At 30.9% G+C, this 111,511-nt stretch carries 101 protein-coding genes, 1 other RNA gene, 7 pseudogenes and 2 other annotated features (1 of these 111 cut by a window edge); of the genes and pseudogenes, 103 read left to right on the top strand and 6 right to left on the bottom strand.

Annotated elements, in window-relative coordinates; all coding sequences use genetic code 11:
• The 32 genes and pseudogenes from eno to FDN13_RS13790 form a co-directional block, all read left to right on the top strand.
• Positions 1–1,056: the 3' portion of a phosphopyruvate hydratase gene (gene eno / locus FDN13_RS13635; RefSeq protein ID WP_138980900.1), read on the top strand. It extends 240 nt beyond the left edge of the window; 1,056 of the gene's 1,296 nt are visible here — the last part of the coding sequence; its start codon lies off the left edge, out of view; it ends in the stop codon at positions 1,054–1,056.
• A gap of 182 nt (positions 1,057–1,238) precedes the next feature.
• Positions 1,239–1,475 (top strand): preprotein translocase subunit SecG, encoded by a 237-nt coding sequence (gene secG, locus FDN13_RS13640; RefSeq protein WP_138980901.1) that lies wholly within the window; start codon positions 1,239–1,241, stop codon positions 1,473–1,475.
• A gap of 16 nt (positions 1,476–1,491) precedes the next feature.
• Positions 1,492–3,522: a sodium-translocating pyrophosphatase gene (locus FDN13_RS13645; protein ID WP_138980902.1), complete on the top strand. Its 2,031-nt coding sequence runs from the start codon at positions 1,492–1,494 to the stop codon at positions 3,520–3,522.
• Between the two features lie 178 nt (positions 3,523–3,700).
• The gene (gene rnr, locus FDN13_RS13650) at positions 3,701–5,821 is read left to right on the top strand and encodes a ribonuclease R (protein ID WP_138980903.1); all 2,121 of its coding nucleotides are present in this window, start codon (positions 3,701–3,703) and stop codon (positions 5,819–5,821) included.
• Positions 5,822–5,931: 110 nt separating this feature from the next.
• Positions 5,932–6,393: an SsrA-binding protein SmpB gene (gene smpB / locus FDN13_RS13655; protein WP_138981114.1), complete on the top strand. Its 462-nt coding sequence runs from the start codon at positions 5,932–5,934 to the stop codon at positions 6,391–6,393.
• A 3-nt stretch (positions 6,394–6,396) separates the two neighbouring features.
• Positions 6,397–6,747, top strand: a transfer-messenger RNA (tmRNA) gene (gene ssrA, locus FDN13_RS13660).
• Between the two features lie 244 nt (positions 6,748–6,991).
• A pseudogene (locus FDN13_RS14615) lies at positions 6,992–7,060 on the top strand (SEC-C metal-binding domain-containing protein); the annotation flags it as partial.
• A gap of 1,551 nt (positions 7,061–8,611) precedes the next feature.
• Positions 8,612–8,824, top strand: a pseudogene (locus tag FDN13_RS14445) (phage portal protein); the annotation flags it as partial.
• Positions 8,778–9,410 carry an HK97 family phage prohead protease gene (locus FDN13_RS13675; protein WP_243120230.1) on the top strand — a complete coding sequence of 211 codons (633 nt, stop codon included), beginning with the start codon at positions 8,778–8,780 and terminating at the stop codon, positions 9,408–9,410. The pseudogene FDN13_RS14445 and the gene FDN13_RS13675, both read left to right, overlap by 47 nt.
• A gap of 50 nt (positions 9,411–9,460) precedes the next feature.
• Positions 9,461–10,726: a phage major capsid protein gene (locus tag FDN13_RS13680; RefSeq protein WP_138980905.1), complete on the top strand. Its 1,266-nt coding sequence runs from the start codon at positions 9,461–9,463 to the stop codon at positions 10,724–10,726.
• Positions 10,727–10,740: 14 nt separating this feature from the next.
• Positions 10,741–11,157 carry a hypothetical protein gene (locus tag FDN13_RS13685; protein WP_138980906.1) on the top strand — a complete coding sequence of 139 codons (417 nt, stop codon included), beginning with the start codon at positions 10,741–10,743 and terminating at the stop codon, positions 11,155–11,157.
• A gap of 10 nt (positions 11,158–11,167) precedes the next feature.
• Positions 11,168–11,737 carry a head-tail connector protein gene (locus FDN13_RS13690; protein WP_138980907.1) on the top strand — a complete coding sequence of 190 codons (570 nt, stop codon included), beginning with the start codon at positions 11,168–11,170 and terminating at the stop codon, positions 11,735–11,737.
• Positions 11,738–11,741: 4 nt separating this feature from the next.
• Positions 11,742–12,068, top strand: coding sequence for a phage head closure protein (locus tag FDN13_RS13695; protein ID WP_138980908.1), 327 nt, complete (start codon positions 11,742–11,744; stop codon positions 12,066–12,068).
• Positions 12,061–12,459: an HK97-gp10 family putative phage morphogenesis protein gene (locus tag FDN13_RS13700; protein ID WP_138980909.1), complete on the top strand. Its 399-nt coding sequence runs from the start codon at positions 12,061–12,063 to the stop codon at positions 12,457–12,459. The genes FDN13_RS13695 and FDN13_RS13700 overlap by 8 nt, the downstream gene beginning before the upstream one ends.
• Positions 12,449–12,775, top strand: a complete 327-nt coding sequence (locus tag FDN13_RS13705; protein ID WP_138980910.1) for a hypothetical protein — start codon at positions 12,449–12,451, stop codon at positions 12,773–12,775. Before FDN13_RS13700 ends, FDN13_RS13705 begins: the two co-directional genes overlap by 11 nt.
• Positions 12,776–12,784: 9 nt before the next feature.
• Entirely contained in the window at positions 12,785–13,351 is a 567-nt protein-coding gene (locus FDN13_RS13710; protein WP_138980911.1) for a major tail protein, read from the top strand.
• A gap of 220 nt (positions 13,352–13,571) precedes the next feature.
• Entirely contained in the window at positions 13,572–14,102 is a 531-nt protein-coding gene (locus FDN13_RS13715) for a type III toxin-antitoxin system ToxN/AbiQ family toxin (protein ID WP_138980912.1), read from the top strand.
• A 411-nt stretch (positions 14,103–14,513) separates the two neighbouring features.
• A pseudogene (locus tag FDN13_RS13720) lies at positions 14,514–14,830 on the top strand (phage holin family protein).
• A complete protein-coding gene (locus FDN13_RS13725) occupies positions 14,830–15,219 on the top strand; it encodes an N-acetylmuramoyl-L-alanine amidase family protein (protein ID WP_138980913.1) in 390 nt (129 codons plus the stop codon). Before FDN13_RS13720 ends, FDN13_RS13725 begins: the two are co-directional and overlap by 1 nt.
• Positions 15,179–15,676, top strand: a complete 498-nt coding sequence (locus FDN13_RS13730; protein WP_138980914.1) for a zinc ribbon domain-containing protein — start codon at positions 15,179–15,181, stop codon at positions 15,674–15,676. Before FDN13_RS13725 ends, FDN13_RS13730 begins: the two co-directional genes overlap by 41 nt.
• Positions 15,676–17,259: a recombinase family protein gene (locus FDN13_RS13735; protein WP_138980915.1), complete on the top strand. Its 1,584-nt coding sequence runs from the start codon at positions 15,676–15,678 to the stop codon at positions 17,257–17,259. The genes FDN13_RS13730 and FDN13_RS13735 overlap by 1 nt, the downstream gene beginning before the upstream one ends.
• A 417-nt stretch (positions 17,260–17,676) precedes the next feature.
• On the top strand, positions 17,677–19,755 hold the full coding sequence (locus FDN13_RS13740; RefSeq protein ID WP_138980916.1) for a sigma 54-interacting transcriptional regulator: 2,079 nt from the start codon (positions 17,677–17,679) through the stop codon (positions 19,753–19,755).
• A 132-nt stretch (positions 19,756–19,887) separates the two neighbouring features.
• Complete coding sequence (locus tag FDN13_RS13745; protein WP_138980917.1) at positions 19,888–20,592, top strand: MIP/aquaporin family protein; 705 nt, start codon at positions 19,888–19,890, stop codon at positions 20,590–20,592.
• A gap of 34 nt (positions 20,593–20,626) precedes the next feature.
• Positions 20,627–21,622 (top strand): dihydroxyacetone kinase subunit DhaK, encoded by a 996-nt coding sequence (dhaK, locus tag FDN13_RS13750; RefSeq protein ID WP_138980918.1) that lies wholly within the window; start codon positions 20,627–20,629, stop codon positions 21,620–21,622.
• Positions 21,623–21,636: 14 nt separating this feature from the next.
• A complete protein-coding gene (gene dhaL / locus FDN13_RS13755; protein ID WP_138980919.1) occupies positions 21,637–22,275 on the top strand; it encodes a dihydroxyacetone kinase subunit DhaL in 639 nt (212 codons plus the stop codon).
• Positions 22,276–22,280: 5 nt separating this feature from the next.
• Positions 22,281–22,667, top strand: coding sequence for a dihydroxyacetone kinase phosphoryl donor subunit DhaM (gene dhaM, locus FDN13_RS13760; protein WP_138980920.1), 387 nt, complete (start codon positions 22,281–22,283; stop codon positions 22,665–22,667).
• A 160-nt stretch (positions 22,668–22,827) separates the two neighbouring features.
• Positions 22,828–23,130, top strand: coding sequence for a transposase (locus FDN13_RS13765; protein ID WP_138980921.1), 303 nt, complete (start codon positions 22,828–22,830; stop codon positions 23,128–23,130).
• 59 nt (positions 23,131–23,189) lie between these two features.
• Positions 23,190–23,564 (top strand): IS3 family transposase, encoded by a 375-nt coding sequence (locus FDN13_RS13770; protein ID WP_168190173.1) that lies wholly within the window; start codon positions 23,190–23,192, stop codon positions 23,562–23,564.
• A 38-nt stretch (positions 23,565–23,602) separates the two neighbouring features.
• Positions 23,603–24,061 carry an integrase core domain-containing protein gene (locus FDN13_RS13775; RefSeq protein WP_243120308.1) on the top strand — a complete coding sequence of 153 codons (459 nt, stop codon included), beginning with the start codon at positions 23,603–23,605 and terminating at the stop codon, positions 24,059–24,061.
• A 448-nt stretch (positions 24,062–24,509) separates the two neighbouring features.
• Positions 24,510–25,517, top strand: coding sequence for an Rpn family recombination-promoting nuclease/putative transposase (locus FDN13_RS13780; protein WP_138980924.1), 1,008 nt, complete (start codon positions 24,510–24,512; stop codon positions 25,515–25,517).
• A 320-nt stretch (positions 25,518–25,837) separates the two neighbouring features.
• Entirely contained in the window at positions 25,838–26,884 is a 1,047-nt protein-coding gene (locus FDN13_RS13785) for an IS30 family transposase (protein ID WP_138978399.1), read from the top strand.
• A gap of 683 nt (positions 26,885–27,567) precedes the next feature.
• Positions 27,568–27,999, top strand: coding sequence for an SIR2 family NAD-dependent protein deacylase (locus tag FDN13_RS13790; protein ID WP_138980925.1), 432 nt, complete (start codon positions 27,568–27,570; stop codon positions 27,997–27,999).
• 376 nt (positions 28,000–28,375) lie between these two features.
• On the opposite strand, the gene FDN13_RS13795 is transcribed toward FDN13_RS13790, so the two are convergent.
• Entirely contained in the window at positions 28,376–29,515 is a 1,140-nt protein-coding gene (locus tag FDN13_RS13795) for an alpha/beta hydrolase family protein (RefSeq protein ID WP_138980926.1), read from the bottom strand.
• A gap of 91 nt (positions 29,516–29,606) precedes the next feature.
• Between FDN13_RS13795 and FDN13_RS14270 the strand changes: the two genes are divergently transcribed.
• From FDN13_RS14270 to FDN13_RS13875, 18 genes are all read left to right on the top strand, one after another.
• Complete coding sequence (locus tag FDN13_RS14270; RefSeq protein WP_168190174.1) at positions 29,607–29,744, top strand: hypothetical protein; 138 nt, start codon at positions 29,607–29,609, stop codon at positions 29,742–29,744.
• 677 nt (positions 29,745–30,421) lie between these two features.
• The gene (locus FDN13_RS13800; RefSeq protein WP_138980927.1) at positions 30,422–31,231 is read left to right on the top strand and encodes a polysaccharide deacetylase family protein; all 810 of its coding nucleotides are present in this window, start codon (positions 30,422–30,424) and stop codon (positions 31,229–31,231) included.
• A gap of 23 nt (positions 31,232–31,254) precedes the next feature.
• Positions 31,255–32,943: a polysaccharide deacetylase family protein gene (locus tag FDN13_RS13805; protein ID WP_138980928.1), complete on the top strand. Its 1,689-nt coding sequence runs from the start codon at positions 31,255–31,257 to the stop codon at positions 32,941–32,943.
• Between the two features lie 36 nt (positions 32,944–32,979).
• Positions 32,980–34,836: a glycosyltransferase gene (locus tag FDN13_RS13810; RefSeq protein ID WP_138980929.1), complete on the top strand. Its 1,857-nt coding sequence runs from the start codon at positions 32,980–32,982 to the stop codon at positions 34,834–34,836.
• 5 nt (positions 34,837–34,841) lie between these two features.
• Complete coding sequence (locus tag FDN13_RS13815; RefSeq protein ID WP_138980930.1) at positions 34,842–36,686, top strand: glycoside hydrolase; 1,845 nt, start codon at positions 34,842–34,844, stop codon at positions 36,684–36,686.
• A gap of 19 nt (positions 36,687–36,705) precedes the next feature.
• On the top strand, positions 36,706–37,755 hold the full coding sequence (locus FDN13_RS13820; RefSeq protein WP_138980931.1) for a glycosyl hydrolase family 18 protein: 1,050 nt from the start codon (positions 36,706–36,708) through the stop codon (positions 37,753–37,755).
• A 565-nt stretch (positions 37,756–38,320) separates the two neighbouring features.
• Complete coding sequence (gene glf / locus FDN13_RS13825) at positions 38,321–39,409, top strand: UDP-galactopyranose mutase (RefSeq protein ID WP_138980932.1); 1,089 nt, start codon at positions 38,321–38,323, stop codon at positions 39,407–39,409.
• Positions 39,410–39,741: 332 nt separating this feature from the next.
• Positions 39,742–40,248, top strand: coding sequence for a phosphatase PAP2 family protein (locus FDN13_RS13830; RefSeq protein WP_243120309.1), 507 nt, complete (start codon positions 39,742–39,744; stop codon positions 40,246–40,248).
• Positions 40,249–41,265 (top strand): glycosyltransferase family 2 protein, encoded by a 1,017-nt coding sequence (locus tag FDN13_RS13835; RefSeq protein ID WP_138980934.1) that lies wholly within the window; start codon positions 40,249–40,251, stop codon positions 41,263–41,265.
• Between the two features lie 342 nt (positions 41,266–41,607).
• The gene (locus FDN13_RS13840; protein WP_138980935.1) at positions 41,608–43,125 is read left to right on the top strand and encodes a type I restriction-modification system subunit M; all 1,518 of its coding nucleotides are present in this window, start codon (positions 41,608–41,610) and stop codon (positions 43,123–43,125) included.
• Positions 43,115–44,407, top strand: a complete 1,293-nt coding sequence (locus FDN13_RS13845) for a restriction endonuclease subunit S (protein WP_138980936.1) — start codon at positions 43,115–43,117, stop codon at positions 44,405–44,407. Before FDN13_RS13840 ends, FDN13_RS13845 begins: the two co-directional genes overlap by 11 nt.
• Complete coding sequence (locus FDN13_RS14450) at positions 44,404–44,574, top strand: hypothetical protein (RefSeq protein ID WP_243120231.1); 171 nt, start codon at positions 44,404–44,406, stop codon at positions 44,572–44,574. The genes FDN13_RS13845 and FDN13_RS14450 overlap by 4 nt, the downstream gene beginning before the upstream one ends.
• A 6-nt stretch (positions 44,575–44,580) precedes the next feature.
• Positions 44,581–44,679 carry a hypothetical protein gene (locus FDN13_RS14455; RefSeq protein WP_256372286.1) on the top strand — a complete coding sequence of 33 codons (99 nt, stop codon included), beginning with the start codon at positions 44,581–44,583 and terminating at the stop codon, positions 44,677–44,679.
• Positions 44,680–44,691: 12 nt separating this feature from the next.
• A complete protein-coding gene (locus FDN13_RS13855; RefSeq protein ID WP_138980937.1) occupies positions 44,692–47,967 on the top strand; it encodes a type I restriction endonuclease subunit R in 3,276 nt (1,091 codons plus the stop codon).
• A gap of 319 nt (positions 47,968–48,286) precedes the next feature.
• Positions 48,287–49,492 carry an IS256 family transposase gene (locus FDN13_RS13860; protein WP_138979523.1) on the top strand — a complete coding sequence of 402 codons (1,206 nt, stop codon included), beginning with the start codon at positions 48,287–48,289 and terminating at the stop codon, positions 49,490–49,492.
• 315 nt (positions 49,493–49,807) lie between these two features.
• Entirely contained in the window at positions 49,808–50,278 is a 471-nt protein-coding gene (locus tag FDN13_RS13865; RefSeq protein ID WP_138980938.1) for a hypothetical protein, read from the top strand.
• A 313-nt stretch (positions 50,279–50,591) separates the two neighbouring features.
• On the top strand, positions 50,592–53,102 hold the full coding sequence (locus tag FDN13_RS13870) for a DUF6055 domain-containing protein (RefSeq protein WP_138980939.1): 2,511 nt from the start codon (positions 50,592–50,594) through the stop codon (positions 53,100–53,102).
• 262 nt (positions 53,103–53,364) lie between these two features.
• Positions 53,365–54,780 carry a DNA methyltransferase gene (locus tag FDN13_RS13875; RefSeq protein ID WP_138980940.1) on the top strand — a complete coding sequence of 472 codons (1,416 nt, stop codon included), beginning with the start codon at positions 53,365–53,367 and terminating at the stop codon, positions 54,778–54,780.
• A gap of 361 nt (positions 54,781–55,141) precedes the next feature.
• On the opposite strand, the gene FDN13_RS13880 is transcribed toward FDN13_RS13875, so the two are convergent.
• Complete coding sequence (locus FDN13_RS13880) at positions 55,142–56,317, bottom strand: hypothetical protein (protein ID WP_138980941.1); 1,176 nt, start codon at positions 56,315–56,317, stop codon at positions 55,142–55,144.
• 691 nt (positions 56,318–57,008) lie between these two features.
• On the opposite strand from FDN13_RS13880, the gene aroF reads away from it, so the two are divergent.
• From aroF to FDN13_RS13920, 8 genes are all read left to right on the top strand, one after another.
• Positions 57,009–58,022 carry a 3-deoxy-7-phosphoheptulonate synthase gene (gene aroF, locus FDN13_RS13885; RefSeq protein ID WP_138980942.1) on the top strand — a complete coding sequence of 338 codons (1,014 nt, stop codon included), beginning with the start codon at positions 57,009–57,011 and terminating at the stop codon, positions 58,020–58,022.
• Between the two features lie 8 nt (positions 58,023–58,030).
• Positions 58,031–58,894 carry a prephenate dehydrogenase gene (locus FDN13_RS13890; RefSeq protein WP_435369329.1) on the top strand — a complete coding sequence of 288 codons (864 nt, stop codon included), beginning with the start codon at positions 58,031–58,033 and terminating at the stop codon, positions 58,892–58,894.
• A 1-nt stretch (position 58,895) separates the two neighbouring features.
• Positions 58,896–59,963 (top strand): 3-dehydroquinate synthase, encoded by a 1,068-nt coding sequence (aroB, locus tag FDN13_RS13895; RefSeq protein ID WP_138980944.1) that lies wholly within the window; start codon positions 58,896–58,898, stop codon positions 59,961–59,963.
• Positions 59,964–59,977: 14 nt separating this feature from the next.
• Positions 59,978–61,261, top strand: a complete 1,284-nt coding sequence (gene aroA / locus FDN13_RS13900; RefSeq protein ID WP_138980945.1) for a 3-phosphoshikimate 1-carboxyvinyltransferase — start codon at positions 59,978–59,980, stop codon at positions 61,259–61,261.
• Positions 61,233–62,312, top strand: coding sequence for a chorismate synthase (aroC, locus tag FDN13_RS13905; protein ID WP_138980946.1), 1,080 nt, complete (start codon positions 61,233–61,235; stop codon positions 62,310–62,312). The genes aroA and aroC overlap by 29 nt, the downstream gene beginning before the upstream one ends.
• A 21-nt stretch (positions 62,313–62,333) precedes the next feature.
• On the top strand, positions 62,334–63,440 hold the full coding sequence (pheA, locus tag FDN13_RS13910; protein ID WP_138980947.1) for a prephenate dehydratase: 1,107 nt from the start codon (positions 62,334–62,336) through the stop codon (positions 63,438–63,440).
• Positions 63,441–63,493: 53 nt separating this feature from the next.
• Positions 63,494–64,009 (top strand): shikimate kinase, encoded by a 516-nt coding sequence (locus tag FDN13_RS13915; protein ID WP_138980948.1) that lies wholly within the window; start codon positions 63,494–63,496, stop codon positions 64,007–64,009.
• A gap of 180 nt (positions 64,010–64,189) precedes the next feature.
• Entirely contained in the window at positions 64,190–64,612 is a 423-nt protein-coding gene (locus FDN13_RS13920) for a MarR family winged helix-turn-helix transcriptional regulator (protein ID WP_138980949.1), read from the top strand.
• 292 nt (positions 64,613–64,904) lie between these two features.
• On the opposite strand, the gene FDN13_RS13925 is transcribed toward FDN13_RS13920, so the two are convergent.
• The gene (locus FDN13_RS13925) at positions 64,905–66,110 is read right to left on the bottom strand and encodes an IS256 family transposase (RefSeq protein WP_138979523.1); all 1,206 of its coding nucleotides are present in this window, start codon (positions 66,108–66,110) and stop codon (positions 64,905–64,907) included.
• A gap of 123 nt (positions 66,111–66,233) precedes the next feature.
• Between FDN13_RS13925 and FDN13_RS13930 the strand changes: the two genes are divergently transcribed.
• From FDN13_RS13930 to FDN13_RS14000, 17 genes and pseudogenes are all read left to right on the top strand, one after another.
• Positions 66,234–67,964, top strand: coding sequence for an ABC transporter ATP-binding protein (locus FDN13_RS13930; RefSeq protein ID WP_138980950.1), 1,731 nt, complete (start codon positions 66,234–66,236; stop codon positions 67,962–67,964).
• The gene (locus tag FDN13_RS13935) at positions 67,957–69,798 is read left to right on the top strand and encodes an ABC transporter ATP-binding protein (RefSeq protein WP_138980951.1); all 1,842 of its coding nucleotides are present in this window, start codon (positions 67,957–67,959) and stop codon (positions 69,796–69,798) included. The genes FDN13_RS13930 and FDN13_RS13935 overlap by 8 nt, the downstream gene beginning before the upstream one ends.
• A 32-nt stretch (positions 69,799–69,830) precedes the next feature.
• Complete coding sequence (locus FDN13_RS13940; protein WP_138980952.1) at positions 69,831–70,676, top strand: fumarylacetoacetate hydrolase family protein; 846 nt, start codon at positions 69,831–69,833, stop codon at positions 70,674–70,676.
• 157 nt (positions 70,677–70,833) lie between these two features.
• Positions 70,834–71,736, top strand: a complete 903-nt coding sequence (locus FDN13_RS13945; RefSeq protein WP_138980953.1) for an FMN-binding protein — start codon at positions 70,834–70,836, stop codon at positions 71,734–71,736.
• Between the two features lie 238 nt (positions 71,737–71,974).
• A complete protein-coding gene (locus FDN13_RS13950; protein WP_138980954.1) occupies positions 71,975–73,870 on the top strand; it encodes an FAD-dependent oxidoreductase in 1,896 nt (631 codons plus the stop codon).
• A gap of 176 nt (positions 73,871–74,046) precedes the next feature.
• Entirely contained in the window at positions 74,047–74,313 is a 267-nt protein-coding gene (locus FDN13_RS13955) for a hypothetical protein (protein WP_138980955.1), read from the top strand.
• Between the two features lie 23 nt (positions 74,314–74,336).
• Complete coding sequence (locus tag FDN13_RS14620; protein WP_371414848.1) at positions 74,337–74,417, top strand: hypothetical protein; 81 nt, start codon at positions 74,337–74,339, stop codon at positions 74,415–74,417.
• Between the two features lie 374 nt (positions 74,418–74,791).
• Entirely contained in the window at positions 74,792–75,016 is a 225-nt protein-coding gene (locus FDN13_RS13965; RefSeq protein WP_138980956.1) for a hypothetical protein, read from the top strand.
• Between the two features lie 28 nt (positions 75,017–75,044).
• On the top strand, positions 75,045–75,407 hold the full coding sequence (locus tag FDN13_RS13970; protein ID WP_138980957.1) for an FMN-binding protein: 363 nt from the start codon (positions 75,045–75,047) through the stop codon (positions 75,405–75,407).
• 157 nt (positions 75,408–75,564) lie between these two features.
• Positions 75,565–75,783 (top strand): hypothetical protein, encoded by a 219-nt coding sequence (locus tag FDN13_RS13975; protein WP_138980958.1) that lies wholly within the window; start codon positions 75,565–75,567, stop codon positions 75,781–75,783.
• Between the two features lie 290 nt (positions 75,784–76,073).
• Positions 76,074–76,193 carry a PAS domain-containing protein gene (locus FDN13_RS14625; protein WP_371414849.1) on the top strand — a complete coding sequence of 40 codons (120 nt, stop codon included), beginning with the start codon at positions 76,074–76,076 and terminating at the stop codon, positions 76,191–76,193.
• 5 nt (positions 76,194–76,198) lie between these two features.
• On the top strand, positions 76,199–76,366 hold the full coding sequence (locus FDN13_RS14275) for a hypothetical protein (protein ID WP_168190175.1): 168 nt from the start codon (positions 76,199–76,201) through the stop codon (positions 76,364–76,366).
• 64 nt (positions 76,367–76,430) lie between these two features.
• A pseudogene (locus tag FDN13_RS14630) lies at positions 76,431–76,559 on the top strand (Spo0B domain-containing protein); the annotation flags it as partial.
• A gap of 217 nt (positions 76,560–76,776) precedes the next feature.
• A complete protein-coding gene (locus tag FDN13_RS14635; RefSeq protein ID WP_371414850.1) occupies positions 76,777–76,899 on the top strand; it encodes an ATP-binding protein in 123 nt (40 codons plus the stop codon).
• A 231-nt stretch (positions 76,900–77,130) separates the two neighbouring features.
• A complete protein-coding gene (locus FDN13_RS14460; RefSeq protein ID WP_305781729.1) occupies positions 77,131–77,589 on the top strand; it encodes a response regulator in 459 nt (152 codons plus the stop codon).
• Positions 77,577–77,720 carry a hypothetical protein gene (locus FDN13_RS14640; protein WP_371414851.1) on the top strand — a complete coding sequence of 48 codons (144 nt, stop codon included), beginning with the start codon at positions 77,577–77,579 and terminating at the stop codon, positions 77,718–77,720. The genes FDN13_RS14460 and FDN13_RS14640 overlap by 13 nt, the downstream gene beginning before the upstream one ends.
• A 22-nt stretch (positions 77,721–77,742) precedes the next feature.
• Positions 77,743–78,678: a 1,4-dihydroxy-2-naphthoate polyprenyltransferase gene (locus tag FDN13_RS14000; RefSeq protein WP_138980960.1), complete on the top strand. Its 936-nt coding sequence runs from the start codon at positions 77,743–77,745 to the stop codon at positions 78,676–78,678.
• Between the two features lie 2 nt (positions 78,679–78,680).
• Here the strand turns inward: FDN13_RS14000 and hprK are convergent, their stop codons facing one another.
• A complete protein-coding gene (gene hprK, locus FDN13_RS14005) occupies positions 78,681–79,604 on the bottom strand; it encodes an HPr(Ser) kinase/phosphatase (RefSeq protein ID WP_138980961.1) in 924 nt (307 codons plus the stop codon).
• A gap of 313 nt (positions 79,605–79,917) precedes the next feature.
• Between hprK and FDN13_RS14010 the strand changes: the two are divergent.
• The 3 genes and pseudogenes from FDN13_RS14010 to FDN13_RS14020 form a co-directional block, all read left to right on the top strand.
• Positions 79,918–81,137 (top strand): annotated as a pseudogene (locus FDN13_RS14010) (ammonium transporter); the annotation flags it as partial.
• A 41-nt stretch (positions 81,138–81,178) separates the two neighbouring features.
• Positions 81,179–81,532 (top strand): P-II family nitrogen regulator, encoded by a 354-nt coding sequence (locus FDN13_RS14015; RefSeq protein WP_138980962.1) that lies wholly within the window; start codon positions 81,179–81,181, stop codon positions 81,530–81,532.
• A 222-nt stretch (positions 81,533–81,754) separates the two neighbouring features.
• Positions 81,755–82,848: pseudogene (locus FDN13_RS14020) on the top strand (glycerol dehydrogenase).
• Positions 82,849–82,888: 40 nt separating this feature from the next.
• On the opposite strand, the gene trpB reads toward FDN13_RS14020, so the two are convergent.
• Positions 82,889–84,091 (bottom strand): tryptophan synthase subunit beta, encoded by a 1,203-nt coding sequence (gene trpB / locus FDN13_RS14025; protein ID WP_138980963.1) that lies wholly within the window; start codon positions 84,089–84,091, stop codon positions 82,889–82,891.
• 147 nt (positions 84,092–84,238) lie between these two features.
• Positions 84,239–84,474, bottom strand: a binding site (T-box leader).
• Positions 84,475–84,679: 205 nt separating this feature from the next.
• Between trpB and FDN13_RS14030 the strand changes: the two genes are divergently transcribed.
• The 8 genes from FDN13_RS14030 to FDN13_RS14065 all read left to right on the top strand — a co-directional run bounded on the left by FDN13_RS14030 (position 84,680) and on the right by FDN13_RS14065 (position 95,024).
• On the top strand, positions 84,680–85,321 hold the full coding sequence (locus FDN13_RS14030; protein ID WP_138980964.1) for a lactate utilization protein: 642 nt from the start codon (positions 84,680–84,682) through the stop codon (positions 85,319–85,321).
• A 222-nt stretch (positions 85,322–85,543) separates the two neighbouring features.
• Positions 85,544–86,806, top strand: coding sequence for a magnesium transporter (locus FDN13_RS14035; RefSeq protein ID WP_168190177.1), 1,263 nt, complete (start codon positions 85,544–85,546; stop codon positions 86,804–86,806).
• A 9-nt stretch (positions 86,807–86,815) separates the two neighbouring features.
• The gene (locus tag FDN13_RS14040) at positions 86,816–88,066 is read left to right on the top strand and encodes an Nramp family divalent metal transporter (protein WP_138980966.1); all 1,251 of its coding nucleotides are present in this window, start codon (positions 86,816–86,818) and stop codon (positions 88,064–88,066) included.
• A 208-nt stretch (positions 88,067–88,274) separates the two neighbouring features.
• Positions 88,275–89,141: a cation diffusion facilitator family transporter gene (locus tag FDN13_RS14045; RefSeq protein WP_138980967.1), complete on the top strand. Its 867-nt coding sequence runs from the start codon at positions 88,275–88,277 to the stop codon at positions 89,139–89,141.
• Between the two features lie 374 nt (positions 89,142–89,515).
• Entirely contained in the window at positions 89,516–90,148 is a 633-nt protein-coding gene (locus tag FDN13_RS14050) for an HAD family hydrolase (protein WP_138980968.1), read from the top strand.
• A gap of 17 nt (positions 90,149–90,165) precedes the next feature.
• On the top strand, positions 90,166–91,494 hold the full coding sequence (locus tag FDN13_RS14055; RefSeq protein WP_138980969.1) for a DNA recombination protein RmuC: 1,329 nt from the start codon (positions 90,166–90,168) through the stop codon (positions 91,492–91,494).
• Positions 91,495–91,577: 83 nt separating this feature from the next.
• Positions 91,578–92,969 (top strand): MBL fold metallo-hydrolase RNA specificity domain-containing protein, encoded by a 1,392-nt coding sequence (locus FDN13_RS14060; protein ID WP_138980970.1) that lies wholly within the window; start codon positions 91,578–91,580, stop codon positions 92,967–92,969.
• 71 nt (positions 92,970–93,040) lie between these two features.
• Positions 93,041–93,257, top strand: a binding site (T-box leader).
• Positions 93,258–93,299: 42 nt separating this feature from the next.
• A complete protein-coding gene (locus tag FDN13_RS14065) occupies positions 93,300–95,024 on the top strand; it encodes a glutamine--tRNA ligase/YqeY domain fusion protein (protein WP_138980971.1) in 1,725 nt (574 codons plus the stop codon).
• A gap of 49 nt (positions 95,025–95,073) precedes the next feature.
• Here FDN13_RS14065 and FDN13_RS14070 read toward each other — a convergent pair whose 3' ends face one another.
• Complete coding sequence (locus tag FDN13_RS14070; protein WP_207670897.1) at positions 95,074–95,664, bottom strand: serine/threonine protein kinase; 591 nt, start codon at positions 95,662–95,664, stop codon at positions 95,074–95,076.
• Positions 95,665–95,777: 113 nt separating this feature from the next.
• On the opposite strand from FDN13_RS14070, the gene FDN13_RS14075 reads away from it, so the two are divergent.
• The 17 genes and pseudogenes from FDN13_RS14075 (at position 95,778) to tnpA (ending at position 111,473) form a co-directional block, all read left to right on the top strand.
• Positions 95,778–96,653 carry a tRNA 2-thiocytidine biosynthesis TtcA family protein gene (locus FDN13_RS14075; protein WP_138980972.1) on the top strand — a complete coding sequence of 292 codons (876 nt, stop codon included), beginning with the start codon at positions 95,778–95,780 and terminating at the stop codon, positions 96,651–96,653.
• A 31-nt stretch (positions 96,654–96,684) separates the two neighbouring features.
• Positions 96,685–98,433 carry a sigma-54 dependent transcriptional regulator PrdR gene (gene prdR, locus FDN13_RS14080; protein WP_138980973.1) on the top strand — a complete coding sequence of 583 codons (1,749 nt, stop codon included), beginning with the start codon at positions 96,685–96,687 and terminating at the stop codon, positions 98,431–98,433.
• Positions 98,434–98,726: 293 nt separating this feature from the next.
• A complete protein-coding gene (gene prdC, locus FDN13_RS14085) occupies positions 98,727–100,034 on the top strand; it encodes a proline reductase-associated electron transfer protein PrdC (RefSeq protein ID WP_138980974.1) in 1,308 nt (435 codons plus the stop codon).
• Between the two features lie 16 nt (positions 100,035–100,050).
• Positions 100,051–102,168 (top strand): D-proline reductase (dithiol) proprotein PrdA, encoded by a 2,118-nt coding sequence (prdA, locus tag FDN13_RS14090; RefSeq protein WP_138980975.1) that lies wholly within the window; start codon positions 100,051–100,053, stop codon positions 102,166–102,168.
• 15 nt (positions 102,169–102,183) lie between these two features.
• Positions 102,184–102,444 (top strand): CBO2463/CBO2479 domain-containing protein, encoded by a 261-nt coding sequence (locus FDN13_RS14095; protein ID WP_371414852.1) that lies wholly within the window; start codon positions 102,184–102,186, stop codon positions 102,442–102,444.
• Positions 102,444–103,169, top strand: a complete 726-nt coding sequence (gene prdB / locus FDN13_RS14100) for a D-proline reductase (dithiol) protein PrdB (protein ID WP_138980977.1) — start codon at positions 102,444–102,446, stop codon at positions 103,167–103,169. Before FDN13_RS14095 ends, prdB begins: the two co-directional genes overlap by 1 nt.
• Before the next feature lie 70 nt (positions 103,170–103,239).
• Entirely contained in the window at positions 103,240–104,004 is a 765-nt protein-coding gene (gene prdD, locus FDN13_RS14520; RefSeq protein ID WP_138980978.1) for a proline reductase cluster protein PrdD, read from the top strand.
• Positions 104,005–104,015: 11 nt separating this feature from the next.
• Positions 104,016–104,486 (top strand): glycine/sarcosine/betaine reductase component B subunit, encoded by a 471-nt coding sequence (locus FDN13_RS14525; protein WP_138980979.1) that lies wholly within the window; start codon positions 104,016–104,018, stop codon positions 104,484–104,486.
• 1 nt (position 104,487) lies between these two features.
• The gene (locus tag FDN13_RS14115; protein WP_138980980.1) at positions 104,488–105,492 is read left to right on the top strand and encodes a proline racemase; all 1,005 of its coding nucleotides are present in this window, start codon (positions 104,488–104,490) and stop codon (positions 105,490–105,492) included.
• A gap of 117 nt (positions 105,493–105,609) precedes the next feature.
• Positions 105,610–106,500: a sulfite exporter TauE/SafE family protein gene (locus FDN13_RS14120; RefSeq protein ID WP_138980981.1), complete on the top strand. Its 891-nt coding sequence runs from the start codon at positions 105,610–105,612 to the stop codon at positions 106,498–106,500.
• Positions 106,501–106,593: 93 nt separating this feature from the next.
• A complete protein-coding gene (locus tag FDN13_RS14125) occupies positions 106,594–106,776 on the top strand; it encodes a hypothetical protein (protein WP_138980982.1) in 183 nt (60 codons plus the stop codon).
• Between the two features lie 120 nt (positions 106,777–106,896).
• The gene (locus FDN13_RS14130) at positions 106,897–107,589 is read left to right on the top strand and encodes an iron-sulfur cluster assembly scaffold protein (RefSeq protein WP_138980983.1); all 693 of its coding nucleotides are present in this window, start codon (positions 106,897–106,899) and stop codon (positions 107,587–107,589) included.
• 13 nt (positions 107,590–107,602) lie between these two features.
• The gene (locus FDN13_RS14135) at positions 107,603–108,604 is read left to right on the top strand and encodes a GGGtGRT protein (protein WP_138980984.1); all 1,002 of its coding nucleotides are present in this window, start codon (positions 107,603–107,605) and stop codon (positions 108,602–108,604) included.
• 91 nt (positions 108,605–108,695) lie between these two features.
• Positions 108,696–109,496: an ATP-dependent sacrificial sulfur transferase LarE gene (gene larE, locus FDN13_RS14140; protein ID WP_138980985.1), complete on the top strand. Its 801-nt coding sequence runs from the start codon at positions 108,696–108,698 to the stop codon at positions 109,494–109,496.
• An 11-nt stretch (positions 109,497–109,507) separates the two neighbouring features.
• A complete protein-coding gene (gene larB, locus FDN13_RS14145) occupies positions 109,508–110,254 on the top strand; it encodes a nickel pincer cofactor biosynthesis protein LarB (protein ID WP_138980986.1) in 747 nt (248 codons plus the stop codon).
• A 106-nt stretch (positions 110,255–110,360) separates the two neighbouring features.
• Entirely contained in the window at positions 110,361–110,771 is a 411-nt protein-coding gene (locus FDN13_RS14150) for a C-GCAxxG-C-C family (seleno)protein (RefSeq protein ID WP_138980987.1), read from the top strand.
• A gap of 226 nt (positions 110,772–110,997) precedes the next feature.
• Positions 110,998–111,473 (top strand): annotated as a pseudogene (gene tnpA / locus FDN13_RS14155) (IS200/IS605 family transposase).
• The last annotated feature ends 38 nt before the right edge of the window (positions 111,474–111,511 follow it).

Raw genomic sequence — 111,511 nt, forward strand, 5'->3', positions numbered from 1 at the left:
GAACTTATTGGAATGAATGCCTTAGAGCAGATAGAAATTGATAAAATGTTAATTGAACTTGATGGAACTGACAATAAAGGGAATTTAGGAGCTAATGCAATACTTGGTGCTTCTCTTGCTGTGGCTATTGCATCTGCAAAATATCTTAAACTTCCACTTTACAGATATTTAGGTGGTGTAAAGGCAAGAGTTCTTCCTGTACCAATGATGAATATATTAAATGGTGGCAAACATGCAGATAATAACGTAGATATTCAAGAGTTTATGATAATGCCAGTAGGTGCAGAAAGGTTCTCAGAGGCTTTAAGAATGTGCTCTGAGGTATATCATACCTTAAAAGGAGTTTTACATTCAAAGGGATATAATACATCGATAGGAGATGAGGGTGGTTTTGCCCCAAATCTTAGCTCAAATGAAGAGGCTATTAAAGTTATATTAGAAGCAGTTGAGAAGGCGGGCTATAAAATAGGTGAGGATATAGCGATTGCAATAGATGCTGCTGCTTCAGAGTTTTATAATAAAAAAGATAATAAATACCATCTTGAAGGGGAAGGAAAGGTATTAACTCCTTCTGAAATGATTGATTACTATGAAGACATTATTAAAAAATATCCTATAATATCCCTTGAAGATGGATTAGCAGAAGATGATTGGGACGGATGGAAGGAGCTAACTAATAGGCTTGGAAATAAGGTTCAGCTTGTAGGGGATGACCTGTTTGTTACAAATACAAAACGCCTTTCAAAGGGAATTGAAATGGCAGTTGCAAACTCCATTTTAATAAAACTTAACCAAATAGGTACTTTAACAGAAACTATTGAGGCAATTGAGATGGCTCAAAGAGCTGGCTACACAGCAATAGTTTCACACCGTTCAGGAGAAACAGAGGATACAACAATAGCAGATTTTGTTGTTGCAATGAATACTGGGCAGATTAAAACCGGAGCTCCAGCAAGAACAGATAGGGTAGCTAAATATAACCAGCTCCTTAGAATTGAAGAAGAATTAGGTGAGAGTGCAATATATTTGGGGAAAAATTTTAGGAGACATATATAAGTAAAATTAACCAATTATATACAAATAATGGAGGATATTATCCTCCATTATTTGTATATAATCAATATTAAGTGTAACATATTTGCTAAATTTTCTGGAGATAAAAGTAAAATTTAATTGTTTTTATTTATATATTGTGATAAAATATCTTATGTTTTAAAATAATATTGGAGGTGTTTTTAATGAAAATAGCATTTATGATTATTCACGTTTTAATATGCCTTGCAATCATAGCTGTAGTGCTTTTACAGCCAGCAAAAGTTCAAGGCTTATCATCAGCAATAGCTGGTGGGGCTGAAACATTCTTTGGGAAGAATAAGGCAAGAACTTATGAAGGAAAACTTTCAAAACTAACTACTATACTTATGGTATTATTTGTCTTATCTTCAATGCTACTTGTGTATCTTCTAAATAAATAGAAAGGGGAGGGGTATTGTGAACAATTCTGTTCTTATTTTTGCTCCAATAACAGGAGTTATTGGTTTGATTTTTGCAGTTTTACTTGCAAGAAGAATAATGAAGTTTGAGCCAGGTACTGAAAGGATGAAGGAAATATCTGATTACATACACGAAGGTGCTATGGCATTTTTAAAAAGAGAATATAGAACTCTTTCAATTTTTATCGTTGTAGTTTTCTTTATTTTAGGAATTTTTATAAACTGGATTACAGCTATTTGTTTTGTTAATGGAGCTATTTTTTCTATACTTGCTGGTTATTTTGGAATGCAGGTTGCAACAAGAGCAAACTGCAGGACTGCAAATGCAGCAAGAACAAGTCAAAATAAAGCTCTTGAGGTTGCATTCTCAAGTGGTGCAGTAATGGGAATGTCCGTTGTTGGACTTGGACTTTTAGGAGTTGGCTTTTTATATTATGTAATTAGAGATGCCAACATAATAACAGGTTTTGGTCTTGGAGCAAGCTCTATTGCACTTTTTGCTCGTGTTGGTGGAGGAATATATACAAAGGCTGCGGATGTTGGTGCAGACCTTGTTGGAAAAGTTGAAGCTGGTATACCAGAAGATGACCCAAGAAATCCAGCAGTTATTGCAGACAATGTTGGAGATAACGTTGGAGACGTTGCTGGAATGGGGGCTGATTTATTTGAATCTTATGTTGGATCTATAATTTCAACATTAACTCTTGGTGCAGTACTTTATAAAGCAGGAGAAGGAGTTATCTATTCATTAACATTAGCTTCAATTGGAATAATAGCTTCTATCATTGGATCTTTGTTAGTTAGGGGAAATGAAAGATCAAATCCTCAAAAGGCATTAATGAATGGAACTTATATTAGTGGTATTCTTGTTATTATAGCATCTGGTGTTTTAAGTAAGATGATATTTAATAATTTAAATGCATTTTTTGCTGTAACAGCAGGAATAGTAGTTGGTATCCTTATAGGACAACTTACAGAAATATATACTTCAGCAGATTATAGATATGTTAAAAGGATTGCTCAGCAATCTGAAACTGGACCTGCAACAACTATTATTTCAGGTTTTTCTGTTGGAATGTATTCAACTGTACTGCCAATATTTTTTATAGCTATAGCAATACTCATAGCATTCTTTATAATGGGTGGTACTTCAAACGAAACTGAAGTATTAAAAGGTCTCTTTGGTATATCACTTGCAGCATTAGGAATGCTCTCAACGACAGGTATGACAGTTGCAGTTGATGCTTATGGACCTGTTGCTGATAATGCTGGAGGAATTGCTGAAATGGCGGAGCTTCCACATGATGTAAGAAAGGTTACTGATACATTAGATTCCGTTGGAAACACAACTGCAGCTATTGGAAAAGGATTTGCTATAGGTTCTGCAGCTTTAACAGCATTAGCACTTTTTGCATCCTATTCTCAGGCAGTTGGTCTTAAGACTATTGACCTTCTAAGCCCTGTAACTCTTGTTGGAGTTTTAGTAGGTGGAGTTATACCATATTTATTCGCAGCACTTGCAATGGATGCTGTTGGAAAAGCAGCAAACCACATGATTGAGGAAGTTAGAAGACAGTTTAAGACAATACCTGGGCTTATGGAAGGTAAAGCAAAACCAGAGTATGGAAAATGCGTTGATATTTCTACAGCAGCAGCTCTTAAAGAAATGGTTCTTCCAGGTGTTTTGGCAGTTTTAGTTCCTATAGTTGCGGGTTTGCTATTAGGACCTGAAGCTCTTGGAGGACTTGTTGCTGGGGCAGTTGTATCAGGTGTTCTTGTTGCAATATTCATGGCAAATGCAGGTGGAGCATGGGATAATGCTAAGAAGTTTATAGAAACTGGAGAGCATGGAGGAAAGGGAAGTTTTGCTCATAAAGCAGCAGTTGTTGGAGATACTGTTGGAGACCCATTTAAGGATACAGCAGGACCTGCAATGAACATATTAATAAAACTTATGACAATAGTATCACTTGTTTTTGCTCCATTGTTTGTTAAATTTGGAGGAATAATATTAAAAATAATAAAATAACAATGTAATGACAAAGCCACCTAAATATACTGCAAGGTGGCTTTTTTTTGTTTTGTTTAAAAAAATGTATATTTTATATAATTTTTTTGACATATACTAAAATATAAATTATCATTAATAAAATAGGAAATAATATAAAAGATGCCAAAGAATACATTATAAATAGGAGAGTGAATCTATGAGTAAAATAAAGGAAAATATAATATCTTTTATGAGAGAAGAAGCTTATAAACCTATGACTGCGGAGGAACTTTCAGAAGTTTTTGAAATAAATTATAAAGAACTAAAAACTTTTTATAAGCTTCTTGATGATATGGAAGAAGAAGGATACATAGTTAAAACAAGAAAAAACCGATATGGTGTACCTGAAAGGATGAACCTTGTTGTTGGAAAGCTTCAAGGGAATCAAAAGGGTTTTGGATTTTTAATACCAGATGAAGAAGGAATTGAAGATATATACATTGCAGCTGAAAATATGAACGGGGCAATGAATAATGACAGAGTAATAGCAAGGATAATAAAAGAAAATATTCCAAATAAAAGAGTTGAAGGAGAGATAATAAGGATATTAAAAAGAGCTAACACTCAAATAGTTGGGACCTTTGAAAAAAGCCAGAACTTTGGATTTGTTGTTCCGGATGATAAGAGAATTTATCAGGATATTTTCATACCTAAAGCTGATATAAATGGAGCTAAAACAGGACATAAAGTTGTTGTTGAAGTAACTAAATGGCCAGAAAAGAGAAGAAACCCGGAAGGGAAGATAATAGAAATATTAGGTAGTAAAGATAAGCCTGGAGTTGATATTTTATCTATAATCAAAAAGTATGGACTCCCTGAAAATTTTCCAGAGGAAGTTGAAGAGTATGCAAAAGCAATAGATGAGGAAATACCTGAAAAGGAAATAAAAAGAAGAAGAGATTTGAGAAATTTAAAGATAGTTACAATTGATGGAGAAGATGCTAAGGATCTTGATGATGCTGTATCAATTGAAAAGCTTCCAAATGGAAGATATAGGCTTGGAGTACATATAGCCGATGTTACATATTATGTTAAAGAAAAGTCTCCCCTTGATAAAGAAGCCTTTGAAAGAGCAACAAGTGTTTATCTTGTAGATAGAGTTATACCTATGCTTCCTAAAAAATTATCAAACGGACTTTGCAGCTTAAATCCAAAGGTTGATAGGCTAACTTTATCCTGCATGATGACAATAGATTCAACAGGTAAAGTTATTGAACATGAGATATTTGAAAGTATAATTAAAACAAGCGAAAGGATGACTTACACTGACGTTACTAAGATATTAAAATATAATGATGAAGAAACGATTAAAAGGTATGAGTATTTATATGAGGACTTTAAACTAATGGAAGAACTATGTAACATACTTTATAACAAAAGAATGCAAAGGGGTGCATTGGATTTTGATTTTGAAGAGTGTAAAATAATACTTGATGAAAATGGAAGACCAATAGAAATTAAACCCTATGAAAGGGAAATAGCAAACAGGATTATAGAGGAATTTATGATTGTATGCAATGAAACTGTAGCAGAATATATGTATTGGGCGGGTATGCCTTTTGTTTATCGAATACACGAAAAACCCGATGAGGAAAAAATACGCCTTTTTAGTGAATTCATATATAATCTTGGCTACTATTTAAGACCGACTGCAGAAATGCATCCTAAAGTTTTGCAGGAGGTTTTAAATGCTGCAAAAGATAAGCCGGAAGAAGTTATTATTGACACTCTGCTTTTAAGATCGCTAAAACAGGCAAAATATTCACCAGAATGTAGCGGCCACTTTGGACTTGCATCGAAGTACTATTGCCATTTTACATCTCCAATAAGAAGATACCCTGATCTTGCAATACATAGGATTATTAAAGATTATATAAATGGTAAAATAGATGAAAAGAAGATGAAAAAGTATACTAAGTTTGTAGAAAAGGCATCAAAACAAAGCAGTGATATGGAAAGGGTGGCACAGGAGGCTGAAAGGGAAACAGATGATCTTAAAAAGGTTGAATATATGTCTGAGAGGATTGGAGAAATTTACGATGGAATAATATCCTCTGTAACCTCCTTCGGAATGTTTGTTGAACTTCCTAATACAATTGAAGGGCTTGTGCATATAAGCAATATGGACGATGACTATTACATCTATGATGAAAAACGTTATACTTTAATTGGAGAGAAGTTTAAAAAGATTTACAGGCTTGGAGATAAAGTAAAGGTTAAAGTCATAAAAACAGATATTGAAAACAGAACTATTGATTTTACTCTAGTTGAAGAATAAATTAAATTAAGGGGGAGGGGTTTTGACTTTACATCTAAAATATGATATATTGACAATAGAGATTTATTTGCTATAATAATATAATGCATATTGATATTTATGGTGATGATATGGGAAGTGAGAGAAAAAACCTTGCAGAAAATAGAAAGGCAAGGCATGATTACTTTATTGAAGAAACTTATGAAGCAGGTATTGAGCTTTTTGGAACAGAAGTAAAATCTGTAAAGCTTGGAAAGGCAAACTTAAAGGATAGTTATGCAGAGATTAAAAACAATGAAATATTTGTATATAACATGCATATAAGTCCTTATGAGAAGGGGAATATATTCAACAGAGATCCGCTAAGGCCTAAAAAGCTTTTGATGCATAAAAACGAGATAAGAAGGCTCTCTGGTTATGTTTCACAGAAAGGTTATACTTTAGTTCCCATAGCTTTATATCAGGTTAGAGGTCTTGTTAAAGTTGAACTTGCCCTTGCAAAAGGTAAAAAGCTCTATGACAAACGTGAAGACATTGCAAAGCGTGATGCCCAAAGAGAAGTAGAGAAACATTTTAAAGAAAGATATAGATAACAAGGGGGCGTTTTGGCTTTCGACGGGGGTAATAGGGATTTAGGAAGCGAGTCGAGGATCCTGGTGCCTCGTTAAAAAACTGGGAATTAAATATAAACGCAAACGATAATTTAGCTCTCGCTGCCTAAGCTGCAGCGCGTCAGCCTGAGAGGCCCACGACTCAGAGTCTGGCGTCGACAGTGGGGTACCGAGCTCTACTAAGCTTTGCGTAGAGAACGGAATTTATGAAGCTACTGAACCTAAGAGCCTGTCTTTGGGCGCTTAGGAGAGGGAATGTTAAAACAAAGACTGCACTCGGAGATGCCTAAGTTTCTATGCTTTCGGACAGGGGTTCAATTCCCCTCGCCTCCACCATATTTGAACAACACATTGATACAATAGTTAGAAGCCTTGAGAAATAAGGGCTTTTTTCATAAATTGTAATTTAGATGAAAGTCATTTCAGTATGAGTAGTATTTTTTATATAAAAATAAGAAGATTGTTTTAAGAAAGTTTTATGTAACTAACTAACCTAAAATTTAAAATAATTTCCCTGTTTTTTTATTTTAGAGGTCTTAAAATAGGATTATAAACTAAAATAAAAGGATGGTTGTTTATGAAGGTAGGAAGAAATGATCCATGCCCATGTGGTAGTGGTAAAAAATACAAAAAGTGTTGTATAGATAAAATATACTCAGAGGTGAGCTTTAATAATTTTAGAAATTTTCTTTTAGAATTATGGTCTTATGAAGAAGTAAAAGAAATGAGTAATGAAGAAATAATTGAAAAATTACAAAGCATAGGAATAATGTTTAATAAAGAAATATTTTTAAAAGATATAGAAAGATACTATTCTGCAGAGCAGATATATGAAAATTGGTTTAATACTTATAATGTGACAGCTAAAGGAAGAGATGAAGATTTTCCTTTTTATGCAGCTTGGGTATTATGGGAAAGGCTTGCTCCAGAAAATGTTTTATCCATGGAGCAAATGGCAGATTTGATTGAAGAAGGATATCAATATTTAGATGTTAATAAATCAATTTTGGCATGCGATAAATGGTTAAAAGTTTGGGAAGGGATAAAATATAGAATAAGAACAGATTTTAATACTCTTGAATATTTGGATAAAGAGTATTGTGGAAGTTTTGACATAAGGGACTTTTGTCAAGAATTAGAGAGTGAGTTATATAATGCAGGGATTGATGAACCAAAATATTTTGAAATCAGAATCAAATATTGTAAAGAATTTCTACACTATTTCTGGAATGAAAATGAGGAATTAATTCATCAGATGAGGAGAGCGATAATTGAGTCTTTAGTTAGATTAAATAAATTAGAAGAAGCAAAAAAAGAATGTGAAAAATTAATATTAGATTTTCCTAAGAATCCTTGGAGTTATATTGCTTATGGTGATGTATATTGTTTGTATGAAAGCGATATATATGATGCTGTTAAAGCAAGGGAATTCTACCAAAAAGGGCTTTCTGTAGCTACAGGGAATGAAGAGAAAGAAATTATTAAGGAAAGATTAAGAGATTTATGTTAATATAATTGTTAATAATATATAAGTTAATAATTGACGTTTTGCTATTGAAGTAATTTTTATGTATTTAAAATTTGGTATTTTATGTCAATTGTTGTGGCGAGCAAAATATTCAGATGCCCGTCATTGCTAATTTTGGATCTTTGTCAAAGCTAAGGGCGAGTATTTGATTAGAATGCTTGTCCTTTCTTGTTTGAGAGTGATTTTAGAAAGATGGATTGGGTTGTGGAGAGTGCCCCATAAAAAATTGAACGACAAAAAGACCAACGGGAGTTGGATTGTTAAAATATTTTATCAGAATTGAACAACACGTTGATACGATAGATAAAAGCTCTGAGAAATCAGGGCTTTTTTGTTTTGTAGAAAAAATATACTTGGAGGCGATGGGAATATAATATATAAAAATTTTCTAAAAAAGAAAGGAAATAGGTGGATGTGTATAATTAAGTAAATAAAGATTATTTTTACGTTTTAAGTTCAATTTTAAATTAAAAAGTAGGTTGTCTAAAAACTTAGTTATTATGTGCAAGAGAGTATTCTTAAATAAAATTTATGAATAATTCAGGACTAATTTTATAGAAGTTAAATTTTCTTGAACTAGATGAAAAATGATTAAAATTTGTTTTTTAGTTAACTCCATATTGTAAATGTCAATATATAAAATTACCCGAAAAAGGGAAGATTTTTTCCCCAGCAAGAATGGAAGGATATGCAATAGGAAGGCAAAATGGCTGGCTATCACCAAATGACATTAGAGAATTAGAGGATATGAACCCAATACCAGATGGCCAAGGAGGCGATATTTATCTTGTAAATGGCAATATGATACCTGCAAATAAAGCTAAAGATGGGGAAGGTGGTGAAATATTTAATGGGACAGATGGAGAGAAGGACGATAAATCTTGAAGAATTAAGGGTTAATAATACAAAGCAAGATAGTGACGAAGTCAGAGTTATTGAAGGACATGCAGCAGTATTTGATAAATGGAGTGAAGAATTGGGTCTTTTAGTGCCTTTCAAAGAAAAAGTCTTAAAAGGAGCATTTAAAGAGAGCATAGAGAAGGACGATATAAGGGCACTTTTTAATCATGATGCAAATTTTGTCCTTGGAAGAAACAAATCAGGAACTCTATTTTTAGAAGAAGATGAAAAAGGGTTAAAGGTTAGAATAATTCCACCAGATACTCAGTGGGCAAGAGACTTATTAGTTTCAATAGAAAGGGGCGATATTAGCCAGATGTCCTTTGGATTTACAGTTCTTGAGGATAGATGGGGCTATCAGGATGGAATAGACGTTAGAGAACTTGTAAAAGTAAAGCTATTTGATGTATCACCAGTAACATTTCCAGCCTATACTGAAACAGATGTTGGAGTAAGAACCATCTTAGATGAATACAACAGGCGAAAACAAACAAGAATTGATGAAGAAAGGATGAAAAATATTAAAAAGTTGCAGTTATTAAAGAAAAAATATGAACTTTTAGGAAAGTAGTGCTTAAATTAGGCACTTTTTTTATTACTTAAAAACAGGAGGTAGATAAAATGGATAAGATTAAAGAAATGCAGGCAAAAAGAGAAGAACTGAGGCTAAAGGCAGTTGAACTTATTGAAAAAGCCGAAAGAGAAGGAAGATACCTAACTGAAGAAGAGGAACAGAGAATAAAAGAATATGAAGAAGGCATAAAAAGATGGGACGATACTATTGAAAATGTAAGAAAGTTTATGGTGGTTGACACTGTGAAAGACAGAGAACCTATTCAAAATGAATCAGTTAAGGATGAAAAAAGGTTTAATTCCTTTGGAGAACAGCTAATGGCTGTGTATAGGGCCGCTGCACCTGATGGGAAAGTTGATTCAAGGCTAACAACAAGGGCAGCACTTGGGCTTAATGAATCAGTTCCTTCAGATGGAGGATTTTTAGTTCAAAAGGATTTTGTATCAGAACTTTTAAAAAGAACTTATGAAACAGGTATTTTAGCATCAAGGGTTAGAAGAATACCAATATCAACTAATTCTAATGGATTAAAAATAAACGCAGTTGATGAAACAAGTAGAGCCAATGGTTCAAGATGGGGTGGTGTTCAAACCTACTGGGAAAATGAAGCAGAACAGATTATATCATCAAAGCCTAAATTTAGAACTATGGATCTATCATTAAAGAAACTAACAGGTCTTTGCTATGCAACAGATGAACTACTTCAGGATGCTGCTGCACTTGAAAGTGTAATTAGACAGGCATTTGCAGAGGAATTTGGATTTAAAATTGATGATGCCATTATAAACGGAACAGGCAGCGGCCAGCCACTTGGAATATTAAACTCTGATGCACTTGTAAAGGTTTCAAAGGATAATGGACAAACAGATATAATAACTGTTGAGAATCTACTTAATATGTGGGCAAGACTGTGGGCAAGAAGCAGGTCAAATGCTGTATGGTTTGTAAATCAAGAGTTAGAGCCTATTTTATACACCCTAAAGGTTGGAGATAAACCAGTGTATATTCCAGCAGGCGGATTATCTGAAGCACCATATGCTACACTTCTTGGAAGGCCAGTTGTTCCAATTGAGCAGTGCTCACAAGTTGGAGAAATAGGAGATATTATTTTAGCTGATATGAGCCAGTATCTATTAATTGATAAAGGCGGAATAAATGCTGCAAGCTCAATTCATGTAAGATTCCTTTATGATGAGAATGTATTTAGATTTATTTATAGAGTAGATGGACAGCCACTATGGAATAAGCCGCTAATGCCTTATAAGGGAAGCGGGGCAATAAGCCCATTTGTAGCACTTGCAAAGAGAAACTAAGGGGGTAATAGAGAATGAAGATAGTTGATTTAAAAGTGCCAGGGACGATATTTTCATCACTTGTTAGCACAAATGAGATAGAACTTAAAAACTATAAGGAAGTAACATTTTTAATAGAAAGTGGAGAAGGAGCAGAAGGGATATCTACAGTTACTATACAAGGTAGAAAAGGTGTAGATGGAGAGGCCCTTGATGTTCCTTTTTTATTTGCTGAAAAGAATAATGAGCTTGTTGAAGTTGAAGAATCAGGTAAAACAATAACAGTTGGTGGAACATCAGGTGCAGTCAAGTTTTATAGGGTAAAGGTAAGCGATATGCTCTTAGCTTCAAAGGAAGTTGATAGAATAAAGCTAAATTTAACTAAAATTGACGGTTCAACTGTTGTAGGTGCAATTTATGCTATATTAGACAACCCAAGATATTCAGAATGAGGGTGGTTAAATGAATCTTAAGGTTATTGAAGGCCCTACAGATGAAGTTGTATCTTTGGAGGAAGCAAAGAGTCATTTAAGAATTGATGGGGATGATGAGGACATCCTCATCTTTTCATATATTAAAGCCGCAAGGGAGTATGCAGAGATATTTACAGGAAGAAGCTTTGTAGAGAAAACTTATGAGTATATAACAAATCCAAAAGAAAAGTATTCATATATTGAACTTCCAATGCCGCCTCTTATTGAAGTATTGGAAATTTTATATATTGATAAAAACAACCAAGAATTAAAATTAACCGAAGGATATGACTATTATATTCTAAAAGGATATGATGAAAGTTTAATATACCCAAGTTTAGAGAGAGGGTGGCCTAATGATATTTTTGATTTGTTTGGTAATTTAAAAATAAGGTACAAGGCAGGTTATAGTGAAGCACCTATGCCAGTTAAGCAAGCGATACTCATATTAACATCTCACTTTTACGAAAATAGAGAGAACTTAACGATAAAGGACTATAAGGAAATTCCCTTTGGGGTATCATCACTTTTAAGACCATTTTGGGTTCCAAGGTGGTGAAAGATTGAATATTGGTGATATGAGACACAGAATTACAATACTAAAACCAGTAAATGCTACTGATGATAATGGCTTTGAAACAGAAACCTATGAAAATTTTAGGACAGTATGGGCATCTATATCAAACCTTCATGGCAGAGAATACTTTGAAGCTGCAACTTCAAATGCAGAAAAAACTGTAAAGTTTACAATAAGGTATATAGATGGGATAGATAACAGCATGAGAATATCCTTTGGAGGAAAACAATATGAAATAACCTTCATAGATAATATAAAGTATGAAAATAGATTTATTGAAATAAGGGCTTTGGAGGTTGATAGCATTGGCTAAAATAGAGCTTGAAGGTATGCAGGAACTTATAGACAGAGTAAATAAACTTGGCACAAAGGGAGAAGTTATTAAAAAGAATACACTAATAAATGCAGGGACACTTGTTAAGAATGCAATGGAAAAGAAGGCACCAAGATCTATTTTAAATAAAAAACACATGGCGGATAATATTAAAATGTCAGATATAGAGAAGGAAAATGGAGTAGATTATATAAAAATAGGCCCAAATAAAGGGGATAATTCGGAGTTTTTTTATTCTAAATTTACTGAATGGGGAACAAGTAAAATTCCTGCACAGCACTGGGCTGAAAATTCTGTATTAGAAAATAAAAAAGAAATCAATGAAATTATTGTAGAAGAGTTAAAGAGGGGGCTTGAGGATGATTCGTAAAATAATAGTTGAAGCACTAAAGCCTCTTAATGTTCCAGTTACCTTTCAAAAGTATAGCGGAAAAGCTGATACTTATATTACTTTCCATGAATATTTTGAAACGGGAGAAGAATATGAGGATGATGAAGAAACTTTAACAGCTCATTATGTTCAAATTGATATATGGTCAAAGAATGATTATGAAGAATTGGTGAAAAAGGTAAAAGAAAACCTGACAAAGATAGGCTTTAAAAGAATAAATGAAGTAGACCTTTATGAGGAAGATACAAAAATCTATCATAAAGGTCTTAAATTTTATTATCTTGAAGAAAGGTAAGGTGATAATATGGCAAGGCAGATAGGGCTTAGAGATATTCATATAGCAAAGCTTACTAAGGACGATTCAACAGGGGTTACTTATGAAACACCAATAAAACTTGAGAGGGCGATTAGTGCCAAGATAACACCTAAAATAACTTCTGAAAACATATATTCTGATGATTCAGTAGAGGATGTTATATCTTCCTTTGAAGGAATTGACGTTGAAATAGAATTGAATCAGCTTTCACTTGAAAGTAGAGCAATCCTACAAGGTGCCAAGGTTGTTAAAGGCGTTTTAATTGAAAGTAAAGATGATTTAGCACCAACAATTGCAATGGGTTTTAAATCCAAAAAGACTAATGGTAAGTATAGGTATGTGTGGCTTTTAAAAGGCAAATTTGAACTTGTATCAGATGAATATGATACTGAAGCAGAAAAGCCAAAGCCACAAAGTGCAAAGCTTAAGGGTAAATTTTATTCAAGGGATTATGATGGGAACTATAGGTTTATAGCTGATGAAGATAAACAGGGAGTGGATGCAAGTATTATAAATGGATGGTTTGATGCTGTGGTGAGTGAGCCCAATATTTAAAATTTATCTTGCCGTAATGATTAAAAGGTTATATAATAAAATTAAAGAAAAAGACGGTGAAACCCAGCCGTATAAATGGGAGTTAAAAAAGTCGGTAAAACCTCGGCCGTATAAATGAGGAGTTAAAAAAGTCGGCAAACCCAAGCCGTATAAATGGGAGTTAAAAAAGTAATAGGGTAGCCTAAGTGCTATCCTATTTTTCTGTAATAGAGGTGGACAAATGGCTAAAAAAATTTATTTATGCTCAATAGAAGACAAATATATAAATTATTTAAGAAAATTTGATGAAATTGTTCTACTGAATAAAGATACTAAACGAAAATATGTAGGTGTCTTATTTCAAATAGGTAATTTTAATTATTATGCTCCCTTATCTTCACCAAAACCAAAGCATTTAAATATTAGCGATATGGCTCCAGATATATTTAAAATTGATAATGGGAAATTAGGAGTAATAAATTTAAATAATATGATACCAGTTCCGGAGTTTGAGATAATTAGAATAAATATTGAAGAAATTGAAGATGAAAAATATAAGAACTTGTTAAGGGATCAAGCGAGGTTTATAAACAAATATAGAGAAAAGATAAAGAAAAAGGCGAGGGTATTATATAGTATTGTGAATAGTAACTCTAATTCAAATTTGAATAAAAGGTGCTGTAACTATAAGTTACTAGAAATTAAATGTAAGGAATATGAAATGGTGGACTCTATTAAAAAAATAGCTGCTACATTAGAAAAAGATGAATAGATATAAAATATTTATAGATTTAAAAAGCTTGCTGACGCAGGCTTTTTATTTTTAGAATGATTTTTGATTTTCAGGTAACTTAATGCGAATACCGTTTTTATCAAAAAAAGAAGCAAGAGTAGCACCTACTAAGGAAAATAGTAAAAACAAAACTATATGCTATGTGTGGACTTTCAGAAGGCCTTATAGAATTACCTTGTGATTTATATCTTTTATATTCTACACCATCATCAATTAAAGAAAGGGAAACAAGATTGGATTTAGTCTCATTAATTAATGGTAATAGTTTACAAACAAGATTTAATTTATAAAAAAGAAAGGATGATAGATATGAAATACAACACAGTTCAACTTATCTCAGCTACCATAGGTGGTTATATTGGATATTTTTTAGGAGGTTTTGATGGTTTTATGTATGCACTTATAACCTTTGTGGTTATAGATTATATAACAGGGGTTATGGTAGCGGTACTTGAGAGGAAACTATCAAGCGAGATAGGATTTAGGGGCATTTTAAAAAAAATACTTATTTTATCATGGTTGGAATAGGGAATATAATCGATGTTAATGTAATAAAAAGCGGTAGTGCAGTTCGCACCGCCGTTATTTTTTTCTACATTTCAAATGAAGGAATAAGTATCATTGAAAATTCAGTAAAGATTGGACTACCTATACCAGAGAAACTAAAAGAAATTTTAAAACAAATAAATGAAGGGGGAGAAAAGTAATGGCAAGGGTATGTTTAGACTATGGGCATGGTGGAGAAGATAGTGGAGCAGTATATAAAGGAAGATTTGAAAAGGATGATAATTTAGAACTTAGTTTAAAGGTTGCAGAAGAATTAAGAAGGCACGGGGTTATTGTAGGTGAAACAAGAACTGCAGATACAACTTTAAGTTTAAAGGATAGAACATTGTTTGCAAATAAAGGAAATTTTAACTACTTTATATCCTTTCATAGAAACGCCTATATGCCAGAAAAAACAAATGGTGCTGAAACGTATGTATATATAATAGGTAGAGAAAAATCAAAAGAATTGGCAAAAAAGATTCAAACCTCCCTTGTAGGCTTAGGTTTTGCAGATAGAAGAAACACATCCAGCAATAATCGATTTTGAAACATTTCAAAAGGCACAAGAGATTTTAAATAAAGGACGTGATAAATACTCATCAAAAGGCGAAGTTTCAAATCATATATTCCAAAGGAAAATAACATGCGGCATATGCGGTAAAAAGTATAGAAGAAAAAGAAGTAAAGATAAGTTTATATGGCACTGCTCTACCTATTTAAAATATGGAAAGGATGCTTGTTCATCAAAGCAGGTTCCTGAGGAAATATTAATCACAGCTTGCGAAGAAGTTTTAGGAACGAATGGATTTACCAAAGAAGAATTTGAAAACAAGATAAAGGAAATACAGGTGATAGATAAAGGGATAATTAACTTCATATTAAAAGATGGAAGGACAGTTAAAAAAGAATGGAGTTATAGACCACGAAGTGAAAGTTGGAGTGATGAAGCAAGGCAAAGGGCAAGAGAAAAAAGTCTTAAAAGATTAGAAGGGAGGAAAAACTAATGGCAAGAGCCGTAACTGTAATACCAGCAACAGCGAATAATGTTTCTCCAATTACAAAGACAAAAGTAAATAGAAAAAGAGTAGCTGCTTACGCAAGAGTTTCAACCGATAATGAAGAACAGCTTCAAAGCTTTGAGGCACAGATGGACTACTATACAAGACATATTAAATCAAACCCTGATTGGATATTTGTAAATGTCTATACAGATGAAGGTATATCAGCAACAAGCACAAAAAAGAGAGATGGATTTAATAGAATGATTGAAGATGCCTTAAGGGGCAAGATAGACCTTATAATTACAAAGTCCGTTAGCAGATTTGCAAGAAATACAGTAGATACACTAACAACAGTTAGAAAACTTAAAGAAAAAGGTGTAGAGGTATATTTTGAAAAGGAAAATATCTATACAATGGACAGCAAAGGAGAGCTTTTAATTACAATAATGAGTTCATTGGCTCAAGAAGAATCAAGGTCAATAAGTGAAAACGTAACTTGGGGACAGAGAAAAAGGTTTGCAGATGGTAGGTTTAGCTTGCCATATAAAAATTTTTTAGGATACACAAAGGGAGAAGATGGCTATCCTAAAATAGTTGAGGAAGAAGCTAAGATTGTAAGGCTTATATATAGAATGTTTTTAGACGGAAAAACTGCACTTAGCATAGCAAAGTATTTAACAGAAAACAAAGTTCCAACACCAGCAGGTAAAGGGGTATGGCATCAAAGCACAGTATTAAGTATTCTTCAAAATGAAAAATATAAAGGCGATGCAGTGCTTCAAAAGAAGTTTACAGTAGACTTTCTTACAAAGAAGATAAAGAGAAACGAAGGGGAAGTTCCACAATATTATGTAGAAAATAGCCACCCTGCAATTATCTCACCTGAAGTATTTGATATGGTGCAGATGGAGATAAAAAATAGAAAAGGTGCAAGAGGGTATAAGACAGGTAGAAACTATTTTTCAGGGAAGATTATATGCGGTGATTGTGGAAGTTTTTACGGCAGAAAGGTTTGGCATTCTAATGATAAGTATAGGAAGGTTATCTGGCAGTGCAATTCTAAGTATAAGAATGAGGAAAAGTGCAAGACACCATTTATAAATGAAGAAGATTTAAAGAAGGCATTTGTTGAGGTGTTTAATGGGGTTATAAATAATAAGGAAGAAATATTAAGAGGGTATGAGGAAGTTGTAAAGGAAATTGTTGATGTTAAAGATTTGGATGAAAAAATATGTGAACTTGAAAATGAAGCAAAAGAAATTTTAGATGAAATAAATAGGTGTATTCGTGATAACGCAACCAAAGCACAGGACCAAGAGGAATATATGACAAGATACAACGCTTTAGTTGAAAGGTATGAAAATATTAGAAAGTCAATTGAAGATGTTGAAAATGATAGATTTAAAAGGCTTGTAAAGAAGGATAGGATAGAGGAATTTATGAATGTTTTAAGAGATAGGGATGGGCTAATAAATGAGTTTGATGGAGAGCTTTGGAATATGGTTATTGAGGTAGTTAAGGTTTATGAAGGTGGTAAGATGGTGTTTGTGTTTAAAGATGGGGTGGAGGTGGAGTGGGGGATGTGAATAAACAAAAGAACAGAGTTTTAATTTTGATAATTTTATGACAACTCTTATTGAAAATATTTACAAAATGTCAAAGAAGTTCTAATATCTATATTAGAAACATGTACAATATTAATTAAGAATTTAAGATTAATTTTGGAAATTGGTTTATGGTTGCTCTTATAAACAAATATATAGTTTAAAGTATCTTTTATTTTAAAATTTACATTTAACGATTAAATATTTTTCTTACCAAAGCGGTAGAGATTTTGATTATGACATCTAGGATATGAAATTATATTCAATAATTTGCACATAATTTCATCTCTCTTTCGGAGGTATTTTGTTTTTTGCTATATATAAGATAAATCAAAGGTGAGATGAAATTTAAATATCATATAACTTAACAAAACTATATGAATTAAAAGGGGGATTAATATGATCTTAGAAAAAACCATTACAATAAATTATCATAAAGGAATTCATACAAGAATAGCTGCTATGGTGGTTAAGAAAGTTAATAATATTAAAAAGGAATATAAAAATACTGAAATATATATAACAAAAAATGATAAAACAGTTCCGTTATCTAGTATGATATTAGTAGTTGGATTAAAAATTAAAAAAGGTGATAGTGTTACTATAAAGGTATCAAGCGAATCAGAAAATATCAGTGATATTTTAGGTGAAGTTTGTGATTATTTAACACAATCTGATTTTTATGAAGATGATGAAGAGGATGAGGTAGATAAGATTATTAACAAAGATGCTCTAACTTTAGAACAAATTTTTAACAGCATGGCCAATGCGGTTATATCAATTAATAATGAAGGAAAGATAACTTTAGTAAATATAGCTATGCTTAAAATTTTAAATAAGTCTATTGTGGAGGTTTTAGATGCAAATATAGATGATGTTATACCTAATTCAATATTACATATATTTAGCCTAAGTAAAAGACCACGTTTAGGGATTAAAACTAAAATAAATGGTATATCATTATTGGGAAATTATACGCCAATTATTATAGATAATGAATTTAATGGAGTATTAGCTGTTTTTGAAGATATATCAAGAATTGAAAAAATAACTGATGAATTGATTGAGGTCAGACAATTAAAAGAGGAATTACAGGTAATTCTAGATACTGTACAAGACGGAATTTGTGTAATTGACTCTACAGGTGTTATTCAATATGTTAATGATGCATATTTATATATTGTTAAAGAAAATAGAAAAGATATTGTAGGTAAAAATATTAAAGAAATTTCTAAAAAAGGTATACGAGCTAAAGTTTTAGAAACTGGGGAAAGTGCTATAGGAGAGATTATTAAAAAGAAAAATGGCACAACCATAATAGCTAATGTTACTCCTATAAAAATAAATGGAGAAATATATGGAGTTGTTTCTGTTATAAAGGATGTAACAGAAATAAATAGTTTATATGAAAAATTAATGATGTATGATGAAAAAAATAAATATTTAGAGGAGGAATTATTAAGGTATAGAAAACCCAATAGTGCATTTGATAACTTTAAAGGATATAGTAGTAAGACCCTAGAGGTTATAAAAATGGCTGAAAAAGCTGCAAGAACAAACTTTAATGTCTTGATTTTAGGGGAAAGTGGTACAGGTAAAGAACTTATAGCAGAAGGAATTCATTATGCTAGTGACAGAGGTAAGGGACCTTTTATTAGAGTTAATTGTGCTGCAATTCCAGAAAACTTGATTGAAAGTGAATTGTTTGGTTATGAAAAGGGCGCCTTTACAGGTGCTTTAAATAGAAAATATGGTAAATTTGAATTAGCTAATGGAGGAACAATATTTTTAGATGAAATAGGAGAGCTTAATATAAATGTACAAGCGAAAATACTTAGAGCAATTCAATATAAGGAAATTCAACGTGTTGGTGGAGAAGAACTAATTAAGGTTGATGTGAGAATTGTTGCAGCAACACATAGAGATTTAGAAGAAATGATAAGACAAAATACTTTTAGAGAAGATTTGTATTATAGGTTAAATGTAATTCCAATTACTATTCCTTCACTTAGAGATAGAAAAGAGGATATTCCGTATTTAGTTGAACATTTTATTAATAAACATAAAGGTAATTTTAACATAAGTGGAATAGATAAAAAGGTTATTGAAATATTATCAAGTTATAGTTGGCCTGGGAATGTTAGAGAACTAGAAAATGTTATAGAAAGAATATTGGCTATGATTGATGATAGAAAGTTTATTACAGAAGAATTGTTACCATTATACATAAAAAAAGGTGATTATAAAAATATAAATAAAGTAGAAAAGAAAGAAAAAGAAGGAGAAATTATAAAAATACTTATAGAAGAAGATATTTTAACTTGGAAGGAATATGAAAAGATAATAATTGAAAGGGCTCTAAAAAAATATGGAAGTTATAACGCAGCTGCAAAGGCTTTAGGATTAACACATAGAACTGTATCACTCAAAGCTAAGGAATATGGTATTGAAAAACTTGTGACATGGAGGAAAAATTGATAAAAATTAATCACATTGATAAAAAATATCAAAATAATAACAAAATATCAATGCGTATTAAATAAAATAGCATTAATTGTTGGCATAGGACTTGCTTTATTAATTACAAAAATATTTTAGGAGGTATGGGTTATGTCAACATTTATTGCTGAACTAATCGGGACTTTATTATTAGTATTGCTAGGAGATGGGGTAGTAGCTAATGTTGTTTTAGGAAAAAGTAAAGCACAAAACTCAGGCTGGATGGTTATTACAACAGGATGGGCTTTTGCTGTGGTTATCCCTGTATATGTTGTTGGAAGAATAAGTGGAGCACATTTAAACCCAGCAGTAACAATAGGACTGGCTTCTGTTGGTAAATTTCCTTGGGCAGATGTTCCAACGTATATAGCTGCTCAATTTATAGGGGCATTTTTAGGAGCAGTACTTTTGTTCATTCACTTTAGACCTCATTTTAAAGCAACAGATGATAAGGGATTAAAATTAGCTGCTTTTTCAACTGGACCTGCTGTAAGAGATACTTTATCAAATTTGTTAAGTGAAATTATTGGTACCTTTGTATTGGTATTTGGCATTTTAGCTATTACATCAAATGAAATTGCTGCTGGATTTGCACCATTTGCAATTGGTGTTTTAGTATGGGCAATAGGTTTATCTTTAGGGGGAACAACAGGTTATGCAATAAATCCTGCTAGAGACTTAGCTCCAAGAATAGCACATGCAATATTACCAATACCAGAAAAGGGAGATTCAAATTGGGGATATGCATGGATTCCAGTTGTAGGGCCAATTATTGGCGGTATCTTAGGAGCAATGTTGTTTACTATTTTATTTTAATTAAATAAAAAGATTTTAGAGGGAGGATAAAGACATGAAAAAAATAATAAATAATCCCAATTTAGTAGTTGATGAAATGATACAAGGCTTAGTAAAAGCACATCCTGAATACCTAAGAAAATTAGATGATTTCAATGTAGTGGTTAGAAAAGAATCACCAATTAAGAAAGTTGCTTTAATTAGTGGTGGTGGAAGTGGTCATGAGCCTGCACATGCAGGGTTTGTTGGTAAAGGAATGTTAGATGGGGCAGTGTTAGGAGCTGTATTTACATCACCTACACCAGACCAAGTTTACGAAGCTATAAAAGCTGTAGATGGGGGAGAAGGAGTATTACTTGTAATTAAAAATTATACAGGAGATGTTATGAATTTTGAAATGGCAAAGGAAATGGCTGAAATGGAAGGGATTAAAGTAGAGAGTGTTGTTGTTAATGATGATGTTGCTGTTGAAAATAGTTTATATACAGCAGGAAGAAGAGGTATTGCTGGAACTGTTTTTGTTCATAAAATAGCAGGTGCAATGGCAGAAAAGGGTGCTTCGCTTGAAGAGGTAAAAAGAGTTGCTCAAAAAACTATTGATAATGTAAGAAGTATGGGAATGGCACTTACACCATGTACAGTACCGGCTGCAGGTAAACCAAATTTTACATTATCAGAAAATGAAATGGAAATAGGTATGGGAATTCATGGAGAGCCAGGTACACATAGAGAAACTATTAAACCTGCTAATGAGATTGTTGAGCATTTGTTAAATATAATATTAAATGATATGCCGTTAAATAATGGCGATGAAGTTGCAATTATGATAAATGGATTATCAGGGACACCATTAATGGAATTGTATATTGTAAATAATAAAGTAAACGATATTTTAAAATCATTAGGCGTTAATGTTTATAAAACTTTTGTTGGAGAGTTTATGACTTCTCTTGAAATGGCCGGTTTTTCAATAACAGTTTTAAAACTTGATAATGAATTAAAGGAATTATTAGATAAAGAGGCAGATACAGCGGCGTTTAAAGTTTTATAAAGGAGAATATGGCAATGGCTATAAATGGATTTCAAATAAAGGATATAATTTATAAAATTACTGACGTTATTGAAGAAAATAAGATGTACTTGACTGAATTAGATGCAACAATTGGAGATGGAGATCACGGGCTTAATATGAGTAAAGGTTTTCAAACAGTTAAGGAAAAAATAAAAGATGATGAATGCAAGAATATAGGTGATATGCTTAAAAAGGTGAGTATGGCATTAATATCAAATGTTGGTGGTGCATCAGGTCCATTATATGGAACTGCTTTTTTAAAAGCAAGTAGTGTTGTTATGAATAAAGCAGAAATAGAAGTTAAAGATTTTGCAAAAATGCTAGAAGAGGCAATAAATGGTATTAAAGCAAGAGGGAAGGCAACTATTGGCGAAAAAACTATGGTTGATACAATAGAACCAGCACTAAATGGATTAAAGGAAGCCATAGAAAATAATTTAACTCCTCTAGAGTGTTTAGAAAAAATGCATGATGCTGCATTGAGGGGAAAGGATTCAACGAAAGAAATGATAGCAACAAAGGGAAGAGCAAGTTATTTAGGAGAAAGAAGCAAAGGACATTTAGATGCAGGTGCAGTATCTAGTTATTTGATTTTAAAAACTATATATGAAGAAATAGCTAAAAGTAGGTGATAAACATGGTAGGAATAGTTGTTGTATCACATAGTGAAAAAATAGCTACAGGAGTTAAGGAACTTGCATCACAAATGGCTCCTAATGTTAAAATAGAGTGTGCTGGTGGAACATTTGATGGAAGAATAGGAACTGATTGTAACAAAATTATTGAGTCAATTGAGAAGGTATATTCTGATGATGGAGTATTAATTGTATATGACTTAGGTAGTGCTTTAATGAACTCAGAAATGGCTTTAGAGTTTTTAGATGGATATAATAAAGAAAAAATAAAAATAGCAATTTGTGCGTTAGTAGAAGGTACAGTAGCAGCCGCTGTAGAGGCAAGTTTAGGTAAAGAGTTGAATAAAATATTAAATAGTATTAGTAGTTTGAATATTAATAAGGGATAATAATGATAAATGGATGTGATTAGTTCACATCCATTTATCATTAGGGACAGCCGCCAATGCCATAAGTGTCACCATTAAGGATGAAAACTATTTAGCCACCTAAAGTATTTGGACAATGTATCTTAATATGATATGATATAATTGTCGATGGGGAATAATAATGACACAAAGAAAAAAGTATACTCAAGAATTTAAAGATTCAATAATCAAAGCAGCAATTGAAACAGGAAATATTGCTTTAGTAGCAAGACAAAATGGGCTATCTAAAGAGTTAGTTTACAAGTGGGTTAGACAAAATAGAGAATCAAATAGAGAGCCTAAAGCTAATATTAAAAAGTCAGTTGATAATTCTAACGTTAAGAGCCTTGAAGTAGAGAACGAAACTTTAAAAAAACTTCTTGGCGAAAAAGACCTTGAAATAGCTATACTTAAAGACTTACTAAAGAAAACAAGCCAACTATAGCAGATAAAGTTGAAATTGCAAATAAATGGATTGAGGCTGGTTATCCGAAAACAAAAGTATTGAGGATAATTGGGCTTAATCGTTCAACATATTATTATCATTTGTCGGGATTAAAAATTATTAAGAATAAATCAACCGGAAGGCCAAAAACTTGTTACTCTTTTACTTCATACGGAGAAAAAATATCAGATGAACAAATAAAGGAATATATTATCCAGATATTTGAAGAAGAAAGTATTTATTATGGATATCTAAAAATAACACATGCTCTTAGAAGAAATTTTAAAATTAATATTAACAAGAAGAAAGTCTACAGACTTTGTAAGGAATTAAATATATTAAAACCTCAAAGAGAAATCAAATCTAGACATCCAAGAAAAATTGCAAGAAATAGAACTGTTACAGCTTCAAACAGAAATGGCAAACTGATATAAAATATGGGTATATAAATGGAGAAGATAGATTTTTCTATATACTCAGCATTATCGATGTTGCTGATAGAAATATCATTTCACATCACATAGGGCTAAGCTGTACAAGCGAAGATGCAGCAAGAACTTTAAAAATTGCGTTATTGAAACGACAAATATACGAAGTTGAAAATAAACCAGCTATACGTTCAGACAATGGACCACAATTTATAAGTGAAACTTTCGAGAATGCTTGTAAACAGTTAAATATAGAACATGAGAGAATACCTTACAAAACCCCTAACATGAATGCTCATATTGAATCCTACCATAGAATTTTAGAGGAAGAATGCTTAAGCATAAACGAATTTTCAACCTTTGCTGAGGCCTATAAAACTGTCAATGAATTTATAAAGAAATACAACACAAAACGAATCCATTCATCAACGAAATACATGCCGCCAGCCGAGTATTTTGAATATCTTAAAATTACTGGAGAGAGTATAAATGTATATTTGTAGTAAAGTAAGGTCTGGCTTGCGACCCTTGACATTGAGGACATGCATGATAGCCTAAAAAATGGCTACACTATTGTTGGTGCTGCCGCTGGTGCTAGGAATCATGCATGTAGAGGCTCAATGTCAAGGGCAGACCGAATAAGTAGAAGTAAAATTTTGAATCTCTAAGATTACCCATGAAAACTTAAGATATTGTTCAAAATTAGGGGGTCAGTCCGTGAACAACATATTGATACGATATATAGAAGCATTGAGAAATCAGGGCTTTTTTGCTTTTTTGATAGTAGTCATATCACATATAACTTTTGAGTGCAATAAAGGAGATAAATTGTTGATTGGTATGTATATAAGTTGAAAAAAAGAATTAAATATAATAATATAAAATTAAAAAATAAGATAATTTATTACCAGTATTAAATTGATGTAATATAAAAAATTAGTAGGTGAAGATATGAAGATACAAAACCCGCATGATAAGTTTTTCAAAGAAACCTTTTCTGATATAGAGGTAGCAAAGGATTTTATAATAAACTATCTGCCACAGGAAATAGTAAAACTAATAGATTTAGAAACATTGGTACTACAGAAGGACAGTTTTATAAATGAAAAGCTGCAGGAAGTATATTCAGATATGCTATTTAAGGTAAATATAAATAAAAGGGAAGGATATATATATTTTCTATTTGAACATAAAAGCTATGTGAGTAAACAAACAGCCCTGCAGCTGTTAAGATATATGATAGAGATATGGGAGAAGAACATAAAGAAGGAGGGATTAGGGAAATTACCAATAATAATTCCCCTTGTAGTATATCATGGAAGTGAAAAATGGAACATAAGAAATGATTTAGGAGCAATAATAGAAGGATATGATGAGTTAACAGAAGAAATAAAAAGATATATACCAAACTTTGAATATCTACTATATGACATATCAAGATATAAAGATGAAGATATAAAGGGGCAAGTACAGCTAAGAATAATGTTATCAATATTAAGAGATATATTTTCAGATGATGTAAGTAAGATGAAAAAAACCATATTAAATGCAGCAAGGTATTTAGTTGAACTTGAAGATAAACAAACGGCATTACATTATTTTGAAACATATATGAGATATATTTTTAGTTCATATCAAGAAATAACAGAAAGTGATTTTCGGGAAATAACAAAGGATATAGAGAAAATATTTATAGAAGGGAGTGAGTATGCTATGACATTGGCAGAAATATTTAGAAGAGAAGGAAGACAAGAAGGAAGACAAGAAGGAAGGCAAGAGGGGGAAACAATAGCATTAGTAAAAACAGCAATAAAGTTATTAACCAAGAAATTTGGGATAATACCTAATGATTTAAAAATTAGACTACAAGAGTTAGATATAGCCACATTAGAAATTATAGTTGAAGATATATTAGATATGCAAAGCATAGATGAAATAAATAAGTATTTAAAGAAGTAATTTTAAATAATAAAGGCTCTTAGTCAATAGTTGGGGTAGGTATTTGATTAGAATGCCTGCTTAATTGATTTTTGAAAAAATTGAAGGGAAATAAACTTAAATGTAGAAATATTTTGTAGAGGTTAATGCTATTCTTACAAAAGGTTAGTGTATATATAAATAAGCATGAAGTATTCATAAATTGTATTTCTAATGGAACTTGTAAAATTTTATTTTCGATTCATTGTATAATTAAATGCAACAGGTAAAAAATATTTAAACCATAGTGAAAATCATGTATGATATAGGTGACAAATCCAAACATACAGGAGGTTTTCACTATGGTTCATAAAAATAATTATAACACACCTATACGTTCTTTTAAACATCTGAAATCTTATGAACGTGGAGAAATTTTTGCCTTGCTTAAAGAAGGTAAAAGTATTCGTTATATTGCTAAAAAATTAGGACGAAGTCCAAGTACTATAAGCCGTGAAATTAAACGTGGTACTGTATCACAATTAAAAAGTGATTTATCTTATTATTCAAGTTATTTCCCTGAAACTGGGCAAGCTGTCTATAAAAATCACCGCTCAAATTGCGGAGCAAAAATTAAATTGGCTAAAGTAGAAACCTTTATAAAATTTGCAGAAGAAAAAATCCGTAAAAATAATTGGTCTGTTGATACTGTCGTTGGTTATTGCAAAACTGATCCTTCTTGGAAAGATGAGTTCATTGTTTCAACTAAGACCTTATATAACTATATTGATAGAGGATTTTTATCTATACGTAATATAGATTTACCTTTAAAAACACATTTAAAACCTAAAAAGAAAAGAATTAGGGAGAACAAACGCCTTTTAGGTAAAAGTATTGATTTAAGGCCTGAACAAATTAATTCTCGTCAAGAATTTGGACATTGGGAAATAGATACTGTTATAGGTAAAAAATCAGGCGATAAAGCTCTTTTAACTTTAACAGAACGTAAATCCCGTTATGAAATAATAATGCTTTTAGATAATAAAGATGCTAAGTCTGTTGATGATTCTATAAAGAGACTTATGGAAGTATATAAGGATAATTTTAAAAAGATTTTCAAGAGTATTACGGCAGATAATGGAGTTGAATTTAGTAATTTACAATTCATTCTTAAAAAATATGATGTTGAGGTATATTATACCCATCCCTTTTCTTCTTTTGAAAGAGGAACTAACGAACGACATAATGGTCTTATACGTCGTTTTATCCCTAAGGGAAAGAGTATAAAGGATATATCTATTGATACCATTAAAAGAATTCAAAATTGGATGAATACACTCCCACGAAAATTACTAAATTACAAAACTCCTGAAAAATTTTTTTACGAGGAATTATTAAAAATAGCCTAAATCATATTATGAATATTGTAGATGCCACTTGTGGTATGTCAAGGGTAAAGCTACGCCTGCTACGCAGCCCTTGACATACCCCTGCGTGACATATAGATTGATAATTAAGATGGATTTAAGGCTATTTTGACTATTTTTAGTCCTTATACTACATGATTTTTCACAGAGTGTTGCATTTATTATTGCAATTTAAGAAAATTTTATTTTCTTATATTAATGACATTGAGACGAGAACTGGATAATGTTAACTAATAAAGACATTTTTACATTAAAGTTGACGGAAGAATTGCAGACGAAACACCTTTAAATCCAAATACTAAAAAAATTAAAAAGAGGGAAAGGGAAATGAAAATTAAACAATACAACAACTAATCAAAAGTTTGAAAGTGGTGATAACAGCAGAAATGAAGGAGAAGCTGGAGAAGTATTTTCTTCAGATTATGGAAGAGGAACCACAAATAGATATGAGGGGTCAGTATTGCTGGCAATCAATACGTTCGAATCAAGAGTGAAAGCGAGGGAGACGGAGGAGAAGTCTTTCAAGGAGATGCAAGACTGGGTAGACGCTTTCTTATAAGTTATGATTTTACTATGGAACTGCTAGATTGAGCCACGAGGATCTTTACGAAGGCTTTTATTTTGAGGGTAAAAAATAAAAAGCTAAAAATATAGGGGGTTTTTATATGAATCTTGTAGCCTTAACAGGTGCTGGAATATCAAAAGCAAGTGGGATTCCAACATTTAATGAAATGGGAAACTTAAGAGAAAAGCTGAGCAGATCATTTTTTGAAACTAACCCTGAAGAGTTTTATAAAATTTTAATTGAAATGAAAGAAAAAATAGAAAGAGCAGAGCCTAACCCTGCTCATATTGCACTTGCGAAATATAATGTACCAATTATTACAATGAACATTGATGGACTGCACAAAAGGGCTGGAAGTAAAGATGTAATTGAAATACATGGGAATTTGGAATATGTTGAATGCCCTAACTGCAATGAGTTATATGATTTTAATATAGTAAAAGAAACTATTTATTGTAAGGATTGTAATAGCTTGTTTCAACCCAATATTGTCCTTTATGGTGATATAATACCTTTGTTCTTTTGCCATTAAAGACATTTTAAAAGCCTCCTTCTTGATTATATTTCTAATTGTTGCCAAGAAGGAGTTTTTTAATTAATTTACACAAAATTATTTGCTGTCTCCTTTCTTATCAAGTAACCAGAAAAATTTGTTTTCTCAGATCTTGTAAATCGATTCAACAGCATGATATTTTTCTTTGTTTTAGATTTTGCTATCATATTTACGGTTTTTTGCGATATCGCCCACGAACATAATAACTCTCAAAAGGATATCCGGCAGCAGCATATTTTCTGCTGAAACCGCTTTCCAATATGAAGCAGACCGAATAACAGGCTTGAAATCATTACGAAAGGTAAATTACTTTTCTCGTGTGCGCCCATCTTTGCATCATACTCGGAAAGATTTTTCATAAATTGTTAATTTTCTTTATCCAGTTAAAAATTTCTTCAATAGCGAGATGATGATTTCCTATCTGACAATGCTGCTCTCCGCCTTCTGCTTCCGTAAACATCCTTGTAGATAAACTTTTTGCGTATTTTATCTTGCTTGTTAGTCTGTAAAATTGATCTTTAGGAATATAGTGGTCTTTTTCTCCTGCAAGCAGCAGCACATGGCAATTGAGTTTATCGCATACATCCTGAGAAAGGTTATGCTTTTGCAATTCCTTATAAAAATCATAAGGGGTATTTGTTCCGGTAATATACATACCTTGCATCATTGCCCAGTCTGCAAGCAAACTTCTCTTTCTTATGTATCCAAGCAGTCTGTTTATAATTTTTTCTTTGCCTTTTGCGAAGCAGTATCTTACAAGCGGCTTTAAAGTACCTGGGAATATGTTTGTCATACAGTCAAACCCGTTTTCAAGCACATCATATGCAACGACTGCCTTAATGCGTTTTTCAAAAGCTGCGGCTCTAAGTGCAAGATAACCACCCCACGATATGCCAATCATAGTGCATTCTTTTACACCGTAATAATCCAGTACACATGATGTAGGACGCTCCCAGTTTGCAATAAATTTAAGTCCGTTTTTCAACGTCTTACCTTGTCCATCGCCCTCAAATAGAATAATTGTATAGTTCTCTTGTACAAATTTTGTTAATGCCGGCACAAATTCTTCAATAAAGGAATCATAACCTCCACAAACCAGCAAGATTCCTTTTTCGTTTTTATTTCTAAAAATTATGCTGTGTATTTCCTTTCCCATGTATGGAATCTCGTGAATTTCATAGTCCAGCTTCATCTGCTGAAAAGAATTATAAAAATTTTTCACAGATTTTTCATACATGGTATCTTTCTGTGGATGATCTTCTTTTAGAAAAAATTCAGCCATCCTGTACGCATAAGCCGCACGCATGTATTCGTCTAAACCTTCATACTTTTCCCCAAGTGCAACCCAAAAATCAAACCACTGTTCAAAATTCTTTATCTTGCCCGCCTTTTCAACAATCTCTTTTTCATCCGCAGCTGCTTTTCCGTAAGTAAGCACGCGGTTTATCTGGAAATCAAATTGCTGAACTCCAGTTATATCTTTAATATAAGGCATTAAGTTTACCCTCCTTAACATGTCATCTTTATGCACTTTACGGTTTACATTATACTATGCTTATTGGTGCTTTTCAATTGATTAAGTTATTGTGCTGCGTTATTTAAAAATAGGTATTGAAACAAAGAGCTTTGCAATAATTTCAATAGAAAGAATACATAAAATTGGAGTTGTGAGAATCTCAGAGGAAAGCAATAGAAAAGAGCATTCAATTCAATTAAAGCTTTAGACAAATCATAATAATATATATGTATGAGAATAACAAAAGATAAAAACTGGATAGCCTGAGTGCTATCCATATTTTATTATTTAGTAAAAAAACGTGTTAAGTAAATAAGTGTATAAAAATATATGCTTTATATTTTTTACCATTAAAAAAACAATTTTGTTAGCATGTCATTCATCGCAGGTGCCTAAATCAACATTTTTAGTAACTCTATTAGCTATACTTAGAAAAATAGGAACAAATTTTTTGCACTAAGATGCAGAGTATATATATTATATTTTGCAACAAAAATATAATTTTCAAATTGCTTAGAGTTACAAGTATAATGATAATAGTACCCTTAATCATAGTCTAAATAAGTACTATACCAACAAATGGGATAGTGATGGAAACCGTATAATAAGTGAGAAGAATAAGTTTTTATAAGCAAAACAAATTTACTATAAAATGTTGATGATAGAAAAATATTGAAAAAGAAAGTAGAAATATAAATAATTTAATAGTAAAATATTAAATAATATGCTTATTTTTTAAAAAAGTCTTGTAAAATTAAAGTTAAAAAAATACTACAAAATAGGCATTTTTAATTAGAGAAATAGATAAGCAATTAATAAATAAAACCTTTTATATGATAAAATATAAAGATTATTTTTATTGAAATTTATATTGGTGGGAGAGAAATGAATATTATGTGGAAACAGAATAAAAATAAGGTTATTCTTATTGGAATAGTTATTATAGCAGCTATTATAGGAATAATATATTGGATAAATTTGGACAAACATCAAAAAAAAGCTTTTAATAAATTAGAAACAAAATATTACTCAGATACTGAAATTAAAGAGGCTCTTATGAAACTCAATGACAATAAAAAGGCTGAATTGATTAGAGATGTCAATATTAAGGATAAGAAATTAGCACTTACATTTGATGGTTTAGCAGATACCAAAACAATGAATAAAATATTAGAGATGCTTGACAAATATAAAATGAAAGCAACTTTTTTTGTATCAGGAATAGAAAGTGCTGAAGACGAAGAAACGATTATTTCTATTATAAAATCAGGCCAGGAAATAGGGAGTTATGGTCTTTCAGCCCAAAAACATATGGAAAAGATGTCTGAAGAGGATATTGTAAGAAACTTTGCTAAGGCAAATGCTATATTTAAAAATATAATAGGAAGAAAGCCGGATATTTTAAAATGTAATGTTACTCAATATACGGATTCAGTTTTAAAGTCTGCCTATGCTACTGGTATTAATAGTGTTGTAGAAAGTAAGCATTTTCTTAACTTTCAAAGTTTTACTTCTTATGAGATGGCAAAAGGATATGTGAAAAGATTAAAAAATGGAAGTATTATTTCTATAAAATTAATGGATGTATTGTATAAAGAAGAGTGTCAAGCAAAAGCAAAGGAAGAAAAACCTGCAATAGACAAGCAGGCTGGATTTATTAATGGAAATGAAAATGCAAAAAAGAAGCAAAAATAATTAAGGTTATAGAATGGCTTTTAATGGCAATTCATAATCAAGGTTATTCAACAGAATTTGTAAAAAATTTTTCGTATTATCAAGCATTAGAGAATAATAACGTTTACGAAGTATCAGTACAAAAAAACAATATTAATAGCAAAAATGATACTATTAAGAAAAAAGTTATAAGTAATGAAGTGCATCTTACGGATTATAAGCAGCTGAGAATAAAAAATAATGGTAAAAAGGCAAAAATCGTTAAAAATCTATATACAACCCAGCCAGCAGTTGGTTATGTTTTTAGGGGAATATCCAACAAGAAAGTGTTAGATAATGTCCTTGATATATTAGACCGATTAGATGCAAAGGCTACCTTTTTCGTTACTGGAAAGGAGATATTAAAATATCCGGAAAATGTAAGGGAAATTGTAAAACGTGGGCATCAAATCGGCAATGGTGGGTATGGCATGAATGTAACCAATCCAAGCCAACTAGATTTTAATGACCTCTGTTATGAAATTGAAATGGGAAGAAAGTGCCTAAAGGATTTTCTGGGAGATTCATATAAAGATGAAATTAATGGATACTATATGCCATTATATGCTGATGTAAACGAAACCGTATTAGAAGCAGCTTCAGCGTTAGGTTATAAAGAAGTTGTGATATATAATAAAAATCCAATAAAGAAAGAATATAGAGATTTATCAGCAGATGAAATTATCTCAGCTTATTTTTCAAATACGATTTCCTTGCATAGAGGAGATATAGTTTATATTCGTTTAGATTATCTGACAAAACTAGGTGCAACAGAGGAGTTGGTTGAAAAAATTGCAAACCTTTATATTAAGCCATCTAATTACGAAATAACATCTGTAAATAATCTAATAAAAAGCGATTTAGTTTATGAGCCTACCTCACGTTCAGATGCAATAGATGCTGATTTGGTAAAAAATACTCATAATCTTACAGATGAATATTTGATGAATATGATTTATGAACGCTATATAGGAAATCAAAGTATAGACTCTGCTGAAAGATTAATTGGCTTTACAGAAGAAGAAATACAAAAAATAGATAAAGCAGGTAAAATTGATACAAAAGGAGAAAAAGTAATATTCTTAACTTTTGATGATTGGGGCTCAGATGAAACAGTTGTGCGATTGCTTAATGTACTGGATAAATATGATGTAAAAGCTACATTTTTTGTTCGTGTGGGGAATGATAGTCTGACTGTGCAAGATGACATGGGGAACCCTAATCTTTTGCGTGCTATTGCTCTAAAGGGTCACGATATTGGAAGCCATACCTTTGCACATTTTAAGATTGACATAAAAACAGAAGAAGAACAAAAACAACTTAGGGAAGATATTGTGGCTGCTCACAGGGAAATGGCAAGGTATATAGGTGATACTGGTGCTTTAAAACTATTTTTCAGACCACCAACCTTAGCAGTTAGTAAACTTGGACTTGAGACTATATTTGATTGTGGATATCAATATATTATAAACGGTGATTTCAGCACCCATGACTATGAAGCAGAAAGCGCTCAGGAGCTGATTGATAAATTAATAAACGGAATTGGTAAAAGAAGTATCAGCGAAGGGAGCATTGTTGTTATGCATATGTCTGACACAAGCAAATTTACGGCAGAAGCTTTAGATGTAGTAATACCTTACTATAAATCAAAAGGATATAGTTTTAAAAAATTAAGTGATTATTTAAAATACTAAAATATTGAAAACAAGCACATTGAAAGGTGAAGTTAAATGAATTTTATTAGAAAAAAAAGAGTTGTAGAAGATGTTTTATTGCAACAGCGAACAGATAGAAGATTGCTTTCTAATGTCTTAGATAAGAAAAAAAGTCGTACTAATATTGACAGAAGAGGTAAAAAGCTTTCAAGAGATTTTCAAGGGAAAATAAAAGATATTATTGATAGTAAAAAAGAAGGTATACGATACCAAGTCTCATATAATGTTAAGGTAATCTGTTTTAATGAAAATGAGAAGAAGACATTTTATTGTAAAGCAGTAGACATCTCTGCAACGGGAATATTACTTAATCTTTTCCATAAAGAGAGGCTAGAGTATATAAGCAATGCTTCTAAGGTAATACTAAAATTTAAAATATTACCTGGAACTATGCCTGAAGGCTACGAAATGAAGGTTAAGATAGAGGCACAGGTTGTACGTTCCCAAATAAAATCTGAAAATGAGGTTTTTTGTGGACTACAATTTAAAGAAACCTTAACACAGTATGTAAATAATAAAAAAGATCGATTTGTTCTTTTAATATCCAGCATATTGTTATTTTTGATTACAGCATTTATAGTACTTATGCGTGCAGAAAGTGTTGTGTATTTCCGTTTTAATAAATATTTATATCTTTATAGCATTATAGCAGCAACCTTTTTGCTTAGCAGGTATTTGTTTGGTGCAATGTATAAAGCAGTTCCTGTGGATATGGATTATACACCTGGTGTCAGTATTATTATTCCGTGCTTTAATGAAGAAAAATGGATACAAAAAACCATTTTAAGCTGTATAAATCAGGATTATCCATTGGATAAGCTGGAAGTTATCATTGTTGATGACTGCTCTACTGATGGTTCTGTAGCAAAAATTAAAGAAATCGTGGAAAAACTTTATCAAGAAGATGAGTACTATGATACAAAAAACAGAGTTCGCTACTTTGTGCAAGAACAAAACAAAGGGAAAAGAGAAGCCTTAATAAAAGGTGCTTTGGTGGCTAAACATGATTTGCTAGTTTTTGTTGATTCTGATAGTTTTTTAGATTCTTTTGCAATAAGGAATTTAGTTCAACCATTTAAGGATCCTAAAATGGGTGGTGTTACTGGAAGAACAGATGTAGCAAACACATTTACTAATGGATTGACAAAGATGCAATCTGTACGTTATTATATAGCTTTTCGTATTATGAAAGCTGCAGAAGCTTATTTTGATGCCGTTACATGCCTTTCTGGTCCTTTGTCCTGCTATAGAAAGAAGATTGTCTTAGAACATAAGGATGAATGGCTGAATCAGAGATTTTTAGGCTGTCCTGCAACTTTTGGTGATGATAGAAGTATGACAAATTTTGTTTTAAGAAATCATAGGACAAGCTATCAGGATACTGCTGTTTGTTCAACAATTGTACCTAATGATTACGGTGTATTTTTAAAACAACAGATGCGTTGGAAGCGTTCATGGCTGAGAGAATCAATAATAGCATCAAAATTTATGTGGAAAAAAGAGCCTTTTATGGCATTGTTTTTTTACATGGGACTTTTGGTGCCTATAGCAGCACCGATTGTTGTATTATATAATTTGATTTATGTTCCGTTGGTGTACAAAATATTTCCTACAACCTTTCTTGTTGGCATATTGATGATGTCTTTTTTAATGAGCGCTGCACAAATGTTTTTGAGGAAAAGCTCCACTTGGATATTTGGCATGTTGTTTTGCTTTTATTATGAAGTTGTTTTATTGTGGCAAATGCCTATTGCTTGGGTAACTTTTTGGAAATCTACATGGGGTACGCGACCGACTCCACAGGATATTATAGAGCAGGAGAAAAAGAATAAAAGAAAGCAAAAGAAAATGAAGAAAGTGGAGGAAAATTAAAAAATATGAAGGCTTATGAATTTTTTTCAAAAAAAGATTTTAAAAAATTTATAAGGGGTTTCTTTCAAGTTATAATTTTATTATTTATATTCTATAAAATTGTTACTGCACTATTAACGTTCAATGAATATAAAGAGTATAGTAATGTAAGTATGGGGTCACAAGGATTTATTGCTATATCTTATTTTGGGGTAGATAGGGGAGAAAGTGATACACTTATTAGTACAAAACGCCTAGAGGATCATTTAAAAGCATTAAAGGATTCTGGATATGTAACTATAACTCAGCAAGATATAATAGATTATTATAAAAAAGGGAAGAAACTTCCACAAAAATCACTTTTTTTAATATTTGAGGATGGAAGACGTGATACAGCAATTTTTGCACAAAAAATTATGGAAAAATATAACTTTAAAGCAACAATGTTAACTTATGCCGATAAATTTGAAAAAAAAGATCCAAAATTTCTTATGCCTGAAGATCTTTTGAATATGGTAAAAACTACTTATTGGGAACTTGGCACTAATGGATATCGCCTTGAGTATATCAATGTATTTGATAGATATGGTAACTATATTGGAGAGATTGATTCTTTAGACTTTGCTCGCCTTGCTTCCTATTTGGACAGAAATTACAATCACTATCTTATGGATTATATTAGGGATAAGGATGGTATACCGAAGGAAAGTTATAATGAAATGAAGAAAAGAATAGATAATGATTATAAAGCGATGAAAGAAATATATACAAAAGAGATTGGAAAATTACCCGGTATGTATATTTTGATGCATTCTAATACAGGACAATTTGGAACAAATGATAGAGTCAGTGCAGTAAATGAAGAAAACATAAAGAAGCTTTTCAGTATGAATTTTAATAGGGAAGGAAACTCTTTTAATTCAAAGAATAGTTCAATCTACGATCTTACAAGATTACAGCCTCAGTCTTATTGGCCTACAAATCATCTATTAATGAAGATATGGGATGATACAAAACAGGAGGTAAAGTTTGTTTTAGGAGACATAGAAAAAGCAGATAAATGGGAAATGATAGATGGGAAAGCTGAATTTAGAGATAATACAATTATACTAACATCTATGCCAAAAGGAAGAAGTATTATTCGACTTAAACAACAGCAGAAAATTAAAGACATAAGGTTGTCGGTATATTTAGATGGGAATAAACTTGGCTCCCAAGCGATTTATGTAAGAGCTGATAAAGATTTTAATAACTATATTTTTGTACAGATAAAAAATAATATTTTATATGTAAAGGAAAAAGTTACCGGGGTGGAAAAAGAGATTTTTAGCCTTAACCTTGATAAATTGGACGGTACAAAATATCAATCGATTGAAGAAAATGAAAAAGAAGCAAGGATAGCTGAATTGAAAGTAGAATTAGATAATGCAGAAACAAAAGAAGATAAGAAAGAAAAAATTAAGGCAATTGAAGAAAAAATGAAGGAAAAAACAAGAACGGTTGAAGAAGGAGCAATTGCTTATATACCGAAAATTCAGTTAAAAGATCATAAAAGTCGATATCTGGAATTGGATGTAATAAATAATAAAATATCAATTTATGTTGACGGTAAAAAAGTTCCCACCGATTTTATAACTAAAAATCTTTTAGAAGGTGCTGTATGTTTAGAATCAGCTTGGGAAGAGTATGGGTACAGTCAAAGAAATTTAGCAGATGATATATATGATGGAGTGTTTAAAAATCTTGTTATTACAGATGTATTAAAAGACAAGATAATATTTGATAATAGGCTGAATGGTTTACATTTGATATTATATAGTTTGAATGAAAAATGGGAAAACATAATAAATTGGTTTATTAAATCATTATAAACATTAGGGAGTGCAATTGATGATAAGAAAAAGGGTTTTTATAGTTATTGTTCTTATTGTGATATTTGGGTTTACGGCTCTGTGTTTTATAAAAATTTTAAATAAAAAAGAAAATGAAATTATAAAGAAAGCAAATAATAATGAAAATAAAAAGGTTTCTGTTTGGGCAGTATACTGGGATTTAGATAGAGTTCCAAAAGAGGTAAGTGAATTAGAAAAGCATATTGATAATTTCTGCTATTTTGCAGCATATTATGACAATAAAAATCAATTAATACTTCCCGAATCAACAGTGAAGATTTTTCAATATATTGAAAAAAAATATGATGATAAAAAATGGAAAAATTATCTTACAGTTGTGAATGATAAAATGATTAAAGATGGAGTGTTCTCCCATAAAGATACGTCACTTTTATATGAATTATTTAAAAGTGATGAAAGTATTAAAAAGAACACAAACCAAATCATTTCTTTGGCTTTATTAGGCGGGTATGATGGTATAGAGATAGATTATGAAGCTATTAAAAAAGATATGCAATTGTGGAGACTTTATGAAAAATTTTGTAGTTACTTATATAAAAAATCTTCAGAAGCTGGTCTACAATTAAGAGTTTTATTAGAACCAAGTGCACCTATTGAGAAACTTATGTTGCCTGAAGGCCCCGATTACGTTATTATGTGTTATAATCTGCATGGACCTAATACAAAGCCTGGACCTAAGGCAGATAAAGAATTTATCAGAAAATTAGTAGAAAAGATGTCAGTAATACCTGGAAAGAAAGAATTTGCCCTTGCAACAGGAGGCTTTGATTGGGATGAAAATGGAGAAGTAAAGGCAGTAACACAATTACAGGCAAAAGAAATAATAAAGGAATATAATGCAGAAACTATGAGGGATGATGAAAGTTGTGCTATAAAGTTTTCTTATGAAGATGAAAAAGGGAAAAAGCATGAGGTGTGGTATGCAGACATGGTCACAATCAATTGTTGGATTGATATTATAGAAGAATATGGAAGTTATGGAATATCAATTTGGAGATTAGGTGGAAATTATTATGAAGAGTTTTGAAAAACTTTGGGAATTGTATAGTTTGTAATAAGGATTATCTTTTTTGGAGGTTCAATCATTTTAAAAAAATTATTTAAGCCTTCAGGGATTCTTTCACGCACCTTCTTTTTAAATTTTCTTGATTTAAGAGAGTATCGATGTTTAAAAGTTTGATTATAAATTTGTTTCTTTCTTTTGTTAAGTGAAATTTAATGACTGCTTTTAATTTTGACATAGCATTTGCCCTTTCTTTATTAATATATACACGCGGGATTTTGATTGGTTACGGATTGATTAGTAATAAAACTAAAAATAAATATTGTTATAGATAAAAATAAATTTATAAAAAATGATGATTTGAAAAAAGCATAATTTTATTATAAAATAAATTGAAAACACAATAAATTCCTAATTAACTTAGATTTAGCAAGTAATCTTAAGTTCTTTGATATTTTATTTTAAAATATTTTTGTGAAGCTATTTTGCATTATCTATAACTTGATGATTTTTTGCTAAAGTAAGGTTAATATAAAATTTATAATAGGGCATAATTTACTCTGTTTAAAAATGTTTTGGAGGAATAGATATGTATAACTATGTTATTGTCGGTGCAGGTTTAGCAGGATGTGTGTTAGCAGAAAGGATAGCAAATGTTTTGAATAAAAAAGTTTTAGTAATTGAAAAAAGAAATCATATAGGTGGAAATGCTTATGATTATTTTAATGAGGATGGTATTTTAGTTCATAAATATGGTCCACATATTTTTCATACCAATAATAAAAAAGTATGGGATTATATATCCAATTTTACAGATTGGTATCACTACCAACATAGAGTGTTAGCTTATGTTGATGGACAAACCGTTCCAATTCCAATAAATTTAGATACAATAAATATGCTGTATAATGCCAATTTTACACAAAATCAATTAAAGGAGTTCTTTGAAAAAATTAGAGATACTAAGGAAGAAATATTAAATTCAGAGGACATGGTTATTAGTAAGGTTGGAAAAGAGCTATATGAAAAGTTTTTTAAAGAATATACAAAAAAGCAATGGGACCTATATCCATCAGAATTAGAACCAGAGGTTACAGCAAGAATACCAGTTAGAACTAATAGAGACGGCAGATATTTTACAGATAAATACCAAGGCATGCCAAAGCATGGTTATACTAAGATTTTTGAAAATATGCTTAATAATAAAAATATACATATAATGTTAAATGTTGATTTTAAAGACGTAATTGATGACATTGAATATGAAAATTTAATTTATACAGGACCTATTGATTATTATTTTGACTATAAATATGGCAAATTACCTTATAGGTCATTAAGATTTGAATTTGAAACATTAGATTGTGAAAAATATCAAGAGGTTGGAACGGTAAATTATCCAAATGATTATGATTTTACAAGGATAACTGAATTTAAGCATTTAACAGGGCAGAAACATTATAAAACAACAATTGTAAGAGAATATCCATCTTCAGAGGGGGAACCATATTACCCAATACCTCAAAAGAAAAATATTGAACAATATAAACTCTATGAAGCAGAAGCACAAAAGTTAAAAAATGTATTTTTTATTGGAAGATTGGCCAATTATAAATACTATAATATGGATAAGGTGGTTGAAGAATCTTTAAAGCTCTTTTATCAAAACATAAAATAGGCTTATTGGACTTTTAATTTAAATTACTAGTATTTGTGGGTAAAAATTTAATATTATATTAAAACTGTTGTTGTTATATTGACTATATGGGATATAAAATATATATTTTAAAATGAATACTGGCAATATTTTAAAAATTTTTCTAGCAATATAATTCTTAAGGAGTAAAGGTAAATAATATGAAGGTGATTAGAAAAATTTATGATTTTATACCCCAATATGCTATAATGCCGTTGCTTTTATGTGTAATAATTAATTTTTATGTGTATTCAGGAGCTAGGTTGTTTTATAAAAACAGAGCTTTCCATAATTTAACCACTAATTTAGATAATATGATTCCGGTAGTGCCTGCATTTATAATATTTTATTTTGGAAGCTATCTATTTTGGATTTTTAATTATATATTAATAAGTCGAATAAGCCAAGAAAGTTGTTACCGACTTGCTATTTCGGACATATTAGGGAAATTAACTTGTTTTATTATTTATGTAGCTTTCCCTACAACCAATATAAGACCTAATATTACTACCTCTGGAGTTTTTGTGGACATGCTTAAATTTTTATATAATGTAGATGCAGCTAATAATCTTTTTCCATCAATTCATGTTCTAGTTAGCTGGTATTGTTTTATTGGCCTTAGAAATAATAAAACTATTCCTGCTTGGTATAAGTATTTTTCTTTATTTATGGCGATAATGATAAGTATTTCAACATTAACCACAAAGCAGCATGTTATAGCTGATGTTATTGCAGGAGTAGTGCTGGCTGAAGCAACATGGCAGCTTTCATTACAGTTACAACAATACAGAGCAAAAAAATTGATAAATCAGGAGGTATAAATGAAAGTTCTAACTATAGCAATTCCATGCTACAATTCAGCGGCTTATATGGATAGAGCAATAGAGTCGTTGTTAGTAGGAAGTAATGATATTGAAATTTTAATTGTTGATGATGGTTCTAATGATAATACTTCAATAATAGCTGATGAATATGAAAAGAAATATCCTAATATAATACGTGCAATTCATAAAGAAAATGGTGGACATGGTGATGCTGTCAACACAGGACTAAAACATGCAACTGGTATGTATTATAAAGTTTTAGATAGTGATGACTGGTTTGATAAAAATAGTTTTATTAAAGTACTAGATGTTCTTCGAAACATGATTAATAAATCTGAACCAGTGGATATGCTGATTACAAATTATGTATATGAAAAATTAAGCATTGGCAAATCAAAAAGCATTAACTATAAAAGTGCTATGCCTGAAGAAAAGATATTTACATGGGATGATATAGGATTTTTAAAAATCAGTCAAAATATATTAATGCATTCTGTTATTTATCGTACAGATGTTTTAAGAAATTGTAATTTAGAGCTTCCTAAACATACATTTTATGTTGATAATATTTTTGTGTTTAAACCACTACCTTATGTAAAAACAATGTATTATGTAAATGTGGACCTGTATAGGTATTTTATTGGAAGAGAAGACCAGTCAGTTAATGAAAAAATAATGATAGGACGTATAGATCAGCAAATAAAGGTTACAAAGATAATGATTGATATTTTTGACCCTATGCTAATAGAGAGTAAAAAGCTACGTAAATATATGACACAATATTTAACCATGATGATGACTGTAAGTACAGTACTTCTATTAAAATCCAATACAGAAAAAAATCTAAATAAGAAAGATGAGCTTTGGAATTATTTGCGTGCAAAAAATAAGAAGCTATATGAAGAAGTAAATAAATCTTTCCTAGGAAAATTAATGCAAATGAACACTTCTTTGGGAAGAAGGATAATATTATCAGGTTATTCCTTATCAAGAAAAATATATGCATTTAATTAATAATTGTACTAAATGAATTATAATAAAGTTTTTTGTTTCAATGAAATTTCAATATAATAATCATTATGGGCAATTTTTATTAAAAAAATATCTATTAAATTGTAATTTAGCACTTTATTAGATGCCTTATTTCTAGGGTTTTGTGTGGTTAATTTTATTTTAGTGAAGCTGGCATCGAAATAAAGTGCTTTTTATACTTAAAAATGTTGAGAGTTATATACATTTTTAATTTTTTATTCTTGAGTATATTATTTTTACAATATTATAGAAGAATATTGAAGGAAAAGAGATTTTTATGTAGAAATACTAAACATGTAAGAGAATTAAAAAGGAGGCAGTAAAATGTCAACAGCAAATGTAGGTTTTGAAGAACAGCTTTGGAAAGCCGCTGATATATTAAGAGGCAGTATGGATGCAGCAGAATATAAGCATGTAGTTTTAGGACTGCTGTTTTTAAAATATATATCTGATAAATTTGAACAAAAGTATAATGAGCTTCTTGAAGAAGGAGAAGGATTTGAAGAAGATAGAGATGAATATGAAGCAGAAAATATATTCTGGGTGCCAAAAGAGGCAAGATGGGAAAAAATAAAGAACAATGCAAAGGAGCCAAGGATAGGACAAATAATAGATGATGCTATGCTTTTAATAGAAAAGGAAAATCCTACCTTGAAAGGTGTGCTTGATAAAAGATATGCAAGACCTGAGCTTGATAAAAGAAGGCTTGGAGAGTTGATAGATGTTATTTCAAATATAAAACTTTATCAAGATGGACAAAAGGACATTTTAGGAAGAGTATATGAATATTTCTTAAATAAGTTTGCTGAAAAGGAAGGCAAAGGCGGTGGCGAATTCTATACACCTAAAAGTGTTGTTAAAACATTAGTTGAAATGATTGAGCCTTATAAAGGCAGAATATATGATCCATGTTGTGGTAGCGGTGGTATGTTTATACAAAGTGAAAGGTTTGTTGAAGAGCATCAAGGAAAGATTGAAGATATATCAATTTATGGTCAAGAACTTAATCCTACAACATGGAAGCTTTGTAAAATGAATCTTGCTATACATGGGCTTGATGGTGATTTAGGCCTGCATAATTCAGATACATTTCATAATGATTTGCATAAGAACTTAAAAGCGGATTATATTTTAGCAAACCCTCCCTTTAATATTAGTGAATGGGGCGGCGAAAAACTTACAGAAGATGCAAGATGGAAATATGGTATTCCTCCAGCAGGAAATGCAAACTATGCATGGCTACAACATATGATATTTCACTTAGCACCGAATGGAGTTGCAGGTGTTGTTCTTGCTAATGGCTCATTAAGTTCAAATACATCTAATGAAGGAGAAATAAGAAAGAATTTAATAGAAGAAGATGTCGTTGATTGTATAGTAGCGTTGCCAGATAAATTATTCTATACAACAGCAATTCCAGCATGCCTATGGATATTAAATAGAAATAAACTAAATAATCCAAAATACAGAAGCAGAAGACATGAGTTTTTATTTATAGATGCAAGAAAGCTTGGTCAACTTGTAGACAGAAGGCATAGAGAGCTTATAGATGAAGACATAAAAAGAATAGCAGAAACTTATCATAATTGGCGAAATAAAGATGGACAATATGAAGATATAAAAGGCTTTTGCAGATCAGTAACTATAGATGAAATACGTGAGCATGAATATATCCTAACTCCTGGAAGATATGTAGGAATAGAAGAGGTAGAAGATGATGGAATAGACTTTGAAGAGAAGATGGAGAACTTAACAAGTGAGCTATCAGAGCTATTTGCCAAATCAAGACACCTTGAGGAAGAGATAAAGAAGAACTTGAGGGGGTTAGGATATGAGTTGTAATGAGTGGAGAGAGATAAAGCTTGATGAAATAATTGAATTTAATCCAAAAGAAAGCATTTCAAAGGGTAAATATGCAAAAAAAATAAATATGGATATGTTAAAGCCTTTTTATAAATATGTAAATGAATATGCAATGGAAGAATATAAAGGTGGCTCAAAGTTTAGAAACGGCGATACTATAATGGCAAGAATAACACCATGCTTAGAAAATGGTAAAACAGCAAAAGTAACATTATTGAATAAAAATGAAGTGGGTTTTGGTTCAACTGAATTTATTGTACTTAGAGCTAAAGAAGGATTAACGACAGAAGATTATGTCTATTATACGGCAATTTCTCCAGATGTTAGAGATATAGCTATAAAATCAATGACTGGAACATCAGGAAGACAAAGAGCACAAATAAATGTGATTCAAAATATTAATATTAATCTCCCCCCTCTCCACGAACAAAAGGCCATAGCTAAAATTTTATCTGACCTTGATGAAAAGATAGAAATAAACAACAGAATAAACAAAGTGTTAGAGGAAATAGCCCAAACAATATTTAAACGCTGGTTTATAGACTTTGAATTTCCAAACGAAAATGGAGAACCATATAAATCAAGCGGCGGCGAAATGGTTGAAAGTGAACTTGGACCTATTCCTAAGGGGTGGGATCTAGTTGAATTAGGTCAATTTATAGAAATAATTAATGGATATTCTTATAAGAGTTCAGAATTAATGGAATCAAATACTGCTTTGTTGACTATAAAAAACTTTGATGTTACTGGAAATTTTAAAATAAATGGATTTAAAGAAATAAAAATATCTGAGAAAGTTAAGGAAAAACATTATTTAGAATTATTTGATGTAGTAATCGCTTGTACTGATTTAACTCAAAATGCAGAAATTATTGGTAATGCTATTATGGTTATGACTAAATCAAAATATAAAAAGTTAATTGCATCAATGGATATTATAAAAATAGTTCCAAAATCAAAGAAAATAACTCAATACACATTATATATGATACTTAAGGATAATAGATTTAAAAAATTTGCATTAGGATTAACATCTGGGACAACAGTTTTACATTTAAATAAAAAAGGAATATTAAATTATAAGGTTGCTCTGCCTATTGATAGTTATTTATTAGAAAAAATTAGTTGTTTTATAGAGCCTTTAATTAAATATATGTCTGAAATTTATAGCGAAAATGAAAGGCTTTCCCAACTCCGCGACACTCTTCTTCCAAAGCTTATGTCTGGTGAAATTAGGGTGCCTTTAGATGAATCTAAATGATAAAAGAAAGGAATATAAAGATAGCTGATGATATGAAAAATACAATAAAAGAACTAACTTTAATGCTTATGTATTTAACATCCTGGAAGGAAAAAGTGCTTGGCATGGAATATCTAAGAACATGGAAAGGGTATGATTTTGATATTTTAAATGAACTGACTGATTAAGATTTAATAAGCGGCTCATATCGTGCTAAATCAGCTTATATTACAGAAAAAGGGGAAAAGCTTGCAGAGGAATTATTAAAGAAATATGGAATAGAAAACATTTAAGGTGGGGATTTAATGGGTTTTTTAATAGATTTTACAGAACAGCAGCTTGAAGAGGCAGCAATAGAAATACTTAAAGAACTTGATTATGAACATCTTTATGGCCCTGATATAGCACCAGATAGTGATAATCCTGAGAGGCAAGACTATAGAGAAGTAATATTAAAAAACAGAGTATTAGATGCAATAAGAAGACTTAATCCTGCTTTGCCAGAGGATGCAATAGAAGAAGCATATAGAAAGATAATAACCTTTAACAGCCCAATACTTGAAGAAAACAACAGATGCTTTCATAAACTTATGGTTGAAGGAATAGATGTTACATTTAAAAAGCAGGGGATAATAAAAACAGAAAAGGCATATATAATTGACTTTAAAAATGTAGAAAATAATGAATTCTTGGTGGTAAATCAATTTAGAATAGAAGAAATAGAAAAAAGACGACCAGATGTAATAATATTTGTAAATGGCATTCCACTTATTGTAATGGAACTTAAATCATCAACAGATGAAAATGTAGGAATAGAAAAGGCGTATAATCAATTACAAACATACAAAAGAGACATACCAACACTTTTTTACTACAACGCATTTATAGTAATCACAGATGGAATAAATGCAAAGGCAGGAACAATAACAGCAAACTTTGAAAGATTTATGAACTGGAGAAGTATAGATGGAACAAATGTAGAGCCTCTATCAATTCCACAATATGAAATACTATTAAAAGGTATGCTAAGAAAGGATAGGCTGCTTGATATAATAGAAAACTTTTTAACATACCAGGAAACAAGTGACACGGATTATGATTCAAAGGATAGAAAAATTGGAGATAAAATAAAACTAAATAAAATACTTGCTGCATACCATCAATACTTTGCTGTAAAAAAAGCAGTAGAAAACACAGAGGAAGCAATAAATTCAACTAATAAAAAAATTGGCGTTGTATGGCATACCCAAGGATCAGGGAAGAGCTTTACAATGGTATTTTATGCTGGACAGCTTGTTAAAAAGTTCAACAACCCTACAATTGTGGTTATAACCGACAGAAACGACCTTGATGACCAGCTGTATGCAACATTTTGTGGGGCTGAAGATATATTAAGGCAAAATCCTATTCAGGCAGATGTTAGAAAACTTTCTGATGAGCAAAAGGAAAATAATAAAAAAGAAAATACAAAAGTAATACATGGGCTATTTGACCTTTTAAATGAAAGAGAAGCAGGAGGAATAATATTTACTACTATACAAAAGTTTAAACCAGAGGAAGGCGAAATGCCTGTATTAACAGATAGACACAATGTAATAGTAATTGCAGATGAAGCCCATAGAAGCCAGTATGGATTTGATCCGAAAACTAACATAAAAACTGGAGATGTAAAATACGGATATGCTAAATATGTAAGAGATGCCCTTCCTAATGCTTCATTTATAGGATTTACAGGAACACCTATTGGAATAGAAGGTGAAATAGGGGCAAAATCAACGGTAGAAGTATTTGGCGACTATATAGATATATATGATATGACAAGAGCTGTTGAAGACGGAGCAACAGTAAAAATATATTATGAAAATAGAATAATAAAGCTTGAGGCAGACGAAGAAGAACTAAAGAAAATAGATGAAGAATTTGAAAATCTAATGGAAGGACAAGAGGAAGAGATTAAGAATAAATATAAAGGTCAGTGGTCAAGGTTAGAGGCTGTTGTTGGCTCACCAAATAGATTAAAGCTTCTTGCACAGGATATAGTAAATCACTTTGAAGAAAGAATAAAAACAATAGATGGAAAAGCTATGATTGTTTGTATGAGCAGAAAAGTTTGTGCCGACCTTTATGATGAAATAATCAAGCTAAGACCAGATTGGCATAGTGATGATTTAAATAAAGGAAAGATTAAGGTTGTAATAACTGGGGATGCATCTGATGATGATAAGCTGCAAAAGCATTTAACAGGCGGCTCACAAAGAAAAGGAATACTGGCAAAAAGAATGAAGGATGTAAAGGATGAACTTAAAGTAGTTATTGTAAGGGATATGTGGCTAACAGGATTTGATGTCCCATCAATGCATACAATGTATATAGACAAGCCAATGAAGGGACACAACCTAATGCAAGCAATAGCAAGAGTAAACAGAGTATTTAAGGATAAGCCAGGTGGAGTAATAGTCGACTATATAGGAATATTTGAAAGCCTAAAGAAGGCACTTAAAGTTTATACAGAAAGCGATAAAAAGACAACAGGAATAGATACTTCGGTTGCAGTATCAATAATGCTTGAAAAACTTGAAATATTAAAGGGTATGTTCCACAAACTTGACTATTCAGGCTATATGAATGGAACTGAAATGCAAAGAATAAGAGCAATAACAGCAGGAATGGATTTTGTGCTTTCAATGAAAGAAAAGGAACAAAAAGAATTTAAAAATACAGTTGTAGAGCTTGCTAAAGCACATTCACTTTGTGCATCAACAAAGGAAGGAAGAGCTGCAGCACTTGAGGTTAGCTATTTTAAAGCTGTAAAGGCAAGCCTTGTAAAGCTTGAGAATAAGTCAACAAACAGGCTTTCAAAAAGAGAGATAGAGTATAGAATAAATCAGCTTCTTCAAAAGACGATAATATCAGAGGAAGTAATAGATGTGTTTGATACATTAGGGCTTGAAAGACCTAATATATCCATTTTGTCAGATGAATTTTTAGAAGAAGTAAGGTCAATAAAATATAAAAATCTTGCTGTTGAAATGTTAAAGAAACTCTTAGAAGGAAAGATAAAATCAATTGAGAAAAGAAACTTAGTAAAATCAGAAAAGTTTTCAGAAAAGCTTGATAAGGCATTAAAAAAATACAAGAATCAAGCAATAACAAATTTAGAAGTAATTGAAGAGCTTATAAAACTAGCAAAGGAAATACAAAAGGCAAGAGAGGAAGATATAAACCTTGGCCTTTCAGAAGACGAAATAGCCTTCTATGATGCCTTAACAGCAGATGATGCAGTAAAACTATTTATGAGTGATGATGTTTTAAAGCAAATAGCCCATGAATTAACAGAGGCTATAAGGAGCAATATAACCGTTGACTGGAGCAAAAGAACAATGGCAAGGGCAAAAATGAGGACGATTATAAAAAGGCTGCTTAAAAAATACAATTACCCACCAAAGCAGGCAGAAAAAGCAATGGATATAGTAATGAAGCAGGTTGAAAAGATGTGTGAAAATGAAGTAGAGGAAATGGAGGAAGACGATAATATCGCAGCGGGGTTGGTTGCAGAAGTTAGAGAGGAATATTTGAGATAGACAATTTTTGGTTATTATAGCTGGGGAGATAATTCAATGGCTAAACAAATAGTAATAATGTTTCTTTTAAATCTTCATACAATGAAAAGAAAAAGTTAAATAGTATATAAGTTGGTTTATAATAAATGGGTATTGTTTTCTTATAGCACATCAAAAACAAAAATTAAGTTCACGCATAAAAGAAGCAATAAATGTAAATTATACTATTTTAATTCTTGCAGACTATATCTTAAGAGTATGTAAAAAATTTTGTGTAAAGTGATTTAAGTATCTCCTTCTTGGCAAGAATTAAGAGAAAAGGACAAGGAGGAGATTTTTAATGTCACTTTTATCAAAAGCACAACTAAAAGAATTTATTAAAGAAAATAACATCACAAGTGTAGCTGGAATCCAATCTACCCTTAAAGAATTATTTAAAGATGTCTTAGAAGAAATGCTTCAAGCGGAGCTTGATACAACTTTAGGCTATGAAAAATATGATGTAAAAAATAAGCAAACCGATAACAGCAGAAATGGATTTTCTAAAAAAACAATTAAAACTGAATTTGGTGAAATGGAAATCGATGTCCCAAGAGACAGAAATGGCGAATTTGAGCCTAAAATTGTTCCTAAAAATAAAACAGATATCTCTGGAATTGAAGATAAGATAATATCCCTTTATGCTAGAGGAATGAGCACAAGAGATATACAGGATCAAATTAAAGATCTCTATGGCATAGATATATCACCAGAGCTTGTTAGTAAAATTACAGATCGTATTATTCCAGAAGTTAAGGAATGGCAAAGTAGACCTTTAGAAAAAATTTATTCCTTTATATTTATGGATGCTATACACTATAAAGTAAGAGAAGAAGGACGTATTCTTAATCGTGCAGCTTATGTTGTTCTTGGGGTTAACATTGAGGGATATAAAGAAGTTCTTGGTATATGGATAGGAGAAAATGAATCATCAAGATTCTGGCTTGGAGTCCTTAACGACCTTAAGGGCAGGGGTGTAGAAGATGTTCTGGTTTTCTGTGTTGATGGTCTCACTGGAATGAAAGAAGCTATACAAGCAGCTTATCCAAAGTCAGAAATACAAAGGTGCATAATACATCAATTGAGAAATTCATTTAAATATGTTTCATACAAACATCTTAAAGAGTTTACAAAAGACTTTAAAAATGTATATAACGCATTGAATGAGGAGGTAGCTAAAGAAAAACTTAAGGAAGTAGAACAGAAATGGGGCTCTCAATATCCATATGCAATTAAGAGTTGGGAAAACAACTGGGATGTAATATCACCTTTCTTTAAATTCCCTGATGAAATAAGAAAAATCATGTATACTACAAACATAATAGAAAGTCTACACAGGCAGTTTAGAAAAGTAACTAAGACAAAAACTATATTCCCCACAGATTTGTCATTAGAAAAAATGCTTTATCTATCGGTTAAAAATATAGATAAGAAGTGGACTCAAAGGTATAGAAACTGGGATATGGTAATCAATCAGCTTATGATAATATATCCGGGAAGAATATAGCTAATACTAAATATAATTTACAAAAAACAAAAAATTTTTGAAGCTTCAGTCGACCTAGGTCTCCTTTCGCTTCAAAAATTATAACAATGCTCTAATCGCGAGTTTGTTATGCATAGACATAGACCCACTCATTATAAAAATTTTAACCAAAATTAATCAACATTATGCATAAAAACCTAATTTATGGTAACAATTAGTAGTGAAAGTAAATAAAATATCTTTTTGGATTTAGTCTAAAACTTGTCTTGAAGGAGTTGCTCCTCAACTAAATACACAGATTTATTTACACTCCCTATCTTAAGGATGGTTATTATTATGTTAGAAACTATATTTAATTTTTTAATTAAATATCTAATAACAAGGATACTCCTATGCATAGCTGTGTTTTATGGCTTGATTTTTATTATTTCAATAGTATCCCATTTAATTGGGGCTATATTTAAAATAGATGCAATAGTTGTTAATTTATATGTAAGTCTTTTAATATTTTCTTTCATATTAGTATATTCTGCTATGTATTCTGTTAAATTTATAATTAATTTATATCAAAAAAATAATGTTGTAAATACTTATCAGGAAGATATTATAGAATATCAAGAGGATAGCAATGAAACAAAATATTACAATGATTCACCAGGAATACATCATGTAAGACCACACTATGTTAATGGGTATGAAAGGGCAGATGGAACATATATCGATGGTTATTGGAGAGGAGGAGATAATGGCTACTATCGTTCTAATCCAGATGGTGACTTATCGAATAATTTAAAAAAGGTCAGATAAATTGATTATATGCTCCTTTTTTGGTTAACGGTTTTATTATTTTATCTGTTTACCTAAGGGGAGCATATAATTGTAAATTATATTGAAAAATATATAAAAAGAAAATAAGAGAATAAAGTAACAATCATATTACATAAATAATATATATAGATTGAGTAAATATAAATTAAATAGAACATATAAATACTTTAGGGGAAATCATATAAGGGTAGTTTTTATTTATTATAAAAATTTTTTAAGATTAAAAATTAATAAGGGGGATAAAAGTGTGAAGCCATATTATAAAAAGTGTTTTATGTTTTCCCTAGTTTTTTTGTTTGTTTTTACAATTAATTCTTTTTTTATACCTGGATGTACTTCAAAAATTAAAAAAAATAATGAGGATAATGATAAATCAATAATGGCACAAATAAGCTTAAAGGAACCTAAACCTATATACAATAAAACACCAGAAAATTCACACGAAATAAAAGAATTAGATAAAGAAATTGCGGATTTATTTAATGTGCCTGATGATTATGAGGAACTGCCTTTAAATTCTACGGAGCTTATTGAAAAAGCATTTAATGACGGCAAGATAACATTAGAAAAAGCTTCTTTATTAAAGGTTTTTGCAGATTATGAACCAGAACGCCTATTAGATGAATATAAATCTAATCAACCAGCCGATACTTGCGAATATGCTATAAAATATTTAGTAGATAATTGGGATAGCTTATCTAAAGAAATACAAAATCAGGTTTTGCCATATCTTATTCCTTTAAATGATAATCGCAGTTTTTTTTCACCACATAATAAAAAAGAAAATAAAAATACAGCTTCAAATTTGAATTTTTTTAATGAAGTCTATGCAGCTAATGATGATTATGAAGTTTGTGAAGATGAATTTATTTATGATGGACAAAAAATTAAAATTTTATATTATGAAGGGAAAAAATGGTCTGATAAAAAAAGGCAGTCTATTAAAAATATGGCTTCACAAGTAAAGGAAGCATTAACTTATTCATGGGAAAAGTTTAAACCATTAATGAAAGTAAAACCTTCAAAGCCTTTAATAATTGAAATAATTGATTTGCCAAAAACAAAATTAGGTGAAGAGTTTTATTATGATGGCAAATATAGAATAAGAATAAATATTTTACTATGTGATTTTGAAAAGACTATAAAATCTACTGTAGCACATGAGCTTTTTCATGTATTTCAGGATGAACTTAAAATTGGATATAATACGGTTGATGAAAAATGGCTATGTGAAGCAACTGCTGTTTGGTCCGAAAACTATGCATATCCTGATTATAATGTGGAGCATTGTAGACATCCTGGCTTTTTTAGAACTCTTGATAAGGAAAGGATTGGGTATGGAAAACTTTTTGAATATGACAGCTATATGTTTTTTTATTATCTTACCGATTATGCAGGTATGAATTTTATTCCTGAAATTATTAAAACTGCTGGAAAAAAAGGATCAGAATCAATTAGACCTTTTTTGGATGAAAATATAAAAAATATAAAAGAAACTTATTCAAAATTTGCTCTATATAATTGGAACTGGCCTCCTGTAGATAAATATTATGATTATGGTAAAATAACAGGAGGTCCTAGTGGAAAAAGCTTTAAAAAGAAAATAATGAAAACTGATGAAGAGGATAAAGCAACTGTTTCCCTAAAGCCTGGAGCATTAATGTATTATTTGTATATATTTAATCAAAAAGATCCAATGCTTCAACATGTTACAGTTACCTTTGATAAATCTATAGCAGATGATAAATATTTAAAAAGGCAAGCTATATTAAGGATAAATGGCAAATGGATAGTAGAGGATTGGTCCGATATAACTGAAAAACAATTTTGTAAAGCAAAAACAGATAAAAGTGAAGATATTCAAGCTTTGATTTTAATTTATTCAAATGCAAATTTAAAGGAAGAATTAAAGGATGTAGATAAGTTCACAATACAAACAGGAAAGTGTTATAAAGAAGTAGATCTTAAATTATCATTTGAATATAATTTAAAATCTTATGATTTTGAGTGGAAGTCAAAGGGTAATATGATTGAAAAGCTAGAAATAAAAGATCACTATTATTATGTTGTAAAAAACTCCTCTTATAACTTTACTGGGGAAGGATTTAGCGAAGGTAAAAAGATAGTCGAAACATCGGGAAGCTTTTCGGTGTCAATTAATAATCCAAATATAAATAATTCTATGGTAAGGGTGTTGAAAAAACCTGCGGAAAATATAGAAGGATTAAAAGAAACTTATGAAAAATACGGAATAAAAGAAAATATTCCTCCCCATGGAATATTTGTAACTGCTCCTGCATTATTGCAAGGAACATCATTAAAAGGAAATACAACGTTTTACTTTCCCGAACCTATTGGTAAGGTAAGTTTATCCGATCCTCTTCCTTTAGACGGGATAAGTCAAGTTATAGCTATAACTATGGATATGGATGATTGGAATGCAAAGGGAATAAGTATATCAAAGGAAATTAATGTATTTAATCATAAATGTCCTTTAACTAAGGCTTTTTTAGTGGATTTTGATAAAATTATAAAACAACTAAACAATATTGAAAGCATGCCTGGTATGGGAAGTCAAATGCCTAATTCTAAAGAAATGCAAGATGCAATGGAATTTTTAAAAGAAAATAATATGGGAAATATACTTAATATAGAAAATCAAGGAAATACAAGCAAATTATCCTCATTTACTGCTATAAATTCTATAACAAAGGCAATGATTCCAGGGAATAAAATTACAAAAGGCTCTGCAACTTTGAAAATAAGGGCTAATGCTGTAAATACAAAATACTATGGAGAATAAAAAATCTAATTCTTGAGTTTATTTAAGCTAATTAGCGACAGAAGTCGCCACTTTGTAAAGTTTTGGGTAGTTCACAATAGAGTCATAGTAATAGTTGGGTAGGCATTTTATTTAATGCCTGCCCTTCATAGCTTTTAAGGCTTCTAATAATTTAAAAATATATATCTGGCATAATTTATAGATAATACTTTATAAGCTCTCCCATTTGTGATAAACTAAAGAATACAATTTATTGTCTAAATGTAAAACAGGAGAATGTGTTATGGAAGAAATAGTTAAAGCAGAAACATATAAAGGTCTTTACGGCATGCATAAATATTGGGGTAAAAAGCCTTTTAATGTTATTTGTGAATTTATTAAGAAATATTCTAAAGAAGGAGATATAGTTTTAGATTCCTTTTGTGGTTCTGGTATAACGCTAATTGAAGCTTTAAAGTTAAATAGAAGGGCTGTAGGATTTGATTTAAACCCTATTGCAATAATGTTAACTAAAGCCTCATTAAAAAGAGTTGATATAAAAATACTAAAAAAAGAATTTGAAGAAATTAAAAAAGAATTAGAACCACTAATTAATTCTTTATATGAAACTACTTGCGAAAAATGTGGAGGTATTGCTTATGAAACCCATGTTATATGGAATAAAGGAGAGCCTCAAGAGGTATGGTATAAATGTGATAATTGTAAATTAAAAAAAGTTATTCGAAAAGGAAATGATTATGATAAAGAACAATGTGAGAATCCAAGAATAAAACCTTTGTGGTATCCAACTACAGCTATGTTTGAAAACAGCAGGTTAAATGTAAGAGAAGGACAAACCGTTGCTGATTTATTTACTAACAGAGCAATTGTTGCTCTATCTTATTTACTTGACAGAATTAAAAGAGTTAAAGATCCAATAATAAAAGAAACATTTGAAATAACCTTTACAGGTGCACTTTCACAGGCAAGTAAGCTTGTTTTTGTAATACGAAGAAGAAACAAAAATTCAACTTCAGGAAAAGAAGAAACAGGCCGTGCAGAAGTTGGAAGTTGGGTAGTAGGATATTGGATTCCAGAGGAACACTTTGAGATAAATGTTTGGAACTGCTTTGAAAACAGATTTAAGAAAATTTTAAAAGGAAAAGAAGACGTAAATAAAACTTTTAGTAAAGAAATAGCTTTTTACGATGAATTTAATAGTTTGAAATATAGCAAAAGTGGGGCTTTAATATTAAATGCTTCAGCAACTGATATTGATATACCTGATAATTCAATTGACTATGTTTTTATTGACCCTCCTCACGGCAATAGAATTTTATATATGGAAATGAGTTTAATGTGGAATTCATGGTTGGGATTAGAATTTAATTGTGATTGGGAAAATGAAATTGTTGTATCAGAGGCAAAATATAGAAACAAGAATGTAGATTCTTATTCAAAAATGATGAATTTAGCATTGCTTGAGATTAAAAGAGTATTAAAATACGGCTGCTATTTTTCCTTAGCCTTTAACAGCCTTGATGATGAAACATGGTTGGAAATGTTAAATATGTGTATAGGCACAGGATTCAATGTCGTAGATATTAGCCCTCTTGGATATTCAGCTAATTCTGTTGTTCAAGATAACAGAAAAAATGCATTAAAAACTGACTTTGTAATTACATGTAAAAAAATATTAAATCAGAAACAGAAAGAATAGAATTAAACAACAATACAGATGAAATTTTAAGGGACTTGAAAAAACTATTAGAAAACAATAGATTGGAAACTTATGATATTATAAATAAATTATTTCAAAATAGTATTTATAAAGGATTTATCTATCCACCAACAAAAATACTTTCAGTTTTAGAGAAAGAATTTTTATATACCGATGGTAAGTGGTGTTTTAATAAATAGAGAGAAGGATGATTTAACCTAATTAGTGACAGAAGTCTCCACTTCGTAAAGTTGGGGCAGTTCACTTAATGTTAAATCATCCTTTAAAAATCAGTTAGAAAATATCACACTATTATACTTGTACATATTTTATTTTAGCTTTTAGTGTAAACAGTATTCTCCTATTTTTCACCTTTTATCAGTATTGATACAGATTTTGCTGAGTAATTACCTACTTTAGATGGATCTTTATCATAATGATATTTTATAGTATTTATTTTATTCACATTTATTGAATTTAGAAGGTCATTTACGGCACTTTCAATAACATCAAGTTTACCTTTTAAAGGTCTTCCATCTTCGAATGCATTGGTGTATGCCAGGAAAATAAATAATCGGTTATTGTTTGAAAACAGGCGTTCTCCCTGATATTTATAATTCCACCATTCTAATTTTTTAAGTTCTGAACCAATCTTTTCAACTGAATTACGTCTTAAGTCATATATGGATTTAACAAAATTTAAAGTTTTTTCATCATGACGAGAAGATAAAATATCTAATAATTCTTTTCGTGATAAACCGCCATAATTAGGTAATGACATAATTTGTTTATTTTTTTTATAATAACTTTTAATTATTTCAATTTCGGATTCACCATTCTCATTAATTGAATAGCTGTCTGAAGAATTTTCATCATTTTCAATAAGACCCTTTGAATAAAGATCAAAAAAATCCTCTGCTACATGAGTAATTTTTAAATCAAAAGGGATTATATTGTTATCAATTTTTATAAAAAAGTCAATATGATGTATTTTTCTTAAAGTTGGAATAATTTTAGAGTGTTTAATAAAATAGTGTTCAATTAAATCATTTGTAGTTTGGTTGTAAAAAGACCACAAAATATAATTTCTTATTTTAGGAATAATATCTTTATCTATGCGATTGAGGAGCATATCTATAGATTTAATAGACTTATCCCTTACTAAGTCTTTTACAATATCATCAACTTTATCATTTCGAAGACCGCAATTTACAGAACCATAGTTATTAATAATATTATACAATCCTTCTTCAGCTTTTTTCCTCTCATTATCTATTATTGTACGTTTTGATTCAATATAGGATAATATATCTTCTATTGTAGTGGATGAATTATAGGCCTGTTTTAATATATTTTTAAAATCTCCGTTAGTAATGGAATGTTTTTTTAAACCCATTAATTCTATTAGATGAGGTTTATCTAAAGAACGTAATAATAGGAATCGAATACTACAGTTATTTTCTGAATATTTATTTGTAAAACCAGAAATATCTATAGTTTTTTCAAATTCGGTATATAGTTTATCAAAGTTAATCATTTTAATCCTCCTAAAATTACAAATACATATAGAGCATTTTGGGATTATGGTAATTATATTAATTTTTCTTTATCTTTTCAATATATAAAGTCAGTTTTTTATACTAATTTTATATTTTTTCTGCAATTTGATAAGTCGAGTATATTTTTGATTTTTATATCATTATTAATTATTTAAGAAAAAATTAACTGTTTCAACAATACATGCAAATTTATTAATAATTGAAGGTATATATAATGTTAATAAAATAAATATATATTTTGTATTGATGGACTTATAATATATAGGTTTATTGTAAAAAATAAATATATAATTTGCATGTTAACGAAAATTAAAAAAATTATTTTAAAAACTATTGATTTCCAAAATAATTACTGATATAATTACAAATAAATTTTATTAATGAAATTAATGGAATTTTTCATATTGGAGGAAATATTATGTTAAACTCAATTAGAAATATTTTTGTAGGACAATTTTATTTTAGCTTTTATTTTTACTGGGGCTTTTACTTTAGCGCTGGTTTTTTGTCTTGCAAAAATATAAAATATCCAATTTCTAATGAGTTTAAGAAGATTAATTTAGCTTATATATAAAATAGCTCTATATAATTTTAATCTTATATAGCTATATCAAAGAAGACTCATTAGAGTCTTCTTTTTTTATAAATAAAATGAAGGAGGCTAAATATATGATTATCATTATGAAACCAGGAGCTTCTGAAGAAGCAATCGAAAAACTTAAATTAAAAGTTGAAAGTTTGGGGGTTAGAGTTAGCATGACTAAGGGAGAAAATTGTACTATATTAGGATTAATAGGCGACACAAGTAATATTGAACCCAGCAGGTTTTTAGTAAATGAAAATGTTGAAAAAATTTTGAGGGTACAAGAGCCTTTTAAATTAGCCAATAGATATTTTCATCCTCAGGATACTGTAATAAAAGTTGGAGATAGCACAATAGGAGGAAATAAAATAGCAGTTATAGCTGGTCCGTGTTCTGTAGAAAGCGAAGAACAGATTTTAACTATAGCAAAGCAAGTAAAAGAGTCAGGAGCAACTTTTTTAAGAGGCGGTGCTTATAAGCCAAGAACATCTCCTTATAGTTTCCAAGGTTTAAAGGAAGATGGCCTTGAACTTTTAAAATTAGCAAAAGAAGAAACAGGACTTCCAGTTGTAACAGAAGTCATGTCAGCAGCACTGATTGAAAAGGTTAGTGAATATGCAGATATACTCCAAATAGGTGCAAGGAATATGCAAAACTTCGATTTACTGAAAGAAGTAGGAAGAACTAATAAACCAGTTCTTTTAAAGAGAGGCTTATCTGCTACCATAGAAGAGTTTTTGATGTCAGCAGAATATATAATGGCAGAAGGAAACCAAAATGTAATACTTTGTGAAAGAGGTATTAGAACTTTTGAAACCTATACAAGAAATACTTTAGATTTAAGTGCTGTGCCTGCTCTAAAAAAATTAAGTCATCTGCCTGTCATTGTTGATCCAAGTCATGCAACGGGAATGTGGTGGATGGTAGAGCCATTAGCAAAAGCTGCTATAGCCGTTGGTGCAGATGGTCTTATAATAGAAGTTCATAATGATCCAGCAAATGCAAAGTGTGATGGTGAACAGTCAATTAAACCTGAGAGGTTTGATTCCCTTATGAAATCTTTAAAAGAGATAGCACGTATAAATAATAGAAGTTTATAAATTACGAGGTGATACTGTTGGAGGATTTAGACTTTAATATTACGGTTGTAGGTTTAGGATTAATAGGTGGTTCTTATGCAATGGCTCTAAAAGATTTAAACCCCAAAAAACTGTGGGCAGTAGATGTAGATGAGAATGTTTTAAAAACAGCTGAGGAAATGAAAATAATCGATAAAGGATATAAAAATCCAGAGATTCCACTAAAGGAATCTGACATAGTAATTATTGCATTATATCCTAAGCTTGCGATTAAGTTTATTAAAGAAAATATTAATAATTTCAAGATAAATGCTATTATAACTGACGTAGGTGGCATTAAAGAAGAAATTGTTAAGGAAATCAATTCATTTCTTCCAGAAAACTTAGATTTTATAGGTGGCCATCCTATGGCTGGGAAAGAAAAGCAAGGTATAGCTTATGCATCGAAAGATATTTTTAAAGGTGCAAGTTACATCTTTACCCCTACAGAAAGAAATAAAGAAGAGAATATTCAGATTTTGGAAAGCATTGCAAAAAAAATTGGATGTAAAACTACTGTGAGGATAAGCCCAAAGCAGCATGATGAAATAATTGCTTTTACAAGCCATCTTCCACATATATTAGCAGTTGCTCTAATAAATTGTGACTTAATAAATTTACAAACCTCTTTGTTTGTTGGAGGAAGTTTTAAGGATAGTACAAGAGTGGCAGAAATAAACACATCTTTATGGATAGAACTTTTAACTTCAAATAAAGAAAATATAATCAATAAATTAGAAAATTTTGAAAACAAAATCAAACTTATAAAAAATGCTATCAAAGAGAATAATTATAGTCTTATTAAATCTGAATTTGAAAAAGCAAGTTTAAGAAGAAAGGAGTTAGAATTATAAGGTGCTTAAGCTTGAGGTAAATATTCCTGATAGGAAGTATCCAATATATATAGATAAAGGAATTATAAATCGTATTGGGGAAGAGATAAGAAAAATATACAATAATAAAAAAATAGCCATAATAACTGATTCAAATGTTGAAAAGTTATATGGCCCCCAAATAGAAAATAACCTTAAAAAAGCAGATTTTTTAACCAAGAAAATTATAATTGAACCAGGTGAAAAAAGCAAATCTTTTATAGTTTTACAAAGTGTTTGTGATGAACTTTTAAAGTTTGGTTTAAATAGAGGTGATTTAGTTATTGCCTTTGGTGGAGGAGTTGTTGGCGATTTAGGAGGATTTGCTGCTTCTATAATTTTAAGAGGAATTCCCTATATTCAAATTCCTACCACATTACTATCTCAGATTGATAGTAGTATAGGTGGGAAAGTTGCTATAAATACAATACATGGGAAAAACCTTATTGGAAGCTTTTATCAGCCTCTTGCTGTATTTATTGATCCAGATTTGCTAAAAAGTTTAGATGATAAATTTTTATATGACGGTATGGCAGAGGTTATAAAATATGGAGCAATAAGAGATGAAAAACTCTTTTATAACTTATTAAAATATGAATCTAAAGAGGAATTGTTTGAAAATATAGAAGAAGTTATTTACAAAAGCTGTAGCATTAAAAAAGATATTGTAGAGAAAGATGAGAAAGATAAAGGGGAAAGGATGTTGCTTAATTTTGGACATACAATAGGGCATGGAATTGAAAAATATTTTAAATATGAAAGATATACTCATGGTGAGGCAGTAGCAATTGGTATGGCTGTAATTACTGAAAGAAGTGAAGAACTTGGGATTACTGAAAAAGGTACTTTTAACTTACTAAAAAATGCTATAAACAAATATAATCTGCCCCATAGGATGCCACCAGTTAATAAAAATGAACTAATAAATGCTATAGGCTTGGATAAAAAAAATATTGGAAAAGATATGCATATTATCTTGATAGAAAAGATAGGAAAAAGCTTTGTTAAAAAAATAAAAATAGATGATATAGAAAAATATATTAATATTTAAAGGGGAGTTCGGTTTTGAGTAGCATACAAATTATACCTTCAAAGCTTAAAGGCCATGTTAAAATACCACCATCAAAAAGTCTTTGCCATAGAGCAATCATAGCTGCAGGCCTTTCTGATGGTGTTAGCAATATAGAAAATATTATACTTTCTGATGATATTATAGCTACCTGTTCTGGTATGGAAGCATTAGGGGCAAAAATTGAAAAGGAAGATAATAGATTTATTATTAAAGGTTCTAAAGAGTTACGTCCAAAAAGAAGGGAAATAGATTGTATTGAGTCTGGGTCTACTTTGCGTTTTTTAATACCAATTGCTCTTTTAACAGGAGAGAAAATTACTTTTGATGGAAGAGGAAGATTAAAAAGCCGTCCACTTACACCTTATTATAAAATATTTAAGAACCAGAATATCTATTATAGCAGTGAAGAAGGGTTGCCACTTACTTTGCAAGGAAGGCTAAAGCCAGGGAATTATGAAATAGAAGGTAATATCAGTTCTCAATTTATTACTGGACTATTATTTACACTACCTTTATTAGATGGAGACTCTAAGATTATTATTACAACAGAATTGGAATCTAAAGGATATGTGGATTTAACTTTAGATATTTTAAACAGTTTTTCTATTAAAATTGAAAATAATAACTATAAGGAATTTTTTATAAATGGAAATCAAAAGTATAAAGCAATAAACTATTACGTTGAAGGAGACTTTTCTCAAGCAGCTTTCTGGCTAACAGCTGGAATACTTGGTGAAGAAGTTGAATGTACTAATTTAAATATTAATTCACTTCAAGGTGATAAGGTAATCGTAGATATTATAAGAGAAATGGGTGGAAATGTAGCTATAGATGGGAATATAATAACTGCAAAAACTTCTAAAACGAAAGGAATTGTAATAGATGCTTCTCAGATTCCGGATATTGTTCCAATTTTAGCAGTATTAGGAGCGTTAAGCAGTGGAACTACACGAATAATAAATGCAGGAAGGCTTCGAATAAAAGAGTCTGACAGATTAAAAGCTATTACTACAGAGTTGAGTAAGTTAGGTGCGGATATAAAGGAACAGTCAGATGGGTTAACAATTCATGGAAAAGAAAAGCTTAAAGGAGGAACAGTTAGCAGTTGGAATGATCATAGAATAGCAATGGCACTTGCTATTGCTTCTATTAAATGTACTGAACCTGTAATCATTACAGGTAGTGATGCGGTAAAGAAATCTTATCCAGAATTTTTTAAAGACTTTTCTATGTTAGGAGGAATAACAAATGAGTGGAGTCTGGGGAGAGAATATTAAATTTTCTATTTTTGGAGAATCCCACGGGAAAGCTATAGGAATAACAATCGACGGGCTTCCGCCTGGAATCAATCTTAATATAGAAGAAATTGAATATGAAATGAGAAGGAGGGCTCCAGGACAAAATGAGTTCTCAACTCCAAGAAAGGAAACAGATAGTTTTGAAATATTAAGTGGGTATTTTAATAATTACACTACAGGTACACCACTTTGTGCTATTATATGGAATAAAAATCAAGAATCAAAGGATTATAATGAATTAAGAAATATTTTACGTCCTGGACATGCAGATTATACAGGCTATGTTAAGTATGAAGGATTCAATGATTATAGAGGAGGAGGGCATTTTTCAGGCCGTTTAACAGCTCCACTGGTTTTTGCAGGAGCTGTTGCAAAACAAATTTTAGCACTAAAGAGAATTTTGATTGGAAGCCACATTTATCAAATTGGGAATATAAAAGATGTGCCTTTTGATAAAGTTAAGATTAATGAAGACTGCATAAAAAATTTGAATAAAAGTACTTTCCCTGTATTAGATGAAGAAAAAGGAGAAGAAATGAAAAGGCTCATTTTAGAAGCAAAAAATGATTTGGATTCTGTTGGAGGGGTTATAGAAGCTGCAGCAATAAATCTGCCTAAAGGCTTAGGCTCTCCCTTCTTTGATTCTGTTGAGAGCAAAATATCGCATCTTTTATTTTCAATTCCTGCAGTAAAGGGAGTAGAATTCGGGATGGGATTTGAAATTTCAAAATTAAAAGGCTCAGAGGCTAATGATGAGTTTTACATAGAAAATGAAGAAATAAAAACTCGTACTAATAACAATGGAGGTATATTAGGTGGAATAACAAATGGAATGCCTTTAATATTTAGAGCAGCTTTTAAGCCAACGCCATCTATTGCTAAAACTCAAAAAACTGTAGATGTATTGAAAAAAGAAAATGTAGAATTAAAAATTAAAGGACGTCATGATCCTTGTATTGTACAAAGAGCTGTTCCTGTGGTAGAGGCAGTAACTGCAATGGCTATTTTAGACTTATTATATTCTAAATAAAATTTCGGATGGTGAATGGAAATGAATGATTTATTAGAAATAAGACGTCAAATAGATAATGTAGATAAAGAAATTGTAAGATTATTTGAAGAACGTATGAAACTGGTATTAAAAGTAGTTGAATATAAAAAATTAAATAATATTGATATATTTCAAAGTTCAAGGGAAGATGAGGTTATTAAAAATGGTATAGAAAATCTAAAAGATAAAAGGTTCCAACCTTATCTTGAAAAATATTTAAATTTTATTATGAAATTAAGCAAAGAATTACAATCAGAAGTAATTTCTTCTTATGAGAAAAACAGTATAATTGTAGGTTTTCAGGGAGTTTCTGGTTCTTTTAGTGAACAAGCTTTGTTTGAGTATTTTGGGGAAAATACTCAAACAAGAGCTGTTGAATACTTTGAGGATATATTTATTGATTTAAAAAATAATAAAATTGATTATGGGATACTTCCTATAGAAAATTCTTCTACAGGGGCTATTTCTGAAGTCTATGATTTATTAAATAAATATGATTTTTACATTACTGGAGAAATATGTTTGAAGGTCGACCAAAACTTACTTGGTATTCCTGGTGCAACAATTGAGGATATAAAAGAAATATATTCTCATCCTCAAGCATTTAGTCAATCCAGTGAGTTTTTAAAAGATCATCCGAACTGGAAGCTTATCCCTTATCATAATACTGCAAAAAGTGCAGAGTATGTAAAAAATCAAAACAATAAAGCTTTAGCAGCAATTGGAAGTAAAAGGGCTGCAAAAATATATGGGTTAGATATTATTAGAGCTAACATAAATTTTAATAGCAATAATAGTACAAGATTTGTAGTTATATCAAAAATTATGAAAGAAGATAATAATAACAATAAAATTAGTATAGTGTTTTCTATTCCTCATAAAGTTGGATGTTTATATAACGTATTAAGATGTTTTGCTGAAAACAATTTAAATTTGCTTAAAATAGAGTCAAGACCAATTCTTAACAAACCTTGGGAATACTTTTTCTATGTTGATTTTGAAGGGAACATTAAAGATGAAAAGGTGCAAAATGCTATAGATGCAGTTAAAAATAATAGTCTATATTTAAAGATTTTAGGAAATTACAAAAAACATAATGATAATTAAAAAATAAAAATTCATACTATTTATGCAGAATATGGTAAGGGTGGAGGTTAAATATGAATGATAAAATTAATATAAATAAAAATATAGTTTTTATCGGGATGCCTGGTGCAGGAAAAACAAGTGTAGGGAAAGCAGTTTCCCAAAGGCTTCAGCTTCCATTTTATGATGTAGATACTTATATTGAGAATAAAGAAGGACAATTAATAAAAGATATTTTTCAACAATATGGAGAGGAACACTTTAGAAGACTAGAAAGTGAAGCAATAATAGAAGTTAGTAAAAATTGCCCTTCTATAATATCAACAGGTGGGGGCACAGTAAAGATTTCTTCTAATATGGAAGTTTTAAAATCAAATTCAATAATAATATTTTTAAATAGACCGATTGAGAATATAATAAAGGATATTGATATATCTGTTCGCCCTCTTTTAGCTGGAGATGTTTCAAAAATTTATAATCTTTTTAAAGAAAGATATCCTTTATATAAAAAATATTGCGATATTGAAATAATAAACGATATGGATTTTAATAGCCTTATTGATGAAATAATTAAATGTATAAGAAGTTAATAGAGTATAAATTAAAAAAACTCCTTTTGGTTAAAAATTAGAAACCGGAGGAGTTTTTTGTATAAATATGAAGTTTTTGTTGATAATGAAAAATTGTTGTGTTAAACTTTTAATAGTTAGATATCTAATAATTAGATATCTAACATTTATGAAAATTAATATGTTATTGGAGATGAGAAAATGAAAGATAATTTACTTGATATAAGAGAGGGAACATTACATATATCTCTTATGAAGTTAATTAAAGCACATCGTCAAAGAGCAACTGAGGAATTTGGGAAAATAGGACTTACAAAGGGACAGCCTAAAATACTTGACTATCTCTCTAAAAATAATGGCTGTATTCAAAGGGAACTTGCTGAGAACTGTCATATTGAACCAGCAACAGTAACAAGTTTACTTTCAAATATGGAAAAGGCAAATTTAATCTACAGAATAGCAAATTCAAAGGATAGGCGTGTTTATAATGTTTTCTTAACTGAAAAAGGAATGGAAGTACAAAAGCAGGTTGAAAGAATATTTTACTTAATAGATGAAGAATGCTTTTATGGGTTTTCTGAAGAAGAGAGAAAAGAGGCAATAGATATTTTAAATAGGCTCTAGGGAGTGTAAATAAATCTGTGTATTTAGTTGAGGAGCAACTCCTTCAAGACAAGTTTTAGACTAAATCCAAAAAGATATTTTATTTACTTTCACTACTAATTGTTACCATAAATTAGGTTTTTATGCATAATGTTGATTAATTTTGGTTAAAATTTTTATAATGAGTGGGTCTATGTCTATGCATAACAAACTCGCGATTAGAGCATTGTTATAATTTTTGAAGCGAAAGGAGACCTAGGTCGACTGAAGCTTCAAAAATTTTTTGTTTTTTGTAAATTATATTTAGTATTAGCTATATTCTTCCCGGATATATTATCATAAGCTGATTGATTACCATATCCCAGTTTCTATACCTTTGAGTCCACTTCTTATCTATATTTTTAACCGATAGATAAAGCATTTTTTCTAATGACAAATCTGTGGGGAATATAGTTTTTGTCTTAGTTACTTTTCTAAACTGCCTGTGTAGACTTTCTATTATGTTTGTAGTATACATGATTTTTCTTATTTCATCAGGGAATTTAAAGAAAGGTGATATTACATCCCAGTTGTTTTCCCAACTCTTAATTGCATATGGATATTGAGAGCCCCATTTCTGTTCTACTTCCTTAAGTTTTTCTTTAGCTACCTCCTCATTCAATGCGTTATATACATTTTTAAAGTCTTTTGTAAACTCTTTAAGATGTTTGTATGAAACATATTTAAATGAATTTCTCAATTGATGTATTATGCACCTTTGTATTTCTGACTTTGGATAAGCTGCTTGTATAGCTTCTTTCATTCCAGTGAGACCATCAACACAGAAAACCAGAACATCTTCTACACCCCTGCCCTTAAGGTCGTTAAGGACTCCAAGCCAGAATCTTGATGATTCATTTTCTCCTATCCATATACCAAGAACTTCTTTATATCCCTCAATGTTAACCCCAAGAACAACATAAGCTGCACGATTAAGAATACGTCCTTCTTCTCTTACTTTATAGTGTATAGCATCCATAAATATAAAGGAATAAATTTTTTCTAAAGGTCTACTTTGCCATTCCTTAACTTCTGGAATAATACGATCTGTAATTTTACTAACAAGCTCTGGTGATATATCTATGCCATAGAGATCTTTAATTTGATCCTGTATATCTCTTGTGCTCATTCCTCTAGCATAAAGGGATATTATCTTATCTTCAATTCCAGAGATATCTGTTTTATTTTTAGGAACAATTTTAGGCTCAAATTCGCCATTTCTGTCTCTTGGGACATCGATTTCCATTTCACCAAATTCAGTTTTAATTGTTTTTTTAGAAAATCCATTTCTGCTGTTATCGGTTTGCTTATTTTTTACATCATATTTTTCATAGCCTAAAGTTGTATCAAGCTCCGCTTGAAGCATTTCTTCTAAGACATCTTTAAATAATTCTTTAAGGGTAGATTGGATTCCAGCTACACTTGTGATGTTATTTTCTTTAATAAATTCTTTTAGTTGTGCTTTTGATAAAAGTGACATTAAAAATCTCCTCCTTGTCCTTTTCTCTTAATTCTTGCCAAGAAGGAGATACTTAAATCACTTTACACAAAATTTTTTACATACTCAGGCTCTATGAAAATATAAAAAATAGAGGTGGTAAAAATGTTTAAACTTTTAAAATATTTAAAGGGTTCAGCAATAATTTGTGCTATTATAGCTCCTATTATGATGTTTGTTGAAGTAGCGATGGATCTTATGCAGCCTAAAATTATGGCAGATATTATTGATATAGGAGTTGGTAACAAAAATATTGCTTATGTTTTATCATCTGGATGGAAAATGATTTTGGTAGCATTAATTGGTCTTATAGGCGGTGCTGGATGTTCCGTGTTTTCATCAATAGCAGCTATGAATTTAGGAGAAAAATTAAGACAAAGCCTTTTTGAAAAAATACAAACCTTTTCTTTTTTAGAGATAGATAAATTTAAGACTTCCTCCCTTATTACGCGTCTAACAAATGATGTTACTCAATTCCAGACTATGTTTCTTATGGCGTTAAGAATTGCAGTTAGAGCACCACTTTTATGTATAGGTGGTATTATAATGGCTATATCCTTAAGTAGAAAGCTGTCAATTATTTTTTTAATTGTAATTCCACTGATTATATTATCGGTTATAGTTATATTTGCAAAATCCTTTCCTCTATTTTCAGCTGTTCAGGAAAAGATTGATAAGATAAATACTGTTATGCGTGAGAGTATTTTGGGAGTGCGTGTAATAAAAGCATTTACTATTGAAGAAAGTCAAGAAAAAAGATTTAGCAATGCCAATTATGATTTAATGCAAACGTCTATTAAAGCTCAGAATATGAATATGATGCTTTGGCCTATTGTAACTATTTTAATGAACTTAAGTGTTATTGCTGTATTATGGTTTGGAGGTCATTTAGTAAATAACGGGACGTTAGAAATAGGAAAGATAATGGCTTTTATTAACTATCTTATTCAGATTATGAATTCATTAATTATGGTAGTTATGCTTGTATTAAATTTTTCACGTGCAAAGGCATCAGCTGATAGAATAAATGAAGTATTAAATACTGTACCATCTATACAAGATAGCAACTCTGCTGCTGATATGAAAAGTTTTGATATTGAATTTAAAAATGTTTCTTTTAAATATAGTGAACATAGTGAATATGTATTGACAGATATTTCTTTTAAGATAAAACAGGGAGAAAAAGTTGGAATAATAGGAGCGACTGGAGCAGGAAAAAGTTCTCTTGTTAGTTTAATCCCTCGTCTATATGATGCAACTGAAGGGCAGATTTTAATTGGAGGTATTGATGTAAAAAATATTAAACTAAAAGATTTGAGAAAAAACATAGGGGTTGTATTACAAGATAGTATATTGTTTTCGGGAACCATTGAGGATAATTTGAAATTCGGAAACAGTAATGCAGACTTTGAAACAATTGAAAATGCAGCTATGGATGCTCAGGCCTTTGAATTTATAAAAGAAAAGGAGAATGGCTATCAAAGCATTGTAGAACAAAGAGGGAAAAATTTTTCAGGAGGGCAAAAACAGCGTTTATCTATTGCAAGGACTTTGATAAGAAATCCAAAAATATTAATTTTGGATGATTCATCAAGTGCCCTTGATATGGCAACAGAAGCAAAGCTTCAGAATGCCATAAAGAAAAGGATGAGAGACAATACTGTAATTATAATTGCCCAAAGAATCTCAGCAGTATGTGATGCTGATAAAATTATTGTTCTTGATAATGGAAAGGTATCAGCTATTGGAACTCATAAAGAACTATTAAAAGAAAATGAGATATATAGAAGTATTGCCGTTTCACAGTTAGGAGAGGAGGTACTTTTAAATGCCTAATGAAAGGATTATGCCCAATGTAAGGCCTGGTGAACATGGACCTGGTCAAGGCGGACCTATGGCAAGGTTTCAAAATAAAGCTGAGAAGCTTAAGAATCCAAAAGGTACATTAAAAAGACTGTTAAAATATCTAAATGGTAAAGAAAAGATATTGATATTTGTTTTTTTTCTTAATATAATAACAACAATTATAAATATTTTAGGTACAAGGTTAAATGGATATACAGTAGATAATTTTATAGAAAAAGGCGATATGGCAGGACTTTATAGAATTTGTATCATATTAATGTTCATGTATATTTTAAGTGTTGTTTGCATGTATATTCAAAATAAATTAATGGTAAATATAGCTCAAAAAACTTCAGCAGACATAAGAAAAGATTTATACAAAAACATACAATTGTTACCTATTAAATATTTTGATACTCATTCCAGTGGAGATATAATGAGCAGGCTTACCAATGATGTAGACAATATAAATATGACGTTATCACAGAATATAACGCAGTTCTTTTCTGGAGTTATAAATATTATTGGAATGCTTATAGCAATGATTCTTTTAAGTGTAAAGCTTACAATAATAGGATTAACTACTGTTCCTCTTATGTTTATATTAACAAGGATTATTGTTAATAAAACCCAGCCTTTTTTTATAAAACAGCAAAAAGAGCTTGGAAAGTTAAATGGATATATAGAAGAGATAATATCAGGTCAGAAAGTTATACTACTGTTTAACAAGGAGGACTATGTTAAAAAGGAGTTTTCGAAGATAAATAAAAGGCTTACTAAAAGTTCTATATTTGCACAGGCTCTATCTGGGGTTATGGGACCGGTAAATAATCTGGTTAATAATCTTGCGTATTTGATTATTGCTGTTAGTGGAGCATATTTTATACTCTCTGGGATGGATATAACTGTTGGAGTAGTGTTTTCATTTATACTTTATATGAGAAATTTTACTCGTCCTATAAATGAACTTTTAAATACTTTTAATACAATACAGTCAGCATTAGCAGGTGCAGAAAGAGTATTTGAAGTAATGGATGAGCCTAAAGAAAGTGATAGCGAAAAGGCCCTGGAATTAGAAAACATAAAAGGAGAAGTTGAGTTTAGGCATGTCAACTTTTCGTATTCTAAGGATAGAGAAATACTAAAGGATATATGTTTAAAGGCAAATAAAGGTGAAACCGTTGCTATTGTAGGCCCAACGGGTTCTGGAAAGACTACTATAATAAGTTTATTAACAAAGTTTTATGATATTGACAGTGGAAAGATAATTATTGATGAAAAAGATATAAATGATATAAAAAGAAAAAGTTTAAGGAAATCAATTTCAATGGTATTACAGGATACGTTCCTTTTTTCTGAAAGTGTAAGGGAAAATATAAGATATGGCAGATTGACAGCTACTGATGAAGAAGTAGAACAGGCTGCTAAAATAGCAAATGCTCATAGATTTATAATGCAGCTTCCTGATGGCTATGATACTATTTTATCAGATAATGGGAGCAACTTATCACATGGACAGAGACAATTGCTTGCAATTGCAAGGGCTGTATTATCACAATCATCAATTCTTATTTTAGACGAGGCAACTTCATCAATAGATACACGTACAGAGATAGCAATACAAAAAGCAATGCTTAATCTAATGAAAGGAAAAACTACTTTTATTATAGCACACAGGTTAAGTACAATTAAAAATGCAGACGAAATAATAGCAATAAAGGACGGAAGGATAATAGAAAGAGGTACCCATGAAAAACTTTTGCAAAAATGTGGGTTTTATGCTGAAATATATAATACACAGTTTAAAAAGGGCATTGAGATATAAAGAATAAAAATATTAAAAAAGGGGAGATTTGCATGAAGTTTGTTAATTTTAAATTGGAAGAGAAGGTTCGACTGGGAATTAAAACTGAAAAAGGAATAATTGATGTAGAAAAAGCTGCTGCAGATTTTTCTATGGATGTTCCGTTAACTATTGAAGAGGTTATTTCTGCTGGGGAAGATGCTTTAAAGAAGTTAAAGGAATTAGCACAAAAAACTAATAAAATAATTTCTGAGGAAGAAATTACTTATGCACCATGTGTTACAAATCCAGAAAAGATTATTTGTGTTGGTTTAAACTATTTAAGCCATACTTCAGAATCAAAAATGAATGTTCCAACAGTACCTGTTCTTTTTAGTAAATTTAATAATGCTTTAGCAGCACATAATCAAATCATTCCTCTTCCGAAGTATGCATCAAAGTTTGATTACGAAGCTGAACTTGTTATTGTTATAGGGAAAGAAGGAAAAGACATTTCTAAAGAAGAGGCTTTATCTTATGTATTCGGCTATACAGCTGGAAATGACATATCAGCAAGGGATCTTCAATTTTTAACAGGACAGTGGCTTTTAGGTAAAACTAGTGACTTTTTTGCTCCAATTGGGCCATATTTGACAACAAAAGATGAAATAGATCCTAAAAATCTAAAAATTGAATGCAAAGTTAACGGTGTAATCCGTCAATCTGCAAATACACGTGATATGATTTTTGATTGTGCTGAAATTGTTAGCTACGTATCAAGATATATGACGTTAAAGAAAGGAGATATTATATTTACTGGTACCCCAGGAGGAGTGATTTTAGGATATCCTGAAGAAAAGCAGATTTGGTTAAAGTCAGGTGATAGAATTGAAATTTCAATAGAAAACATTGGACATTAGTAAATACCTTAAAATAGATAATTTGATTGAGAATTTTTAAATTTAAAAATAAAAAGACCAAAATGAACAAAAAAGCTCTATTCATTGACATAATTTTAACAACAAAATAAAATGGAATTGTGGACATTAATTATAAACAAAAAATGGGGGGAATATTATGAAGAAAAGAATTATGTCAATTGTTCTAACTTTGGTCTTTTTAGTAGGTTTGTTGTCAGGATGTGGTTCTAATACTACAAGTGGTAATACAAATAATAACACAAGTAGCAACACAAGTTCCAACACTCAAGAAACATCTAAACCTAAATATGCAGATGGTATTTATTTTGCTCAAGCAGATGATTTTGATAAAGAGAGCGGATGGAAGGATGTTGTTACACTTGAAGTTAAAGATGGTAAAATAGTTTCAGCTGACTGGAATGCAGCAAATAAAAATGCAGGTCCTGACAAAAAAACTCTATCAAAAGAAGGAAAATATAAAATGAAGGAATTAGGAAAAGCTCAAGCAGAATGGCATGAGCAGGCAGCAAAAGTAGAAGCATATTTAATAGAAAAACAGGATCCAAAGGCCATTACATATAAAGATGCAGAAGGGCATACCGATGCAATATCAGGAGTATCAATTCATGTTATGAATTTCTTTAAATTAGCTGAAAAAGCTTTAGCTAATGGCCCTGTGCAAAAAGGACCATATAAAGATGGAGCATATCATGCTGAACAAGCAAATTTTGATGCTCAAGGATGGAAAGAAACAGTAGATATTACTGTTATAAACGGCTATATTGTTGCAGCGAACTGGAATGCAGTAAATAAAGCAGGTGGAGATGATAAGAAGACTCAATCAGTAAAGGGTACTTATGGTATGAAGGAAAAAGGAAAAGCTCAAGCAGAATGGCATGAGCAGGCAGCAAAAGTAGAAGCATATTTAATAGAAAAACAGGATCCAAAGGCTATAACTTATAAAGATGCAGAAGGACATACTGATGCAATATCAGGAGTATCAATTCATGTTATGAATTTCTTTAAATTAGCTGAACAAGCTTTAAGTCAGGCTAAGTAAGTATAAAAGGGTGTACTGTAATCAGTATACCCTTTTAAAGTATAAATTTAATGTTATGAACAATAATAACAAAATCTATTCATAATGAACAAAAGAAGTAAAAAAATAGATTTTGATGTACTCTATGATAAAATTTTAACTAAGAGGACATGCATATCTCGCCAATTTTTAGACGTAAACATTAAAATCATTAAATTGCAATTGCATTGATATATATCAAATAAAAGGAGGACAAGATATGGAAGAGAAAAAAAGGATTGTTGTATTAGGTGGAGGGTATGGTGGAGTTTTGACAGCCAAAAAGCTTGCTAAAAAATTTAAGAAAGATGAAAATGTTGAGATTGCTTTAATTGATAAAAAACCATATCATACTATGCTTACTGAGCTACATGAAGTTGCTGCAGGAAGAGTTCCTGAAGACTCAATAAGAATTGACTTGAAAAAAATATTTACAAAAAGAAAAGTAGATGTAGTTCTTGATGAAATAGCTGAAATAGATTTTAAAAATAAATTATTAAAGTCAAATAATAGTTCATACAAATATGATTATTTGGTAATAGGAACTGGATCTAAACCAACGACTTTTGGGATACCAGGAGTAGAAGAATATACCCATAAGCTTTGGTCTTATGAAGATGCTGTAAATTTGCGTGAGCATATATTGAACATGTTTAGAATGGCAGCCAAAGAAAATAATAAGGTAAAAAGACAGAAATTGCTAACATTTGTTGTTGTTGGTGCAGGTTTTACAGGTGTTGAAATGATAGGTGAATTAGGGGAATGGAAGGATAGACTTTGTAAAGATTTTTATATAGATAAAAATGAAGTTAAACTCTATATTGTAGATGCTCTTCCTAAAATACTTCCTATTTTCCCTGATAAACTAATTAAAAAAGCAGAAAAAAGGTTAAAAAAATTAGGTGTTGATATAATAACAGGTGCAGCAATTACAGAAGTAACAAAGGATGCAGTTAAATTATCAGAAAATAGGGCTATTGAATCTAATACTGTTATTTGGGCTGCAGGTATTGAAGGTTCTGATATTGTTGGAAAAATGGGAATAGAGCAAAAGGGAAGAAAAAGAATAGTTACAAATGATAAGCTTCAATCTGTAGATTTTGAAAATGTTTATGTGGTTGGTGATAATATATTTTATATCCCTGAAGGTGAAGAAAAGCCTGTTCCCCAGATGGTAGAGAATGCTGAACACTCTGCAGACCTTGTTGCACATAATATATATGCAGATATAAAGGGCAATCACAAGAAATCTTATAAACCTAAATTCCATGGTGCCATGGTTTGTATTGGAGGACGATACGGTGTAGCTCACATAGGAACACCTAATAATTTCTTTATGCTTTCAGGTTTCTTTGCTATGTTTGTTAAACATTTTATAAATATTGTATATTTCTTCCAAGTTGCTGGATTTAATAAATGCTGGTCATATATGCTACATGAATTTTTCCATGTAAAAGATAAAAGAAGTTTTGTTGGAGGGCATTTTGCAAAATCATCTCCAAACTTTTGGCTTGTAGTATTGAGAGTGTTTGTTGGTTATAAGTGGTTAGAAGAAGGATTAAATAAGTTACCAAAGATAATAAATGATCCAGGAAAAATTTTCTTAATTCCAGCACCAGTGGCAGATGCATCTTCAGCAGCTTCTGTACAGGCAGCAACAAATACAGCAGTACAAGCAACATCTGCAGCGTCAGCGGCAGCTTCTAAAGCAGCAGAAGCAGCTTCACAATGGGGGACAGCATTACCAGTTCCTGAGTTTATTCAAAAGATTGTAAAATGGTCCATGAATACTTTCTTCTATACTGGAGATGGTGGTTTTACAACCTTAGCACATATTTTCCAAACATGTATGGTTATAGGTGAAATACTAGTAGGATTATGTTTAATTGTAGGATTATTTACTGCATTAGCATCGATTATTTCTATTGCAATGGGTACAATGATTTGGGCATCTGGTATGGCACCTTCTGAAATGCTTTGGTATCTAAGTGCAGGAATTGCTTTGATTGGAGGTTCAGGAAGTACTTTTGGTTTAGATTATTATGTACTTCCAGTTTTAAAGAATTGGTGGAAGAATATTGGATTTGTGAGGAAGTTATACCTATATGTAGATTAAAAATAAAATCAAATATCCTTTTAATAAATTTTAAAAGGATATTTGATTTTAATATTGAATTGATATTTATGAGAAAAACTTTTTTTGATGTTTAATAAATTATTTAGTAAAATTATATATTGGTTAATGTATAGTCTATTAAAAAAATTTTATGAAGAATTGGTATAGGTGATAAAATGAATAAATTTTGGACAAGATATCCTGAAATCGCTGAAGAACTCGAATCTGTAAAAAATATTATTAAAAGCAATTTAAAATCAAGTGACAAATATTTCGAACAGTCTATTTTCCCATTGATTGATGCGGGAGGGAAAATGCTAAGACCAGGATTAATGCTAATAGCAGGTAAATTTGGACATTATGATATGGAAAAAATGCATAATTTAGCTGCTGCAGTTGAAAATGATGCATACTGCAACACTATATACATGATGATGTTATAGATGAATCAAAATTAAGAAGAGGTATAGAAACGTTGCAGTCAAAATACGGAAAAGCTTATGCAGTTTATTTGTGGGTGATTTTTTATTTTGCAAATGTTTTATAATGCTTTCAAAGTACAATTATTTCAACAGAGAATTTAAGAGATATATCTAATGCTATATCAAAAATATGCATGGGTGAAATAAGGCAATATAACATTAGATATTTCTACCCAAGGGAGTATAAAAAATTATTTAAAAATTATATCAGGAAAGACTGCAGCTTTATTTGCTAATATCTTTATATGTAGGTTCAAAGGAATCAGATTGTAATGAAGATATTTGTAATTTATTAGGCAAAATAGGATATTATATTGGAATGGCCTTTCAATAATAGATGACTTGCTGGATTATAATGGAATACTCTGCAGATGGGTAAAAATGCTCAAAGATGATTTAATTAAAGGTTATTATACACTACCTATTATCTATGCAATGAATGAGGATAAAGAAGGTAAAATTAAAGAATATTAGAAAATTCGGCATTAAAGGAAAAAACGTAAAAGAAATTATTGGATTAGTTATGAATACAAAGGTATTGGAAAAGGCAAAAAAATTAGCTGATAAATATACAAAAAAAGCCTTTAATAATATAGAAAAATTACCAGATTGCGATGCAAAAGAAATACTTAAAGAAGTCACCCAAAAAACTATTAATTCGTAATTATTAGTTTAAATGGGGTGGTTTAATATTGAAAAGGTTATATATTGTTATTATAATTGTACTTTCTATGCAATTTGCTTCATGTGGAAGTAAAAAAGTTATTTACAAAGAAGGCACTTATTACGGTGTAGGAGAAGGACATGTTGGCAAAATAAAAATTGAATTAGCAACAGATAAATACCACATAAAAGAAATTAGAGTAATAGAAGATGAGGAAATACCAATAATTGCAAAGAAAGTATATGAAATAATACCTAAAAAGGTTATTAAGGCAAATAGTACTGATGTTGAGGTTGTTACTGGAGCAACCTATACAAGTAAAGGTTTAATAGATGCAATAAATGATGCATTAAAAAAAGCAAGAATTAATAAAGAAAGTGGGCAAAACTAATCCATTATTGTAATTTATGGAGTTGAGGAAATTGAAACTACAGTATAATTAACAATATTTATAAGTTCCATAATTATTTTATATAATTAGTGTATTAGGGGCTTCTTCATATTACATGATTAAACGTTCCATTGAAACACAAATGGGGAATAATGCTATGGATATAGCTGTTACTATTGCATCTATGGAGAAAATACAAGAGGCATTAGCATACAAAAAGGACTATAATATAGTACAAAATACTATAGATTGTTTTTGTGACAAAACGAGGTTTCAATATATAATTGTAATGGATATGAATGGAATAAAATATTCATACCCACGAGGGAAATCATTAGGGAAAAATATAATGATGGAGGAGAAGAAAGGGTATTAAAATATGGTGAATCTTATATTTCAAAGGATAAGAATGCTTTAATATCTGCAATAAGAGCTTTTGTACCTATTTATTATAATGGACAACAGGTTGGAGCAGTTTTAGTTGGACTATTAACAGATACTGTTTATAATGAACTTGCTGCACATATACTATGGTTTAAAATAACATTAATTGTAGGTTTACTTATTGGAATTATAAGTGCTGCAATCTTAGCCAATTTAATTAAAAAAACTATTTTTGGGCTAGAACCAAGCGAGATTGCATTATTACTAGGACAAAGAGATTTAATATTACAAAGCATTAAAAATGGTATATTAGCAGTAGATAAAAATGGGAATATATTATTTTTCAATAAAGTTGCAAAAGATATTTTTAATTTTAAAAATGAGGATATAGGAAAAACATAAATAGTATGAATTTAAAATATGCAGATGAAATGATGAAAGCTTTAATTTATGAAGAACCAATATATAATCAGGAAATTAAGATATGTAAGGATAATACATTGATGTGCAGCCATACTTTATTAAAAAATCATAAAAACGAAATTATTGGAGTAGTTTCAATATTGAAGATTTAACAGATATTTAAAAAGATGGCTGAAGAACTAACAGGAATAAAGAAATGACCTCTGCTTAAGAGCTCAAAATCATGAATTTATGAATAAATTACACACAATTTCGGGACTTATACAATTAGAGGAATATGACAAAGCACTTGAGTATATTACGAATATATATATCATCAAAGACAGGCTGTTTCAGAGATTTTAATAAATAAAATTAAAAACCCCACATGTAGCAGGGTTACTTTTAGCAAAGTATAATAAAGCAATTGAGGCAAAAATATCTTTAGAAATTGATAAGGATTTAACTTAGAAGAGTTGCCTAAAAACATAAATCCTGATGACCTTTGTTCAATTATAGGAAATTTAGTTGAAAATTCAATAGAGGAGTTAGTAAAATATGAAAATGGGAAATAATTGTTAAAATAAATTCTGATAGTGAAGGACTAAAAATTAGAGTTCAAGATAACGGCCCTGGAATTGATGATGCAATAATTGATAAGATTTTTGTAAGAGGTTTTACAACAAAACCTGGTAATAGGGAATAGGACTTAGTATTGTAAAAGAGATAGTTGATTTTGCACAAGGAAATATTAACATCATACAGGAAAATGGAGTTATATGGGATATATTTATACCAATGAAAGGAAAATGCCTATGATAAAAGTGTTAATTGTGGAAGACGATCCTATGGTCATGGAAATTAACTCTAAATTTTTAGAAAAATAGATGGATTTAAGCTACAGGCTTGTGCTAATTCTTTAGAAAAAGCAAAGGAGATACTTTTAAAGGATGCTCCAGATTTAGTGTTGTTGGATGTTTTTTTCCCACAGGGAAAAGGTATTGATTTATTAAAATGGATACGTTCTGAAAACATAAAATGTGATGTAATTTTGATTACTGCAGATAGAAATACTGAAACAGTTGAAGAAGCATTTCGCTATGGTGCAGTTGATTATTTAGTAAAACCGTTTATGTTTAATAGATTTAAAGAAGCTTTATTGTTATATAAAGATAGAAAAAATAACTTTGAAAACATTGGAAATATTGAGCAAAAGATAATTGATAGATATACTATAAAAGATAGTAGACATTTTGAAAATGAAGAAAGCAGTGATATTGAAATATATGATGATATTGATATAAAGGGATTTAATAAACATACTTACGAAAGAATATTACAAGGTATAAATCAAATGAAGGGAAAGCATTCACATCACAGCAAATTGCAAAGTTAGTAGGGGTATCAAGAATTACTGCAAGAAGATATTTAGATTATTTGGAAAAAGAAAATAAGCTGGAGATTGAAATGGAATATGGAAAAATAGGAAGGCCAAGAAACAAATATAGAGTAAAAGTTGACAAATAAAAAATAGAAAGAGGCGATTGAATTGAAAGTTAGAAGTTTCCTTAAACTAGTTGAAATACAAACAAAAATAGCCAGTGTAATACCTTTTACACTCGGCACTGTTTATGCGTTATATAGATTTAATACTTTCAATTTAAAAAACTTCCTTTTAATGTTTGTTTCACTATTAACTTTTGATATGGCAACTACTGCGATAAACAATTATTGTGATTATAAAAGAGCTGTAAAAAAGCACGGATACAACTATGAAATGCATAATGGCATAGTAAAATACAATTTATCAGAGATATATGTTAAAGCTATTATATGTATACTTCTTATAATTGCGACAACCTTTGGAGTACTATTGTATTTAAATACAAATATTATTGTTTTAATAATTGGTATAATATCCTTTTCGGTTGGGATATTTTATTCCTTTGGCCCTATACCAATATCAAGAATGCCTTTAGGTGAGATGTTCTCAGGAATATTTATGGGGTTTATAATAGTATTTCTTGCAGTATATATACATGTAAATGAAAGCATTATAAGTCTAATGTATAATAATGGGTTTTTAACTTTACAGATGAATTTAAAAGAAGTAATATATATATTTTTACTATCTATTCCAACTATTAATTGTATTGCAAATGTTATGCTTGCTAATAATATATGTGATATTGATGATGACAAAGAAAACAAAAGATATACGCTTCCAATATATCTGGGTAAAGAAAATAGCTTGGCTATTTTTAAAGCCATGTATTATATAGCATATATTGATATTATATTATTGATTGTATTAAGAATAACTCCTGCTATCTCAATAATAACGTTATTAACATTTATTATTATAAATAAAAATATATCTCTTTTCTTTGAAAAACAAACAAAAAGGGATACCTTTGTACTTTCCGTTAAGAATTTAATAATAATGAATTTAGTTCAAATAATATTATTAAGTATAATGATATAAAATTAGAATATATTTTCATTATTTACTTCTTCGATTCTTTTTTCAATTGTTTCTACTGGTGTAATTGAAGTTGTTGTTAAGTATCTATAGTTTGCAGCAGCAGCCTCAATAATTACTGCTATATTGCGTCCTGGTCTTATTGGTATCCTGACCTTTTTAACCGGAACTCCAAGAATTTCAATAGTTTCATTGCTATTACCAAGCCTATCAAAGTTGTCATGTTCATCGTTCCAGGGCTCTAATTCAATAACAAAATCTATAATTTTTTCTTTTATAACTGAGCTAAGTCCATAAAGTGCAGTAACATTTATAATGCCAAGTCCTCTTACCTCTATCATTCCATTTGTGCTATAGGGGCTGCTGCCATATAATATTCCGCCAACGCATTTTATTTCAACTGCATCATCAGATACTAAAATATGACCTCTTTTTATTAGCTCAAGAGCTGTTTCGCTTTTTCCTATTCCACTTTTCCCCTGTATTAATATGCCTACTCCATATACATCAACAAGTTCCCCATGAAGAGAAGTAGTTTCAGCAAGTTCTTTTTCCAAGTAAGTAATCAATTCTTTTACAAGGCGTGTAGTTTGAAGAGAACTTCTCAAAACCCATATATTATGTTCCTTTGCTGTATCAATGATTTCCTTATGAGGCTCTAAATTTCTTGAAATTACAATAGCTGTAATATCAAACTCAAAAAAGTCTTTAATCCTTCTGTAACGTAAATTAGGATCCATTTTTTCAAGGTAGCTCCACTCAGCCATTCCTATTACTTGAACTCTATCTTCGCCAAAGTAGTCATAGTACCCTGAGAACTGCAAGCCTGGTCTATTTATATCACTGGTAGCGATTCTTTTGTTTTTATCACCACTTACAATAATCTCTAAATTTAAATCCTTTATTAATTTTTCAATGCTTATGGACATAATAATCTTCCTTTCAAATTATGATAGATTATTATATCATATATTTTTATGCTTTGTAATTAAAAAAACAATGATTGATTATTATAAAATTAAAAGAAAAGGTTTACACTATATTTGTAATTTAAGGATAAAGATTTTTTAAAATATGAAATTTTTATATTGACAAATTGCATTTGTATAAATATAATTATAATAAATTAATAAATGAAATGTATGCATACGTTTCAAATTGTGTAGGCAATGGGGCCTACAGGTATTCCTTAAAGGGAATGTCTGTAGGCCTCTTTAATTTTAAGATATTGGAGGGGATTATATGGATTATAAAATATCTATTGATACAGTATGGGTTCTTATTGCTACAACATTAGTCTTTTTTATGCAGGCTGGCTTTGCTATGGTCGAAGCTGGTTTTACAAGGGCTAAAAACGCTGGAAATATAGTTATGAAAAATTTAATGGACTTTGTTGTTGGTTCTTTAATATATTGGATACTTGGATTTGGGTTAATGTTTGGAGAGGATATAGGAGGTTTTATAGGAAAAATCGATTTGTTAACTAAAGCTGGGTATGCGCATTTGCAACTTGGCATTCCAAAACTTGCATTTTTCATGTTCCAAACAGTATTTTGTGCAACATCAGCTACGATTGTTTCAGGAGCTATGGCAGAAAGAACAAAATTTAGTGCGTATATTTTGTATAGCTTTGTTATTAGTGCTATAATTTATCCAATTGTAGGTCATTGGATTTGGGGTGGTGGTTGGCTATCAAAGTTAGGTTTCCATGATTTTGCAGGCTCAACTGTTGTACATTCATTAGGTGGCTGGACAGCACTTGTTGGGGCAAGTATTATAGGACCGAGAATAGGCAAATATACAAAGGATGGAAAGGTAAATGCTATTCCAGGACACAGCATAACTTTAGGTGCATTAGGAGTATTTATACTTTGGTTTGGATGGTTTGGATTTAATCCTGGATCTACTCTATCGGGAACTAATGTAGAAAGCATTTCAACAATATTTGTTACGACTAACTTAGCTGCAGCTGCTGCAACATTTGTTACAATGATTATTACGTGGATTAAGTATAAAAAGCCTGATGTTAGTATGACTTTAAACGGATCTCTTGGAGGATTAGTTGCAATTACTGCAGGATGTGATGTTGTTACTCCTTTAGGATCAGTTATAATAGGTATTATCGCAGGATTTGCAATTGTTTATGGAATAGAATTTATTGATAAAGTACTAAAGGTAGATGACCCAGTTGGTGCTATTGGGGTTCATGCTTTATGTGGTTCGATTGGAACTATACTTGTTGGAGTTTTTGCAGTTAAAGGGGAATCTTATATGGTGGAGGTGTAAAGCTTTTAGGGATACAGCTATTAGGGGTTTTAACAGTTATGGTATGGACGTTTATTACAACAACTTTATTATTTAGGTTAATTAAGGTAACAACTGGTTTAAGAGTTAGTGCGGAAGAAGAAATAGAAGGATTAGATATACACGAACATGGATTAGAAAGCAGTTATGCAGATTTTGAAATAAAGTCAATAAGTATAAACTATTAAAAGGGGGTAAAATTTTGCATAAGATATCAAAGATAGATATTATAACACGCCCAAGTAAATTTGAAGAATTAAAAAAGGCACTTAATGATATCGGTATTACTGGTATGACAGTCTCCCAAGTTTTGGGTTGTGGAATGCAAAAAGGAGTTACAGAATATTATAGGGGAGTTCCAATGGAAGTTAACCTTTTGCCAAAGGTTAAAGTAGAAATAGTTGTTTGTGAAGTTCCTGTTGAATTAGTTGTTGAAACAGCAAAAAAAGTTTTAAATACAGGAAATGTAGGGGATGGAAAGATATTTATATATGATGTTGCAAATGTTGTTAGAATAAGAACAGGCCAAGAAGGTAAAGAGGCATTAGTATAAAATAATATGGTTGAAAGTTTTTAAAAATAGCAAAAGCTCCTTTGAAAATAGTATTTAAATGCTGTTGCATTGGAGCTTTTGCTATTTTTATATTTGTTAAATAATATTTTAAATATTGTAGAACAATTTTAAAGATTGATAAAAATATAACAATATGATAAAATAGATATATCAAGTTATGTCGATAATTTAGAATTTATATTTTGAAAAAGAGGTGTTAATATGGGGAAAATAATAATGTCGCCAAGTAAGTACATACAAGGAAGTGGGGAACTTGAAAAAATAAGGAGCTATGTTGAAAACTTTGGTAAGACTTTCTTAGTCCTCGCTACTGAATCAGGAATGAAAAAGAACAAAATCAATTGTTGAAAAAAGTTTTGATGGTTCAAACTCAGGATTAGTATTTGAGGTATTTAATAAAGAATGTTGTAAAAAAGAGATAAAATAGATTGGTAAAACGTTGTTAAAGAAAATGGATGTGAATGTGTTATAGGAATTGGAGGAGGAAACTACTTGATACAGCAAAGGCGGTTGCTTATTATGCAGAGGTACCTGTTGTTATAGTTCCGTCAATTGCATCAACCGATGCACCTTGTAGTGCTTTATCTGTTATTTATACTGAAGATGGTGTCTTTGAAGAGTATCTAATACTTCCTAAAAATCCTGAAATCGTAATTATGGATACTAAAATTATTGCCAATGCTCCTTCAAGGCTGCTTGTAGCTGGTATGGGTGATGCATTAGCTACATATTTTGAGGCAAGGGCTTGTAAAAAATCAAATGCAACAAATATGGCAGGTCTTCATCCTTCTAAATCAGCTTTTGCTTTGGCAAAATTATGCTACGAAACGCTTCTTGAGGATGGGCTAAAAGCCAAACTTGCAGTTGAAAACAAAGTAGTTACACCAGCAGTTGAAAATATTATTGAAGCAAATACATATTTAAGTGGTGTAGGCTTTGAAAGCGGTGGATTGGCAGCAGCACATGCTATTCATAATGGATTTACTGTATTAAAACAATGTCATCACTTATATCATGGTGAGAAGGTAGCTTTTGGGACTCTTGTTCAATTAGTAATGGAAAACAGTCCAATTGAAGAGATAGAAGAAGTTATAGATTTTTGTATTTCTGTTGGACTACCTGTTACATTAGAACAAATGGGAGTAAAAGAAATTATACCAGAGGAAATCATGGAAGTTGCTAAGGCTTCATGTGCAAAAGGAGAAACAATATATAATATGCCCTTTGAAGTTACTGTAGAATCTGTTTATGCAGCTATACTTACTGCAGATGCAATAGGAAGACAATATATATAATTATTAAAATGACAACCACCCGAAAAGGGTGGTTGTCATTTTAATAATTAGTAACTGTTTCAAAAGCAGCTTCTTTAAGGCTTAGAAAACGATTAATTTGATCAACGTCTTTATCTCCACGACCAGATATATTTATAACAATAATTTTATCTTTTGATAATGTCGGTGCTAATTTCATTGCATAAGCAACTGCATGTGCACTTTCAATTGCAGGTATTATGCCTTCTACTTTACTTAAAAATAGGAAAGCATCTACTGCCTCGTCATCGATTATAGGGACATATTTTGCCCTATTTATATCTTTAAGATAAGAATGTTCAGGACCGACACCAGGATAATCAAGACCTGCAGAAATTGAGTAAACAGGTTTTATTGAGCCATCTTCCTCTGAAAGATAGTAGGTCTTCATACCGTGAATTATACCGACCTTTCCAAGGCTTAAGGTTGCAGCATTAAATTCTGTATCAATTCCTTTTCCACCAGCTTCTACTCCAATTAGATTAACTTCTTTATGAGGAATAAATTCACAAAAAGCACCTATAGCATTGCTTCCTCCACCACAACAAGCAATAACGTAATCAGGTAGACGGTTTTCTTTCTCTAAAATTTGTTTTTTTATCTCTTCGCTTATTATTTTTTGAAATTCTCTAACTATTGTAGGATAGGGATGAGGTCCTACTGCTGAGCCTAAAAGATAAAAAGTATCATCTATTCTTTCAACCCATTTTTCTATTGCTTCATCAACAGCATCGCTTAAAGTTTTGCTACCTCTTGTAACTTCTGTAACTTTAGCACCTAAAAGCTGCATTTTAAATACATTAAGTTTCTGTCTTTCAATATCTTCGCTTCCCATGAATATTTCACATTCCATACCAAACATAGCTGCACCTGTTGCAGTTGCAACACCATGTTGACCTGCTCCGGTTTCAGCTATAATCTTTTTCTTTCCCATTCTTTTAGCTAAAAGAATCTGTCCAATTACATTATTTATCTTATGAGCACCAGTATGGTTTAAATCTTCACGCTTTAAATAGATTTTAGCACCTTTAAGTTTTTCAGTCATGTTTTTAGCATAATAAAGTGGTGTAGGCCTTCCACAATATTCTTTCAAATAATACAAATATTCCTCTTTAAATTGTTTATCATTTATTGCTTCATAAAAAGCTTTTTCAAGTTCGTTAAGTGCATTTAATACTTTTTCAGGTACAAATTGCCCACCGTAGGAACCAAATTGAAATTTCATAAATTATCAACTCCTTATAAAATATTTCAATTAGATTTATTTTGTTTATCAAAAGTAGCTTTTTGCGCCAGCGATATAATCCGTATATTGAAAAATAGTTTAACATATAAACACCTCCATAAAAAAATAACAGCACTTTGTCCTATAAAATGGGACGAAGTGCTGCTCCGTGGTGCCACCCTGATTACAACATTATAAATGTTGTCACTTTTTCGGATACAATCATATCCTATCCCTTTAACGTTGGAATTACGGCACAGGCTACTTACTTTCACCCTGCTTCTCATGAACCCATTCAGAATGCACTATTTGTTAGGCTTCCACCATCCCTAACTCGCTTTAAAATAATTTACATTCCTACTATTTTCAATCATTGAATTTACCATATTATTACTATACTATATTATATTTATTCAAAAATGTCAATATGAGATTATAAATAATATTAAGAATAGTGATATAATTATAATGTCTTTTAATATATATTGAAGGTAACTATAAATATAGAATTTAAAAGTATTATAATGATAATAAAAGGTATTAATGTTATAATTATCTTAGATAAAAAATAAAGGAGGAGGTATAGTAATGGATAAAAACACTGATTTTATTTTTCAAAAAAGAGTTGAAAGAACTATTGAAAATCTTGAAAAAAACAACATAGAAGCTTTTTTTGTACAGGATGAAAAGGAACTAATTGATAAGATAATGGATTTAGTACCAGAAAATGCTACGGTTTCTGTTGGAGGTTCAATGACTTTATTTGAAACAGGAGTAATTGAACATTTAAGAAGTGGAAGATATAACTTTTTAGATAGATATAAGGAAGGCTTATCGATGGATGATATTAAAGAAATATATAGAAAAAGCTTTTTTGCTGATGCATATTTTACAAGCAGCAATGCTATAACAGAAGAAGGAGAAATATATAATGTAGACGGAAATGGGAATAGAGTTGCTGCTATGATATATGGCCCTGATAAGGTTATAATTGTTGCAGGAATAAACAAAATTGTAAAGGATTTAGATGAGGCAATAGAAAGAAATAGAGCTATGTCAGCACCTGCTAATGCAAAACGTTTGAATAAAAATACTCCTTGTGCTAAAATAGGATATTGCATGGACTGTACAAGCCCCGAAAGGATTTGTAGAAATTATGTATTAATAAAAAGCCAAGGCAAAAAAGGTAGGATGTATGTTATATTTGTAAACAAACATTTTGGATATTAATTTTTATTAAGTTTAGCCTTTTTTAAAATTACTCATATTATAATAGTGAGTGAATAATTTTATAAATTTATTTTGCATTGGAGGTGGTATTGATGGAATGTGGCCCTTATCCCAGTAGTATATCAATTGAAAAAAATTATAAAACTAAATATCATAGGGGAACTGCATTTGCATTAATACTACCCTATGCAGTTCTCCTGCCGAAAGGGAGGAGATTTAGACATGGAAAGAGTGAAAGGATGTTATATCAGCAACCTTCTTGGTGTATCAGTGTATGATTCAAGTAACATCTATCTTGGAAAGCTTAACGATCTTATTGTAACTTCTGATGAACATCTCCCTGTTGTTCAAGGTCTTAGGATTAAAAACAAGGATTCATTAAAAGAGATTGCATTTAAATCCCTTGGAATTTATAAGGGAGGTAAAAAATATAAAATTATTGTTGATAACTATTTTGAATATGTAAGAGATAAAAACTTCTATTCTCTATCAAATGATATATTGGACAGACAGATAGTTGATATTAATGGAAGAAGAGTTGTTAGAGTTAATGATTTAAGATTGGCTGAAATTGGGGAAGGATATAAAGTTGTAGCAGTTGACATAGGTTTTAGAGGCTTATTAAGAAGGCTTGGTATTTTGAATTTTGTAGAGGGTATACTAAGTAAGATAGGTAGAAATTTTGCTGATAGTCTTGTTATATGGGATAATGTTGAACCTATTAAGGGGCAGGTTGATAGAATTACTTTATCTATTCCATATAAAAAATTAAAATCACTTCATCCGGCAGATATTGCAGATATATTAGAAGACATTGATGCAAATTACAGAAATCATATTTTTAAAACTTTCGATTCAAGACTTGCTGCTGATACTCTTGAAGAGTTTGAAGATGAATATCAGTCAAACCTTGTTGAAAATATAGATGCAAAACTTGCCAAAGAGATATTTGAAAACATGCCTAACGATGAGATTGCAGATATTCTTGAGGATGTTGATGAGGAAAAAGTTGAAAAAATACTTCAGAATATGGACAAATCTGATGCTCAAGAAATAAAAGAGCTTCTTAAATATGATGATAATACTGTTGGAAGTATTATGAATAAAGACTATATAGCCTTTAATCAAAATAAAAGTGTAGATGAAGTTATAAAAGAGCTTAGGGAAACAAAGCCAAGCTCAGAGATTGCATATTATTTATATGTAATAGATAATGATGAAAGATTAACAGGTGTTGTTTCTTTACGTGACTTAATAATTTCATCACCTGATGCTAAACTAAAAGAAATTATGCAGAAGAATATCATATATGTATATGATACGGATACTTTGGATGATTTAACTGAATTAGTAACAAAATATGAGCTCCTTGCAATACCAGTTGTAAATAATGAAAGAGTTTTACTTGGAATGGCTATATTAAATGATATTGTTGATGAAGTCCTGTTACCAAGATGGAAAAAAATACTAAAGAGATCAGCATAGGAGGCAGCTATGGGGAAAATTAAGAATAAAAAGATTAAAAATATATTGTTTATATTAAGTATAATAGGGCCAGGACTAATAACTGTTAATGCTGGAAATGATGCTGGAGGAATTGCAACTTATGCTGCTGTAGGAGCTCACTTTGGATATAAAATGCTGTGGGGGTTACTGCTTATAACCTTTAGCTTAGCAGTAATACAAGAGATGAATGCAAGAATGGCAATTGTAACAGGCAAAGGACTTTCGGATCTTATCAGGGAGCAGTTTGGAGTAAAGCTTGCATTTTTTGCTATGCTAACACTTTTTATAGCTAATTTTGGAGTGTGCGTTGGAGATTTTGCAGGTATTGCAGCAAGTATGGAATTATTTGGAGTCAGCAAATATATTTCAGTTCCTGTTGTTGCTATATTTACTCTTTTTGTTATTACAAGGGGTAATTACTCAAAAATAGAGAAGATATTTTTAATTTTTACCTTTGTTTTCTTTTCCTATATTATAACTTGCTTTATAGCTAAGCCACAGTGGAATATTGTATTTAAAGAGATGTTCACTCCCCAAATTGAGTATAATAAAGAATTTATATTAACATTTATTGGTATGATAGGAACAACAATAACTCCTTATATGCAGTTTTATCTTCAATCTTCAATAGTAGATAAAGGACTTGGAATAGATGATTATAAATATGAAAAAATTGATGTTTATTTATCTGCTATTTGGGGAGATATGGTATCCTTTTTTATAATTGTTACAACAGCTATTACTTTATATAAAAATGGTATAAGAATTGAAGGTGCTGAGCAAGCTGCTCTTGCTTTGAAGCCTCTTGCTGGTCAATATGCATCAGCTCTGTTTGGAATAGGATTATTTGGGGCATCAGCTCTTGCAATAGCAATAATACCTCTTTCCACAACCTATGCAATATGTGAAGCTTTTGGATTTGAAAGAGGGCTTGATAATGAGTTTAAAGAAGCACCTATATTCTATGGAATATTTATAGGTATGATAATAACAAGTGCAATTATTGTTTTATTACCAAAGATTTCTTTGGTAGGAATTATGCTTTTTACTCAACAGCTTGCAGGAATGCTTTCTCCAATAATTCTAATTTTTATGGTGAGGTTAACTAACAAAAAGGATGTAATGGGCAAATATATAAACAACAAAATACAAAATATAATAATATGGATTACGGTTACATTTATTATAATTCTTTCAATAATAATATTCCTGTCGCCAATTATTGATATGATTATATAAAACAAAAGATAAAACTCCATTCTTAAGAAAAAAAGAGTGGAGTTTTATATTTTTGTTTTTTATATCAATAAAAAGATAAATAAATTCATTAATGAAAATTAAATTAATTATCAATTGAAAATATATCCTATTTAGCATAAATACTTGCAATATAAGATATTACAGCATATAATGTTATTATAATTTATTATCAATTGGGAGTGATATTGTGGATGAATGCACTTTAGGTACTAAAACTTCATGGATAACAATATTTATTAATACAGCACTTTGTGCATTTAAGATAATTGCAGGAATAATAGGACAAAGTACTGCTATGCTTGCAGATGGTGTACACACACTTTCAGACATACTTGCCACATTTGTAGTTATTATCGGATTAAATATATCATCAAAAAAAGAAGATGAAAAACATCCTTATGGTCATGAAAAATTTGAAGCAGAGTGTGCAAAAATTGTAAGTACGATTCTTCTTTTAACAGGACTATTAATAGGTTATGAAGGAATTAAAAGTTTAATATTAGGAGATATAAAAACTCCGGGATTTATTGCTTTGTTAGCTGCGATGATATCAATAGTTGTTAAAGAAGGTATGTATTGGTATACAATAATAGTTGCAAAAAAAATAAGGAGTTTGTCTATGGAAGCAGATGCATGGCATCACAGATCCGATGCATTTTCTTCAATTGGAACTTTTGCTGGAATTTTTGGAGCAAGGCTTGGTATTAAGGTTCTTGATCCGATTGCCGGAATAATTGTTAGTTTTTTTATAATTAAAGTAGGTATTGATTTTTATAGAAAATCAACAGCACAGTTGATTGATTCTTCAGCGGATAAGGATACTATAGAAAAAATAAGAAATGTTGTTATGTCAACCATTGGGGTAAAAGATATTACTATGTTAAAAACGAGACTTTTTGGAAATAAGATATATGTAGATATTGAGATATGTGTTGATTCAAATATGTCTGTAAAACAAGGACATGAAATAGCAGAAGCTGTGCATCTAAACGTTGAAAATAATGTAGAACACATAAAGCATTGTATGGTACATTTAGAACCATATAATGAGTAATAAAAATTCTCAAAGCAAATAGAGGGATGTTAAATATTTCTACTTGCTTTGAGAATTATTTTATTTGATTATTTTCTGCTTACAGCAGAAGGCCTATCCTTTCAGTTGTGAAATTTGCCTTTTTCATCGGATATTCAGTAGGATACCTCACCTGTATGACGGTTAATTACAATATATTCTTCGCCAGGAATGAAGCTCATATCATTCACAGTATCACCTCCTTTTTGTATTATATCCAAACTATAGAAAAAATAATTATAATTAATACAATTATTGAAATAATAAATATTTTTAATAATTATGAAAAATTTGCTTTTAAAAATTTTTTGTGTTATAAATAATAAATGTATATACAATTAGAAAGGAAAGTGAAGATGAGTAAAAGAATTTATGATGGGATAATTTTTGATCTTGATGGTACATTATGGGATGCAGTGGAGGTGATTCATAGATCATGGAAAAAAGTTGTGAGCAGTCATTCTAAATTTAAAAATTTTATAACTCTTGAAGAGCTTCAATCATTTATGGGGAGTAAAATTGATGACATATTTAAAAGCATATATAAAGATATTGATGATAAAGATCTATATAAAATAATAGATGAATGTACCCAAGAAGAATGTTCACTTATTAGAAAAGAAGGAGGAAAACTATATCCTAACCTGATAGAAACTTTAGATGCATTATATAAAAAATATCCTTTATTTATTGTTAGCAATTGCCAGAGCGGATATATAGAAGCATTTTTAGAATATCATGATTTACATAAGTATTTTAAGGATTATGAATGTTCAGGTAATACAGGCTTAGAAAAAGGAGAAAATATTAGACTTGTAATGAAAAGGAATGGTATTAAAAATCCTATATATGTTGGTGATGCTAAAGTAGATCTTGAAGCAACTAAAAAAGTTGGAATTGACTTTGTTTATGCTTCTTATGGTTTTGGAAGTGTAGATTCATTTAAAATTAAAATAGATTCATTAAAAGAGCTTTTATTATATTTTTAAATAAAAGAGGTGGGGTTATGGGAGGATCCAGTATTTTAATTATTATTCTACTTATTATATCTATATTAATTCAGTTTATTATTTTATCAAAATTAAATAAGGATAGTTTTGATGAAAAGATTTTAAGGCAATATTTTGATAATGTTCAGAGTAAAATTGAAGCAGCTTTTAAAGATGAGATAAGAAGGATAAGAGAAGAAAATTATACAATTTCTTTTCAAAACAGGCAGGAGATTTCACAAAACATATTAGGTATGACTGATAGCATAAATAAACAAATAAGCAGTATTGGAAACCTCCAAAAAGACCAGCTTGAGATTGTTACTGGGAAACTTTTAGAACTTTTGAAAACTAATTCTGAAGGACTTGACAAAATAAGGCAGGCTATTGAAGAGAAACTAAAACAAATTCAAGATGATAACAATAAAAAACTTGAAGATATAAGAGCCACTGTTGACGAAAAGTTACATACGACACTTGAGAATAGATTAGGGCAATCTTTTAAGAACATAAGTGAAAGGCTAGAGGCACTATATAAACAGCTTGGAGAAATACAAAGTTTAAGCTTAGGTGTTAACGATCTTAGAAAAGCATTAAGCAATGTTAAAACAAGAGGTGTATGGGGGGAAATACAGCTTGCCAATATAATTGAAGATTTACTTACAAGTGAACAGTACGATATGAATGTTGCAACTAAAAAAGGTAGCAATGAAAGGGTTGAGTTTGCATTAAAGCTTCCAGGGAAGGATGATATGCAAAAATATATATACCTTCCTATTGATGCTAAGTTTCCACAGGAAGATTACCAAAGGCTTCTTGAGGCCTTTGATTTGGGAGATAAGGAAGCTGTTGAAGAAGCAAGAAAACTACTTGAAAAAAGAGTTAAAGAAGAGGCAAAGACTATTTTTGAAAAGTATATAGATCCTCCTAATACAACAGATTTTGCTATATTGTTTTTACCCACAGAAAGCCTTTTTGCGGAAGTTGTAAGGAATACAGGTTTAATAGAAACATTGCAAAGGGATTATAAAGTTATAATAACAGGGCCAACTACTATATCAGCACTTTTAAACAGTCTACAGATGGGATTTAGAACACTTGCTATTGAAAAGCGCTCAAGTGAAGTTTGGAGGATACTTGGTGCAGTTAAAACTGAGTTTGGGAAGTTTTCTGAAATTCTTGAAAAGACACAAAAAAAGCTTTTAGAAGCAAGCAACAGCATAGAAAGTGCAACTAAAAAGACTAAAACTATTGAGAGAAAACTAAAGGATGTTCAGCAACTTCCACAGGAGGAAAGTCTAAAGTTAATGGAAAACGTATATGATGATGTTGATGAAACAGCATAAATAGGGGCAATTTGATTAAAACAATTGAATTTACTTATGTGTTGGTAAAAATAGAACGGTCGATAAATTTAAGGGGGATTTTTATGAAAATAAAATTTTGTGGGGCAGCAAAAACTGTGACTGGGTCATGCTATTATATTGAAGCTTGTGGAAGAAAGTTTTTGGTAGATTGTGGTATGTTTCAAGGTAAATGTGAAAATTTAAACAAGGAAGATTTTCCTTTTAACCCAAATGAATTAGATTTTATGATTCTAACTCATTCACACATAGATCATTCAGGAAGAATACCACTCCTTATTAAAAAAGGTTTTAAAGGTGGTATATATTGTACATCAGCCACAAGTGAGCTTGTAGATATAATGCTAAGAGATAGTGCTCATATACAAGAAAAAGAAGCTGAATGGGAAAATAAAAAAAGGTTAAGGAAGGGGCTTGAGCCAATTGAGGCATTATACACTATTGATGATGCAATAAAAGTTAAAGAATTTTTGTTTAGTGTTCCTTATGATAAACCTCAAAAAATTGATGAAAATATATCTTTTACTTTGAAAGATGCAGGACATCTTTTAGGTTCAGCAATAGTTGTTTTAGAAATAAATGAAAAGGATAAAATAAAAAAAGTAACTTTTACAGGAGATTTAGGGAATTTTAATATACCTATAATAAAAGACTATGAATATATAGAAGAAACAGATTATTTAATTACAGAATCTACTTATGGGAATAGAATTCATGAAATTGAAAAACAAACAGAGGACTTATATAGTATTATTGTTGATACAACAAAAATGGGAGGTAATGTAATAATTCCATCTTTTGCTGTAGGGAGAACGCAAGAGATTCTTTATATACTTAATCATTATATAGATATTGAGAAAAGAAAAAATTTAAAAACAGTTGAAATATATATTGATAGCCCACTTGCTATTCAAGCTACTGAAATTTTTGAAAAACATAAGGAATGCTATGATGATGAAGCACTTGATTTATTAAATAATGATATAGACCTGATTAATTTTGAAAATATTAGAATAATAAAAAGTACTGAAGAATCTATGGCATTAAATGAAAAGAAAGGTATTGTTATAATATCATCAAGCGGTATGTGCGAAGCAGGCAGAATAAAACATCATTTAAAGCATAATATATGGAGGGAGAATTCATCAATAGTTTTTGTTGGATATCAGGCAGAAGGTACATTAGGTAGAAAAATACTTGATGGAGAAAAGGAAATTAAAATATATGGAGAGAAAATGGTAGTAAAAGCTAAGATTTATAATATGCAAGGTTTATCTGGACATGCTGATATGAATGGAATATTAAATTGGATTATGAACATAAAAAAAGGAGTTAAAAATACTATTTTTATAACGCATGGAGACGTAGATGCACAGGAAAATCTAAAAACTGAACTTGAAAGTATAACTAAAGCTGAAATTATAATACCTAATATGTTTGATGAATATATTATTTAAATAAGTAGACTAAAAACATATCTTGACATATTTTTGATTGTAATAATATAATTTATATAAATATATATATTTAGTATGCTATGAAGAGGAAAAGTAGGTAAAAAAATCATTTAAGAGAGCTGGTGGTGCTGGGAATCCGGTATGATTTTTTACTGAAACAGGCCTTGGAGCGCTGGTTGAAAATGGCTTAGCCGAGTAAACTTAGCGGTTTCTCCCGTTAAAGAGAAGTTAAAAGTGGGCATTGCCAATGTAGGTGGTACCGCGGAAGTTAAACCTTTCGTCCTATGTTCAGGATTAAAGGTTTTTTTATTTTACAAAGGAGGTAGAAGAATGGAAGAAAATATTAAGGAAGAAGTTATAGTTGATGAAAACGAAAGCTCTTCAAAGACTTATTCAAATTTTATTCAAGATATAATTAATAAGGATTTAGAGGAAAATACCTATGGAGGAAAAGTTCACACTCGTTTTCCCCCAGAACCTAATGGATATCTTCATATAGGCCATGCAAAATCTATTTGCCTTAACTTTGGAATCGCAGAGTACAATAAAGGTCTATGCAATTTAAGGTTTGATGATACTAATCCAAGCAAGGAAGATACAGAGTATGTGGAATCTATAATGGAGGATGTTAAATGGCTCGGCTTTGACTGGGGAGATAGGTTATACTATGCATCAGATTATTTCGAAAAGCTCTATGAGTTTGCTGTTCAGCTTATAAAAAAAGGCAAAGCTTATGTATGTGATTTGAGTCCTGAACAGATAAGAGAATATAGAGGAACATTAACGAATCCAGGAAAAAATAGTCCTTATAGAGATAGGACAATAGAAGAAAATCTTGATTTGTTTGAAAGGATGAAGAATGGAGAATTTCCTGATGGATCAAGAGTTTTAAGGGCAAAAATAGATATGTCATCACCAAACCTTAACATGAGGGATCCTGTGTTATACAGAATTCTAAGGGCAACCCATCATAGGACTGGAGATAAATGGTGTATATATCCTATGTATGATTTTGCTCATCCATTATCAGATTATCTTGAAGGTATTACTCATTCTATTTGTACATTAGAATTTGAAGATCATCGCCCTTTATATGATTGGGTATTAAGGGAACTTGAGCTTGAAAGTCCTCCAAAGCAGATTGAATTTGCAAGGTTAAATCTTAATTATACTGTGATGAGTAAAAGAAAACTTTTAAGGCTTGTAAAAGAAGGTTATGTAGATGGATGGGATGATCCAAGAATGCCAACAATATCAGGACTTAGAAGAAGAGGATATACTCCTGAGTCTATTAGAGATTTTTGTAACAGGATAGGGGTAGCAAAGGCAGATAGCATAGTTGACATTAGTCTACTTGAACATTGCATAAGGGAAGATTTAAACAAGAGGGCAAAAAGAGTAATGGCAGTTTTAAGACCATTAAAAGTAGTTATAGATAATTATCCTGATGATTTAGTTGAAGAATTTGAAATTGAAAATAATCCTGAAGATATGAGTGCAGGTACAAGGAAGGTTCCATTTTCAAAGGTTATATATATAGAACAGGATGATTTTATGGAAAATCCCCCCAAAAAATATTTTAGATTAATGCCTGGAGGAGAAGTTAGATTAAAGAATGCATATTTTATAAAATGCAATGAAATAGTAAAGAACGAAAAAGGAGAAATAATAGAACTGCATTGTACTTATGATCCTGCTTCAAGGGGTGGAGAGTCACCAGACGGAAGAAAGGTTAAAGGTACTATACATTGGGTTTCTGCTGCCCATGCTGTTGATGCACAGGTTAGGCTTTATGATAATTTATTTACTGTACCAAATCCATCTGAGGACTCGGAGGGTAAGGACTTTACTGATTATATTAATCCTAATTCTCTTGAAGTACTAGAAGGATGTAAAATTGAACCTTCAATTTTACAATCAGATTTAAATGATAGATATCAATTTCTAAGGATGGGATATTTTTGCCTTGATTCAAAATACTCTAAAGAAGGGCAACTTGTATTTAATCGAATTGTTGGTTTAAAAGATAGCTGGGCAAAGATATCAAAGCAATAATTAAATATAAAAACTATTAATAAAGCCATGGTATGATAGAAAGAGCATATCATGGCTTTATTTGAGATATATAGTTTATATATTCTAAAATTTTAGGTTTCCAAAACTTATATAAACCTGGCTTTTCTTCTTTAAGAACAGATAAGAAAGTATCTAAAACATCAAGCTTATAAAGTCCTTTTACTAAATGCCTTGGGAAATCTCTTTTTTTTGTGTAACATTTTTTAGGATCAATAACCATTACTGATTCATCATATCTCACAATAATATCTTTACACCTTATGTCTTCCTTTGAAAAATTAAGTTTTTTAAATTCAATAAGTAGTTTAATTAAATTTTTAGCAAGTCTTTTACTTATGCCATTTTTTTTGATATATTTATTAAGAGGAGTACCTTCAATATAATCTCTTATCATATAGTTACCACATATACCATACACTTTTGGAAAATATTTGCTTTTTTTAATTCTAGAGAGTATTTCATATTCCCTCATGCAGCTATAAATATCAAAACATATTTTAATTGCCTTTCCATCCGGTAAAAGATATACGACTCCATTATGACCTTTTCCGACAAATTTGCAGTCAAGAAGATTTATATTAAAGTTTTCAATGTATTTTTTATATATTTTATTTCCCATGCTATCTCCTAATATTCGCATTTGTATATATTATGAGTTATAATATTGTTTTGACATAAACTAATAAAAAGGTTTTGATTAAAAGAATGAATTTTAGTAACTGAGGTGATATCATGGAAAAATTATCTAATAACAGATGCGAGAGATCGATTTATATTGATGAAAAAAAGCCTCTTTATGAAATTGAAAGAAGTATAGTTACTAAATTTAGGCATCATATATGGGGAAAATTTATCAAGGCAATTTCAGATTATAACATGGTTGAGGAAGGGGATAAAATAGCTGTTGCAGTTTCAGGAGGAAAGGATAGTCTTTTAATGGCAAAGCTGTTTCAACAGTTAAAAAGGATGAACAAAATAAAATTTGATCTTGAATTCATAGTGGCTGATCCGGGATACCATGAGGACATAAAAGAGATTTTATTAGACAACTGTAGACATTTAAATATACCTATACATATATATGAATCTGGAATCTTTGAAATTGTTGATAGGATAGCGAAGGATTATCCTTGCTTTATGTGTGCAAAGATGAGAAGAGGAGCATTATACTCTAAAGCAAAGGAACTTGGATGTAATAAACTTGCTTTAGGGCATCATTTTGATGATGTTATTGAAACTGTTCTATTAAATATGTTTTTTACAGGGTGTTTTAAAACTATGCTTCCAAAAGTTAAATCTAGAAATTTTGAGGGTATGGAGCTAATAAGACCACTTTATTATATTAAAGAACATTATATAGAATGCTATACAAAGGAAAACGGAATATACCCAATAAACTGTGCATGTATGGTAGCTGCTAAAAGAACTGGAAATAAGCGTTATGAAATAAAGGATTTAATAAAAGATTTGAAATTGAAATTTAAAGATATTGACAAGCATATTTTTACAGCTACTCAAAATGTTAACATGGATGCAATTTTAGGATGGCAAAAAGATGGGAAAAAGTATTCATATTTAAACTTCTATGATGAAAATGAAGAAGAGTAGATTGAAAAACTGATTAGAGAGGAGGGAAAGAATGATTACAGATATTTTTTTTAAGGTAAAAGATATAATGAATACTGATTTTATAAAAGTAATGCAAAATGAAACAATTAACGATGCAATGAATAAGATGATAGAGCATTTTAAAGATGAAGTTGTTGTATTTGATGAAAAAGGAAACCTTTTAGGGATATTTACAAGATCTGATCTGTCTAAAATAAAAAGATTAGGAATAGATTTTAATAGTGCATTAGAGAAATATATAAAAAGAGATGTTATAACGATAAATCCAAATTTCTCAGTAAAAGAAGCAAGAGATTTAATGATAAAGAATAATATAGGCAGGCTTCCCGTAGTTGAAAATAATAAAGTCATTGGAATTTTAACAAGTAATAACATAAGAGATACATTCTATATTAAGATGAATGAACTTTTTGATTTTCTAAATAATATAATAGAAAATATTCATGAAGCAATATGTATAGCTGATAATATGGGTTATGTTATATATTGGAATAAAAGCGCTGAGATGCTCTATAATGTTAAGGCTGAAGAAATAATAGGGAAACATATTAAAGATTTTTTTCCAAATGCAATGATTTTAAAAGTATTAAAAGAAGGAAAACCAATAGAAAACATGAAACATGAACCTATAAAAGGGAAAAGTGTAATTTTAAGTGCTATACCTATTTTCAACTCAAAGCAAGAAATCATAGGATGTGTTACAACGGATAGAGATATTACTGAGGTTGTTAACCTTTCAAAACAACTTGAAAATGCAAAGGAAAAGGTTGAGTTTCTTGAAAGTGCATATAAAAAGGAAATAGCAAACAAATACAGTTTTACAAATATATATGGTAAAAACAAAAAGATAATTGATGCTATTGCTCTTGCTCAAAAGGTTGCCCAAACATCTGCAAGCATATTGATTACAGGTGAGAGTGGTACAGGCAAGGAGGTTTTTGCAAAGGCTATACATGAGGCAAGTGGTAGGAGCGGGAACTTCGTTGCAGTAAACTGCAGTGCTATACCCGAACAACTTCTCGAAAGTGAACTTTTTGGATACGTAGAAGGAGCATTTACAGGTGCTGCTAAAAAGGGTAAAATGGGAAAGTTTGAGCTTGCGAATAATGGTACTTTGTTTCTTGATGAAATTGGGGATATGCCTTTTGAGATGCAAGCAAAGCTTTTAAGGGTATTACAGGATGGAATAATCTACAGGCTTGGAAGTGAAAAAGCAATACCAACAAATACAAGGATAATTGCAGCTACCAATAAAGATCTTAAAAAGCTAATAAAGGAAAATAAATTTAGAGATGATTTGTTTTACAGGTTAGCAGTAGTGCAGATTGAACTTCCTCCTCTTAGAGAAAGAAGAGAGGATATTAAAGATCTTGTAAATATTTTTATAAATGATATGGCAGAAAAGGAAAGAATTAAAATTTATAAAGTTGATGAGGAAGTTTATGATATTCTTGAAAGATATTCATGGGAGGGTAATATTAGAGAACTAAAAAATGTAATACAAAGGATGGTTATATTATCTAATGATGGTAATATAAACTTGTCATGCATTCCTGAGTATATATTTAATAGTGGAATACAAAATGTTGATACTTATGAAAATGAATATGACCTTCAAAAAATAGTTGAAAAGGTAGAAAAAGAAACCATTAGAAAGATTTTAAAGATGACTAATGGGAATAAGCAAAAGGCTGCAAAGATATTAAATATAAAAAGAACAACACTTTACTATAAATTAAATCAATATGGACTAAATTAAAACATATTTATGTTTAATATATATGTCAAATTTTTGACAACAGTGTCACATTATTGACACTGTTAATTTTTTTATTATATTAAGCAACATAAAGTATTTTCAAATAATTGATTTATAAATAAACAAAAAATGTGTCGAAATTTTGACATGCATATTTAACCTAAAATAAATAAAATGAATAAAGATTACGAATAATAATAGATGTAATGCCTGTTATTAAAATTATAAATAAATAAAAAATTTGGCATGCTATTTGCAAAATATATAAATGAGAAATAGATGGAGGTGATAGTGTGGCAAAGGTTTATAGTTTCGCTTTAAAAATGCATGTAGGTGCACCTTCAGTTCCAATTGTTAAGGAAGGACAGCATGTAAAAAGAGGAGAATGCATTGCACAGCCTAATGGTTTAGGTGCTAAGATTCATTCAAGTATTTCAGGAACAGTAAGCAAAATTACAGATAAAGAAATTCTAATTGAAGCTGACGATGTTCAATCTGATGACTATGTAAAAATTAAAGAGTGTGATGACATAGTTGAGGCTGTTTACGAAGCAGGAGTTGTAGGTGCAGGTGGTGCAGGTTTTCCAACCCATGTAAAATTAAAATCACAAATAGAAGATGGGTATATAATTGCTAACTGTGCTGAGTGTGAACCTGCTTTACACCATAATATAGAACTCCTTGAAAAGGATCCGGATATCGTAATTAGGGGTATTCGATATGCGATGAAGGCAACAAAGGCACCAAAAGGATACATTGCAATAAAGGGGAAGAATAAAAAAGCAATTGAAGCAATAAAAAAGTCTCTTAATGCTTCAAAGGACATTGAAATAAAAGAACTTCCTGATATGTATCCTGCAGGAGAGGAAAGAGCAGTTATTCATTCAATTTTTGGAATATGGCTTGAACCAACACAGCTTCCAATTGAAGCAAAATGCGTAGTATTAAACACTGAAACGCTTGCTAATATTACAAGAGCTATTGAAGATAGGAAGCCAGTAATAGATAAGGATATAACTGTTGTTGGGAAACTCAAAAGTGGTATAAAACCTAATGTCTTCTTTCAAGTTCCAGTCGGTACTCCGATAAAGGATTTGATTGAAAAGGCAGGAGGAATTGATGGTAAATATGGTGAGCTAATAATTGGAGGACCATATACAGGAGTAGCAAAGGATATTGAAACATCATATTTAACAAAGATTTCAGGTGGCGCAATTGTCACAATTGAGCTTCCAAAATATGAAGGACCTTTAGGACTTCTTGTTTGTGCTTGTGGTGCAAATGAAGAAAGGCTTAGAGATATTGCAGCTAAAATGGGATCAAAAGTAGTTGGAGTTACTAAGTGTAAAAATGTAGTAGAAGTTAAAGGGGCAAATAAATGCTTAACACCAGGAGACTGCCCAGGGCAAGCACAAGGTATTATGTATCTTAAAAAACAAGGAGCAAAGAGAGTACTTGTATCAAATTGCAGCGATTGTACAAATACTGTAATGTGCTGTGCTCCAAAAGCAGGACTTTCTGTTTACCATCATACAGATCATGTATTTAGAACAATAGATTACCCACTTACTAGAAGATTACCTATGGAAGAAAAGAAATAAAGGAGGCTGATTTTGAATGTCAATGAGTGCTGAACACGCACAGGAGCTAAAAAATGAAGTTGCTGTTGTGTGCTGTAGGACAGATGCAGGAACAATAATATCAGCAGAGAATCTGGAAGATCCAGCAGTTTTTCCAGATCTTGTTGATTCAGGTCTTTTAACTATACCTGAAAACACTTTAAAAATAGGTCAGGTATTAGGAGCAAAACTTATAAAGACTATTGATTCTTTAACACCACTTACTCCAGACTTACTTGAAGGAGTAAAGGAAATTGAAGGTGAAGTTAAATCAGAAAGCATGACTGCAGAGCTTGCTGATGGTGACGCAAAGGCTGTTTTAAAATATAACAAAGTCGCAGGAGAAGTAATTAAAGCTGAAGACTTAGAAAATCCAATGCATTTTGAAAAACTTCAAGATTCACTTCTTTTAAATTTAGATTCAAAAGTTTTAACAAGAAAAGAGGTTATAGGAGCTAAATTAAAAGTTGATGCACCAGCATTAACACCTATAACTGCTTCAATGCTTGAAGGATTTGAAGAAGTTGAAAATACTCAGCCAGTTGAAACTTCTGCACCAGCTGTTTCCTTTGGAGGAACATTAAAGATTAAGATTGCAGAAGGAAAAGGTATTGACATTGAAATACCAATGCCAGTTGCAGGTGCTACTACTTATACTAAGGCTCCAGTTGCAGCCTTATCACCTAAAACAGAAGCTAAGCCAGCTGAAAAAGTAGTAGAAGTAGCGAAGCAGGAAGTTAAGCTTGAAGATAAAGTAGTAAGAAAGCTTGTAAAGAAACACTTTAAAATTGATAAGGTAGAGTTTGGACCACAAACAAAGATAGAAGGAACAACTCTTTATATAAGAGAAGATATATGTAAAGATGCATTAAATGTTGATCATCTTGTAAAAGACATTAAGATAGATATAATAACTCCAGATAAATACAACACTTATAGTGAAACTATAATGGATGTACAGCCGATTGCTACAAAAGAAGGAGATAGCAAGCTTGGAAGTGGAGTTACAAGAGTATTAGACGGTGTAATAGTAATGGTTACTGGTACTGATGAAAATGGAGTTCAAATTGGAGAATTTGGTTCATCAGAAGGTATTCTTGAAGAGAATATCATGTGGGGAAGACCAGGAGCACCAGATAAGGGAGAAATATTTATAAAGACTCAAGTTACAATTGCAGCTGGAACTAACATGGAAAGACCAGGTCCTCTTGCAGCTCACAAAGCTACAGATGTTATAACTCAAGAAATAAGAGAAGCATTAAAGAAGCTTGATGAAAGCCTTGTAGTTGAAACAGAAGAATTAGTTCAATACAGAAGACCAGGCAAGAAGAAGGTTGTAATTGTTAAAGAAATAATGGGTCAGGGAGCAATGCATGACAACTTGATTCTTCCAGTTGAGCCAGTAGGTGTTCTTGGAGGAAAGCCAAACGTTGACCTTGGTAACGTTCCAGTTGTATTATCACCACTTGAAGTTCTTGATGGAGGTATTCATGCATTAACATGTATAGGACCAGCATCAAAAGAATGTTCAAGACATTATTGGAGAGAACCTCTTGTAATTGAAGCTATGAACGATCCAGAAATTGACCTATGTGGAGTAGTATTTGTTGGAAGTCCACAAATAAACGCTGAAAAGTTCTATGTATCAGAAAGACTTGGAATGCTTGTTGAAACAATGGATGTTGATGGTGCAGTTGTTACAACAGAAGGTTTTGGAAACAACCATATTGACTTTGCAAGCCATATTGAACAGATAGGAATGAGAGGCATTCCAGTAGTTGGTATGTCATTCTGTGCAGTACAGGGTGCCCTTGTTGTAGGAAACAAATATATGAAATATATGGTTGATAATAATAAGTCAGAAGCTGGAATTGAAAATGAAGTTTTATCCTGCAATACTCTTTGCAAAGAAGATGCTATAAGAGCAATGGCAATGTTAAAGTCTGCAATGGCAGGTGAAGAAGTAAAGGCTGCTGAGAGAAAGTGGAATCCAAATGTTAAGGAAAGCAACCTTGAAGCTATTGAGAAGACTATGAATATAAAAATAGACAGAGTAGAAAATGAAACTTCAATACCAATGAGCCAAAAGAGGCTTGAAAAATATTCAACAAAATAATAATAGATTGAAGGAATTAAAATGAAGTATGGTGATAAAATAATTGAAATGCAGGGAATCATAGTTGAAGTACATGATGGCTGTGTTTCAATTGACCTAAAAGGAAGGCTAGGTTTTTTAAAAATCCCAATGAGAATGCTTATAACTGATTATCCTTTAAAGGTAGGTCAAGAAGTAGGCTTTAAGATGAGCTTTGTTGAGGTTTTATCCAAGGAACCTAACGAGAAGTATGTAAGCAATATAGAGAAAAGAAGAAGAAAGGAAGGTATGGATTAATGGCTTTAACAGTTGTTAAGGGTTTACAGTCAGAAATATTTGTGCCAATAACACCACCACCTGTATGGACTCCTGTTACAAAGCCTCTTAGCGAAATGAGAATTGCTTTTGCAACAGCAGCAGGTGTTCATTTAAAGTCAGACAAAAGATTCAATCTTGCTGGAGACTTTACCTATAGATTAATACCAGGAGATTGCAACTCTCAAGATCTTATGGTATCCCATGGAGGATATGATAATGGTGATGTAAATAAGGATATAAATTGTATGTTCCCAATTGATAGATTGAGGGAACTTGCAGCAGAAGGATTTATAAAGGAAGTATCACCTGTTCACGCTGGCTTTATGGGAGGTGGCGGAAACCAGGAAAAGTTTAAAAATGAAACAGGTCCAGCAATTGCAAAGATATTAAAAGAAGCAAATGTTGATGCTGTAGTTTTAACTGCTGGGTGAGGTACTTGTCACCGTTCAGCTGTACTCGTACAGAGAGCGATTGAGGAATCGGGGATTCCTACAATAATAATTGCAGCATTACCACCAGTTGTTAAACAAACTGGTACACCAAGAGCAGTAGCACCACTTGTTCCAATGGGAGCTAATGCAGGAAAACCAAATGATCCAGAAATGCAAAGAAATATATTAAAAGATACATTAAAGCAGCTTATTGAAATCGATACACCAGGTAAGATAGTTCCATTACCGTATGAATATGTAGCAAAGGTTTAATATAGTAATTAGCCTAATGGAGAAAGAAAATTTCTCCATTAGGCAATAAAATAAAAGCGGTGATTCATATATGTCAGATGAAAAGATAATGAGAAATCTTATAATTAAAACATTTCATATAACAAAAGTTGAATTTTCAAAAAAGACTTACATTGAAAATAGGATTCTTTATATCAGAGAAAATATAAAAGATTGTTTGATTGATAACGAACAATCATATATCAAAGATATTAATATAAACATAATTTATCCTGATGCCCACGATATATTTGTTAATTCAATTATGGATTTTTCTCCAATTGCTACAAAAGTTTTAGGTAGAATTGGAGAAGGCATAACACATGTTTTGACTGGAGTATTTGTAATGCTTACCGGAGTTGATGAATTAGGAAATCAGGTTGCAGAGTTTGGATCATCAGAGGGTATTTTAAATGAACAAGTTGTTTTTGGAAGAGCAGGTACTCCATCAAAGGATGATATTATTATACATGTTGATGTAACTTTAAAAGAAGGCATGGGAATTATAAGGGATGGCATAAATTCAGCTCATAGAGCATGTGATAAACTTGTTCAAGAGATAAGAGATTATCTAAAGAAAATGAATGGAAGATTATGCGATGAAAGGTATGAATATTCAGACATTATAAGACCTGAAAAGAAAAAAGTAGTTATAGTAAAGCAGGTTGCAGGTCAAGGAGCAATGTATGATACTCTTCTTTTTGCTAAAGAGCCATGCGGCTTTGAAGGTGGAAGATCAATAATTGATATTGGTAATGTGCCGATTATTGTAAGTCCAAATGAATACCGTGATGGTGCACTAAGGGCAATGCATTAGGAGGTGAAGCTATGGGAGTTGGTCCATCTACAAAGGAAACAACGCTTCATCATTTTAGAGACCCATTGCTTGATGTTGTTTCAAAGGACAAAGACATAGATCTTTTAGGAATAATAATTGTAGGTACACCTCAAGCTAATGAAGATAAATATTTTGTTGGACAAAGAGTAGCTACATGGGTGGAAGCAATGAGAGCCCAAGGAGTGATAATATCTGTTGATGGATGGGGAAATAGCCATGTAGACTTTGCAAATACGATTGAAGAAATAGGTAAAAGGAATATACCAGTTGTTGGATTAAGTTTTGTTGGTACGCAAGCACAATTTGTTGTAACTAATAAATATATGGATACAATAGTAGATTTTAATAAGTCAATGGAAGGCATAGAAACAGAAGTTGTTGGAGAAAATAATGTCACAGAAATAGATGCAAAAAAAGCATTAGCATTTTTAAAACTAAAAATGAGAAAGGCAGGGGAATGAAATGAGAGCGATTAGAACTATAAATGCAGTTGATTCACATACAATGGGAGAACCAACAAGAATTGTAGTAGGAGGGGTTCCAGTAATACCAGGCGATACGATGCCTGAAAAAAAAGCATATCTTGAAAAGAATCTTGATCATATTAGAACAGCTATTATGCATGAACCAAGAGGGCATAAGGATATGTTTGGTTCAATTATAACACAGCCTACTAATAAAGAAGCTGACCTTGGAATTATATTTATGGATGGCGGCGGATATCTTAATATGTGTGGTCATGGCTCTATTGGTGCTCTAACTGTTGCTGTAGAACTTGGAATGGTAGAAGTTAAGGAGCCATTTACAGAAGTTGTCCTTGAAGCACCAGCTGGATTAGTTAAAGGAAAAGTAAAAGTTGAGGATGGTAAGGCAAAGGAAGTTTCAATAGTTAATGTTCCTTCATTCCTGTACAAGCATGATGTGGAAGTTGATGTTCCAGAAGTGGGCAAGCTTACCATTGATATTTCCTTTGGAGGAAGTTTCTTTGCACTTGTAAAATCTTCTGATTTAGGTATTGATATTTGTCCTGAAAATGCTCAAAAGCTTTGCGATGTTGGAATGAAGATACTAAAGGCAGTTAATGAGCAGGTTAAGGTAGAGCATCCAACTCTTAAGCATATTAAAAGTGTTGATCTTGTTGAAATATATGGACCTGCTAAAAATCCAAAAGCAAACCTTCAAAATGTAGTAGTGTTTGGTCAAGGACAAGTTGATAGATCTCCTTGTGGAACTGGTACAAGTGCTAAGATAGCAACTCTTTATGCAAAGGGAGAGCTAAAGATGAATGAAGAGTTTGTATATGAAAGTATAACAGGAACAATGTTTAAAGGAAAAGTTGTTGGTGAAACAAAAGTTGGGGATTACAATGCTATAATACCAGAAATAACTGGAAGTGCATATATCACAGGTTTCAATCAATTCATAATTGATCCAGAAGACCCATTAAAATACGGTTTTACTCTATAACTAAAACCTATATAATTTAGACAGTACGCAAAAATTACGCAAGTATTTAAATATGCACCTTAAAGTACAAGATAAAGGTGCATATTTAAAATAAAAATAAACAAAGGAGGAGAAAATATGTTAACAATTGTTCTTCTATTACTCGGACTATTAACCTTATATTTTGCTGTTGTATTCATCAAGGATTATGTTGAAACAGCTAAACAAGGAAAGCTTGAGAAGGAAAATTTTGCAGCATTAGGTGCAGTAGGATTTTTAACAAACTTCTTTGATACTCTTGGTATAGGAAGCTTTGCACCAACAACAGCTTTATTTAAGCTATTTAAACTTACAAGCGACAGAACAATACCTGGAACATTAAATGTTTCAATGACAATACCAGTTGTAGCAGAAGCTTTTATATTTATAACAGTTATAAAAGTTGAGCCTATAACCCTCCTTTCAATGCTTGGAGCTGCAACAGTAGGTGCAGTTTTTGGAGCAGGAATTGTTTCAAAACTTGACGAGAAAAAAGTACAGATTGGTATGGGAATAGCTCTTGCAGTAGTTGCACTTATTATGCTTGCATCTCAACTTAAGCTTTTCCCAGCTGGTGGAGATGCGATAGGTCTTACTGGAATAAAACTTATTGTAGCAATAGTTGCAAATTTTATACTTGGAGCACTCATGACTCTTGGAATTGGGCTTTATGCTCCATGTATGGCACTTGTATTTGCACTTGGAATGAGTCCTAAAGTTGCATTCCCAATAATGATGGGTTCATGTGCATTCTTAATGCCAGCAGCTTCAGTTAAGTTTGTAAAGGAAGGTGCTTATGACAGAAAAGCATCTCTTGCAATAACAATATTTGGTACAATCGGTGTATTTGTAGCAGCATATATAGTAAAATCTCTTCCTCTTACAACTTTAAAATGGCTTGTAATAGTTGTTATACTTTATACATCAATTATGATGTTTAGATCTGCAACAAAGAATGCAAAGGAAGAAAACAATAAAAAGGTTGCATAAGATATTAAAAGCTACTGTTAAAGCAGTAGCTTTTAAAAATTTTAATAATAATACCTCCTGAAAGCAAAAATATTGTATATAGGAGGTGTTTATATGGTTAAACATAAAAACGATATTGAAAATTCAAAATTAATATCAGCTATAGCCTATAGCAAGGATAGCCAAAATTCTACCCATGGGTATCTTGAAGTGGGTAATGATGCTACAATTCAAGCTAAAGCAAGGGCTATGAGAAATAAAAACAATACTACTGTCAATGTTGATGAGAAAAAATAGCTGATACGCTGCTTTTAGCAGCGTATTTCTTTGTTAAATTTTTTAAAAATAATATTGTTGTATTCATTAGGATTTGTTAATATATAAACAGTTACAAAAGTTATAGAAAGGGGATATGAAATGAATTACACAACAGAAGTTGAAAGAATGGTATGTGTTGCAAAGGGACCAAACCATGGACCAGCACCAATACCTGAAGAAGGAAAATGGGTACAAGCTAAGGAGATTAAAGATATTAGTGGGTTAACTCATGGAGTAGGTTGGTGTGCTCCACAACAGGGAGCTTGTAAATTAACTTTAAATGTTAAAGATGGTATTATACAAGAAGCACTTGTAGAAACATTAGGATGTTCTGGTATGACTCATTCTGCAGCTATGGCATCAGAGATACTACCAGGTAAAACAATACTTGAGGCATTAAATACAGACCTTGTTTGTGATGCTATAAATACTGCAATGAGAGAGCTTTTCCTCCAAATAGTATATGGAAGAAGCCAGACTGCATTCTCAGAAGGTGGACTTCCTATAGGAGCAGGTCTTGAAGATCTTGGAAAGGGATTAAGAAGCCAAGTAGGAACAATGTATGGTACTTTAGCTAAAGGTTCAAGGTATCTTGAAATGGCTGAAGGATACATAACCGAGCTTGCACTTGATGAAAACAACGAAATTATAGGATACAAATATGTAAATCTTGGAAGAATGATGGACATGATTAAAAAAGGTATGGATGCTAATGAAGCAATACAAAAAGCATCAGGTACTTATGGAAGATTTAATGAAGCTGTAAAAGTTATAGATCCAAGACATGAATAAGGAGGTTTTGAAGATGGCATTATTTGAAGGTTATGAAAGAAGAATAAATCAGATTATACCTGTTTTAAATAAATATGGTATGAATTCCTTAGAAGAGGCAAAGGCTGTTTGTGACGAAAAAGGAGTAGACGTTTATAACATAGTAAAAGGTATTCAGCCAATTTGTTTTGAAAATGCTTGCTGGGCTTATATAGTTGGGGCTGCAATAGCAATTAAAAAAGGATGTAAGAAGGCTGCAGATGCTGCAGAGGCTTTAGGTGAAGGTTTACAAGCTTTTTGCATACCAGGTTCGGTTGCTGATGATAGAAAGGTTGGTTTAGGACATGGAAACCTTGCTGCAATGCTTTTAAGGGAAGAAACAAAATGTTTTGCTTTCCTTGCTGGACATGAGTCCTTTGCAGCAGCAGAAGGTGCAATTGGTATTGCAAAATCAGCAAATAAAGTAAGAAAAGAACCTTTAAGAGTTATATTAAACGGGCTTGGAAAGGATGCTGCACAAATAATATCAAGAATTAATGGTTTTACTTATGTGCAGACTAAATTCGATTATTATACTGGAAAGCTTGAGATAGTAAGAGAAATAAAATACTCAAATGGTGAAAGATCAAAGGTTAAATGTTATGGTGCAGATGATGTTAGAGAAGGTGTTGCTATAATGCACCTTGAAAATGTTGATGTATCAATTACTGGTAACTCAACTAACCCAACAAGATTCCAACATCCTGTTGCAGGAACTTATAAAAAAGAATGCTATGAAAAAGGTAAAAAGTATTTTTCAGTAGCATCTGGTGGTGGAACTGGAAGAACTCTTCATCCAGATAATATGGCTGCTGGTCCTGCATCTTATGGTATGACTGATACTATGGGAAGAATGCATTCTGATGCTCAGTTTGCTGGTTCATCATCAGTACCTGCTCATGTTGAGATGATGGGATTAATTGGAATGGGCAACAATCCAATGGTTGGAGCGAGTGTTGCTGTAGCTGTTGCTATTGAAGAAGCAATGAATAAATAAAATAATAAAGCTTCTGCATAACGCAGAAGCTTTATTTACAACGTTATAAAGAAAGTATTGTATAAGAATTAAAAAATGAAGGTGGTAATTAATGAGCTGGGAAAACAAATATTTAAGCTTAACTCAGTATTTGAACAAACTGGAGAAAATAGCTATAGCCTTTTCAGGAGGAATGGATAGTTCATTACTATTAAAAGCAGCTACTGATAGTAATTTAAAAAAAGTCGTAGCAATTACAATAAATACACCTTATATACCATCCTGGGAGATAGACGAGGCAAAGCAGTTGGCTAATGAATTAAAAATAAGACATAGAGTACTTAATTTGGCTTTTATAGATGAAATTAAGTTTAATCCTGAAAATAGATGTTATTTATGCAAAAAATCTTTGTTTAAATCAATGATTGATGAAGCAAAAAAAGAAAGTATTGAATATATATTAGACGGAACTAATACAGATGATTTAAAAGATTATAGACCTGGTATTATGGCCTTAAAGGAACTCAATATAAAAAGCCCTTTACTTGAACTTGGATTTACAAAGAAAGATATAAGAGAAATATTAAAAAATTTAAATCTTAGTACATGGGACAAAAAACCAAATGCATGTTTACTTTCAAGGATTCCTTATGGTGAGGAAATCAATTTAGATAAAATTAAAAGGATTGAAGAATCGGAAAAATATATTTTAAACTTAGGATTTGATGCTGTAAGAGTAAGAAGCCATGGTGATATGGCAAGGATAGAAGTTCCTAAAAATCAGAGAAAAAAATTTTTTGATGAAAAACTATTAGATGAGGTTGCAAATTATTTGAAAAATTTAGGTTTTAAGTATGTGTCTATTGACATTGAAGGATATAGGACAGGAAGCTTAAATGAAGCAATAAAATAGTAGGTGGTTTTATGAATAGGGAAGAAATAAAAAGACTTCTTGAAGATATAAAAAATGAAAAAATATCATTAGAAGAAGGAATAAGTGAAATAGAAAATTTGCCTTATAAGGACATAGGATATGCTTTAGTTGATAACCATAGAGAATTGCGAGTGGGTTATCCAGAGGTCATTTATTGTGCAGGCAAAACTGTAGAACAAGTAGTGGGTATAGTGGAATATATGCTTAAAAAAGAATGTAATATACTTGCAACAAGAGCCGATGAAAAAATCTATGATGCTGTTTTAAACTTATGCTCTGATGCAAAATACAATAAACATGGCAGAATCATTACAATCAAAAGAAAAGAAATAGATATTCCTAACAGCTTTATTGCTGTTGTAACGGCTGGAACTTCTGATATACCCGTTGCAGAAGAAGCAGCAGCAACTGCAGAGTTTTTTGGTAATAAAGTTGAAAGAATATTTGACGTTGGTGTTGCAGGAATACATAGGTTATTTGGTAAACTTGAAATAATAAAGAATGCAAAAGTTGTTGTGGTTGTAGCAGGAATGGAAGGAGCTTTAGCAAGCGTAGTTGCAGGGTTAATAGATAAGCCAGTTATTGCAGTACCGACAAGTGTTGGTTATGGAGCAAACTTTGGAGGGCTTTCAGCTCTACTTACAATGCTTAACAGCTGTTCAAGCGGAGTTAGTGTTGTTAACATAGATAATGGATTTGGAGCAGGATATTTAGCAAGTATGATAAACAAATTATAAAATAGCTACATATCATAAATAACTTTATCATAAATGATAACAAAAAACTATTGAAATTTTGTACTAAAAATATTACTTTTATATTAAATAAGAAAGGAGTGATTAAATGCTAAAAGAAACTGCTTTTAAATATTATTCTAAAGATTATGATTTGAACTGTGCTGAAACCATTCTTTATGCCGCAAAGGAAGAGTATAAATTAAACTTAGACAAAAATACTTTAAAAACAATGGCAGCATTTGGCGGAGGAATGGCAGTTGAAGGTGTATGCGGAGCCATATCAGGAGCAATTGCAACTTTAGGGATATTATTTACAAAGGACAGGGCCCATGAAAGCGATAGAATTAAATTACTTACTAAGGAATTTATAGAAAAGTTTATTGAAAGGCTTGGAACTGAAAACTGTAAAATACTTAAAGATAAATACAGAAATGATGATATAAGATGTGAAAAGATGATTATTACATCTGCTGAAATACTTGATGAGATTGTAAAAAGAGAAATTGAAAAGGAATAAAGCAAATAAAAGTGCCGCAATTTGCGGTACTTTTATTTGCTTTATGATTAGGTTCTATAATAAATGTTGGGGTGGTAAACCTCAACATTTTTATTGTTTTATGAATACCACGGGCTATGCCCGTGGTTCTAAAAAGCTTATAGCTATGGGTAGAAAAAATTTTCTCCTTTGATAGAATAAATGATAACGGTCTGCCAACCGAAATCAAATCAAAGGAGGAAACAATATGGATAATGAAAGTTTATCACATACCAAATGGAATTGTAAATATCATATTGTATTTGCACCAAAATATAGACGGCAAATAATATATGGGAAAATAAAAGAAGACATAGGCAAGATATTAAGAAAATTATGTGAATATAAAGGAGTAGAAATAATAGAAGCAAACGCATGTAAGGATCATATACATATGCTTGTAAGTATACCACCTAAATTAAGCGTAGCACAGTTTATGGGATATTTAAAAGGGAAAAGTTCATTGATGATATTTGATAGACATGCAAATTTAAAATATAAGTATGGGAATAGACAGTTTTGGTGTAAAGGATATTATGTAGATACAGTAGGCAGAAATAAAAAAGTGATAGAAGAGTATATAAAGAGAATCAATTACAGGAAGACATAGCGTATGATCAAATAAGTTTGAAAGAATATATAGACCCGTTTACGGGTGAGCCGGTGAACAAAGGCAAAAAATAAGCCCCTTTTGGGGCAGCCTGAAAAAAATATGCGGAGTT

Source organism: Caloramator sp. E03 (assembly GCF_006016075.1).
In the GTDB taxonomy this organism is placed as follows: domain Bacteria; phylum Bacillota; class Clostridia; order Clostridiales; family Caloramatoraceae; genus Caloramator_B.

Coding starts and splice junctions, on each gene's coding strand:
- FDN13_RS13800 (WP_138980927.1), top strand. CDS start 30,422: ATGAATATTATGTGGAAACAGAATAAAAATAAGGTTATTCTTATTGGA.
- FDN13_RS13780 (WP_138980924.1), top strand. CDS start 24,510: ATGAAGATACAAAACCCGCATGATAAGTTTTTCAAAGAAACCTTTTCT.
- FDN13_RS13765 (WP_138980921.1), top strand. CDS start 22,828: ATGACACAAAGAAAAAAGTATACTCAAGAATTTAAAGATTCAATAATC.
- secG (WP_138980901.1), top strand. CDS start 1,239: ATGAAAATAGCATTTATGATTATTCACGTTTTAATATGCCTTGCAATC.
- FDN13_RS13725 (WP_138980913.1), top strand. CDS start 14,830: ATGGCAAGGGTATGTTTAGACTATGGGCATGGTGGAGAAGATAGTGGA.
- FDN13_RS13915 (WP_138980948.1), top strand. CDS start 63,494: ATGAATGATAAAATTAATATAAATAAAAATATAGTTTTTATCGGGATG.
- prdR (WP_138980973.1), top strand. CDS start 96,685: ATGATTACAGATATTTTTTTTAAGGTAAAAGATATAATGAATACTGAT.
- FDN13_RS14030 (WP_138980964.1), top strand. CDS start 84,680: ATGGATAAAAACACTGATTTTATTTTTCAAAAAAGAGTTGAAAGAACT.
- FDN13_RS13840 (WP_138980935.1), top strand. CDS start 41,608: ATGTCAACAGCAAATGTAGGTTTTGAAGAACAGCTTTGGAAAGCCGCT.
- FDN13_RS14075 (WP_138980972.1), top strand. CDS start 95,778: ATGGAAAAATTATCTAATAACAGATGCGAGAGATCGATTTATATTGAT.
- dhaK (WP_138980918.1), top strand. CDS start 20,627: ATGAAAAAAATAATAAATAATCCCAATTTAGTAGTTGATGAAATGATA.
- FDN13_RS13920 (WP_138980949.1), top strand. CDS start 64,190: ATGAAAGATAATTTACTTGATATAAGAGAGGGAACATTACATATATCT.
- FDN13_RS14275 (WP_168190175.1), top strand. CDS start 76,199: ATGAATTTAAAATATGCAGATGAAATGATGAAAGCTTTAATTTATGAA.
- FDN13_RS13690 (WP_138980907.1), top strand. CDS start 11,168: ATGAATCTTAAGGTTATTGAAGGCCCTACAGATGAAGTTGTATCTTTG.
- FDN13_RS13830 (WP_243120309.1), top strand. CDS start 39,742: ATGATTCCGGTAGTGCCTGCATTTATAATATTTTATTTTGGAAGCTAT.
- FDN13_RS13945 (WP_138980953.1), top strand. CDS start 70,834: ATGAAGAAAAGAATTATGTCAATTGTTCTAACTTTGGTCTTTTTAGTA.
- hprK (WP_138980961.1), bottom strand. CDS start 79,604: ATGTCCATAAGCATTGAAAAATTAATAAAGGATTTAAATTTAGAGATT.
- FDN13_RS14150 (WP_138980987.1), top strand. CDS start 110,361: ATGCTAAAAGAAACTGCTTTTAAATATTATTCTAAAGATTATGATTTG.
- FDN13_RS13950 (WP_138980954.1), top strand. CDS start 71,975: ATGGAAGAGAAAAAAAGGATTGTTGTATTAGGTGGAGGGTATGGTGGA.
- FDN13_RS13875 (WP_138980940.1), top strand. CDS start 53,365: ATGGAAGAAATAGTTAAAGCAGAAACATATAAAGGTCTTTACGGCATG.
- FDN13_RS13955 (WP_138980955.1), top strand. CDS start 74,047: ATGAATAAATTTTGGACAAGATATCCTGAAATCGCTGAAGAACTCGAA.
- FDN13_RS14120 (WP_138980981.1), top strand. CDS start 105,610: ATGTTAACAATTGTTCTTCTATTACTCGGACTATTAACCTTATATTTT.
- FDN13_RS13815 (WP_138980930.1), top strand. CDS start 34,842: ATGAAGGCTTATGAATTTTTTTCAAAAAAAGATTTTAAAAAATTTATA.
- FDN13_RS13845 (WP_138980936.1), top strand. CDS start 43,115: ATGAGTTGTAATGAGTGGAGAGAGATAAAGCTTGATGAAATAATTGAA.
- prdD (WP_138980978.1), top strand. CDS start 103,240: ATGTCAGATGAAAAGATAATGAGAAATCTTATAATTAAAACATTTCAT.
- FDN13_RS14525 (WP_138980979.1), top strand. CDS start 104,016: ATGGGAGTTGGTCCATCTACAAAGGAAACAACGCTTCATCATTTTAGA.
- FDN13_RS13880 (WP_138980941.1), bottom strand. CDS start 56,317: ATGATTAACTTTGATAAACTATATACCGAATTTGAAAAAACTATAGAT.
- FDN13_RS13735 (WP_138980915.1), top strand. CDS start 15,676: ATGGCAAGAGCCGTAACTGTAATACCAGCAACAGCGAATAATGTTTCT.
- rnr (WP_138980903.1), top strand. CDS start 3,701: ATGAGTAAAATAAAGGAAAATATAATATCTTTTATGAGAGAAGAAGCT.
- dhaM (WP_138980920.1), top strand. CDS start 22,281: ATGGTAGGAATAGTTGTTGTATCACATAGTGAAAAAATAGCTACAGGA.
- smpB (WP_138981114.1), top strand. CDS start 5,932: ATGGGAAGTGAGAGAAAAAACCTTGCAGAAAATAGAAAGGCAAGGCAT.
- FDN13_RS13805 (WP_138980928.1), top strand. CDS start 31,255: ATGGCAATTCATAATCAAGGTTATTCAACAGAATTTGTAAAAAATTTT.
- FDN13_RS14040 (WP_138980966.1), top strand. CDS start 86,816: ATGGGGAAAATTAAGAATAAAAAGATTAAAAATATATTGTTTATATTA.
- aroF (WP_138980942.1), top strand. CDS start 57,009: ATGATTATCATTATGAAACCAGGAGCTTCTGAAGAAGCAATCGAAAAA.
- FDN13_RS13935 (WP_138980951.1), top strand. CDS start 67,957: ATGCCTAATGAAAGGATTATGCCCAATGTAAGGCCTGGTGAACATGGA.
- FDN13_RS13810 (WP_138980929.1), top strand. CDS start 32,980: ATGAATTTTATTAGAAAAAAAAGAGTTGTAGAAGATGTTTTATTGCAA.
- FDN13_RS13855 (WP_138980937.1), top strand. CDS start 44,692: ATGGGTTTTTTAATAGATTTTACAGAACAGCAGCTTGAAGAGGCAGCA.
- FDN13_RS14065 (WP_138980971.1), top strand. CDS start 93,300: ATGGAAGAAAATATTAAGGAAGAAGTTATAGTTGATGAAAACGAAAGC.
- dhaL (WP_138980919.1), top strand. CDS start 21,637: ATGGCTATAAATGGATTTCAAATAAAGGATATAATTTATAAAATTACT.
- FDN13_RS13785 (WP_138978399.1), top strand. CDS start 25,838: ATGGTTCATAAAAATAATTATAACACACCTATACGTTCTTTTAAACAT.
- FDN13_RS13710 (WP_138980911.1), top strand. CDS start 12,785: ATGGCAAGGCAGATAGGGCTTAGAGATATTCATATAGCAAAGCTTACT.
- FDN13_RS14130 (WP_138980983.1), top strand. CDS start 106,897: ATGAATTACACAACAGAAGTTGAAAGAATGGTATGTGTTGCAAAGGGA.
- glf (WP_138980932.1), top strand. CDS start 38,321: ATGTATAACTATGTTATTGTCGGTGCAGGTTTAGCAGGATGTGTGTTA.
- aroC (WP_138980946.1), top strand. CDS start 61,233: ATGAGTGGAGTCTGGGGAGAGAATATTAAATTTTCTATTTTTGGAGAA.
- FDN13_RS14060 (WP_138980970.1), top strand. CDS start 91,578: ATGAAAATAAAATTTTGTGGGGCAGCAAAAACTGTGACTGGGTCATGC.
- FDN13_RS13965 (WP_138980956.1), top strand. CDS start 74,792: ATGAGGATAAAGAAGGTAAAATTAAAGAATATTAGAAAATTCGGCATT.
- FDN13_RS13685 (WP_138980906.1), top strand. CDS start 10,741: ATGAAGATAGTTGATTTAAAAGTGCCAGGGACGATATTTTCATCACTT.
- trpB (WP_138980963.1), bottom strand. CDS start 84,091: ATGAAATTTCAATTTGGTTCCTACGGTGGGCAATTTGTACCTGAAAAA.
- FDN13_RS14450 (WP_243120231.1), top strand. CDS start 44,404: ATGATAAAAGAAAGGAATATAAAGATAGCTGATGATATGAAAAATACA.
- FDN13_RS13835 (WP_138980934.1), top strand. CDS start 40,249: ATGAAAGTTCTAACTATAGCAATTCCATGCTACAATTCAGCGGCTTAT.
- larB (WP_138980986.1), top strand. CDS start 109,508: ATGAATAGGGAAGAAATAAAAAGACTTCTTGAAGATATAAAAAATGAA.
- FDN13_RS13820 (WP_138980931.1), top strand. CDS start 36,706: ATGATAAGAAAAAGGGTTTTTATAGTTATTGTTCTTATTGTGATATTT.
- FDN13_RS14135 (WP_138980984.1), top strand. CDS start 107,603: ATGGCATTATTTGAAGGTTATGAAAGAAGAATAAATCAGATTATACCT.
- FDN13_RS13790 (WP_138980925.1), top strand. CDS start 27,568: ATGAATCTTGTAGCCTTAACAGGTGCTGGAATATCAAAAGCAAGTGGG.
- FDN13_RS13940 (WP_138980952.1), top strand. CDS start 69,831: ATGAAGTTTGTTAATTTTAAATTGGAAGAGAAGGTTCGACTGGGAATT.
- FDN13_RS13715 (WP_138980912.1), top strand. CDS start 13,572: ATGGCTAAAAAAATTTATTTATGCTCAATAGAAGACAAATATATAAAT.
- FDN13_RS14115 (WP_138980980.1), top strand. CDS start 104,488: ATGAGAGCGATTAGAACTATAAATGCAGTTGATTCACATACAATGGGA.
- FDN13_RS13745 (WP_138980917.1), top strand. CDS start 19,888: ATGTCAACATTTATTGCTGAACTAATCGGGACTTTATTATTAGTATTG.
- FDN13_RS13925 (WP_138979523.1), bottom strand. CDS start 66,110: ATGTCACTTTTATCAAAAGCACAACTAAAAGAATTTATTAAAGAAAAT.
- FDN13_RS13680 (WP_138980905.1), top strand. CDS start 9,461: ATGGATAAGATTAAAGAAATGCAGGCAAAAAGAGAAGAACTGAGGCTA.
- FDN13_RS14070 (WP_207670897.1), bottom strand. CDS start 95,664: ATGGGAAATAAAATATATAAAAAATACATTGAAAACTTTAATATAAAT.
- FDN13_RS14035 (WP_168190177.1), top strand. CDS start 85,544: ATGGAAAGAGTGAAAGGATGTTATATCAGCAACCTTCTTGGTGTATCA.
- pheA (WP_138980947.1), top strand. CDS start 62,334: ATGAATGATTTATTAGAAATAAGACGTCAAATAGATAATGTAGATAAA.
- larE (WP_138980985.1), top strand. CDS start 108,696: ATGAGCTGGGAAAACAAATATTTAAGCTTAACTCAGTATTTGAACAAA.
- prdA (WP_138980975.1), top strand. CDS start 100,051: ATGTCAATGAGTGCTGAACACGCACAGGAGCTAAAAAATGAAGTTGCT.
- FDN13_RS13860 (WP_138979523.1), top strand. CDS start 48,287: ATGTCACTTTTATCAAAAGCACAACTAAAAGAATTTATTAAAGAAAAT.
- FDN13_RS14125 (WP_138980982.1), top strand. CDS start 106,594: ATGGTTAAACATAAAAACGATATTGAAAATTCAAAATTAATATCAGCT.
- FDN13_RS14050 (WP_138980968.1), top strand. CDS start 89,516: ATGAGTAAAAGAATTTATGATGGGATAATTTTTGATCTTGATGGTACA.
- FDN13_RS14055 (WP_138980969.1), top strand. CDS start 90,166: ATGGGAGGATCCAGTATTTTAATTATTATTCTACTTATTATATCTATA.
- FDN13_RS13975 (WP_138980958.1), top strand. CDS start 75,565: ATGGATATAGCTGTTACTATTGCATCTATGGAGAAAATACAAGAGGCA.
- FDN13_RS13865 (WP_138980938.1), top strand. CDS start 49,808: ATGTTAGAAACTATATTTAATTTTTTAATTAAATATCTAATAACAAGG.
- FDN13_RS13740 (WP_138980916.1), top strand. CDS start 17,677: ATGATCTTAGAAAAAACCATTACAATAAATTATCATAAAGGAATTCAT.
- FDN13_RS13795 (WP_138980926.1), bottom strand. CDS start 29,515: ATGCCTTATATTAAAGATATAACTGGAGTTCAGCAATTTGATTTCCAG.
- FDN13_RS13930 (WP_138980950.1), top strand. CDS start 66,234: ATGTTTAAACTTTTAAAATATTTAAAGGGTTCAGCAATAATTTGTGCT.
- FDN13_RS13705 (WP_138980910.1), top strand. CDS start 12,449: ATGATTCGTAAAATAATAGTTGAAGCACTAAAGCCTCTTAATGTTCCA.